This is a genomic window from Alkalihalobacillus bogoriensis ATCC BAA-922 (genome assembly GCF_000621445.1).
Classification (GTDB): domain Bacteria; phylum Bacillota; class Bacilli; order Bacillales; family Bacillaceae_F; genus Bacillus_AO; species Bacillus_AO bogoriense.
This window is the reverse complement of sequence record NZ_JHYI01000019.1, coordinates 1-115,343: the sequence shown is the minus strand read 5'-3', so window position 1 is coordinate 115,343 and position 115,343 is coordinate 1. Positions and strand designations below refer to the sequence as shown.

At 37.6% G+C, this 115,343-nt stretch carries 122 protein-coding genes and 1 riboswitch; of the genes, 19 read left to right on the top strand and 103 right to left on the bottom strand.

All coding sequences use genetic code 11. The annotated features are described in order from the left end of the window. From T323_RS0109750 to T323_RS0109740, 3 genes are all read left to right on the top strand, one after another. A complete protein-coding gene (locus T323_RS0109750) occupies positions 1-1,011 on the top strand; it encodes a toxic anion resistance protein (protein ID WP_084309230.1) in 1,011 nt (336 codons plus the stop codon). A gap of 32 nt (positions 1,012-1,043) precedes the next feature. Next, on the top strand, positions 1,044-1,973 hold the full coding sequence (locus tag T323_RS0109745; protein ID WP_051556467.1) for a hypothetical protein: 930 nt from the start codon (positions 1,044-1,046) through the stop codon (positions 1,971-1,973). A 119-nt stretch (positions 1,974-2,092) separates the two neighbouring features. Beyond that, positions 2,093-3,031, top strand: a complete 939-nt coding sequence (locus T323_RS0109740; protein WP_026673111.1) for an MBL fold metallo-hydrolase — start codon at positions 2,093-2,095, stop codon at positions 3,029-3,031. Positions 3,032-3,747: 716 nt separating this feature from the next. On the opposite strand, the gene T323_RS0109730 is transcribed toward T323_RS0109740, so the two are convergent. Next, positions 3,748-4,335 (bottom strand): guanylate kinase, encoded by a 588-nt coding sequence (locus T323_RS0109730; RefSeq protein WP_026673110.1) that lies wholly within the window; start codon positions 4,333-4,335, stop codon positions 3,748-3,750. 254 nt (positions 4,336-4,589) lie between these two features. Here T323_RS0109730 and T323_RS0109725 point away from each other — a divergent pair, with 254 nt between their 5' ends. Then, positions 4,590-5,345 carry a DUF2777 family protein gene (locus T323_RS0109725; RefSeq protein ID WP_026673109.1) on the top strand — a complete coding sequence of 252 codons (756 nt, stop codon included), beginning with the start codon at positions 4,590-4,592 and terminating at the stop codon, positions 5,343-5,345. 49 nt (positions 5,346-5,394) lie between these two features. Here the strand turns inward: T323_RS0109725 and T323_RS0109720 are convergent, their stop codons facing one another. The 4 genes from T323_RS0109720 to T323_RS0109705 all read right to left on the bottom strand — a co-directional run bounded on the left by T323_RS0109720 (position 5,395) and on the right by T323_RS0109705 (position 8,793). Then, positions 5,395-6,849 carry a PH domain-containing protein gene (locus T323_RS0109720; protein ID WP_026673108.1) on the bottom strand — a complete coding sequence of 485 codons (1,455 nt, stop codon included), beginning with the start codon at positions 6,847-6,849 and terminating at the stop codon, positions 5,395-5,397. Next, positions 6,842-7,321 (bottom strand): PH domain-containing protein, encoded by a 480-nt coding sequence (locus T323_RS0109715; RefSeq protein ID WP_026673107.1) that lies wholly within the window; start codon positions 7,319-7,321, stop codon positions 6,842-6,844. The genes T323_RS0109720 and T323_RS0109715 overlap by 8 nt, the downstream gene beginning before the upstream one ends. Before the next feature lie 21 nt (positions 7,322-7,342). After that, entirely contained in the window at positions 7,343-7,552 is a 210-nt protein-coding gene (locus tag T323_RS0109710) for a hypothetical protein (protein ID WP_026673106.1), read from the bottom strand. A gap of 110 nt (positions 7,553-7,662) precedes the next feature. Next, positions 7,663-8,793 carry a conserved virulence factor C family protein gene (locus T323_RS0109705; RefSeq protein ID WP_026673105.1) on the bottom strand — a complete coding sequence of 377 codons (1,131 nt, stop codon included), beginning with the start codon at positions 8,791-8,793 and terminating at the stop codon, positions 7,663-7,665. Positions 8,794-8,924: 131 nt separating this feature from the next. On the opposite strand from T323_RS0109705, the gene T323_RS0109700 reads away from it, so the two are divergent. After that, positions 8,925-9,656 (top strand): metallophosphoesterase family protein, encoded by a 732-nt coding sequence (locus T323_RS0109700; RefSeq protein WP_026673104.1) that lies wholly within the window; start codon positions 8,925-8,927, stop codon positions 9,654-9,656. Positions 9,657-9,670: 14 nt separating this feature from the next. Here T323_RS0109700 and T323_RS0109695 read toward each other — a convergent pair whose 3' ends face one another. The 4 genes from T323_RS0109695 to T323_RS26455 all read right to left on the bottom strand — a co-directional run bounded on the left by T323_RS0109695 (position 9,671) and on the right by T323_RS26455 (position 12,101). Next, on the bottom strand, positions 9,671-10,087 hold the full coding sequence (locus tag T323_RS0109695; RefSeq protein ID WP_026673103.1) for a TlpA disulfide reductase family protein: 417 nt from the start codon (positions 10,085-10,087) through the stop codon (positions 9,671-9,673). A gap of 26 nt (positions 10,088-10,113) precedes the next feature. After that, complete coding sequence (locus T323_RS0109690) at positions 10,114-10,548, bottom strand: BrxA/BrxB family bacilliredoxin (protein ID WP_026673102.1); 435 nt, start codon at positions 10,546-10,548, stop codon at positions 10,114-10,116. A 52-nt stretch (positions 10,549-10,600) separates the two neighbouring features. After that, positions 10,601-10,918, bottom strand: a complete 318-nt coding sequence (locus T323_RS0109685; protein WP_026673101.1) for a thioredoxin family protein — start codon at positions 10,916-10,918, stop codon at positions 10,601-10,603. 64 nt (positions 10,919-10,982) lie between these two features. Then, complete coding sequence (locus tag T323_RS26455; protein WP_035178349.1) at positions 10,983-12,101, bottom strand: pyridoxal-phosphate-dependent aminotransferase family protein; 1,119 nt, start codon at positions 12,099-12,101, stop codon at positions 10,983-10,985. Between the two features lie 187 nt (positions 12,102-12,288). Here T323_RS26455 and T323_RS28375 point away from each other — a divergent pair, with 187 nt between their 5' ends. From T323_RS28375 to T323_RS28360, 4 genes are read left to right on the top strand one after another with little or no spacing between them, the layout of a single operon-like run. Then, positions 12,289-12,375 (top strand): YjcZ family sporulation protein, encoded by an 87-nt coding sequence (locus T323_RS28375; RefSeq protein WP_084309228.1) that lies wholly within the window; start codon positions 12,289-12,291, stop codon positions 12,373-12,375. Between the two features lie 55 nt (positions 12,376-12,430). Continuing rightward, positions 12,431-12,517 (top strand): YjcZ family sporulation protein, encoded by an 87-nt coding sequence (locus T323_RS28370; protein WP_084309227.1) that lies wholly within the window; start codon positions 12,431-12,433, stop codon positions 12,515-12,517. 55 nt (positions 12,518-12,572) lie between these two features. Then, entirely contained in the window at positions 12,573-12,659 is an 87-nt protein-coding gene (locus T323_RS28365) for a YjcZ family sporulation protein (RefSeq protein ID WP_084309226.1), read from the top strand. Positions 12,660-12,711: 52 nt separating this feature from the next. Further along, positions 12,712-12,798 (top strand): YjcZ family sporulation protein, encoded by an 87-nt coding sequence (locus T323_RS28360; protein WP_084309225.1) that lies wholly within the window; start codon positions 12,712-12,714, stop codon positions 12,796-12,798. A 45-nt stretch (positions 12,799-12,843) separates the two neighbouring features. On the opposite strand, the gene T323_RS0109655 is transcribed toward T323_RS28360, so the two are convergent. Genes T323_RS0109655 through T323_RS0109645 form a run of 3 tightly spaced genes read right to left on the bottom strand, consistent with a single transcriptional unit; the run spans position 12,844 to position 14,665 of the window. Then, positions 12,844-13,104: a DUF2524 family protein gene (locus T323_RS0109655; protein WP_035178347.1), complete on the bottom strand. Its 261-nt coding sequence runs from the start codon at positions 13,102-13,104 to the stop codon at positions 12,844-12,846. A gap of 37 nt (positions 13,105-13,141) precedes the next feature. Further along, positions 13,142-14,089 (bottom strand): ribonuclease Z, encoded by a 948-nt coding sequence (gene rnz, locus T323_RS0109650; RefSeq protein WP_026673099.1) that lies wholly within the window; start codon positions 14,087-14,089, stop codon positions 13,142-13,144. 18 nt (positions 14,090-14,107) lie between these two features. Further along, the gene (locus tag T323_RS0109645) at positions 14,108-14,665 is read right to left on the bottom strand and encodes a type 1 glutamine amidotransferase domain-containing protein (protein ID WP_051556466.1); all 558 of its coding nucleotides are present in this window, start codon (positions 14,663-14,665) and stop codon (positions 14,108-14,110) included. 154 nt (positions 14,666-14,819) lie between these two features. On the opposite strand from T323_RS0109645, the gene T323_RS29555 reads away from it, so the two are divergent. Continuing rightward, the gene (locus T323_RS29555) at positions 14,820-16,040 is read left to right on the top strand and encodes a C40 family peptidase (RefSeq protein WP_026673097.1); all 1,221 of its coding nucleotides are present in this window, start codon (positions 14,820-14,822) and stop codon (positions 16,038-16,040) included. A 98-nt stretch (positions 16,041-16,138) separates the two neighbouring features. Here the strand turns inward: T323_RS29555 and T323_RS0109635 are convergent, their stop codons facing one another. The 4 genes from T323_RS0109635 to ilvA form a co-directional block, all read right to left on the bottom strand. After that, complete coding sequence (locus T323_RS0109635) at positions 16,139-16,762, bottom strand: YitT family protein (RefSeq protein ID WP_245613710.1); 624 nt, start codon at positions 16,760-16,762, stop codon at positions 16,139-16,141. A gap of 503 nt (positions 16,763-17,265) precedes the next feature. Continuing rightward, positions 17,266-18,558, bottom strand: a complete 1,293-nt coding sequence (locus tag T323_RS29830) for a protoglobin domain-containing protein (protein WP_035178343.1) — start codon at positions 18,556-18,558, stop codon at positions 17,266-17,268. 19 nt (positions 18,559-18,577) lie between these two features. Then, entirely contained in the window at positions 18,578-19,489 is a 912-nt protein-coding gene (locus T323_RS0109625; protein WP_026673094.1) for a chemotaxis protein, read from the bottom strand. Between the two features lie 223 nt (positions 19,490-19,712). Next, positions 19,713-20,960: a threonine ammonia-lyase IlvA gene (gene ilvA, locus T323_RS0109620; RefSeq protein ID WP_026673093.1), complete on the bottom strand. Its 1,248-nt coding sequence runs from the start codon at positions 20,958-20,960 to the stop codon at positions 19,713-19,715. A 246-nt stretch (positions 20,961-21,206) separates the two neighbouring features. Between ilvA and T323_RS0109615 the strand changes: the two genes are divergently transcribed. Both T323_RS0109615 and T323_RS0109610 read left to right on the top strand, forming a co-directional pair. Then, positions 21,207-21,410 carry a hypothetical protein gene (locus T323_RS0109615; RefSeq protein ID WP_026673092.1) on the top strand — a complete coding sequence of 68 codons (204 nt, stop codon included), beginning with the start codon at positions 21,207-21,209 and terminating at the stop codon, positions 21,408-21,410. Between the two features lie 66 nt (positions 21,411-21,476). Beyond that, the gene (locus T323_RS0109610) at positions 21,477-22,097 is read left to right on the top strand and encodes a trimeric intracellular cation channel family protein (RefSeq protein WP_026673091.1); all 621 of its coding nucleotides are present in this window, start codon (positions 21,477-21,479) and stop codon (positions 22,095-22,097) included. Positions 22,098-22,301: 204 nt separating this feature from the next. Here the strand turns inward: T323_RS0109610 and T323_RS0109605 are convergent, their stop codons facing one another. From T323_RS0109605 to T323_RS26450, 4 genes are all read right to left on the bottom strand, one after another. Further along, the gene (locus tag T323_RS0109605) at positions 22,302-23,132 is read right to left on the bottom strand and encodes a sulfurtransferase (RefSeq protein ID WP_026673090.1); all 831 of its coding nucleotides are present in this window, start codon (positions 23,130-23,132) and stop codon (positions 22,302-22,304) included. Next, a complete protein-coding gene (locus T323_RS0109600; protein ID WP_026673089.1) occupies positions 23,117-23,524 on the bottom strand; it encodes a DUF1798 family protein in 408 nt (135 codons plus the stop codon). Before T323_RS0109600 ends, T323_RS0109605 begins: the two co-directional genes overlap by 16 nt. A gap of 35 nt (positions 23,525-23,559) precedes the next feature. Then, positions 23,560-24,072, bottom strand: a complete 513-nt coding sequence (gene racA, locus T323_RS0109595; protein ID WP_026673088.1) for a chromosome-anchoring protein RacA — start codon at positions 24,070-24,072, stop codon at positions 23,560-23,562. A 409-nt stretch (positions 24,073-24,481) separates the two neighbouring features. Further along, entirely contained in the window at positions 24,482-25,471 is a 990-nt protein-coding gene (locus T323_RS26450; protein WP_035178340.1) for a DUF2515 domain-containing protein, read from the bottom strand. A 191-nt stretch (positions 25,472-25,662) separates the two neighbouring features. Between T323_RS26450 and recU the strand changes: the two genes are divergently transcribed. Together recU and T323_RS26445 are read left to right on the top strand one after the other, a co-directional pair. After that, positions 25,663-26,259: a Holliday junction resolvase RecU gene (recU, locus tag T323_RS0109580; RefSeq protein WP_026673087.1), complete on the top strand. Its 597-nt coding sequence runs from the start codon at positions 25,663-25,665 to the stop codon at positions 26,257-26,259. 51 nt (positions 26,260-26,310) lie between these two features. Beyond that, positions 26,311-28,938, top strand: coding sequence for a PBP1A family penicillin-binding protein (locus tag T323_RS26445; protein WP_035178338.1), 2,628 nt, complete (start codon positions 26,311-26,313; stop codon positions 28,936-28,938). Positions 28,939-29,966: 1,028 nt separating this feature from the next. Here the strand turns inward: T323_RS26445 and T323_RS0109565 are convergent. From T323_RS0109565 to T323_RS26435, 8 genes are all read right to left on the bottom strand, one after another. After that, the gene (locus T323_RS0109565; protein WP_035178336.1) at positions 29,967-33,542 is read right to left on the bottom strand and encodes a dynamin family protein; all 3,576 of its coding nucleotides are present in this window, start codon (positions 33,540-33,542) and stop codon (positions 29,967-29,969) included. 51 nt (positions 33,543-33,593) lie between these two features. Further along, entirely contained in the window at positions 33,594-34,106 is a 513-nt protein-coding gene (locus T323_RS0109560) for a YpoC family protein (RefSeq protein WP_035178334.1), read from the bottom strand. A 2-nt stretch (positions 34,107-34,108) separates the two neighbouring features. Then, positions 34,109-34,762: an endonuclease III gene (nth, locus tag T323_RS0109555; protein WP_026673084.1), complete on the bottom strand. Its 654-nt coding sequence runs from the start codon at positions 34,760-34,762 to the stop codon at positions 34,109-34,111. Positions 34,763-34,866: 104 nt separating this feature from the next. Beyond that, complete coding sequence (locus tag T323_RS0109550) at positions 34,867-35,565, bottom strand: DnaD domain-containing protein (RefSeq protein ID WP_026673083.1); 699 nt, start codon at positions 35,563-35,565, stop codon at positions 34,867-34,869. Positions 35,566-35,877: 312 nt separating this feature from the next. Further along, on the bottom strand, positions 35,878-37,170 hold the full coding sequence (asnS, locus tag T323_RS0109545; RefSeq protein WP_026673082.1) for an asparagine--tRNA ligase: 1,293 nt from the start codon (positions 37,168-37,170) through the stop codon (positions 35,878-35,880). A gap of 281 nt (positions 37,171-37,451) precedes the next feature. Continuing rightward, positions 37,452-38,636 (bottom strand): pyridoxal phosphate-dependent aminotransferase, encoded by a 1,185-nt coding sequence (locus T323_RS0109540; protein ID WP_026673081.1) that lies wholly within the window; start codon positions 38,634-38,636, stop codon positions 37,452-37,454. 75 nt (positions 38,637-38,711) lie between these two features. After that, positions 38,712-39,203 carry a cell wall elongation regulator TseB-like domain-containing protein gene (locus T323_RS0109535; RefSeq protein WP_026673080.1) on the bottom strand — a complete coding sequence of 164 codons (492 nt, stop codon included), beginning with the start codon at positions 39,201-39,203 and terminating at the stop codon, positions 38,712-38,714. Positions 39,204-39,211: 8 nt separating this feature from the next. Continuing rightward, positions 39,212-39,382 carry a YpmA family protein gene (locus tag T323_RS26435; protein ID WP_084309232.1) on the bottom strand — a complete coding sequence of 57 codons (171 nt, stop codon included), beginning with the start codon at positions 39,380-39,382 and terminating at the stop codon, positions 39,212-39,214. 111 nt (positions 39,383-39,493) lie between these two features. On the opposite strand from T323_RS26435, the gene T323_RS28810 reads away from it, so the two are divergent. Then, positions 39,494-39,652: a hypothetical protein gene (locus T323_RS28810; protein WP_156942424.1), complete on the top strand. Its 159-nt coding sequence runs from the start codon at positions 39,494-39,496 to the stop codon at positions 39,650-39,652. 58 nt (positions 39,653-39,710) lie between these two features. Here T323_RS28810 and T323_RS0109520 read toward each other — a convergent pair whose 3' ends face one another. The 14 genes from T323_RS0109520 to T323_RS0109455 form a co-directional block, all read right to left on the bottom strand. Next, positions 39,711-41,012: an amidohydrolase gene (locus tag T323_RS0109520; RefSeq protein WP_026673079.1), complete on the bottom strand. Its 1,302-nt coding sequence runs from the start codon at positions 41,010-41,012 to the stop codon at positions 39,711-39,713. Between the two features lie 37 nt (positions 41,013-41,049). Then, on the bottom strand, positions 41,050-41,931 hold the full coding sequence (locus tag T323_RS0109515) for a ComEC/Rec2 family competence protein (protein ID WP_026673078.1): 882 nt from the start codon (positions 41,929-41,931) through the stop codon (positions 41,050-41,052). An 88-nt stretch (positions 41,932-42,019) separates the two neighbouring features. Further along, positions 42,020-44,824 carry an ATP-dependent DNA helicase DinG gene (dinG, locus tag T323_RS0109510; RefSeq protein WP_026673077.1) on the bottom strand — a complete coding sequence of 935 codons (2,805 nt, stop codon included), beginning with the start codon at positions 44,822-44,824 and terminating at the stop codon, positions 42,020-42,022. A 28-nt stretch (positions 44,825-44,852) separates the two neighbouring features. Then, positions 44,853-45,890 (bottom strand): tetratricopeptide repeat protein, encoded by a 1,038-nt coding sequence (locus T323_RS0109505; protein ID WP_026673076.1) that lies wholly within the window; start codon positions 45,888-45,890, stop codon positions 44,853-44,855. A gap of 65 nt (positions 45,891-45,955) precedes the next feature. After that, positions 45,956-46,339 carry an aspartate 1-decarboxylase gene (panD, locus tag T323_RS0109500; RefSeq protein WP_026673075.1) on the bottom strand — a complete coding sequence of 128 codons (384 nt, stop codon included), beginning with the start codon at positions 46,337-46,339 and terminating at the stop codon, positions 45,956-45,958. Positions 46,340-46,352: 13 nt separating this feature from the next. After that, on the bottom strand, positions 46,353-47,192 hold the full coding sequence (gene panC / locus T323_RS0109495; protein WP_026673074.1) for a pantoate--beta-alanine ligase: 840 nt from the start codon (positions 47,190-47,192) through the stop codon (positions 46,353-46,355). After that, entirely contained in the window at positions 47,189-48,034 is an 846-nt protein-coding gene (gene panB, locus T323_RS0109490) for a 3-methyl-2-oxobutanoate hydroxymethyltransferase (RefSeq protein ID WP_026673073.1), read from the bottom strand. Before panB ends, panC begins: the two co-directional genes overlap by 4 nt. A gap of 277 nt (positions 48,035-48,311) precedes the next feature. Further along, positions 48,312-49,277, bottom strand: a complete 966-nt coding sequence (locus T323_RS0109485; protein ID WP_373279333.1) for a biotin--[acetyl-CoA-carboxylase] ligase — start codon at positions 49,275-49,277, stop codon at positions 48,312-48,314. Continuing rightward, complete coding sequence (locus T323_RS0109480) at positions 49,274-50,413, bottom strand: CCA tRNA nucleotidyltransferase (RefSeq protein WP_084309222.1); 1,140 nt, start codon at positions 50,411-50,413, stop codon at positions 49,274-49,276. The genes T323_RS0109485 and T323_RS0109480 overlap by 4 nt, the downstream gene beginning before the upstream one ends. Before the next feature lie 6 nt (positions 50,414-50,419). Continuing rightward, on the bottom strand, positions 50,420-51,550 hold the full coding sequence (gene bshA / locus T323_RS0109475) for an N-acetyl-alpha-D-glucosaminyl L-malate synthase BshA (RefSeq protein WP_035178327.1): 1,131 nt from the start codon (positions 51,548-51,550) through the stop codon (positions 50,420-50,422). Positions 51,551-51,552: 2 nt separating this feature from the next. Next, positions 51,553-52,251: a bacillithiol biosynthesis deacetylase BshB1 gene (gene bshB1, locus T323_RS0109470; protein ID WP_035178325.1), complete on the bottom strand. Its 699-nt coding sequence runs from the start codon at positions 52,249-52,251 to the stop codon at positions 51,553-51,555. Continuing rightward, entirely contained in the window at positions 52,244-52,666 is a 423-nt protein-coding gene (gene mgsA, locus T323_RS0109465) for a methylglyoxal synthase (RefSeq protein ID WP_026673068.1), read from the bottom strand. Before mgsA ends, bshB1 begins: the two co-directional genes overlap by 8 nt. 13 nt (positions 52,667-52,679) lie before the next feature. Then, entirely contained in the window at positions 52,680-53,483 is an 804-nt protein-coding gene (dapB, locus tag T323_RS0109460) for a 4-hydroxy-tetrahydrodipicolinate reductase (protein WP_026673067.1), read from the bottom strand. Between the two features lie 6 nt (positions 53,484-53,489). Continuing rightward, on the bottom strand, positions 53,490-53,810 hold the full coding sequence (locus tag T323_RS0109455; RefSeq protein WP_084309231.1) for a nucleotide pyrophosphohydrolase: 321 nt from the start codon (positions 53,808-53,810) through the stop codon (positions 53,490-53,492). Positions 53,811-53,951: 141 nt separating this feature from the next. Here T323_RS0109455 and T323_RS0109450 point away from each other — a divergent pair, with 141 nt between their 5' ends. After that, a complete protein-coding gene (locus T323_RS0109450; RefSeq protein WP_026673065.1) occupies positions 53,952-54,827 on the top strand; it encodes a YitT family protein in 876 nt (291 codons plus the stop codon). A gap of 748 nt (positions 54,828-55,575) precedes the next feature. Here T323_RS0109450 and T323_RS0109445 read toward each other — a convergent pair. The 40 genes from T323_RS0109445 to T323_RS0109250 all read right to left on the bottom strand — a co-directional run bounded on the left by T323_RS0109445 (position 55,576) and on the right by T323_RS0109250 (position 91,817). Beyond that, positions 55,576-56,256 carry a zinc metallopeptidase gene (locus T323_RS0109445; protein ID WP_035178323.1) on the bottom strand — a complete coding sequence of 227 codons (681 nt, stop codon included), beginning with the start codon at positions 56,254-56,256 and terminating at the stop codon, positions 55,576-55,578. A gap of 88 nt (positions 56,257-56,344) precedes the next feature. Further along, the gene (ypjB, locus tag T323_RS0109440) at positions 56,345-57,133 is read right to left on the bottom strand and encodes a sporulation protein YpjB (protein WP_026673063.1); all 789 of its coding nucleotides are present in this window, start codon (positions 57,131-57,133) and stop codon (positions 56,345-56,347) included. A 74-nt stretch (positions 57,134-57,207) separates the two neighbouring features. After that, a complete protein-coding gene (lhaT, locus tag T323_RS0109435; RefSeq protein ID WP_026673062.1) occupies positions 57,208-57,807 on the bottom strand; it encodes a lipoprotein heptaprenylglyceryl N-acetyltransferase LhaT in 600 nt (199 codons plus the stop codon). Positions 57,808-57,951: 144 nt separating this feature from the next. Next, entirely contained in the window at positions 57,952-58,734 is a 783-nt protein-coding gene (locus T323_RS0109430) for a menaquinol-cytochrome c reductase cytochrome b/c subunit (protein ID WP_026673061.1), read from the bottom strand. Positions 58,735-58,763: 29 nt separating this feature from the next. Next, complete coding sequence (gene qcrB, locus T323_RS0109425) at positions 58,764-59,435, bottom strand: menaquinol-cytochrome c reductase cytochrome b subunit (RefSeq protein WP_026673060.1); 672 nt, start codon at positions 59,433-59,435, stop codon at positions 58,764-58,766. Positions 59,436-59,449: 14 nt separating this feature from the next. Then, positions 59,450-59,953 (bottom strand): QcrA and Rieske domain-containing protein, encoded by a 504-nt coding sequence (locus T323_RS0109420; RefSeq protein ID WP_026673059.1) that lies wholly within the window; start codon positions 59,951-59,953, stop codon positions 59,450-59,452. Between the two features lie 159 nt (positions 59,954-60,112). Then, complete coding sequence (locus T323_RS0109415; protein WP_026673058.1) at positions 60,113-60,574, bottom strand: YpiF family protein; 462 nt, start codon at positions 60,572-60,574, stop codon at positions 60,113-60,115. Between the two features lie 126 nt (positions 60,575-60,700). Next, positions 60,701-61,252 (bottom strand): ReoY family proteolytic degradation factor, encoded by a 552-nt coding sequence (locus tag T323_RS0109410; RefSeq protein ID WP_373279332.1) that lies wholly within the window; start codon positions 61,250-61,252, stop codon positions 60,701-60,703. A gap of 127 nt (positions 61,253-61,379) precedes the next feature. Continuing rightward, entirely contained in the window at positions 61,380-62,645 is a 1,266-nt protein-coding gene (locus T323_RS0109405; protein WP_026673056.1) for a tetratricopeptide repeat protein, read from the bottom strand. Between the two features lie 91 nt (positions 62,646-62,736). Further along, entirely contained in the window at positions 62,737-63,621 is an 885-nt protein-coding gene (locus tag T323_RS0109400; protein ID WP_026673055.1) for a hypothetical protein, read from the bottom strand. Positions 63,622-63,933: 312 nt separating this feature from the next. Beyond that, positions 63,934-65,220, bottom strand: a complete 1,287-nt coding sequence (aroA, locus tag T323_RS0109395) for a 3-phosphoshikimate 1-carboxyvinyltransferase (protein ID WP_245613706.1) — start codon at positions 65,218-65,220, stop codon at positions 63,934-63,936. 13 nt (positions 65,221-65,233) lie between these two features. Next, complete coding sequence (locus T323_RS0109390; protein ID WP_026673053.1) at positions 65,234-66,334, bottom strand: prephenate dehydrogenase; 1,101 nt, start codon at positions 66,332-66,334, stop codon at positions 65,234-65,236. A 26-nt stretch (positions 66,335-66,360) separates the two neighbouring features. Continuing rightward, positions 66,361-67,452: a histidinol-phosphate transaminase gene (gene hisC, locus T323_RS0109385; RefSeq protein ID WP_026673052.1), complete on the bottom strand. Its 1,092-nt coding sequence runs from the start codon at positions 67,450-67,452 to the stop codon at positions 66,361-66,363. Between the two features lie 44 nt (positions 67,453-67,496). Next, a complete protein-coding gene (gene trpA, locus T323_RS0109380; protein WP_026673051.1) occupies positions 67,497-68,297 on the bottom strand; it encodes a tryptophan synthase subunit alpha in 801 nt (266 codons plus the stop codon). Next, positions 68,294-69,490, bottom strand: coding sequence for a tryptophan synthase subunit beta (gene trpB, locus T323_RS0109375; RefSeq protein WP_026673050.1), 1,197 nt, complete (start codon positions 69,488-69,490; stop codon positions 68,294-68,296). Before trpB ends, trpA begins: the two co-directional genes overlap by 4 nt. After that, positions 69,483-70,127 (bottom strand): phosphoribosylanthranilate isomerase, encoded by a 645-nt coding sequence (locus T323_RS0109370; RefSeq protein ID WP_026673049.1) that lies wholly within the window; start codon positions 70,125-70,127, stop codon positions 69,483-69,485. Before T323_RS0109370 ends, trpB begins: the two co-directional genes overlap by 8 nt. Then, positions 70,111-70,884 (bottom strand): indole-3-glycerol phosphate synthase TrpC, encoded by a 774-nt coding sequence (gene trpC, locus T323_RS0109365; protein ID WP_026673048.1) that lies wholly within the window; start codon positions 70,882-70,884, stop codon positions 70,111-70,113. Before trpC ends, T323_RS0109370 begins: the two co-directional genes overlap by 17 nt. A gap of 3 nt (positions 70,885-70,887) precedes the next feature. After that, the gene (trpD, locus tag T323_RS0109360) at positions 70,888-71,901 is read right to left on the bottom strand and encodes an anthranilate phosphoribosyltransferase (RefSeq protein WP_026673047.1); all 1,014 of its coding nucleotides are present in this window, start codon (positions 71,899-71,901) and stop codon (positions 70,888-70,890) included. Beyond that, a complete protein-coding gene (trpE, locus tag T323_RS0109355) occupies positions 71,894-73,408 on the bottom strand; it encodes an anthranilate synthase component I (protein ID WP_026673046.1) in 1,515 nt (504 codons plus the stop codon). Before trpE ends, trpD begins: the two co-directional genes overlap by 8 nt. A gap of 193 nt (positions 73,409-73,601) precedes the next feature. Further along, positions 73,602-73,985, bottom strand: a complete 384-nt coding sequence (gene aroH, locus T323_RS0109350) for a chorismate mutase (protein ID WP_026673045.1) — start codon at positions 73,983-73,985, stop codon at positions 73,602-73,604. Then, positions 73,982-75,079, bottom strand: coding sequence for a 3-dehydroquinate synthase (gene aroB, locus T323_RS0109345; RefSeq protein WP_026673044.1), 1,098 nt, complete (start codon positions 75,077-75,079; stop codon positions 73,982-73,984). The genes aroH and aroB overlap by 4 nt, the downstream gene beginning before the upstream one ends. Then, a complete protein-coding gene (gene aroC, locus T323_RS0109340) occupies positions 75,079-76,251 on the bottom strand; it encodes a chorismate synthase (protein ID WP_026673043.1) in 1,173 nt (390 codons plus the stop codon). The genes aroB and aroC overlap by 1 nt, the downstream gene beginning before the upstream one ends. Positions 76,252-76,415: 164 nt before the next feature. Beyond that, positions 76,416-77,186 carry a CheR family methyltransferase gene (locus T323_RS0109335; RefSeq protein ID WP_026673042.1) on the bottom strand — a complete coding sequence of 257 codons (771 nt, stop codon included), beginning with the start codon at positions 77,184-77,186 and terminating at the stop codon, positions 76,416-76,418. 379 nt (positions 77,187-77,565) lie between these two features. Further along, the gene (gene ndk / locus T323_RS0109330; protein ID WP_026673041.1) at positions 77,566-78,009 is read right to left on the bottom strand and encodes a nucleoside-diphosphate kinase; all 444 of its coding nucleotides are present in this window, start codon (positions 78,007-78,009) and stop codon (positions 77,566-77,568) included. 153 nt (positions 78,010-78,162) lie between these two features. Further along, entirely contained in the window at positions 78,163-79,134 is a 972-nt protein-coding gene (hepT, locus tag T323_RS0109325; protein WP_026673040.1) for a heptaprenyl diphosphate synthase component II, read from the bottom strand. Positions 79,135-79,150: 16 nt separating this feature from the next. Beyond that, positions 79,151-80,008: a menaquinone biosynthesis protein gene (locus T323_RS26430; RefSeq protein ID WP_051556465.1), complete on the bottom strand. Its 858-nt coding sequence runs from the start codon at positions 80,006-80,008 to the stop codon at positions 79,151-79,153. Then, the gene (locus tag T323_RS0109315) at positions 80,005-80,610 is read right to left on the bottom strand and encodes a UbiX family flavin prenyltransferase (RefSeq protein WP_026673039.1); all 606 of its coding nucleotides are present in this window, start codon (positions 80,608-80,610) and stop codon (positions 80,005-80,007) included. The genes T323_RS26430 and T323_RS0109315 overlap by 4 nt, the downstream gene beginning before the upstream one ends. After that, positions 80,607-81,470, bottom strand: coding sequence for a UbiA-like polyprenyltransferase (locus tag T323_RS0109310; protein WP_026673038.1), 864 nt, complete (start codon positions 81,468-81,470; stop codon positions 80,607-80,609). The genes T323_RS0109315 and T323_RS0109310 overlap by 4 nt, the downstream gene beginning before the upstream one ends. Before the next feature lie 24 nt (positions 81,471-81,494). After that, positions 81,495-82,208 (bottom strand): demethylmenaquinone methyltransferase, encoded by a 714-nt coding sequence (locus tag T323_RS0109305; protein ID WP_026673037.1) that lies wholly within the window; start codon positions 82,206-82,208, stop codon positions 81,495-81,497. Between the two features lie 4 nt (positions 82,209-82,212). Further along, positions 82,213-83,055 carry a heptaprenyl diphosphate synthase component 1 gene (locus T323_RS0109300; protein WP_051556464.1) on the bottom strand — a complete coding sequence of 281 codons (843 nt, stop codon included), beginning with the start codon at positions 83,053-83,055 and terminating at the stop codon, positions 82,213-82,215. Between the two features lie 93 nt (positions 83,056-83,148). Then, positions 83,149-83,367 (bottom strand): trp RNA-binding attenuation protein MtrB, encoded by a 219-nt coding sequence (gene mtrB, locus T323_RS0109295; RefSeq protein ID WP_026673035.1) that lies wholly within the window; start codon positions 83,365-83,367, stop codon positions 83,149-83,151. A gap of 76 nt (positions 83,368-83,443) precedes the next feature. Next, positions 83,444-84,010 carry a GTP cyclohydrolase I FolE gene (folE, locus tag T323_RS0109290; RefSeq protein WP_026673034.1) on the bottom strand — a complete coding sequence of 189 codons (567 nt, stop codon included), beginning with the start codon at positions 84,008-84,010 and terminating at the stop codon, positions 83,444-83,446. 119 nt (positions 84,011-84,129) lie between these two features. Continuing rightward, complete coding sequence (gene spoIVA, locus T323_RS0109285; RefSeq protein ID WP_026673033.1) at positions 84,130-85,608, bottom strand: stage IV sporulation protein A; 1,479 nt, start codon at positions 85,606-85,608, stop codon at positions 84,130-84,132. Between the two features lie 901 nt (positions 85,609-86,509). Continuing rightward, on the bottom strand, positions 86,510-87,250 hold the full coding sequence (locus T323_RS0109280) for a YphF family lipoprotein (protein WP_026673032.1): 741 nt from the start codon (positions 87,248-87,250) through the stop codon (positions 86,510-86,512). A gap of 29 nt (positions 87,251-87,279) precedes the next feature. Then, positions 87,280-87,483 carry a DUF2768 domain-containing protein gene (locus T323_RS0109275; RefSeq protein ID WP_026673031.1) on the bottom strand — a complete coding sequence of 68 codons (204 nt, stop codon included), beginning with the start codon at positions 87,481-87,483 and terminating at the stop codon, positions 87,280-87,282. Between the two features lie 265 nt (positions 87,484-87,748). After that, positions 87,749-88,000 (bottom strand): stage VI sporulation protein F, encoded by a 252-nt coding sequence (locus T323_RS0109270; RefSeq protein ID WP_026673030.1) that lies wholly within the window; start codon positions 87,998-88,000, stop codon positions 87,749-87,751. 84 nt (positions 88,001-88,084) lie between these two features. Further along, complete coding sequence (locus T323_RS0109265; RefSeq protein WP_026673029.1) at positions 88,085-89,122, bottom strand: NAD(P)H-dependent glycerol-3-phosphate dehydrogenase; 1,038 nt, start codon at positions 89,120-89,122, stop codon at positions 88,085-88,087. Between the two features lie 38 nt (positions 89,123-89,160). After that, the gene (plsY, locus tag T323_RS0109260) at positions 89,161-89,775 is read right to left on the bottom strand and encodes a glycerol-3-phosphate 1-O-acyltransferase PlsY (RefSeq protein ID WP_026673028.1); all 615 of its coding nucleotides are present in this window, start codon (positions 89,773-89,775) and stop codon (positions 89,161-89,163) included. A gap of 20 nt (positions 89,776-89,795) precedes the next feature. Further along, complete coding sequence (der, locus tag T323_RS0109255; RefSeq protein ID WP_026673027.1) at positions 89,796-91,109, bottom strand: ribosome biogenesis GTPase Der; 1,314 nt, start codon at positions 91,107-91,109, stop codon at positions 89,796-89,798. Positions 91,110-91,214: 105 nt separating this feature from the next. Next, on the bottom strand, positions 91,215-91,817 hold the full coding sequence (locus tag T323_RS0109250; protein WP_026673026.1) for a YphA family membrane protein: 603 nt from the start codon (positions 91,815-91,817) through the stop codon (positions 91,215-91,217). 120 nt (positions 91,818-91,937) lie between these two features. On the opposite strand from T323_RS0109250, the gene T323_RS28355 reads away from it, so the two are divergent. Further along, complete coding sequence (locus T323_RS28355; protein ID WP_084309221.1) at positions 91,938-92,069, top strand: YpzI family protein; 132 nt, start codon at positions 91,938-91,940, stop codon at positions 92,067-92,069. Positions 92,070-92,197: 128 nt separating this feature from the next. Here T323_RS28355 and fni read toward each other — a convergent pair whose 3' ends face one another. From fni to sleB, 7 genes are all read right to left on the bottom strand, one after another. Further along, entirely contained in the window at positions 92,198-93,247 is a 1,050-nt protein-coding gene (fni, locus tag T323_RS0109240) for a type 2 isopentenyl-diphosphate Delta-isomerase (RefSeq protein ID WP_026673025.1), read from the bottom strand. Positions 93,248-93,257: 10 nt separating this feature from the next. After that, entirely contained in the window at positions 93,258-94,397 is a 1,140-nt protein-coding gene (gene rpsA / locus T323_RS0109235) for a 30S ribosomal protein S1 (protein WP_026673024.1), read from the bottom strand. 102 nt (positions 94,398-94,499) lie between these two features. Continuing rightward, positions 94,500-95,087 carry a lysophospholipid acyltransferase family protein gene (locus tag T323_RS0109230; RefSeq protein ID WP_026673023.1) on the bottom strand — a complete coding sequence of 196 codons (588 nt, stop codon included), beginning with the start codon at positions 95,085-95,087 and terminating at the stop codon, positions 94,500-94,502. A 4-nt stretch (positions 95,088-95,091) separates the two neighbouring features. Then, positions 95,092-95,763, bottom strand: coding sequence for a (d)CMP kinase (gene cmk / locus T323_RS0109225; protein WP_026673022.1), 672 nt, complete (start codon positions 95,761-95,763; stop codon positions 95,092-95,094). Between the two features lie 70 nt (positions 95,764-95,833). Then, complete coding sequence (locus T323_RS0109220; protein WP_026673021.1) at positions 95,834-96,496, bottom strand: flagellar brake protein; 663 nt, start codon at positions 96,494-96,496, stop codon at positions 95,834-95,836. Positions 96,497-96,641: 145 nt separating this feature from the next. Beyond that, the gene (gene ypeB, locus T323_RS0109215; protein ID WP_026673020.1) at positions 96,642-98,000 is read right to left on the bottom strand and encodes a germination protein YpeB; all 1,359 of its coding nucleotides are present in this window, start codon (positions 97,998-98,000) and stop codon (positions 96,642-96,644) included. A 21-nt stretch (positions 98,001-98,021) separates the two neighbouring features. Further along, complete coding sequence (gene sleB, locus T323_RS0109210) at positions 98,022-99,083, bottom strand: spore cortex-lytic enzyme (protein ID WP_084309220.1); 1,062 nt, start codon at positions 99,081-99,083, stop codon at positions 98,022-98,024. 202 nt (positions 99,084-99,285) lie between these two features. On the opposite strand from sleB, the gene T323_RS0109205 reads away from it, so the two are divergent. Next, positions 99,286-99,540 (top strand): hypothetical protein, encoded by a 255-nt coding sequence (locus tag T323_RS0109205; RefSeq protein ID WP_026673018.1) that lies wholly within the window; start codon positions 99,286-99,288, stop codon positions 99,538-99,540. Between the two features lie 419 nt (positions 99,541-99,959). Here the strand turns inward: T323_RS0109205 and metH are convergent, their stop codons facing one another. The 7 genes from metH to T323_RS29665 all read right to left on the bottom strand — a co-directional run bounded on the left by metH (position 99,960) and on the right by T323_RS29665 (position 108,720). Further along, positions 99,960-103,391, bottom strand: a complete 3,432-nt coding sequence (metH, locus tag T323_RS0109195) for a methionine synthase (RefSeq protein WP_026673017.1) — start codon at positions 103,389-103,391, stop codon at positions 99,960-99,962. A 36-nt stretch (positions 103,392-103,427) separates the two neighbouring features. Next, on the bottom strand, positions 103,428-105,293 hold the full coding sequence (locus tag T323_RS0109190) for a bifunctional homocysteine S-methyltransferase/methylenetetrahydrofolate reductase (protein ID WP_026673016.1): 1,866 nt from the start codon (positions 105,291-105,293) through the stop codon (positions 103,428-103,430). Between the two features lie 21 nt (positions 105,294-105,314). Further along, positions 105,315-106,475, bottom strand: a complete 1,161-nt coding sequence (gene metC, locus T323_RS0109185) for a cystathionine beta-lyase (RefSeq protein WP_026673015.1) — start codon at positions 106,473-106,475, stop codon at positions 105,315-105,317. Beyond that, positions 106,472-107,590, bottom strand: coding sequence for a methionine biosynthesis PLP-dependent protein (locus T323_RS0109180; RefSeq protein WP_026673014.1), 1,119 nt, complete (start codon positions 107,588-107,590; stop codon positions 106,472-106,474). Before T323_RS0109180 ends, metC begins: the two co-directional genes overlap by 4 nt. A gap of 74 nt (positions 107,591-107,664) precedes the next feature. Beyond that, positions 107,665-107,767, bottom strand: a riboswitch (SAM riboswitch). Positions 107,768-107,901: 134 nt separating this feature from the next. Then, the gene (locus tag T323_RS29175; protein ID WP_169737887.1) at positions 107,902-108,060 is read right to left on the bottom strand and encodes a hypothetical protein; all 159 of its coding nucleotides are present in this window, start codon (positions 108,058-108,060) and stop codon (positions 107,902-107,904) included. 14 nt (positions 108,061-108,074) lie between these two features. Then, positions 108,075-108,287, bottom strand: coding sequence for a PrsW family glutamic-type intramembrane protease (locus tag T323_RS29670; protein WP_308417647.1), 213 nt, complete (start codon positions 108,285-108,287; stop codon positions 108,075-108,077). 22 nt (positions 108,288-108,309) lie between these two features. Beyond that, complete coding sequence (locus T323_RS29665; RefSeq protein WP_308417646.1) at positions 108,310-108,720, bottom strand: PrsW family glutamic-type intramembrane protease; 411 nt, start codon at positions 108,718-108,720, stop codon at positions 108,310-108,312. 139 nt (positions 108,721-108,859) lie between these two features. Between T323_RS29665 and T323_RS0109165 the strand changes: the two genes are divergently transcribed. Continuing rightward, the gene (locus T323_RS0109165) at positions 108,860-109,831 is read left to right on the top strand and encodes an asparaginase (RefSeq protein WP_026673013.1); all 972 of its coding nucleotides are present in this window, start codon (positions 108,860-108,862) and stop codon (positions 109,829-109,831) included. A 52-nt stretch (positions 109,832-109,883) separates the two neighbouring features. Here the strand turns inward: T323_RS0109165 and T323_RS0109160 are convergent, their stop codons facing one another. The 7 genes from T323_RS0109160 to T323_RS29550 all read right to left on the bottom strand — a co-directional run bounded on the left by T323_RS0109160 (position 109,884) and on the right by T323_RS29550 (position 115,239). Further along, a complete protein-coding gene (locus T323_RS0109160) occupies positions 109,884-110,858 on the bottom strand; it encodes a YpdA family putative bacillithiol disulfide reductase (RefSeq protein ID WP_026673012.1) in 975 nt (324 codons plus the stop codon). A 141-nt stretch (positions 110,859-110,999) separates the two neighbouring features. Next, complete coding sequence (locus T323_RS0109155; protein ID WP_026673011.1) at positions 111,000-111,923, bottom strand: D-alanine--D-alanine ligase family protein; 924 nt, start codon at positions 111,921-111,923, stop codon at positions 111,000-111,002. A 185-nt stretch (positions 111,924-112,108) separates the two neighbouring features. Beyond that, entirely contained in the window at positions 112,109-112,705 is a 597-nt protein-coding gene (locus tag T323_RS0109150) for a genetic competence negative regulator (RefSeq protein ID WP_026673010.1), read from the bottom strand. Between the two features lie 117 nt (positions 112,706-112,822). After that, positions 112,823-113,731, bottom strand: a complete 909-nt coding sequence (locus tag T323_RS0109145; protein ID WP_026673009.1) for a MerR family transcriptional regulator — start codon at positions 113,729-113,731, stop codon at positions 112,823-112,825. Positions 113,732-113,809: 78 nt separating this feature from the next. After that, the gene (locus tag T323_RS0109140) at positions 113,810-114,523 is read right to left on the bottom strand and encodes a metallophosphoesterase (protein WP_051556468.1); all 714 of its coding nucleotides are present in this window, start codon (positions 114,521-114,523) and stop codon (positions 113,810-113,812) included. 85 nt (positions 114,524-114,608) lie between these two features. Beyond that, positions 114,609-115,022: a hypothetical protein gene (locus T323_RS0109135; protein WP_026673007.1), complete on the bottom strand. Its 414-nt coding sequence runs from the start codon at positions 115,020-115,022 to the stop codon at positions 114,609-114,611. A 94-nt stretch (positions 115,023-115,116) separates the two neighbouring features. Continuing rightward, positions 115,117-115,239, bottom strand: a complete 123-nt coding sequence (locus tag T323_RS29550) for a hypothetical protein (protein ID WP_281175734.1) — start codon at positions 115,237-115,239, stop codon at positions 115,117-115,119. Positions 115,240-115,343: the final 104 nt, after the last annotated feature.

The following is a 115,343-nucleotide window of genomic DNA, read 5'->3' as shown; positions in this document are numbered from 1 at the left end:
ATGACAAATGAAGCAAATGAAAAAGCCGCAAAGATTATTTCAGAATTTCAAGATGAAAAAAATATAGATAAAATTTTAGAATCGCTCGGATCACTCGGTGAAGATGCGCAAAAACAAGCTGGAGAATCATTAGAAGCATTAAAACGACCTGTAAAAGAAATGATGACACAAAATGATAATAAGCTTCCTACCCAATTACATGAACTTAGAGACATTGTGTCTGAGCTTGAACCAAATTATTTAAAAGAGAGTGGCTTCCAAAAAATGATGAATAAAATGTTTGGAAGAAACCCCATTCAACAATATGCAAAAAAATACCAAACTGTTGAAGCGCAAGTAGAACAAATTATTGAAGCTCTCTTAAAAGGAAAAGACAAATTACAAGAAGATAATGTCATGTTAGCTGAATTACGTGTTGTTGCTAGGCAACGAATTGCTGGATTAGACGAGCAAATTTCCATTGGAAAACAATTAAATGACATGCTCGAACAAGAAATGAAAAACGAAGAAAATCAAGAACATTTTACTGCTTTACAAAAAGGGCAACAAAAAGTCATCACACGTATTAAGAACATGACACAAGCAGTTATGGTTTTGCAACAATCGATTGCCTCTGTTGATATTATTATTGAGAATAATGATAAATTAGAAGAAGCGATTTTTAACGCGATAACTATGACAAAAAATATTATTACAGTGACAGCTTCGATTCAGCTTGCATTAGGCAATCAGCGCAAAGTCATTAATGCCGTGAAAAACGTTAATGAAGCAACAGAGTCGATGTTACTATCAAACGCGCAAATGCTAAAAGAAAATACACAAGAAACATTAAAAACATTAGAAGAGCCAGCGATTGCCATTGATACATTTAAGAAGGCGTACGATGATGTGTATGCTGCGATTCAAATGACCGAGCAATCAAATGAACGTATTATTGCGAGCGGAAAGAAATTCATTACCGAAGTGGACGAATTAAATAAACAAATGAAAACGAAATTACTTGGTTCATAATTTGCTTCCCTTCCTAAAGGAGAGACTAGAGAATGTGGAAAGACCTTTTTGACATGAGCTGGATGGAAAAGTTTCTACCCGACCGCATGCGTACAGTACGAGATGATATTTTATCTGATCAAGCTACATTAGACTTACTACAAGAAGCAGAAAGAATATTGGGGAAATTAATTGAACAAACGAGTAAATACCAGCAAAATCGTACATTACAAAAGAAAACAATCAATTATAAAATTATTATTAAAATTCGAAAAAAGCGAATTAAGCTGCAGATTCAAGATACCTATCAAAGTCGTTCACCGATAAAAAAACGAATTTATATTGATTGCTATCGAAAACATTTCAGGGCAGTAAATGGGATCGGCAAAGTGAAAGATTCGACGATTCATTATATCGAAAATCGTAAATCTTATGTCCGTAACGTCCGAAAATCTCCTTATTTACAACCGATTTTTTATAAAATTGATATGCTAGATGATGCACTGCTCGGGCGATTAATCGATGATACGAAAACGCCACCAACATTACCATCGACATCTGCAACAGATGAAATGAATAATAGAGCACAATCACCGCAAAAAAATGAAGAAATGAAAATACTTCTTCATGATACAAAACGATTATTGCAACATAAAAACTCGTTTTCACTTGATCCATTATTAGAAAACCGGCTCGAGCGAATTATTAAACAAACGGATAAACTTGTTCCTCATTTCGAATTGCTCGACATTGAGGACCGTCATACTGTGAAACGGATGTTTCGTGAAGACATCCCGAATTTAATTTATACATTTTTATCACTTTCAAAAGAAAATCAGTTAAAGCAGAAAGAAAATATATTTGTTGCTTTATCAAAAATGGAACTTAACATAATTCGTTTAACAGAAGAATTAGAACGAAATCGTGTGGAACGAATGAATCACCTTTTAAAACTCAATGATGCTAGATATTCAGATAAGTGATTTGAGGAGTACACCATCCGTGTACTTCTTTTTTATCGTCTTTTATGAAAACGCTTTACAATTTTCTTCTCCCCTTTTACACTTTTATTCAAAGCACTTTATTTTAAAGGAGGCATTCCATGAACACTAAAGTAACGTCGCTCGGGAACCGAATGTATATTATTGATGGGTACGACCTTCAAATGGCGGAACGCACTGGAGCTTATGTCATTATGGATGATCAGATTACGATTGTGGAAACTGGTCCGAGCCTATCTGTCCCCCATATTTTACAAGGATTACAAGAGCTTCATATTAAGTTAGAAGATGTTCGAAACATCATTGTTACCCATATTCATTTAGATCATGCTGGTGGAGCTGGTCTTCTTTTACAACATTGCCCACAAGCTAAAGTGTATGTCCATCCTAAAGGCGCTCGCCACCTCATTAATCCTAGTCGTTTAATTGCAGGAGCCAAAGCTGTGTATGGTGATGCGTTTGATGCGTTATTTGACCCAATTTATGCAATAGCAGAAGCGAACGTCATTACAAAAGGAGACGGCGACACATTACAAATCAGCCAACATTGTGAGCTATCTTTTCTTGATACACCTGGTCATGCCAATCATCATTTTAGTATTTATGACCCGATTAGTAATGGTATTTTCACAGGGGATACATTAGGTGTACGTTATCAATCATTAGAAGAAAGTGGTGTCCCTTTATTTTTACCATCTACCTCACCAAATCAGTTTGACCCAGATGCAATGAGGGCTTCTATTAATCGGGTGAAAGAATTAAATGTGGAAAAAATCTATTTTGGTCATTATGGTGCTTCGACAAATGTGAACGAAGTATATGCCCAATTAGAATACTGGCTTCCACGTTTCGTTGAGGAAGGCCAAAACGCAGGATTGAACGGAAAAGATCATACTTGGTTATCTGAATCTTTAGTCGCTCAAATTCGTGAGTACTTACATAAAAAAGGAGTCTCTTCCTCACATCCGGCATTTACGGTGATTCAACTTGACATGAAAATTTGTGCGATGGGAATCCTCGATTATCTAGCAAAGGCGTGAAGAATGATAGAGGGGAATAATCACTTAACCAGTTCGGACATACGTTCCGTTATTTCACAAAAAACTGCCCTTTTAGCTTTCTTATCGGACATCTGTTCCGTTATTTGCCCTGAAGTGGCACCGAACCCGCTCATTTTTACTACCTTAGCGGAACTGATGTCCGTTAACTTTTAAAAAACGGTACTTTTTCTTTGAATAACGGATCGTGTGTCCATTAGAATTTTGAAGCCTTGGCTAACTATATGAATCCACTCTCTATCGGACATACGTTCCGCTATTTCACAAAAAACCGCCCTTTTTCGTGTCTGTTCGGACATCTGTTCCGTATTTGACCTGTAATGGCACCAAACCCACTCTTTTTGCTACTTTAGCGGAACTGATGTCCGTTAACTTTTAAAAAACGTTACTTTTTCTTTGAATAACGGATCGTGTGTCCATTAGAATTTTGAAGCCTTGGCTAACTATATGAATCCACTCTCTATCGGACATACGTTCCGTTATTTCACAAAAAACCGGCTTTTTTCATTCCTTATCGGACATCTGTTCCGTTACTTGCCCTGAATTGGCACCGCCGCCCCCTCATTTTGCTGATTTAGCGGAACACATGTCCGGTTGCTTTTAGAAAACGTTACTTTTTCTTTAAATAGCGGATCGTATGTCCGTTAACATACGAAAACCTTCGATACCACCCTATCGAAGGTTCCTTTCTCTCACATTTATTTCTTTAACGGCAACGCTCCCGTTAAATATTTTTCTATTTTATTTGTCACTTCAAAAACGGTATGGGCAAGTTCATAGTTTTCAAAAGCATGTTCACATTCGTCTTTATATCCCATTTCCTCATCATAATGACTCATATGAGCATCGATAACTTCTAGTGAATCCCCACGTTCTTGTTGTCGTTTTTGTACAGTTACTCTGTCAGCATACAAAAACAAACGAATGACTTTATCTCCATACAACTCTTTCAATATATTTGCCCCTTCTTTATTAAGGACTAAGTAAATACAGCCATTTTTTTTGAATTTATCTTCCACTTCTCTTTCCTTAATTCCATATAAATGACCGTTAATTTCTACTTTTTCAATAAACTCATCATTTGCCGCTGCTTTCTCAAAATCTTCGCGCGATAAATAGTGATAGTCGATATCTTCGTTTTCATACGGTCTTTTTGCTCTTGTTGTTGAAGAAATAACGCCTTCCATATTCAGCGTATCACCTGCTAATCGTGCCACTGTTTTTCTCCCTGAACCATCCGGACCAGTAAAAACAAAAATCATTTCTTTTTCCTTTAAATTATACATAAAGACGCCTCCCTTAGTACCCTGTTCTCTCATTACTTTTTCAATATTTCGAATATTATAGAGCGAATGGTTTCAGCTCGACCTCTATATTATTTCTATAGAAACTAGAAATATCCTCTATTTATTCAAAAATAGTGTCACTTTAAAATAAAAAAGGTATTTTTAGACACTTGCAGTAAATTGGTAATCACCGCTATAATTAAATAAGAAAAAAATTACAACATTACTTTAATAGAGTAAAAGTGAGGGTTTTCATGGATCGAAAAGAAGCGCAATCATTGACTGGTAAACAAGTCATAGTTGATGAACAACAAGATGGAATATATTACGCTGAATTATTAGAAGTCATCACAGAACCACGCAAGCCATGGAGAGGGATTGTAAAAATCAATGGGATTTACGCCTTACCAAAGCAACACTATACAAGTGAGCATTTTAAAATTAGAAAACCTTTGTATGATAATGGACAAGTCATAGAAGTAATCGGATCAAAAATTTCAAAAAGCGATTGTGCCAATGTTCATTACAATTTGTCATTGCGCCAAGCCCTACAACAAGAAATTGCAGAAGCAACGAATGAACAGTCAGAACTCATTATTGAAATTTTGACTGCCTACTTGAATACGTTATCATCTGAACAAAGTCATTCAATTCACATGGCTTCAACTGATGTCGTTCGCTCCTATCGATTTCTTTTACAAGAACTTGAACAACCGTCATTTGATGCCTTAGAAAAAAGCATGGCTACATATGGTTTATCCCACGAAAACATTTGGCAATGCCATAATTCACTGGAGCCGCAAATGCAAAACGGGAATCGTAATGACTTTCGTGGTGTGAACTTTCTCATGTATAAAAATGATGCCACGGTGCTTGTTGTTCAACATCATTACGAACGTACGACGAAACATGACGATCAAGAAGTTCGCTTTGACCGATTTGAAATGACTTCTGATACTGGTATCCGTTCTATTATGTCCTATACAAATGAATTTACAAAAGATCGTTAAACCATTTTTAAGGCACTGAAAACGTAATACTTTTTCAGTGCCTCTTCATTCATACTTCCTCTTTTTTTTCATAAGAATACCATTGTAAAAACTTGCTCTTTTCTTCTTCATCAAGGTCGATTACAGAAAAACTTTTCCCAACGATACTAGAAAGCACACTCGCTTCTAATGAAGTTAATTTCCGAAAACGCTGTATGACCGATTGATGAGTTTCCACAGATTCAATTCGATTTCGTTTTAATAATACTGTCGTCTGACTCAGTTTCCGAAAGCGAAAACAAAGCGATTGACCTTCATAACTGACACCTGTATCTTTATACTGCACATAGGCTAGTACTAATAAAAACGGCAATAAACAAAAACTGTATGCCCCAAATGGAACAAAATAAGCGAGAATCCCCATAATCACAAGAGGCACTAGTGTTACTCGAATAATAAACCGTAGTAGTGCTCGCTTTGGTGCCTTTGTTAATGTTGAATGAAGTGCATAATCTGGCAGAACATCGTCTAAAAAGGCTGGTACATCTTTCATTCGAATAAGTGGGCACAAAATGGTAGAAAACTGCTCATCACTTGTACCCCCACCTTTGCTTTCTACATAGATGGTAGTTAGTCCAAACGGCTGTCGCAACAAACTATTGACTAGTCGTACCGCCGTCACACGTTGTGGGTTTAATGTAAGCTGGCGCGTTTCCAATAAACCCCGTTCAATAACAAGGTCATCTCCTAGTTTCTTTATTGTAAAATTGGCATACTTTAAAACGGTCATCAACACCGATATTGTCCAAGAAAGTAAAAATAAAAAGATAAAAATGATGATAATGTTAAAAAGTGCGGTTTCTGTAAAAAAGGAAAAAATGATATCATAGATTCGGTCAGGCAAAAACTGTGACACTTGTGGAAAAATCGCTAACAACGCCGAGAAAACTAATCCAAATCCACCTGATGTCATCCCCACTACAAGAAGCGCTTGCAAAGATATCTTCCATCGCACTTCTTCTTGTCCTATATGATGGTCAACGTCCTCAGCTAACACGCTTTCTTCAACCACTACTTCTTTTGCTTTTTTCCCTTGCAGTAACTGGCTTCGTAACAGCATCGCTTCTTCTTTTGTGACCGCTTGTAATAAAAGTTCAGGCTCACCACCACCACCAGCAGTTTCAATTTTAACTTTCACAAGTTTAAACAGACGCTGGATAACACCTGCACTCACATCAATGCTTTGCACTCGTTCTTGGCGAATATATCTTGTCTTCTTCACAAAGAAACCTTGTTTAATTGTTAATTCCCCTTCGTGTAAGGAATAACGAAAGGTTATCCAATGAAGTAAGCCACTTACGAAAGCAAAAAGCAACGCGATACTAAGTGAGACAACAATAAAAATAACATTACGATTAAAGCCACCTACAAAAAAACTGACGCCAATCGGTAAAATTAATTGTCTGATTGATGTTAAAAATGACACAAGAATCATAATAGGATGAAGCCGTTTCATTTCAATCATCTTCATCAGCTACCATGGCTAATTTTGAAATGGAATCCCGCAACTCATCCGCTTGCGCAAAGGGCAAAGCCGGTATCCGATGGACTGTTGCAGCAGTCGAGATCGTGACAGTGGCTAGTCCGTATTTTCGTAAAATTGGCCCATGCTCTGTATCAACATGCTGTACTCGTATCATTGGTACTAGTGTTCGCTTTACGATAAGAACACCGTGTTGTAAATCAATTTCATCATCCAATACATCAAAGCGCCATCTTTTCCATCGTAATATCGGCATTATCAAAATGGACACAATGCTATATATCATAACCATAGCAATGAGTACCCACAGTATCCATAAAGGAAAGGAAAAAAAAGATAGAGCCACCGCATAACCGATAGGAAATAAAGCAAATATGGCTGAGTCAATCCCTGCTTTTATTCGCCAAACAGGTAAGGCTTTTTTAGAAATTCGTTGTGTTGGTTCTCCCCGCAAAACAAAGTTCCCCTCTTTTCTTTATTCGTCGTCTGTTACGTAAATAATCGTAACCCCTAATTGTTTTAGCAAATCTAACACTTGTTTATTTAATTCATCATCATACACAAGCCCGAGTGATTCTACTAGCTCAAGTTCAGTTAAATAACCTTCTTGTGCGTCTTCAATGAGTTCAATAATATCGTCTAGGTTTTTTTCTTTTAGCTTCGATATAACTTGTTCTTTATCCAATTTCATCACTCCTACTTTTTTGTTTCTATGTATATTCTTCCAGCTTAACTACCATTTTACCTTTTTCAATCATAAAAAAAAAGAAATGACGCTTTTTCGCGTCAAATCTTTTACTTTTCTTTTACTGCTTCCGTCATTTGTTTCCAAACTGAACCTTTTGCTTCTTCCCCAGTTTCAATTCGTTCGATGGCCATTTTCACTTGCATGCTTACTTCGAATTCTGGATCATCTTCTGCTTGTTTTAATGCCTCAAGCGCTGTTTCGTCTCCTACTTCATATAAGAACATCGCTGCACGCCATCGCACAAGTTTGTTAGGGTCCTGTAAAGCTTTAATCATTGCTGGTATTGCCTTTGCATCGCCAATATCTGATAAACAGTCACCTGCTGTTCTTCTAACCGTCACTGAACTGTCTTCTAACGCTTTATATAAATAAGGGAGGACAATTGGTTTTTCAATCATTCCTAAGTACACTGTAGCTAAACGTCGAATCGACGCTTTTTCATCCTCTAATGCTTTTGCCAACGCAGGAATATCTTCTTCTGTTGGGTCAATCCGGTCAAGTGCGGCATAGCGTTTTTTCCAATCTGGATTCTCTAACATGCCCATCGTTAATTTTGAGAAAACATTCGTTTGTTTTTCATCTTTCTCTTTTTCTAGCCCTAAAGCAGAAGCAACTAAGCCCTCAAGTCTTTCTTCACTATACGCTGCTAGCACCTCTTCTTTTACTTCTTCACCAACTTCTTCTAATTCACCGTATCGAACATTTTGCTCGACCCATTTTCGTTCCATAACAACATTATCTGTTTCTTTCTGCGCACGAACAGCCGCTCCTTTAAATGAATCAGGTAAGCCAACTCGAACTTCTCTTTCTCCATCCGTTACTTTGATTTGCATTGGAATTCCTTTAAAGAAATGCAAATACACTTTCACTTCACCAAAACCATCTTGTTCTTGTTGTTGCGAAGCATTTGTAGATCCTACATCTTCACCAAACACTTCTCTTACTTTCGGTAAGATAAGTTTCCAATCCACTTTCGCATTTCTCTCAAGTGCTATAAAGTCTGCTACATGATAAACCCCTTTTATTCCTTCAATTATAAAGAGTTGTTGGATAAATTCAGGAGCATCACTTTTGTTTTTCACTGTATAGTTATTGCTTTTTCCTTGTGGTAAATTTTCATTTAATGTTAATTTCATTGTATTTGGACTTGGGGTTGGTTCTATTGATTTAATTTTCATTCGTTATTCTCCTTTCAACAGACGACACAGTTCTTGTATTATCGTAACATAATCATTTTTAATAAACCAATGTTCTGCTTTTGTTAGAGCTTATAGATTTGATATACTATGTAAAAACAAAGGAGGAGCATATGAAATACGCTTTTATATCTGATATACACGGGAATGCTGTCGCACTCGAAGCCGTTATTCAATCGATTAAGGAACAAAATGTCGATGAAGTTTATGTATTAGGGGATATTTGCTTTCGCGGGCCGGAACCTAAACGCTCCCTTGAACTTGTACATTCAATCGCAACAGAAATCATAAAAGGGAATGCGGATGAATGGGTCGTCAGAGGGGTCGCAGAAGGAGAAGTCCCTTCGCATGTAGTAGACATCATGAACAACGAACGTGACTGGACTGTGTCACAATTACAAAATTCTGACATCAAACAGTTAGCCGCACTACCACTTGATGTAACGATTTCCCTTTTAAATCACACACAAGTCCATGCATTCCATGCCACACCTTCTAGTTTATTTGATGTTGTCTTACCAGACACACAACAAATTGTGTTAAAAGAAAAGATGATGGTCCTTAACGAAGCATCGATTTATCTATATGGACATATCCATCTCCCATACATTCGTTATTTCGAGGGGAAATCCATCGCCAATTTAGGAAGTGTTGGTTTACCTTTTGACGGGTTGACGAAAGCGTCTTATTTACTACTAGAAGAAAACAAACAAGATTATCGTATGAGCATCGAACGGGTTTCATATGATGTCGACAAAGTCATTGAACAGTGTAGAAAAAGTGATTATCCAAACAAAGAAGTATTATTTTCTGTTATCAAAAATGGGACGAGCCCTTTTTCATAGGGCTCCTCCCATTTTTATACAAGGTGTGATACACCTTTCATGATATCGATAAACGAGCTTTTATCATTGTACGTAGCGATAATTTCCTGTTTTTCATTTAATAATACGGTTGTAGGAACTCCCATACATCGATACGCATCATATGTTTTTGTTCCTTCATCAAGAAGTACAGGAAATTGATAGTTCTGCTCTTTAATAAAGCGTGGACCATCATCCGCTTTCCCTTCTCTTCCAGTAACATTTACCGTTAAAAAATGAAGTTTATCCTTATCCATTGTTTCAAACATTTGATTTTTCTGATGTAAATCTTTCATTGAATCTGGACACCATGATGCAAAAAAAGTTAACATCACAGGCTTCCCTTTAAAATCAGCAAGGGAAACAACTTTATTTGTGTGAAGTTCGTGTAATGAAAATGGCGGTGCCACCATAATAAACCCTCCATTTTAACAAACTTTTATTGACAATGAGCGTCATACGCAGTTGTTAAGTTTACTACAATATCCTCAACAGTTCGGTCTTCAATTTGTTCTCTTGGAATAAAATGAACAACATCTTTTCCTTTTAATAGAGCCATGGAAGGAGAAGATGGCTCAATATCACCAAAGTATTCACGCATTTTTGCAGTTGCTTCTTTATCTTGCCCTGCAAACACGGTAACAAGATGGTCTGGTTTTGCATCATGCTGAAGCGAAATAATCGCTGAAGGTCTTGCTAATCCAGCAGCACAACCACAAACAGAATTGACGACGACTAGTGTTGTTCCTTCTGCATTTTCCATATATTCTGTAACCTCTTGCCCGGTAACTAATTCTTTAAAACCACCATTTGTTAATTCTAATCTCATTGGTTGAACAACTTGTCTCATATAATCTTCATAGTGCATCGACATGTTTATATCCCCTTTCACTTTCCATCCTTAGCTTTTTTTAAACAACCGGTTTCTATTCAATCACTTGTTTTTTTAATGTGTCAAACAAAAATGGGATAGAACGAAACGCATAAATTTCATAATGAATATGTCCATTTTGGATAATTGCTAAATAAGGAACGCTTTTGATTTTCAAATCTTGTGCTAACATTGGCATCGTATTTATGTTGCATTTCGCAATATGTAGACTTGGAAGCATTTTTTCTATCGTCTCCATCATAGCCGTTGCTACTTTACATGTCCCACATAATGGCGAGTAAACATAAAGGGCTACTTTGCCAACATCACTTGAAACATATTGATATGCTTCTTTTTTTGTTAATTCTTGCATTTCATTTCCCTTTCTTTTCCGGACTTCCCTCATTATACAAGAATTTCTCATGAAAGACGAACAATTATGCTTTTGAATTCGTTGCTAACACGTCTTGCAACGCCGCTAAAAACAAAGTAACATTTCGTTGTTTTGCATTAAAGCCCATCAATCCAATTCTCCATACTTTCCCTTTTAATTCACCTAATCCTCCACCAATTTCAATACCGTACTTTGTTAATAATTGCTTTCTAACGTTCACATCGTCTACCCCATCTGGAATGAGAACAGATGTTAATTGTGGGAGACGGTGCTCTTTTTGAACAAGAAGCTTTAGTCCCATTTGGTCTAACCCTTTATGTAATGCTTCACCAAAATGACGATGTCGCTCAAAAACTTGTTCCAATCCCTCGTTTATTATTAACCGCAATGACTCATGCAGGCCATATACCATTGTAATCGGAGCAGTATGATGGTATGAACGCTCTTCTCCCCAATAGTTTTGAATCATCGATAAATCTAAATACCAGCTTTGGACTTTTGTTTTTCTTTTTTCCATTTTATGAACTGCTCGTTCACTAAACGTTACTGGTGCTAAACCTGGTGGTGCACTTAAACATTTTTGTGTTCCGCTATAGGCGGCATCAATTTTTCTTTCATCAATTAAAGTCGGAACTCCTCCTAGAGATGTTACCATGTCACAAACGAACAACGCTTCATAATCATGGACAATTTGACTAAGTTGTTCTAATGGTTGAAGGACACCTGTTGATGTTTCAGCATGAACAACAGCCACAAGGGCAACATCGGGATGTTGTTCTAACGTTGTTTTAACTTTGGTAATGTCAATGATTTCACCCCAAGGAGCCTTTACTTCAATGACAGTAGCTCCACAGCGGCTCGCTACATCAACCATTCGTTGTCCAAATAAACCGTTTACACAAATAACAACTTTATCACCCGGCTCGACTAAATTGACAAACACCGTTTCCATTCCTGCGCTACCGGTTCCGCTCATAGCCAGAGTAAGCTTATTTTCCGTTTGATATACTTGTCTTAATAATGACATCGTTTCATTCATGACCGTTAAAAAAGCTGGATCCAAGTGACCTAATAAAGGTTTTGCCATTTCTCGTAGTACATTGGGATGAACATCACTTGGACCTGGCCCCATTAATACTCGCTCGTTTGTTTCACTACCCATGTATTTATCACTCCTTTTTGTCTTCTTTGAACATTCGCTGTTTAAGGCAAAATCCCCTTTTAATCAAAAGGAAGAAATAAATTTGATTTTTTTTTCGAAAACAGGTTGAATGCCTATACCTTTTTATTTCATTTACATATGGTAACAGTGTAAGGTCAATGATTAACTTTACAAGGAGGTATGAGTTATGACTCACACTTACGGAGGCGGATTTGCGTTATTGGTTGTGTTGTTTATCCTTCTTATTATCATCGGTTCAGCTTACACTTGGTAATAACTGAGGAGTAAACATGATATAAACCAAAAGGCTAACTATAGGAGGAATTCTTATGACTCACACTTTCGGAAGCGGATTTGCGTTACTCGTTGTATTGTTTATCCTTCTCATTATCATCGGTGCGACTTACACTTGGTAATGAAAAAATAGATGTACGTTAAAATATACAAAAAATCGTAAAGGAGGAATGAACCATGGGTCACGCTTACGGTAGTGGATTTGCTTTACTAGTTGTGTTGTTTATCCTTTTAATCATCATCGGAACAGCATACACTTGGTAATTACTCATCAACGCATGATATAAAACTCGAACTCGGTAAGGAGGGATGAGAAATGACTCACACTTATGGTGGCGGATTTGCGTTAATCGTTGTGTTGTTTATTCTCCTCATCATCATCGGTTCCACTTACGCTTGGTAAATAATATTAGGCTGTTGAGTAAATTAGCTCAACAGCCTTTTTCAGTTACCTTTTTAAAATCATATTATTTTGCATTTGTGATACCCGTTGTTGTGCACGGTGCAATTGGTCACGTTGCTCAGGCGTTGCGCTTCGAATTAAGCTGTTTAGCTCCTCATTAATTTCTTCTAGCTTTAACTGAGCCTCACTATAATCCTCTGGGTCACCTGCTTCAACTCGTTTTGCCAAATCTAATTGTTGTTGTGCAAGTTCAATCGTTTCATTTGCTTTTTCAACAAATTGATTCACTTGTTCATGTATGGCCATCTCTGTTCCTCCTTGTTTTGATGAGTAGGGAATGATATTAATTTGTCTGTTTGCTTAGTTTTTTATTCTTTTCATCAAAGGAGAACACATCAAAGTCGTTTGCTACAAAACAAGCTGGGAAGAACGCTTGCGCCTCTTGTTCAATCTCTTTCGTTTCGTCATGATATCTTGAACTAATATGAGTTAATAAAAGTTGTTTCACATTACAGTCAAGGGCAAGCTCAGTCACTTGTTTGACAGTAGAATGGCCGAATTGAGATGCCGTTTCTTCCTCACCCGTTCGAAACGTTGCTTCATGAATTAATAAGTCTGCATCACTCGCAAGTTGATAACTAGTTTCACAAATTTTTGTATCCCCAGCCACGGCAACGACTCGCCCAGGTTGACTAGGTCCTACAAATTGGGTCCCATCTATTTTCTCTCCATTTTCTAAAGTGATCGTTTGACCTTGCTTGAGCTGTTCATATATGGGTCCAGGCGGGATTCCCTTTTCCATTAATTTTCCAATTTGGAGTTTTCCACATTTTGGTTTTTCACAAAAACGAAATCCGAAACTTTCAATCGCATGCTCTAATGAAAAAACTTCCATTTTACCTTCCTTGTCGTCCCATAATATCCCTTTTTCGATTTCATATATGTACAACGGATATTTCAAATAGGTTTTCGATACGGCTAACGTTGTTTCGATAAACACCTTTATCCCTTTTGGACCGTATACGCTTAATGGGGAAGTCGCTCCTTGGAAAGAACGACTTCCTAGTATTCCGGGCAATCCATATATATGATCTCCATGGAGATGAGAGATGAATATTTTTTCCACCTTACTTAATGATAAGCGAGAATATAATAGTTGATGTTGTGTCGCTTCCCCACAATCAAACAACCAAACCTTCCCGTTTTGTTGGAGGAATCGTATTGCAAGTGCACTTACATTTCTTTCTTTCGACGGGATGCCTGCACCAGTCCCAAAAAAATGAATTTCCAACCTTGACCCCTCACTCCGTCACAATTTGTTCAGTGCTTCTACAAATGCTTGTCCATACTGTGGTAAATCAGGTGGTCTTCGACTTGAGACAATATGGCCATCTACAACAACCGCTTCATCAAACCAAATCGCTCCTGCATTTTCCATATCATCGCGAATGCCTGGCGTACTCGTCACTTTAACACCTTGTAATATTTTCGCTGAGATTAACACCCAACCAGCATGACAAATTTGTCCGATCGGCTTTTTCCTATCATTCATATGAGTGACCATTTCTAGTACTTCTTTATACCTTCGCAATTTGTCTGGTGCCCAACCACCAGGTACAAGAATTCCGTCATATTGACTAGGATCAATTTGCGAAAACGCATAGTCTGTTGTGACAGGGACTCCATATTTCCCATGATAGACGGTGTTTTCTTCCGGTCCTACGAGATGAACGGTAATTCCTTCTTCTCGTAAACGTAATACAGGGTACCATAACTCTAAATCTTCAAATTCTTCATCAACTAAGGCAATGACTTTTTTCTCCACTTTCGTAACCTCCTGATTATGTATATAATGTCCTACTTTCATTATACTATCTTCCCGTTTTGAAAGAAAACAAACAGAAATTTTGTTCTATCACAGAATCATAATCAATACAATGTGTGGTAAGGGCTGTCATCGTCAATTGGTCACTTTTCATTGATAAACCACCATGACAATGGGGAATACAGGAGGATAAATGATGGTGATGAAAACAGACACTAAAGGTAAACTGTTAGTCACTTCTATGGTTTTAGGCGCTGCCATGAATGTTTCAGCCCAAGTTGGGGCAACGGAAAAAAATTATGAAGAGCCAGAGAAATTAATTAAAGATCAAACTCTTCAAATGGACCAGAAACTAAAATTCGGTGACAAAGGACAGCAAGTTTTACATTTACAAGGTTTTTTATCTGCTTTTCAATATTACAAAGGTCCACATGATGGCATGTATGGGCTCGTCACGATGCAAGCGGTCAAACAATATCAATCCGCTCATGATTTAACTGTTGATGGCATTGTTGGAAAAGAGACAAGACAACATTTATTAACGTCAGCTGAAACGAAACTCGCTTCGGGTACACTCGTGAAATCGAATATAAAAGTGGAAACAAACGATCCGAACAAAGCTCTCATCTCTTCTGAATTATCTCCACAACTATCACAAGAAGAGACATTAAGCACGGAGCACTTATTACAATATGGGGATCGTGGTGAGGTCGTAAAACAATTGCAAGAAGAATTAAAAGAGTATGGTTATTATGAAGGTGTAGACGGAAAGTTTGGACCAAAGACAAAACAAGCAGTCCTTGATTATCAGCGAGCACACCAATTGCAAGTCGATGGTCTTGCTGGACCGGAAACGATCGGTCACTTACTTGAAGCTGAATCAGTAATAGACTATGCAACATATAAAGAAACGGTGCAAGTCCATGAAGTTCAAGTGAATGAAACTGAAGTGAATGCTACAACAGCAGCACAGGAAACTGAACCTTCTTCAAGTGAAAATCAAACCTCGAAACAAAAGGAAAAATCTGAGCCAAAAGCAGAGGCCGAACCGCAGCCAAAAGCAAACGGATCGACAATAGCCACCGCTAAAGATTTAATCGGTGTTCCTTATGTATGGGGAGGTACAACGACGAGCGGTTTTGATTGTAGCGGATTTTTACAATATGTATTTAAACAACATGGTATTTCCATTCCAAGAACGGTAAGTGAAATTTGGGGTGCGTCATCATCTGTATCTGAACCATCTGTTGGGGATATCGTCTTTTTCACAACGTATAAATCAGGACCATCCCATGCTGGTATTTATATTGGCGACAGAAATTTTATCCATGCAGGGTCTTCTACAGGTGTGACAACGAGTAGCTTAGATGAAAACTATTGGAGTACAAGATACTTAGGTGCAAAAAGAATTCAATAATTATTTGTATATATTTTTAAACAGGAGAAAACCAATCCACTTTAATAAGCTGGATTGGTTTTCTCCTGTTTATTCGAACGAACGCTCACTCACAAATTTTAAGATGATTGTGCATATGTTCCTTCTTCTACTTCATCTTCAACTGCCTGCTTAATTGGTGTCTTTTTATAACGACCAATGATTGTACTCGCAATCATAATTGCAGCAACAGACAGGACCGCATTTGACCATCCTACTAAAAGTCCAGCACATAAAATAATTAAGAGATCACTCACAAAAATCGAAATACCACGGTTAATCTTCCATCTTTGGTCTAGATATAATGCAAGAATATGAATTCCGCCTAAAGAAGAACCATTATTTAATACAAGCGTAACGCCAAATCCGATACTTAAAGCGGCAATAATCGTTGTCAGCCAGCTTGGCAATGGAACATACGTTATAACCGTTAACACTTCACTTATCATAGAAATTCCTGTTATCGACAGTAAGCTGTATACACTAAACCATTTTCCTAGTTTTCGTAATGAAATAATAAAGAAGGGTAGATTGACTAAGAAAAACCATATACCCCACGGTAATTCAGATGAAAATGTCAGAATTGATGCAATTCCAGCTGTTCCTCCAAAAGTAAAATCAAATACGGCTAGTAATCTTAATCCTAATGCTGTTAAAAATAATCCGATCGTAATAAGTATAATTTTCTTGAATGCTGTTGCCATTGCCACACCTGCTTTCTCCTATGCTCCACTTATAAGATTACGTCAAGAAACAGAAATGGTCAATGCATATGATTGTATTTATATTCATCTGAATTATTAGAAAATTATATCAACGACATAATAAAACATTGATTTTACGAAGTTTTCCGATAATTCATTTGTCAGAAAATCCTACATGATTATTCATTTTTTATAAGTGATTTTGGTGCCTATCTCATTTATGCGGTCAGAGCAGCCGTTATTTGTGAACATAATACCGGTTTCCGTTTTTTAGCGGCCACAGGAGCGCTTATTCACGCAAAAGCCACTCTATTCCTAGCGATAGATTATGAATAACTGCTCCTGTGTCCTCCAACGTTCCAAAACGCTAGCCATGTTCACAGATAACGGTTTTCATGGCCGCTTACTTAGCTAGTACCCCAAACATGTAATTCATTCTATGAACGCTAAACAATAAAAAAAAAAGACTGCCGAGATGCTCGGACAGCCTTCTATTCGTTAGCTCAGTGATTCCACTGTTTTGTAAATAACACCATTTCATCAGCCATTGACGCTAATTCACTTGATGCTTTTGCAATATCATTAATGACTAACGTAAATGACTGTAAATCAGTTTCAATTTCTTTGTTTTTATCTGAAGAAGCATTCATTTGTTCGACAATATCGGTAAGGAGCTTTGTCATATTTGTTATTTTTTCGTGACTTTCCACAACGACTTGCTCTACTTGAGTAAGATACTCATTATTCGTTTGAATGCGTCCGTTTGTTTCCTCAATTAACGCTTGTACTCCTTCAACAGAGTTATTCGTTTGTTCAGATAGCTTTCTTACTTCATCCGCAACAACCGCAAACCCTTTCCCATGCTCTCCCGCTCTCGCTGCTTCAATTGCTGCATTTAACGCTAATAAATTCGTTTGGTTTGCAATGGCCTGTACAATCGTGACAATTTCTTTTATTTCACTCGATGTTTTTTCCAAATGTACACTATTCGTTGACATCGCTTTTGTCATCGATTGAATGTTTGCAAAAACGTCCATAATTTCTGAGATTTGTTTATTTCCAGTCGTTGCTCGTTTTTGGACTTGTAACACCAATTCTGTCCCAATCTTTGATTTGCTAGCAACATCCTCGGATTGAGCTGTCGCTTCTTGAATGGAAGAATTTGTTTGTTCAGCTAAGCCACCTAAAGACGTTGATGTATTTTCAATTAAAGCAACAACTTCTTTTTTTGTTTGCTCTTCTTTTTCTCGTGCTTCAGAACTGATTTCATCAAACGCTTCAAGTACAATTTGCTGTTCAAGACTAATAAGTTTCGCAATCGCTTGACATGAAACCATCATCTCCGCCCGATCGAACACATACTTTTCGACAAGAGTCATGAGTGCATTTAATAAATTTTGATACGCACATAAGTACCATTTTTGTTCTAGACCAATACGTACGTGTGCTTTTGCAATATTAATTCTTTTGTTAATAAAAGAGTCATCAATGACACCGGTAAACATTTCAACAATATGCTCACGTAACGTAATCTTTAATCGCTCTACAGTTGAATGGTTTTGTATTATCGCTTGCAATGTCGGTGATACCATTAAGCTTTCATAAAACTCATCCATGATAGGTACGATTTCTTCTTCAACATAAGGCTTTAAGCTTCGCAATATGTGCAAATCCATATCTGTTACATTCGAGATTTTTAATTGTTTTACTAAATCAGAGTTTGAATGAATGTGAATTGAAACATTATGATTGTAAGATAAAACTTTTTGTGTGGACTTTTTACTCGTTTTAAACATGGTTTCCCCCATTTTCTCCCTAGTTTATATGCTTATCTATTTCTTCGACTAAATGTACGATTTCAGGCTTACTAACTTGAGCATCAGCTCCAACTAAATCCCCTTTGTGTTGCAATTCAACTGTAATTAATGACGAAAATATAATTACAGGTACATTCGCTAAAATAAAATGGTCCTTAATCAATTTTGTTAAGTGATGTCCATCCATTTTCGGCATTTCAAGGTCAGTAATGACGAGCTGAACTTGTTCTTTTACCCGATGTTCACCTTCATTCGCTAATGACTCTAAATAGTCCCACGCTGATTTCCCATTATCAAAAAAGGTTAAACGACTGTATCCTGCTTCAGATAACGTATCTTCAAGAAGCTTACGCAACACTGGTGAATCTTCAGCTATCACGATTTGTTTATGACTTCTTTCCCGTTCTCCCATTGACTTTATTGCGCTTTTATTAACTCCTGCTTCTGGTGAAATATCCACTACAATCTTTTCATAATCTAATAGCAACACCATTTGCTCATCCATCTTCACAACACCAATGGTTGAAGACTGTAATCCCTTTGATACTTCCGAAGGTTTTTCGATTTGTTCCCATGAAATACGATGAATGCGTGAAACGGATTCAACATGAAAAGCAACTTTGACTTGATTTAGCTCAGAAACAATATACTTATCTTGTTCAGGCTGTGCTGAAGGAGGATATCCTAATACTTTCGCTAGGTCAATAAGTGGTAATATTTCCTCACGCAAACGAATGATTCCTTCTACATTCGGATGGCTATTTGGAACTTTTGTAATTGGCAATGGTGTAATAATTTCTCGAACCTTTAGAACGTTAATACCAAAGAGCTCCTCCCCAATTGAAAAAACAATGATTTCCAGTTCATTAGTACCACTTTCAAGCAGTATTCCTTTATTTTCATTTATCATTTTATTCTCTCCTTTTACGAGTGAAGTTTACAAAACATCGAATAAAAATCCATATATTTAGGCTATTATTAATAAGAATACCATTCTTTATCGCGCTCGACCATCTTTTTTTATATTAAAACAATTTTTACTAACCGTACTAATGACCCATTATATTTGAACCGTAAAAAAAATAGAAAAAACGCCACTAAGAACATTTTCTTAGTGGCATTTCGTTTCAAGCTTAAATCAATAAATTAAATAAGCTTTGATTTTTATTAATTTCATTAAAAGGAAATCCTTTTTTTGTTAGTCTTTCAATTAATAGGTGGTAGTCTTTATCACGCTTTAATTCAATTCCTACTAAAGCGGGTCCACTTGATTTGTTATTCTTTTTCGTATATTCAAATCTTGTAATATCATCTTCAGGACCTAATACATCTTCCATGAACTCTCGTAATGCCCCAGCACGTTGCGGGAATTCAATGATAAAATAATGTTGTAGTCCTTCATAAATAAGGGAGCGTTCTCTCATTTCCTGCATCCGTCCAATATCATTATTTCCACCACTCACAATACAAACGACCGTTTTCCCCTTTATTTCATCTTTGTAAAAATCTAATGCTGAAATCGGCATCGCTCCTGCTGGCTCTGCTACGATCGCATTTTGATTATATAGTTCTAAAATCGTCGTACAAATTTTTCCTTCTGGAACTAAAATCACATCATCCAACATCGTTTCACAAATCGCAAATGGAAGGTCCCCTACTTTTTTTACAGCTGCACCATCGACAAATTTATCGATTTCAGCTAATTCTATCACTTTTCCAAGTTCGAGTGACTTTTTCATTGCAGGTGCACCAGCTGGTTCAGCTCCGATAATTCGTGTGTTTGGACTAATACTTTTTATGTACGTACCAACACCAGCAATTAATCCACCACCACCAATGGAAGAAAATAAAAAGTCGATCGGTTCTTCGATATCGTTCATAATTTCCATTCCAACCGTCCCTTGACCAGCGACAATTTTTTCTTGGTCAAATGGATGAATAAACGCCATTTGGTGTTCATTGCAATATGTCATGGCCTCATTAAACGAATCATCAAACGTATCTCCAGTTAAAACGACTTGAACAAACTCTTTCCCAAAAAACTTCACTTGGTCTACCTTTTGTCTTGGCGTTGTTGTAGGCATAAATATTTTCCCCGTTATTTTAAGGGCAAAACAAGAATAAGCAACGCCTTGGGCATGGTTGCCTGCACTTGCACAAACAATTCCATTTTCTATTTCTTTTTTAGGCAAACTTTGAATTTGATGATACGCCCCGCGAATTTTAAATGAGCGAACGACTTGTAAATCTTCACGCTTTAAATAAACATTACAATCGTACCGTTCCGATAATACTTGATTTTTTTGTAAAGGAGTATGAACGACTACATCCTTTAATGTTTGATTAGCAATAATAATATCTTCAAGTTGAATCTTTCCCATTACCAAATTCCTTTCGTTTTATCTCCTTATTTCCTCATTATGTAATCAATTTGCGATAACCGTTTCTCTGTATTCTCGCTTTTTTCCATTCACTATCTTACCATACTTTTTGTGAAAATACTTTTTATTGCGATTTTTTTTAAACCACTCTATAATTGAAATGGATAAATAGACCAAGTATGCATAGCAAATTTCGTAAAGCTCATACTTTATGTAAGTTCTTTATTCTAACTAGGAGGTTTCAACATGCTTAAAAAGTTTTCAATGATTAGTGCAGTACTTTTTACGTTCTTACTTATCCCTGTTTCCGCTTTTGCAGCTGGTGGTGCAGGTGGCGAAGAAACAGCTGCAGCAAGTGCTGACGGTGGTTTAACGTACTGGTTACTTGTTATCCTTTCCGTAGCAACACTTATTTATATGACTTACCTTTGTGCTCGTGATAATGGCTAAATGAAATTGGAAGGAGTGGGACAACCGCTCCTTCTTTTCTTTTCATTATCAAAAGGGGGAATGAACGTGTCTTGGGATGTGTTAACGATTATCGGAACAATTGCATTCGCTTTAAGCGGTGTCATTGTTGCGATGGAAGAAGAATATGATTTAATGGGCGTTTACATCTTAGGGCTAGTCACAGCTTTTGGTGGTGGTGCCATCCGTAATTTATTAATCGGTGTTCCTGTTTCAGCTTTATGGGAACAGGGAACATTGTTTTTTATGGCCATTATTGTCATGACCATCGCCTTTTTCCTTCCACACCTTTGGGTTACCCATTGGATTAAATGGGGATTACTGTTTGATGCGATGGGACTTGCTGCTTTCGCTATCCAAGGTGCCCTTTATGCTACGTCGATGAACCATCCGTTAAGTGCTGTTATTGTTGCAGCAGCTTTAACAGGTGCCGGTGGCGGAATGGTACGGGATATTTTAGCTGGACGCAAACCACTTGTATTGCGTTCGGAAATTTATATCGTTTGGGCTATGCTTGCCGGATTAGCAATCGGTCTTGGAATAGGAGAAGGTACTTTCGCTATTATTTTTCTCTTTCTTTCCATTGTCACGTTACGAATGTTGTCCGTTCATTTCAAATGGACACTACCACGACGAAAAGTCACCATTTCTCATAAAGAAAACCAATAGCGACATGTGGCTATTGGTTTTTTTGCTCTAAGATAAGAAGAGTATAAAAATTTTAGTGTAGCAGTGAAGCTTTGAAAGCTTATTCAAGGAGAGCGAAGGCTCCGCACCTGCGCGTTTCACCCCAAGAAGAGCACTTGGGGTTCACTGTCAAAAGCGGGCAGGACTCCGCACTTCGCTTGAAACAAAATACGCTCCGCGTTTTTCTTATCCTTTTGCAATAGGATGATGTGTATATGAAATCCAATCACTCCAACTACCAACATAAAGTTTTGCGTTATAGTCTAATTCTGATAAAGCTAGCACATTCGGACATGCCGTAACCCCTGATCCACAATACACAATAATTTCTTTTTCTTTTGGTAGGATCGTAAAATGTTGTTTCATATCGTCCTGTTGTTTCCATTTACCGTTTGCTGTTTTCGTTTCTTTCCAAAAAGAAGATACGGCCCCTGGTATATGTCCTGCCATTTTATCAATCGGTTCTTCGATTCCTAAAAACCGTTTATTTTCCCGAGAATCCAATAAAATCGCATCATATTGTTTGCTCACTACTTCTTCTACAAGTTTTGTTGTTGCGACCATATGCTCTTGGATTTTCACTTCATAATCAGAATGTCGAAACGTTGGAATCACCGAAGATGTTGGGAAATTGTTATCTTCCCAACTTGAAAAATTCCCATTTAACACAAATACGTTTTCAAGTCCGATATAACGTAGCATCCACCAGCATCTAGAAGCCATCGCTCCATCTTGATTATCATAAACAACGACAAACGAGTCGTCACAAATTCCTGCTGTTCTTACCTTTTGCAAAAATTCTACGATAGGAGGAAGAGGGTGTCTTCCTCCTACTTCCCTAACTTCCCCTGATAAATCTTTTTCTAAGTCAAAATAAAGAGCATTTTCAATATGTGACTTCATATACTGATTAAATCCAGAATGAGGATGACCTAGTTCAAATCGACAATCAATAACTCTTACGTTACTGTCATGTAGTCTGGAGTGGAGCTCTTCAAACTCTATGACCGATCGCATGATATCCCCGTCCCTTCTGGTTCTACTTTCATTTGACTTTCAATCGTTTGCAAAATATACTCAATTGATTTTATTGTTTCGATAACATTTTTTTTTCGAGCTCTCGGTTGACAAACTGTTATCGACATGCCCGTGATATTGTCAAACAAGTTGGTTATTTGCATCGTAAAAATATATTTTGGATTTTCAAACTCTAGCCATTCAAGTGCAAGCTCTTTCCATTCAGAAGCCTTGTAATAAACTTCATCTGCAAATGGTTTATATTCGATGAAAAAGCGTTCTTCATATCGTTCTTTTGTCATTTCAATATCAACGTAATCATACATTTTTTTATTAAGCTTACGTAATTCTTTCGTTAACGAAAGAAAGCGAAGCTGTTTTTCGTTATTCATCAAAACACCTCCGCTTTTATCTTAACAATGAATGATTAAATTGAAAAGAGTTGCATAAACGTCTTTTTTCTTTCTGGTTTTTCTATTATCACTTCTTCGTTTACAACTTGTTTTGCACATTCTTCCACCTTTTGCAACCGCATTTCAATTTTCTCAAGCATATTTGAAATTTGATCCAATTCAGTACGATGTCGCAACAGCTGATAACTAACAACTTCATCCGCTTTTTTGGATAATTTGCCTTCAAACTCTTCAATCCGATTCACCATTTCTTTTAACTGGTATTCATACTGATGGATAGGAATCATATCTTTTCTTTTTTCTTTTCGCGCCTGAATTCTAGAAACGTGTACATCTCTCATTTTTTTCCCGGCATTTAATTGACCTTTAATCTCGCGTAGCATTTCAACATGTGATGTACCAAATAAATAATGTCCATGTTCATTCATTTGACAACGAATATTAAAGTACTTAACCCACCTTTTTACCGTTGTTGGATTAACACCTAACAGTTCCGATACTTCCTTCGTCTTAAATACATTTTCCATTCTAATCCCCCCATTAAGATTGGATCACGCGACTCGAGCAACTCTTGTTATAGCTTAAATTCGAAAAGAATGACAGATCCCCTTCCTACTTGACAAAACTAGAACGGATTCGGCAAAGTAAGTGGAATTCATCTTTTTGTTCTAAATCCTCAACAATTTTCAAACAAAGACGTCGAATTGAATCGAATGAAGATGTTTTTCTCATACTATAGGAGAACGAACAAAAGCGGAGGTGAACATTGTGGCAGATTCTAAAGAACAGCAAAAAGCACAAGCAAAACGCCCAGATAGTCAAAAGTCTGAACAGCAACGTGGGTACGGTGATAAAAAATTAAATGGACCAAATCGTCCTGCTGAATAATAAGTGAAAAGATCTGTCCAATGGGCATTACAACCATTGGACAGATCTTTATTTTATCACCCCGTCTGGCAATAGACGATTTTCTGTTTTCACAGCAAATTCTAGCTGTGCCATTTTCTTTTTATACCAGGAAGTCATATCGATGTCATTTTGTTTTTCTATATCTTTAAAAAACGGCTTCATCTCCATCCCTTCATAATACCAATCCGTTATATTCTCTCTTTTATGTCCGACAATCGGAAAAGTAGTTCTTAAAAAAGGCGTTTTTTTGCCAATACTCCACGATAAATATCGCTCATAGTCTTTTCTTGAACCCGTATGCTCAATTTGCAGGCCAAACTTTCGAATCGAAAACGTATCATCAGATTCATATAATAGCCATGCTAATTGTTTTCCTAATTCAATTCTTTCTTTTACATCAATAAAATTTTTCACGTAAAATCCATATAACTTTCCTTCTATCGTTGGGAATAGTACATAACTGAAATGTAAATGTTCTTCCGTTATATATACGAGTGATTGAAACACATTTTTTTGAATTTGTGGATGTTCAATGACAGGCTTTTGAATGACATGCTGTTCATTAATGATAAGTGCCGTACATAATCTTTCAATTTCTGGACAATCCCAAAACCGTTCCCATTCCTTTTTCATAAAAGCGGAAACGTGAAAATCATCGAGCAAATGAAATAATGGGCGACCCCATTTTTTTGAATATTCGTAAAGCAATAATTGTGGATATGCATCAGAAAAAATACACCAATTGGCTCGTTCATATGTTAAAAAAACTCTAGATCGAAACTTTAAGCTTAACATTTCCTTAAACCAATTACTTTCTAAATCAGTCATATTCCACCCGGCATTTCGTGATACGAGACTCGCTAATAATGCCCAACGAATTTCTTTATGTCGTTTGTAAAATTGAGCATAAAATACGGTACGTGAAATATTATCAATGTTTCCCCGGGTTGTTATTTTTTTTATTTTTGAAATCAATTGTTTTTCGTCAAAAGAACGAGATCGTTGTATTATTGTCATTTCTCTCTTCCTTTCATGAAAAAATGGACAATTTGTAGTGAAGGTTTGCATAGAGATGAAATGTGAGAAACTATTAAAAACTGTGAGAGAAATTTTTCTTGAATTTTTCCGATAATACCATAAAATTTATGATATGATTACTTGATGGGATCATGTCTTACTGCTTTGATTGGAAAAAGGAAGGTGATGTAATGGCGATCCATTACCCAAACGGAAAAAAATATGAGAAGCAACCCCAACCCAATCATAGCCAACAAAAGAAAATAAGCTTTAGCAATCGCGGAATGACGTTTGAGGAAGATATTAACGATTCAAACGCTTATTACTTAGCTCAAAAAATTGCCGTCATTCATAAGAAACCAACACCACTGCAAATTGTAAAAGTAGATTACCCTACTCGAAGTGCTGCCGTTATTAAAGAAGCTTATTTCCGCCAACCGTCCACAACCGATTATAACGGTGTGTACGAAGGCAAACATATTGATTTTGAAGCAAAGGAAACAAAAAATAAAACCTCTTTTCCTTTAAAAAACTTTCATGACCATCAAATTAATCATATGAAACAAGTCATTGACCAAAAAGGAATATGTTTTGTATTGCTTCGTTTTACAACAACTGATGAAGTGTTTTTATTGGATGCTACCCATTTAATCTTGTTTTACAAACAGCAGCAAACATCCAGAAAATCGATTCCTAAAAAAGAAATTGAAAAACTAGGACACATCGTAACTGTTGGTTATCATCCAAGGGTTGATTACTTAAAAGTTGTTCATGACGTTTATTTTTAGCAACAGAGGAAATATTTATGCATGAACGACAAGAGAAAGGAAGAAACGCTCATGTCAGAAGATATGAAAACGAGAACAGGTAGAAGAAAAACTCAACAAAAGTCAAAAAAAGCAGGAAAAAATAAAAAACAGCTGTTTAAGAAAATTGTTATCGCATTTCTCATCTTTAGTGTTGTCGGGTTACTTGCAGGAGGCATTACTTTATTTGCCATGATTCAAGGAGCTCCTCCACTTGATCCAGATCGATTAATGTTCTCACAACCAGCACAAATACTAGATCAAGATGATGAATTATTCACACAGCTACAAGCTACTGAAAATCGCATTCGAGTAAATATTAATGACATTCCTGAACTTGTCGAAGATGCGTTTATCGCTGTAGAAGATGTTCGTTTTCGAGAGCATTTCGGTATCGACATTCGCCGCTTATTTGGTGCTGTTGCAGCAAATGTTCAAAGTGGCTTTGGTGCTGAAGGAGCAAGTACGATTACGCAACAGGTAATTAAAAATGCGTTCTTGTCACCAGAAAAAACGATTTCGCGAAAAGTTCAGGAACAATATCTTGCGGTTAAATTAGAGCAAGAGTATTCAAAAGACCAAATTTTAGAAATGTATTTAAATGGCATTTACTTTAGTGAAGGTGCTTACGGTGTTCAACAAGCTGCAATTACGTATTTCAACAAAGAAGATTTAGAAGAACTGACAATTGCAGATGCTGCCCTATTAGCTGGACTTCCCCAACGGCCGAACCATTTTAATCCGTTAAAAAATCCGGAAGCAGCAGAAACGCGTCGTAATATCGTTATTGGATTAATGGAACGTCACGGAAAAATCACAGCCGAAGAAGCAGAAGAAGCCCGTTCTATTTCTGTTGAAGATCAGTTAAATCCATCAACAAGAGAAACATATGCCTATGCGTCATTTCTTGACCAAGTAGTAAGTGAAGTCGATAATATTGAAGGAATTTCTGCGAGTGATTTATATACGGCTGGTTTAAAAATATACACAACGCTAGACCAAGAAGCACAACAACATGTAGAAGCTGTATTACAAACAGATGAATATATTCAAAATTATCCTGATAACGAAGATTTTCAAGCGGGTGTTACACTACTAGATACGAAAACAGGTGAAATTAAAGCAATTGGTGGCGGTCGAAAACAACCAGAAGTAAAACAAGCATTTAATTACGCCACAATGATTAAAAAGCAACCTGGTTCAACAATCAAACCAATATTAGATTATGGTCCTGGGATTGAATATCATAAATGGTCAACTGGGCGGATCTTTGTCGATGAGCCGCACAACTATACTCACGGAGAGCAAAATCCAATTCGAAATGCTGGTCGGTCACATGAAGGACCTGTCACGATGAGACGTGCTTTAGCTGTTTCATTAAATATTCCTGCAGTAAAAGCATTGCAAGAAGTTGGAGTTGAAGATGCTCAAGAATTTGCCGAAGGACTAGGAGTCCCTTTTACAAACCAAAAGGGTGAGCGCGTCGAAATTACCGAAGCCTATGGTATTGGTGGCTTCACAACAGGAATCTCTACTCTTGATTTAGCCGGAGCTTATTCTGCTTTTGGAAATGAGGGAGTTTATAATAAACCACATACGGTTCGAAAAATTGAGTTTCCTGATGGTAGAGTCATTCATACAAGTCCAGAACCAGAAGTTGCGATGAGCGATTATACCGCTTATATGATTTCCGATATGCTGAAAACGGCTGTCACTTCGGGAACAGGAACACAAGCGGCAATACCGAATTTACCGTTAGCTGGGAAAACAGGAACAACGAATTTTGCCGAAGAAGACTTTGAACGTTTTAAGATTCCTACTAATACGTATGCTGTACCTGATGTATGGTTTGCCGGGTATACAACAAACTATACTGCTGCTGTTTGGACCGGATACGACCGATTTGGAGAAGGTAATTACATTGGTCAAAATGACCGTTATATTGCTCAACATATTTTTAAAAATGTGGTGAGTAAAGTATCCGAAGGAAAAGAAACGGAAGATTTTGTCCAACCTGATTCTGTCGTTCGAGTCGGTATTGAGCGGACAACAGGATTACTTCCTAGTGATTTCACACCTGAGAGTGAAATTGTCTATGAATTATTTGTAAAAGGAACAGAACCGACGAAAGTGAGTGAAACATACCAAAAACTTGATAAACCAACCGATTTCATGGCAGCTTATAATGAAGATACGGATCAAATTGTCATGAGTTGGAATTATCCAGAAGAAACACGAGGAAATGTTTCGTTTAAAGTAACACAGAGCATTAATGGCGGTGAATTCCAAACATTAGATATTACAAATGATATGCAATTTGTCGTCTCTAACCCAGAACCAGGAGCAACATATCGCTTCCAAGTCATTGCTGTTTCTGATGAGTCGCCTGATTTGCAAAGTGACCCGGCTCAAGTGGAAGTCAGAATTCCTGAAGAAGAAATCGACATCCCTGATCCTGTTGATGATCTTCCACCTGATGATGATGATCAAACACCACCAGATGATGGTGACGCTCCGCCGCCTGATGATGACGATATTGATTTACCGATCGACATATTACCTGAAGATCCAGAGGACGAAGATGAAGACAATGGAAACGGTAATGGTAATGGCGGTGGAAATCGCGGAAATGACAATCGTAATAATGAAGAAGATAGTTAAAGGATAATCACTTATTGAAGAACCCGCATAGGACATTTCCAATGCGGGTTTTTACGTTGTCTTTTTAAAAGCATCCTAGCTATGCTCAAGTCTTATTGTTCCTCCTAGTACAATGATAGTAAGAAAGACTGAGTGAGGAAACCCACCTCACTCAGTCCTTTTTTGTTTCCTGCAAATCTGAAAGCCTGTACTCTACTCCATGTACCCCTTTATCATAATCAGGATACACTTCTCCTCCACAAGTTTCACTGGAAAACATTGTTGGTGTCATCGGATCGCCACCATCCATTAAATCAAAAGGTATCTTTTCCTTTTCATGACACACTAAACAAACATAGCTGATAGAAGCCTTCTATTGGACACTTCGCTCCAGGGGACCCATCTCATTTGTATGAAGGACACTTTCGCTTCGTTTTCTCCTTGTTTTGTCCTTCACCACTGTAGTAATAACAACGGCTATATTTGCATTTAACGAAGTTTGACGTGTTCGTTTCATAATAAATATATAAAGCTTAAGAAAAACACGCAGGTGCGGAGCCTTCGCTCTTCTTGAATAAGCTTTCAAAGCTCCACTGCTAGACCAAATTTTTATGCTCCCTCATTTGTCTCTTTTTGCGGTCAGAGCAGCCTTTATTTGTGAACATAATACGGGTTTCCGTTTTTTAGCGGCCACAGGAGCGCTTATTAACAAAAAAGCAACGCTATTCCTAGCGATATATGATGATTAACGGCTCCTGTGTCCTCCAACGTTCCAAAACGCTAGCAATGTTCACAGATAACGGTTTTCATGGCCGCTTACTTACGATAAACAACAAAATCACCAACACGATAAACCCGACACAAGTGTTGAATGATTCACTTCGGTCTTTTCTTGCTTGTCTCATAGTAAGTCCCTAATTCATTTTAAGAATTTATTAGAACAATGTTATACAAAAGTTGACTACTTTATAGTTTCTTTCAAACTTTATGCTTTCTTATATGCACAAAAAAAGGAGACATCTCCCCATGTCTCCGCTTTTTTGTGCATTTTATACAAGAACAGTTAAAGCTTGTTGCTCTTCTAGTAATATTTGTTGTCCCTTTTTATCTAGCATTTGTTCAAAACGATGCTTTTCTTGTTGTAAGGCAAGTTGTAATCGTTCTTTTACCATTTTTTCGATTTTAGCACTTTTTTCTTCGACTTGCTGATGAAGATTTTGTTGGGTTTCGGTGATCGCGATGGCAGCTAAACGACCTCCTTCTTTCACTAACGTTTCTTTTAATTGACTTATTCCTTTATTTTCAAAGAAATCCTTTTTTGACTTAATCGTAGTAAAATGATTGATTTCAATTTGAAGTGAAAGTGGATGAGTTAGAGTAAATGGTTCAAGGAACACTTCCTGACTACACGTCAAATAAGGAAACGACTGTTGCAAATCGATGACTTGTTCTCCAACCCACTGCTGTGCCCGTTTTTTCACCTTTTGCTCTAGTCGAATTAAATTTGCTTCAAGCTCTTGTTTTAACACATATTCTCCATGACCTTTCCACTCTCGAATCGCAGAGGTCAGACTTTTTTGGAGTTCTTTCTTTGTTGACCCTGTAATCGTTGCCGCATTAATGGCATGTGTGTAAAAATCATTTAACACATATAACATACGATCTTTTAAATAGACAGAGAGTTGGTCAAGCTCTTGCTGAATATCAAAAATGACATGTGAGAAGGAAGACTCCTCAATTTTTGTTTTTGCTTGAGCAATTCCCGTAAGAAGTTGCTTGTGTTCTTCTTGTTGTTTTTCTTTTTCTTCATTCATAAACGCTAAGCTGTTTTTTATAATTTCGGTGTACTGTTTTGTTTGTTCTTGAATAATAGCAAAGCTCAGTTCTTTTAGCTCTGCGATCGTCTGTTTATAAAAGGACTGCTCGAACGTTTGAAACCATCTATCTTCATTTGTCCCTTGTTTTTTTGCTTCTAATCCCTTTTTGGCAGACAGATGATATAACCGCGGGTTTTCAATCCCATTTCGTTGAAGTTGTTCATACACATGTTTGCGAACACCATTTAATTCATATTCACTGCCAGCTAAGTCAGCGGCATTAATGACGAAATATAATTTATCATGGGTAAAGCTTTCATTCACTTTTCCCATTTGTTGAAGAAAATATTGGTCTGCTTTTGAAAAAGCGTGATTGTAATATGTCACATAGAAAATGGCATCTGATCTTCTCAACTGGTGAAACGCGACATTCGTATGACGACCATGAATTGAGTTTACGCCTGGAGTATCGACAAGCGTAATGCCTTTTTTCGTAATGTCACAATCGTAGTAAATATCTACTTTTTCAAGTAAACACGCATTTTTTTCTTCCGCAATTAGCGGTTGTAATTGAGAGAGAGACACTTCAAATGTCGAACCTAATGGCCATGTCGTTTCTTTTAATGTTGCTTGGATTGTCTGTAAATACTCGGCGTACGTTTTTTGCCAGCTTGATTCATACACATGCCGTTTCGGCTTCCATTTGTCAATCGAATCTAGAGTCACATTTTCATCTAATTGCTCACTTACCGCTTTAATTTCTTCATCAAGTTGGGCAAATGATTTCACATATACATGTGCTGTCTCGTGAGCATGTTCAAGAGTCGATTGTTGTACAGTATTCACTGTCGCTGTTGTTGGGTGTGGTGAAACAGGTAAAATTGATTCTCCTAACAGGGCGTTAGCAAAACTAGATTTTCCAGCGCTAAACGCACCAAACAATGAAATCACAAATGTTTGTTCTTCATATCTTTCCATTCGATCAAGTAACTGTTGCCGTTCTTGTTGAAGTAAGACATTTGCTTTGAATGGCAATAAGCTTTCTTTAACTTTTTCTAACCACATTTCGGTTGCTTCATCATCAAAAGCAGGTTCTGCTCGCTCCGTTTTCTCAACTTCATTCCAAATCGTTTCAATCACTGATTCTGTCGGTAATGATACATTGAAACTATTGTGGTCGTCTTTATCTGGGAAAGTTTTTTTCATCGCGTCTTTCATTTGTTGTTCAAGCTCGTATGACCGCTCTAATGCAACTTTTCCTGTTTGTTCTATGAGTCGGTCATATTCTTTTTCGATCTCATTCATTTGTTGGATATACGTATCAATCACTTCATACTGCTTCAGCTTTTGTTGCAAACGTTCCTGTTCTTCATCCCAATACGATTGCATTCCTTGCTTATATTGCTCTAACACATTCATAGCCTGTTTTCGAACTGCTTTGACAATTTCATTTGTGATTTGTTTTGTAAACGTAAAGACATAATCGCGACTAGTATGGTCTGTTTTTACATAATCGAGAAATAGTTTTTCATTCACTTCAAAATTGATTTTTGTAATCGCTTGTTCAACCGCTTCTTTATTTGTTAGTTTTATTTTTTCTAATTGTTGAAAATAGGTTTGCACATGGAAAATAAGCTGTGTTTTTACTTTGTCTTGTAACTCTTTCAAAACCGCTTGAAGCCGCTTTTCTTGTTCTTCTTCGGTTTTCTTTTTCGTAAAAAACAACCCGACTTTAAAGGAGGATTGCATACTTTCAAGCCAACTTCTCGTTAAATCTGTCGTCGTAAAAGGAAATAGTGTGACATTGGCAAATAATGATTCCATTTCTTTTGAAAATGCTTGATCAATCAATTGGTCAGCTTTTGAAATTTTGTCTGCAAGCGTAACCGTTTCATCCCGTTCGACTAATTGTTGTTCGTCATAACCTTTATTATGAAGAAGTTCTTTCACTTCATCTATTCGTTCTTTTTTCTCTTCAAACAGGCGATGCTCAATCGCCTTCATTGTTCCTTCTACTAATCTTTCTTTCGCTACAGGCATCAATGATTCACTGTTATACAATAACGCTTTCATTTGTCTAGAAAATTGCGGAAATTCATTTAACGGATGATCTTGGTGTTTCATTGTTGTAAAATACATCCCTAAATAGGAAATATCCCAACTTCGAAAGACATCTTCAATCGATTGTGTAAATGTTTGGATCGATAGTTCCTCTTCGTTATGCTTATCAATTTGATTAATCACAATAAAAATCGGCTTTTTTTCTTTTGAAAGCTGCTTTAAAAAATATAAATTTGTTTCTGATTGTACATGGTTATAATCCATGACATACACGATGACATCGGTTGTGTATAATTGTTCAACGGTAACCGCTTCATGCGATTCATCTGTTGAATCAACTCCTGGGGTATCGAGAATTTTACTATGGTTTCCTAAAAAATCTAACGGGGCTGCAATCGTAAGCTCTGCTATATCGTGCCCGTTCATTCCCCATTCTCTAACACGTTGCCAAGGAATTTCACCTTCCCACTTTGTTTCTTCCCCGTGACGGTTTTTTACATGTAACGCAAGCGGCCCATTCATAATCGAGATAATGTTTGCGCTTGTCGGAATCGGACTTGTCGGCAATACTTCTGCCCCAAGTAATCGGTTTAATATCGTTGATTTCCCAGCAGAAAAGTGGCCACAAAAAGCGACTTCAAAAAATGACTGTTCTGCTTTTTTCTTTATTTTTGATAAGCGATGGATTTCTTCTTCTGATAAAGGAAGTTCCTTAAATAAAATCTCTTCTTCTTGTTCCAATTTCATAGCTCCACTCTCCTTCCCTTTACTATATCGAATTTCAGAAAAAATAAAAAGCTATAAACGCTCTTTGGCAACCATTCGAAAAAAAACTTTTTCTGCTTCTTCAAACAACGACTTCACTTGAATAAACGAGTGATAATGATCTGGTGTTTGTAATATAAACGCTAATCGTTCACCTATATTAAAAGGTGTATACGGCAAATCAATAATGTCTTTTTCTACATTGGTTAGTGTTGCTACAGGTTTTTCATTTGTCCAGTATACAGTGGTGATTAAAAGCGCAATCATTTCAATCATAGGTGCTTTTGCTTTTTTTCTGTCACGTTGTTGAAAATGAACATCAATGCCTTGAATTTGCTCCTTATAATGCTCGAATAAGGGGGGCACGTTTTTTTTACGCTCCCTCCACGGTGTATCTTGATATTCTTGTAAATAAAAAAGCATATCATAATAAAAATAACAGGAGATTACACTTTCAAGCATTGTTTTTTTCTGCATCGTAAAGTGCTCATCTTTTTCATAAAAAGGTGTTCGTTGAAATGGAATTGGCACTTTCATTTCGCTCATCATCATTTCCCCCGACTTTTCATTCGTTTTTGCCCTTCTCGGCATATATCAAGCAAAGGACAAATTTCGCATTGTGGAGATTGTGCTTTACAATGGTAGCGCCCGAAAAAGATAAATTGATGGTGCGCATCTGACCATTTTTCTTTCGGTATTTTTTTCATTAATGTTTCTTCCACTTGTTTTACATTATCTTTCCATCGGCAAATTCCTAATCGCTTTGACACTCTTTCTACATGTGTGTCCACAGCAATTGCAGGAACACCAAAAGCGACTGACACAACGACGTTCGCTGTTTTACGCCCGACACCCGCTAGTTTTGTTAATTCGTCACGGTCCTGCGGGAGAACACCACCATATTCTTCTAGCAGTGCTTGACAAAGCTTTTTAATATTTTTCGCTTTATTTCGGAATAAACCGATTGAGCGCAAATCTTGTTCTAGCTCTTCTAGAGGAACGGCAATATAATCTTCTGGGGTTTTATACTTACTAAACAGTTTCGGTGTTACTTTATTAACTAATGCATCTGTGCATTGAGCTGAAAGCAATACAGCGATTACGAGTTCAAATGGATTACTATGTGTTAATTCGCATTCCGCATCAGGAAACATTTCATCCATTTTTTCTAATACATACGATATTTGAGCTTTCGTTAACATACAATCTCTTCCTTTCTTACTTGGCAAACGAAAAAAAGGGTGAATAATAAGGTCCGAAAAACCTTATGAAGACACCCTTTCATTTGTCTCATCTTTTTGTACGATTATTTCTCTAACCAATTAAAGGTCGGAAATTTTTCTGTAGTAGGACGTTTCGTATCGATTCTTTGTTTTTGTTGCACTTTGCGAAACTTTTCTCCATATGCTTTCGCTTCTTGTACGGTCCGAACTTGATTTTTTTGCCATTCAAATAATATCCTGTCAATATACCGAAAGTTTAATTTTCCAGATACAACGGCTTCCCGTAACGCTGCAATAATCAACTCAGGTGAATGCTGATCATGGTCAATCCACATCGACAATGTTTCACATTCCATAGGAGATAAAGGTCGACTGAACTCTTGCTCATAAATGGAATAAACATTTAATTCTGTTTCTTCTTTTTTAGCCTCTTCCTGTTGACCTTGTTCTTCAGAAAGTAAATAAAATAGCTGTTCCCATAAAGGTTCTAATGAATAATATTCAGAAAATACACCATTTTCATTGTTTTCCTCAATTGTAAGAAAACCACGCATTAATAGTTGCCGGAGCAATTGTGAACATTGTAACGACGATAGCGTCATTCGCTTTGCTAAATCTTCTGGTGTTGGAAAAGAAAATCCTTCTTCTATATAAGAATGTACATGGATTAATAAAACGAGTTCTTCTTCATTAATTCCTAGCTCTGCATAATGTTGCAATAAAACTTTGGATACCGAGACATGTCCCATCGTCATCCAACGCAACAACAATTGTTTCTTCATTTTGCTACACCTCACTCTCCTATTGTACCATGAAAAGAACAAGGAGACACGACAGAGATGGATTAAATTCGACATTGGTAAACCAATGCTTTTCCGATAGGACATTTGTTCACTCGCTTTCCAAATATATCCACAGGTGAATCACCTTCAGCTTTCTAGTAAACGTGTTTTTTGTGAACACTAATAATATAGCCGTTTACACCCCACTCGCATTCCTGTTAAGCAAACTGCTACTTCTGCACAGCTTGAGTACTATAGATTTGTGTACACAGAAAAAAGCTGTCGGATTTTCTCGACAGCTTTTCTAGTATGTTATGGATATAATCGATTTAATAATCTTGGGAAAGGAATCGTCTCACGGACATGTTCTGATCCACATAACCATGCGACTGTTCGTTCTAAACCAAGTCCAAACCCTGAATGTGGAACAGATCCGTATTGACGTAAATGTAAGTACCATTCATAAGCCGTCTTATCAAGGCCATGCTCATTAATTCGCTGCTCAAGTAATGCAGCATCATGAATTCGTTCTGAACCACCAATGATTTCACCATATCCTTCTGGTGCTATTAAATCTGCACATAACACAACATCTGGATTTTCTTTAGATGGCTGCATGTAAAACGGTTTTAATGAAGTTGGCCAGTGGGTAATGAACACTGGCTTGTCGAAGCTGTCCGCAATCGCCGTCTCATGAGGAGAACCAAAATCTTCGCCCCACTTAATATCGTCAAAGCCTTTTTCATGTAAAAACTGAATCGCGTCATCATAAGTGATTCGAGGAAACGGCGCTTTGATTTGTTCTAATTTTGAGGTGTCTCTGCCTAATGTTTTTAACTCAAGTGAACAATGGGTAAGAACGGATTGGACAATATGTGCAACATATTGCTCTTGCACTTGTAAATTATCTTCAAATTCATAAAAGGCCATCTCTGGTTCAATCATCCAAAATTCGATTAAATGACGGCGTGTTTTCGATTTTTCCGCTCGGAACGTTGGCCCAAATGAAAACACTTTCCCTAATGCCATTGCAGCAGCTTCCATATAAAGTTGGCCACTTTGTGATAAATAGGCATCTTCATCAAAATATTTCGTATGGAATAGTTCTGTCGTTCCTTCAGGTGCACTTCCTGTTAAAATTGGTGGATCAACTTTAACAAATCCCTCTTTATTAAAAAATTCATATGTCGCTCGAATAATTTCATTACGAACTTTCATTGTTGCATGTTGTTTTTTTGAGCGTAACCATAAATGACGATGGTCCATTAAAAACTCTGTACCATGCTCTTTCGGTGTTATTGGATAGTCAACGGACTCATGAATGACCTCAATATTTGTTACCGTTAATTCATATCCAGAAGGAGCACGCTCATCTTCTCTAACAATTCCTGTTACATATAGAGATGATTCCTGTGTTATGTTTTTTGCTTTTAAAAAAATGGATTCCTCTACTTCTGCTTTGACAACAACACCTTGAATAAAGCCTGTCCCATCACGAAGTTGTAAAAACGCAATTTTCCCGCTTGATCGTTTATTTGCAATCCAAGCTCCAATGGTTACTTCTTTTTCAACAAATTGACCTACATTTGCAATTGTTGTTTTCACATTTTTCCCTCCAAAAACAGTTCTTCTATGTATACCAACCTTCATTATACCTTTCATTCGGACATGACGCAATTTTTGACAAGAATAAGCTTTCAACGCTTCACTGCTAGACCAAAATTTTTATGCTCCCTCATTTGTCTCATTTTTCCGGTCAGAGCAGCTGTTATTTGTGAACATGATACGGGTTTCCGTTTTTTAGCGGCCACAGGAGCGCTTATTCACGCAAAAACTAAAAAAATGGTGTAGAAAGAGGCAAACCTCCATTCTACACCATTATTGCATTATTTTGATTTTTTTTGAATAAAACGTTCAATGCGACGAAGTGCTTCTTCAATGGAATCAAGCGATGTAGCATAAGAAAGACGAACATTTTCCGGTGCACCGAAACCTGAACCTGGTACGAGTGCTACTTTTTCTTCTTCAAGTAACGCACTTACCCAATCATCAACAGAATCATATCCGCAAGATGTCGCGGCTTCTTTTGCATTCGGGAATAAATAAAATGCTCCTTTTGGCTTAACGCATGATAATCCTGGAATCGCAACTAATTGCTCATATACTTTATGTAACCGTTCCTCAAACGCTTGTCTCATCTTTTCAACAGAGCCATCATCTTCTGTGTAGGCGGCAATCGTTCCATACTGGGCATTAGACGTTGGATTTGACGTGCTATGACTCGCTAAGTTCGTCATCGCTTTAATAATCTTTTCAGAACCAGCAGCATACCCAATTCTCCAACCTGTCATTGAATGTGATTTAGAAACCCCATTGATAATAATCGTCTGTTCTTTCAATTGAGGAGAAAGCTGTGCGATTGAAAGATGTGTTTCGCCACCGTACACTAGTTTTTCATAAATTTCATCAGATACGATGAGTACATCTTTTTCCACACACACTTCACCTAAGGCACGTAATTCTTCTTCAGAATACATCGAACCAGTTGGGTTACTCGGTGAGTTTAAAATAAATGCTTTCGTTTTCTCTGTAATGACAGAACGTAATTGATCCGGAGTGACTTTAAACTCATTGCTTTCTTTTCCTTCTACATATACAGGAACACCGTCAGCTAGCTTAACTTGTTCGGGATAACTTACCCAATATGGCGTTGGAATGACCACTTCATCGCCCTCATCAAGAATCGCTTGAAATAGCGTATATAACGCGTGTTTTGCACCAGAACAAACAATAATTTCACTCGGTTTATATGTAATGCCTTGATCTTCTTTAAACTTTCCAACAATCGCTTGTTTTAACTTCGGTAAACCGGCTGAAGGAGTATATTTCGTGTGGCCTTCTTCCATTGAACGAACAGCCGCATCGATAATATATTGAGGAGTATTAAAATCGGGCTCCCCTGCTCCTAATCCAATGACATCATGACCTTCTTCTTTTAGTTCTTTTGCTTTGGCTGTTATTGCTAATGTAGATGATGGTGTTAATGTTGAAACACGTTTCGCTAATTTCATTTTATTTCCTCCCCTACTGTATTCATTACTACTATAATCGTTGTGATATTTGGATTCAACCTTTTTTAAAGGATGTTACGTTGTTTCTTTACGCAAACTGTATCGTTTCACAAATGTCCCATCGGAAAACGTCATATAGTAATAAGAATACCGATCTTCCTCATCAATATACGTTATTTCATAAACAGTTCGGTTATTTTCATATCCTAACCTAATTGAAATGATTTTTTTAGGGTCAAGTTCAGATAACGCAAAAGAACGGACTTGCTCTTTTGTAATTCCGTCTGCTGCATTTCGAACAATAATCGAGTCACGGTCTTCTTTGTTTATCCAAACGATAACATTTTCATTTTGTTCATTAACACCTTTTATGACAAAATAACTTTCTGTACCATGGTAAAACTCGACCGTATCTACGATTGTAACATCTGTATTTTCGATTATAAAGTTACTAATTACTTCTTTTTCAGCAACGATTGGTGACCGAATGGTTTGATAAAAATAAGTAGACATACTAACAATAACGACAACGAACAAAACAATACCGAAAAAAACCCATTTTTTCATAGCAACCTCTATGTCCGATAAATCGTAAACACCATTTTTGACCGGTCTTTTTGATCAAGGGCTAAGCCAAACATTAAATCGTCTTCTTTTAACGTTCGATTTAACGCATCGACAATTTTATATACATCAGGTGTTTTCTCAATTTTCACTGTTGAAATTACATCCATTTTTTGTTCCATTTGTTTTTCCTCCACGTAAATATCATCCTTTTTGTTCAAGTTTTTTCTAATCATAACTACACATGTTTCGGTCATACTATAAATAACGCTCAACTAAAGGGAGGTATGAGCGTGACACATTGGATAACTCACTGTTCCACAGCTGAATTATTTCAACATGAAAAACAATGGTACGCTCTTTCTTCTACTCATCGCCCAGAAAAGGAAAAGACATTAGAATGTAATGTTAGGCAAACGTATTTTCCTTCTCTATTGCTCAAAGAAAAATAGCTTAAAAAATATTCTCTGCTCACACCTCGATGAATCCTGTTGCCCGCAGGATTCATTTTTATAATAACCGATTGTATTGTTGATTTAATTCAAATTGGATCTTTTCTTCGTCTATTGTTGTACAAACTTTATCTTTAACAAGCTGTTTTCCTTTAACATACACGTCGTTTACATCACGTCCAGATGCCGCATAAACAAGATGGGAGACAATGTGATTGTTCGGTTGCAAGTGGGGAGCATTAGGACAAATTGTAATAAAATCGGCTTCATATCCACACTTTATTTGCCCGACACCTTGTAGCCCTAACGCTTCGGCACCATTTGTTGTTGCCATTTGTAACGCTTTTCTCGCTGGCAAGACTGTCGAGTTTTGTTGTAGCCCTTTTTGTACTAATATCCCCGTTCTCATTTCTTCAAACAAATCTAAGTGATTATTCGATGCGGCACTATCCGTACCAAACGCTACTGTAATTCCTTTTTCCACCATTGTTGCTACTGGTGCAATTCCTGACCCTAATTTTAAATTGCTCATTGGGTTATAGGATACTGAAACATTATGTTTATGCAATAACTCCATTTCTTCTTCATTGACATGAACCGCATGGGCAACAATTGCTTTCGTTGAAAAAAATCCTAAATCGGCTAAATGGGCTACTGGTCGCTTCCCATATTTTCGTTCATTTTCTTCAACTTCAAACGCCGTTTCTGACATATGGGTATGTAACGGTAAAGAATGACGATGCGCTTCGTTTACGACCATCTCAATAAAATCAGGTGGGCAAGTATAAACGGCATGAGGAGATAACATTGTCGTAATCCTTCCATCACCTGCCCCGCGATACTCCGTTGCAAACTGAACCGCTTCTTGAATTTTGTCCTTTTGCTCAGCAACCGAACATAAACCGATCATCCCTCTTGTCATGACGGAACGCATGCCTGCTTGAACAACTTGCTCGGCCATATCTGCTAGATGAAGATGGTACATATCTAAAAATGTCGTCGTTCCTGACTTCATCATCTCAACCATCGCTAGCGATTGGCTAGCAAGAACAGCTTCTTTTGTAAAGCGAGCTTCTATTGGCCACATTTTATCTTGTAGCCACTGTTCGAGTGGTAAATCATCCGCATGACCTCGAAGCATCGTCATGCCTGTATGGCCATGCGTATTTATAAATCCAGGTAAAACCCATTTTCCTTTTAAATCAATATACGTTGTTTCCGGCTCATCTAAACGAGGAGGACCTTCATTCACTTGGACAATCTTGCCCTTATCATCAACTAAAAAAGACCCTCTCTCCCATATTTCATCATGTTCATTAAGTGTAATAATGACACCGTTATAAAAATATTGCTGATTCATTAAAAAATCTCCTTAAATTAAACGTCTCCGTCTTATTTTATTTCGTGATAATCGACGGAAACTCCTCCTGAGGGTTAACAGTTAACACTTCATAATTTTTCAAGTTAGAACGGATGGATACCGTACCCATTTTATACGTTTGATAAATATCAATCCATGTTTCTTGAAGACGGAAAATGACATCTTGACTTACCGTTTGACCGCGCTTTTGAAACAAAATCGCCACTTGAGGGTCAACTTCTTCTAAAAATAACTGAGACGTTCCTTTATCACTTCCGAAATCAGCAACTTTTAATATGGCTGACTTTAAATGATATTGCTCTGCTAATTGCTCTTCAATTTTTTCATTTGCTACACCCATATATAACGTTTTTAATTCCCCATATGTAAACACAAGTACAAATGAATCATAAGGATCTTCTCCTGAGTATAATACTTCTGTTTCTAATGACGGTAAAAGCTCTTCTTTCACTCCTACATCCCACACCATGATTTTATCGCTTTCAATCCCATACCGTTTTTCAATCGATTCTTTCATTCCAACTGGCACAATGATTTGTTCGACAGGATAATGGTCTAGAAGCCATATTAAGTTTCCACTGTATTCAGGTTCATCATTCACTAATATAAGCGAATTAATCTCTTCTACATGAAACATGTGCAAGCGTTTCGCAAAATCAACTTGGCTTGAGGGGTCACCAGTACCAATGAGAACAGTCCCACCTTCGCCTGATTGAATTAACGTTGCTTCCCCATCTGGGATATCAAAATATGTAAACGCAATTTCATCTTTACTAAGGTTATAATCCACTTCAAATTCAAAGCTTTCCCCTGTTACCGAACTGCTCACTTCCATTGTGGAACAACCATACAATTGCATGGAAAAAAAGCATACAAGCCCTATGAGCACGATGCGCATCGAAGTATCTCCCCTCTATTTATCTCTTGAGGTTAGTTTACGACATTTGCGCATAATATATGATTGATAATATTTTTCCAAATCCTTTTTAGAGCCAGCGTTTACAAATTTCCAACAAAGATTCCATTTCATCTTGATATACAGGAACAGATGGTAGAGACGAAAGAAACGCTCCCCCATATTTCGTTGTGATAACTCGCTTATCGAATACGATGACAACACCTTTATCATGGGAGGTTCGAATTAGTCTCCCAAAACCTTGTTTAAAACGGAGAATCGCTTGTGGTAGCGCCAATTCCATAAAAGCATTTTTCCCCGCTTCTTTTAATCTTTCACTACGAGCGGCCAACACAGGGTCGTCAGGTGGAGAAAACGGGAGCCGCACAATAATAAGGCAGCTTAAATCTTCCCCAGGAATATCGATGCCTTCCCAAAAACTACTTGTTCCAAACAAAATTGCTTTATCATGCTGTTTAAATGCTTTCATTAGTTTTGCTCGACTTCCACTATTCACGCCTTGCCCAATTAAATGAAAGTCCTCATCACTAAGGCGGTCTTTCACTTTCGCATATACTTGTTTTAACATGTCATATGATGTAAATAATATTAACATCCTGCCTTTCGTGACATAAGCGACATCCACAATTTTTTCAATAATCTCCGCTGTAAAGTGAGGCGAAGTGATAGGAGGTACATCCGTTGGAATAAGAAGTTTTGCTTGTGTTTCATAGTGAAAAGGCGATGGAACAATCGTCGTACTTGGCCCAAAGTCTTGTAAGCCGAGTCGCTCAATTAAATAAGAAAACGATTGTTTTACCGTTAGCGTTGCTGACGTTAACACAACACTTTTTTTATGCATAAAAAATTGATCTGCTAATAATTCGCCAATGTCAATCGGTTTACTATAAAGAAAGCTTCCATTTTTTGCACCACGTTCATCGGTTTCCATCCAGTAAACAAGATTTGGATCATATTCTAGCAATAATCGCTCTATTTTTGCTGTTTCTTCTTGCAAGCTTTGGAGCCAACTCTTAAAATCCGTTAATACGCTTCGTTCTTCTATTGTTAACCCATCTTTAATAAGCTCTAGTGGTTTTGCGAGTTTCATTCCGAGTTGTTCCATATTTTGACTATACATTAACATTCGTAATGCCACTTCTGTTATATTTGACCATAATGAACCTGACTCTTCATGTGCCATATAGCGATAACTAATTCGACCGATTTCAGTTTTTCCTACTGCTTGCTTTTCAACAAACGCACGCAACATCCGAAATAACTCGTCAATCTCTTCTTTCACTTGTTGTCCAACTTGAACGAATTGATGTAAGCTCGCTCCATGGTCTAATTCATATTGTTCGGCTACCATGTGAAATCGTTTAACAATTCCTTTCGTTTCCAACGTTCCGAAGCGGTTCCACAAATAAGCAAATGTTACATAATCGGTTTGTTCTCCGAGATGATCACAAGCGACTTCTTCTAAATGATGCGCCTCATCGATAATGACTTGGGAATATGAGGGCAATAATGACTTTTTATGAACTAAATCTGTAAAAAGCAAAGCATGGTTTGTAATGATGATATCTGCTTGTTGGGCATTTCTTCGTGCCGTTTGATAAAAACATCTTGAAAACCAAGGACACCTGTTCCCTAGACATGTTGCAGCATCACTTTTCACTTCATGCCAAAACGCTTTCCCACCAGAGGGCAAATTTAATTCTTCCACATCTCCCGTTGTTGTTTCCGTTAACCAAATTAAAATTTGTCCAATTGACAGAAGCGTATCATAATTATCCTCATCATAAGATCCCTTGACACGTTGTTCAAACTTCCTTAAGCATAAATAATGATTTCGCCCTTTTAATAATGCGACATGGAATGGAAATGGGGTCACATTTTTTAAAAGTGGGATATCACGATCGAGTAATTGTTGTTGAAGGGGTATCGTTTGTGTACTAATAACGACGGGTTTCTGTTCGTTTTTTGCCCAAAATACAGAAGGAAGTAAATAAGCGATTGACTTCCCTGTTCCTGTTCCTGCTTCAATTAGCAAATGCTTAGACTCACTTAAAGCATCATTGACTTCATCCATCATTTCTTGTTGACCTGTTCGCACTTCATAATCTGTAAACACATTAGCTAATTGTCCATCTTGATTCACTAAAGCTTCTTTATATTTTGCAAACGGCATTGGCTCATCTAAAGGCTGTCGTTTCCATTTTTTCTTTTTCCGTATAGCCAACCCTCTATAAATATCAAAATTGTCATCTTCAGTTTGAATTTTCACTTGTTTTTCTTGTAAAATTGGCAAAAGTAAGTGGTCGACATCAGATTGAAGCTTTGTCATAACGGGCTTTAGCTGTTGTAACGTTATTGTAGGAAGTTGCTTTAGTTTATGTAATAACGCTAATAATAAATGGGCAGTCACTTCCGCATCACTATCCGCTTGGTGTGGTCGTTCATGGTTTATGTCGAGCTTTTCAGCTAATTGATTCAGTTTATAGCCATCTTCTTTCGGCAAAAGCAACCTCGCTAATTCTACTGTATCGATGACATACCCTGTAAAAGGATGATGCCCGACATCCTCAAGCTCTTTTTGTAAAAATGACAAGTCAAACCGAACATTATGAGCAACAAAACTTGCTCCTTCTAACATCAACAGCAATTCTTTAGCAACAATATCAAACGTAGGTGCTTGTTTCACCATCTCATCTGTTATCCCAGTTAATTGCTTTATAAATGGAGGTATTTTTTTTAATGGGTTTACATATGTCGCAAACCGTTCGATAATCTCTCCATCCTCAATAAGAACCGCACCAATTTGAATGATACGGTCCACACCAGCAGTTTGTCCTGTTGTTTCTATATCAACTACACAATATCGTTCTGTCATTTGATCACCTCTAGTGGTGTCACTTACGTTAGTTTAATAACGAAGCTTGGCACAATGGGTAGTTGGATAACGTATGATTTGTTCTGTTTGCGACTCGTTGAAGTTCTTCTTTTTCTCCCCATGTACGCAATAACCATAAATAAGAAGTAAGAACATTTACATCATCTGATTGTTCAAGAAGAGTCGTAAACAAATCTTTTGCTTTTTCTCGCTCATCCATTAGTCCAACGTTCCATGCTAACCCATGCCAAACCGCGATATCATCATATCCAAGGGAAAGCAAACGTTCATAGCAATGTATTGCTGCATTATGCATACCAATCCACTCAAAGTCATACGCAAGGGTGAAGAGGATTTCTCTCGTTTCCACTACTTGTAACGCAGTTAACCACGCATTAAATGCTTGTTCTATGTCATGATTTGCTAAATAACAACGACCCATATAATAATATGTTTCCCCGTCATCTGGCATCGCTTTAATCACATCTTCAAAAAAAGCTAGTGCCATCGTTGGTCTAGATTGCAAATAATGACACATTCCTAAATTATACACTACATCGACATTATTAGTAAGAGTTAATGCTTGTTCAAAATGGGCAATGGCCTCTTCGCATTGTTCTTCTTGTACAGCTAAACAACCTAATCCAACATAGGCAAAATGAACAATCGATTCTTCGTGACTATGAAGCAAAAGTAAAAATGTTTCTTTCGCCCCAATCCAATGTTCAGCGTAAAGTTGTGAAAAACCTAAATACAAAAAGATGATTTCATTTGAAGATTGTTTACTCTCTTGTTTAAATTGTTGTACTGCCTCTTCAAACATTCCTAAGTCAAAAAACGAAGTTCCTTTTGATTCATATCGGAACTTTTTCATTTGGTGAAAAAAATCACCGATATCTTTTTCTAATAGTGCTAATTTTTCATCCATTTCAGCCCACTTTGATAACAATCGTTCTCTTCCTTCTTCTAGCGATTGGAAGTGAGCATTTCGTTCTTTTTCAGAAAGGTGTTTCCAATTTGCCTTTACATAATCAAATAACGAATCCCACTTTTGAAATGGTTCCATAAAAAAACCTCCCGCTAGATGATCTATACAAACAGTTTTCATCTAACAGGAGGTGAATATACAATTTACATGACGGTAGAAGCTGGCTCTTTCCCTAACATTTCTACAATTTTATTATTTTCATCCATAATGGCAACAGACGGTTTATAGTTCGCTAAATCATCTTGATGAACCATCGCATAAGAAATAACGATTATGACATCTTGCTCTTGTACACGTCTAGCTGCAGCACCATTCAAACAAAACACACCCGAACCTCTAGGCCCAGCAATAACATACGTTTCAAAGCGTTCCCCATTATTATTATTGACAATTTGAACTTTCTCATTTTCAATAATATCAACGGCTTCCATAATATCTTCATCAATCGTAATACTACCGACGTAATTTAAATTGGCTTCGGTTACACGCGCACGGTGGATTTTAGCTTTCATCATTGTTCGATACATTTTGTTTTCCCCCTCAACCTTCGATTATGACGTTATCAATTAGTCTTGCTTTTGAATATTGGACGGCAACGGCAATAATTGTTCTTCCTTCCACTTTGTCTATCTTTGTTAATTCTGGAAAGGCTAACACCTCTACATAATCAATCTGACCTAATGTTGTTTGTTCAAGATGTTGACGAACCATTGCTTCAATATTACCGGCATCACATTCTCCTGCTTCTATTGCTTGTTTGCCGCGTTGCAAACTGTGATAAATACAGGTGGCGTTCTTTCGCTCAGTCGTCGATAAATTCACATTGCGTGAGCTTTGTGCTAACCCATCTTGCTCCCTTAAAATCGGACAAGCAACGACCTTTGTGGCAATATTAAAGTCACGTACGAGTTTTTCAATAATAGCAACTTGCTGTGCATCTTTTAAGCCAAAATAAGCGTATGTCGGAGAAACCATGCCAAACAGTTTTAACACGACGGTTGCTACTCCATCAAAATGACCTGGTCTTGTTCTGCCACATAATTGATCGACACCTTCATGAACGACAACGGTCATTGCTGGTTTTTGTGGATACATTTCTTCAACCGAAGGATAAAACAAAACATCAACACCATGATCTTTTGCAAGCTGTTCATCTCGCTTAAAATCTCTTGGGTATCGCTCAAAATCTTCCCCAGGACCAAACTGTAATGGGTTAACAAAAATACTCATGACGACAAGGTCACATTGTGTTCTAGCTTTTTCTACTAAACTCATATGTCCTTTATGCAAAAACCCCATCGTTGGAACAAACCCAATCGTTTGCTCCCGGTAAGGCTTTAATATATGACGTAGTTCCTTTATTGTCTCAACAATTTTCATGATGTGGATATCCTCCCACCATAAAGATGATCTAATTGTTCCTCCTTCATTGTAAAGGAGTGTTTTTCTTCTGGAAAGTGGGAAGTTTTTACTTCTTGTATATATTCGGTTACAGCTGTTTGGATTTGACTTGATACATCAGCATATTGTTTCACAAATTTAGGAACACGATTGCTCCCATAGCCGATTAAGTCATGATACACGAGTACTTGCCCATCTGTATCTACACCTGCACCGATTCCAATAACAGGTATGGTAAGTTGTTCACTAATAAGTTTTGCGATTTGCTTTGGCACACATTCTAATACAAGCGCCATCGCACCCGCTTCTTCAGCTTTTTTCGAGTCTTCAATCAGTTGCTTTGCACTTTCTGCATCTTTTCCTTGGACGCGATAGCCGCCTAAAATGCCTACTGATTGTGGCGTTAATCCTAAATGAGCAACAACAGGAACACCAGCATTTGTTAAGTGTAGAATCACATTGAAAACGTCACCATTACCTTCAACCTTAACAGCATCCGCACCACCATCTTGCATGAGTTTCCTCGCATTGAGCATTGTTTCGTGAATAGACCCATGATACGTTAAAAATGGCATATCTGTCACAGTAAACGTCGCTTTAGCCCCTCTTTTTACTGCTTTTGTATGAAGGATCATATCATCTAACGTAACTGGAATTGTCGAATCATAACCTAACACAACCATTCCAAGAGAATCCCCAACTAAAATCATATCAACTCCTGCTTCTTCAACAAGTTTCGCAGATGGAGCATCATACGCTGTCACCATCGCAATTTTTTCTTTTTCCGCTTTCATCTTTTTAAAATCAACTGCTGTTTTCATTGTCTTTCCTCCTCTTTTTGACGAGAGAACAAGACTTAAACCGATAGGTAAAACCATTTTACCCGAAATAAAAAACCTACTAGTCCTTAAGAAATAAAAGGATAGTAGGGTATAGACTCAAAAAAAACGGTTTAAAATCAATCCCTCTGTCCTAGTCCTATTTTGGATCAAGGCAGACCATATTCATGAATATTATTAATAACTTGGTGCAGTTCCATGTATGGATACTACCCTACGACAAGATTATAACAAAATTTAAACAGTTTGGTAACATTTTTTACTTGATTTCAATATCAGCAGAATAAATCGAATGGATTTCACCAAAATCATCTTCTAACAACAATACCCCTTCATCTGTAATCCCTTTAGCAACACCAATTAATGTACCGTGTAGCGTTCTAGCAGTAATCCGTTTCCCAAGACTCACAGCATAACATTCCCAAACGGACTTAATAACCGAAAAGCCTTGTTGCAAATAATCATGATAAAACTGTTCTAACTCATAAAATAGATGCGATAACAAAAGGGCTCGGTTCACTTCCTCGCCTGCTTCAACCATTAAGGACGTTGCTTTGTCTTTTAACTCAACAGGGAAATGCTCTACCGTATGATTTATGTTCATACCGATACCGATAATGACAGAATGAACATAATCAGGCTCGGATTGCATTTCTGTTAAAATACCAACGACTTTTTTTCCGTTGATTAAAATATCATTCGGCCATTTTATTTCACAATCTAACCCTGTTGTTTTTTTGATCGCACGAACAACACTAACGGCCGCTAAAAGCGTTAATTGTGGTGCTTTTTGCGGTGGAATTTTTGGACGGAGAATGATGCTCATCGAAACACTTGTCCCTAATGGAGAATGCCATTCTCTTCCCATCCGTCCTTTTCCTCTCGTTTGTTCATCAGCGATAACAACATGGCCTTCTTCTGCCTCTTCTTGTGCTAGCCGGTGAGCAACATCTTGCGTTGATGGTACCGATTCAAAATAAGTTAACTGTTGACCGATACATGAAGTTTGCAAATGAACTTTTATATCATGAGGTTGAATCGTATTTGGATATGTAATAATGCGATACCCTTTTCTCGGGATCGCTTCGACTTCATAGCCTGTTTTTCTAAGTTCCTCAATATGCTTCCATACTGCCGTTCGAGAACAACCTAATTCTTTACTAATTTTTTCTCCAGACACATAATCTGTCGACTGAAGAAGTTTCAATAATGTTTCTTTTTTCACAATAAACCCTTCTTTCTACCCCATGCCACGATCTCATTTTTCTCATTTTGAAGCTTCCCGTAAAGCACCGCTGTTTCAACTTCATATAAAAACGCTTCAATCCACTTGCCAGGTTCTCGGGTTGTTTCTTTTAGTACCAACACACCATCGATCGCAAGGTCTTGCCGTTTTTTTAAGAGTAATCGTTCATATTCGTATACTACATTATTGATGTTTTCCTTTTTTTCCGGAATTAACAAATGAATAAGTCGTTCTACTTTTAATATATTGTCTTTCCCGCAGTCATAAAGAAGACGCAACGACCACCCATCTATATTTCTTTTTCTAACATAAGCTTGAAGCTCTTGTAATTCTTTTATAAAACGATTTGACTTTTTAAAATGGCGTAGTTGTGTTTCGGCAGGTTGATGCGAGTCTTGTAAAAATAACAACCACCGTTCCTGTAAAGTCATTTCTTTATAAAGAGGATGTTTCGTCCATTCCATGAATCGCTTAGGCAACATTGGCAAAGTTGGAAATTGGATTTGTTGTAAGATGGCGATTGCATTTGCACAATGCGGCCCTAGTAGCATTTTATCTAATTCTTTCGTTAGCCGTTCGGTTGCCACATTAGAAAGTAAAGCTTTCAACTCCAACATGGCTTGTCTTGTTTGTTGTTCAAGGGAAAAGCCATGTTGGCTTACAAATCGAATCGCTCGTACCATTCGCAATGGGTCTTCTTTAAACCGATCGATGGCACGACCAGAAGTACGAATGATTGATGAATCAAGGTCCACTCGATAATGATGAGGGTCAATGAGAGCAAAGTCCTTAGTCATTGCAATCGCATTGATTGTAAAATCTCGATAAAACAAATCTTGTTCAAGTGTCCGTGGTTCTTTCCCTTTATAACGACTCACCTCAAATAAAGCATCTTCTATTTTAACAATGACCGTTTCATGGGTTGTACCAACTTTTATCGTTTGTGGGAACAGCATGATAACCTCATCCTTCGTAGCTGACGTGGCAATGTCCACATCAGAAATCGGTCGTTGTAACATATAATCACGCACAGCTCCCCCAACAAAATAAGCTTCGTGGCCAGCAGTTATAAGTGTTTCAATGACAAATTGAGCCTTTTTGAAAAGATGTGAAATAAGACATCATCCTTTAACTAACTCATAATAAATCGATTCATATTGCTGCACTATTTTTTTTGAGCTAAAAAAATGTTGAACTCGCTCTTGAGCTTGATTTGACATTTGTTTGTGTAAATCCGGATCTTGTAATAGTGAAATTGCTTTATCTGACACTTGTTCGACATTCCCTACTTCACATATATAACCAGTTTCCCCATCAACAATGACTTCAGGAATTCCACCAATATTTGTTCCAATAACAGGAACACCACAAGCCATCGCTTCAAGCGCAACAAGGCCAAAACTTTCTTTTTCAGAAAGCAACAACATTAAGTCACTAATCGAGAGAATTTCCGCCACATGTTTTTGATTTCCTAAAAACCTGACATCATCTTGAATCCCTAACTCACGAACTAATTTACAGGCAACCGTTGTTTCTGGTCCGTCCCCAATTAAAAGCAATTTTGCTTTTTGTTTGTTACGAATGAGTGCAAAACTTCTAATAATATCACTAACTCGCTTAACCGGACGGAAATTAGAAATATGAACAACAACTTTATCGTCTTTCTCGATTCGATATTGTTGTCGTAAATCGAGGCGACAATGTTTACGATACACACGCTCATCAATAAAATTATAAACCGTCTCAATTGGTCGTTCGATATGTAATAATGAATGCGTTTGTTCTGCTAAACTATTGGACACGGCTGTGACTACATCAGACTGTTCAATCCCAAATCGAATAATTTCACTTAGCGATGGGTCATACCCTAGCACAGTGATGTCTGTTCCATGTAATGTCGTAACAATGTTCACTTTTCCACCGACCATTTGTTTCGCTAAGTACGCACAAATCGCATGAGGGACAGCGTAATGGACATGAAGTACATCTAATTGCTCGCGTGTAATAATTTCCGCCATTTTACTTGCTAATGATAAGTCATAAGGTGGAAATTTAAAAACTGAATATTGATTCACTTCCACTTCATGATAATAAAGATTTGGATAAACTTTATCTAAACGAAACGGCATACTTGACGTAATAAAGTGAACATCATGGCCATTTTCAGCTAATAGTTTCCCTAACTCTGTTGCAATCACACCAGAGCCTCCTACTGTTGGATAACAACTAATTCCTATTTTTAATTTTTTCATGATCAATCCCCTAAAATATCTTGTACAAGAATCGGTCCGTCAGCAAAAAAGCCTTCTCCGTATTGCACACCTACTTCTTTTCCAAACAACCTTTCTCTCGCTATTACCGTTTCGATATATCCATTAGTTAACGGTGTTTGTACACTCGTTTCTGTTGCTAAAAATTGACTTTTATACGCCTTAAGTGCTTCTAGTTTTTGTTCCATTGATTCACTAATATCAATGATAAAATCTGGTTTATGGAAACCATTAATTAAATAAGAATAACAACGTGTTACTCGAAAAGCCGATAATGGTTGACCTGTTTCATACTTACGAATCCCGGCATTAAATATCGCTTCTTTTACAAGCGCTGCACAGTGACCATGATCAGGATGCCTATCTATCTCATAAGGGACAAAAACAAGTTTTGGTTCATATGTCCGAATGACATCGACAATTTTATCAATACTCGCCTTTGATGCCATTAAGCCACGATCAGGCAAATCAAGTTGAACTCTTATTGTTTTTAATATAGAAGCGGCTTGTTGGGCTTCCGCTTGCCTTTGGGATACTGTTCCATTAGAAGAAAGCTCAGCATACGTTAAATCACAAATAACGGTGCGATATCCGAGATTCGCATATTTGTATATTGTCCCTCCCATCCCAATTTCAACATCATCAGGATGAGCACCAAACGCAAGTATATCCACTTTATTCATTTACGGTTGGCTTATCCTTTCCAGCGACAATTTCTCGCCAATGCAATTCTCCTCGTTCAAGCCCTTTTACGAGAATTTCAGCCGTCCCCATATTTGTCGCTAATGGAATATTTTGTACATCACATAAGCGAATTAAAGCGGCAATATCAGGTTCATGTGGTTGGGCAGTTAATGGATCACGGAAAAAGAAAATTAAATCAAATTTATTTTCTGCAACGAGTGCACCAATTTGTTGATCTCCTCCGAGAGGACCAGATTGAAAGCGAGTGACAGGAAGACCTGTTGCATCAATTATCCGTTGTCCTGTCGTTCCTGTCGCATATAAATCATGACCTTCAAACACTTGTTTATACGCCACCGTAAAAGCAACCATACTATCTTTTTTCTTGTCGTGTGCGATAAATGCAATCCTCATCGTTTCATTTCCCCTATTCGATTATATTTTCTAACCCATACACTAACGTATCAATTGTCATCACGGTTTCCACTGCGAGTTGGATTCCTGGCATAAAAGAAGACCTGTGTAATGAATCATGTTTTATTGTTAATGTTTGACCAACTCCTCCAAAAATCACTTCTTGATGTGCCACTAATCCCGGTAATCGTAAGCTATGAATATGCATCCCGTCTAATGTTGCCCCTCTTGCCCCTTGTAACTCTTCTTTTTCTTCTGGGTGCCCTTGGGATTTCGATAGTCGTACTTCTTGAATTAATTGTGCCGTTTTAATCGCTGTTCCAGAAGGGGCATCTAATTTATTATCATGGTGTTTTTCAATAATCTCAACATCCGGTAAATATTTCGCTGCCATTTGCGCAAATTTCATCATTAAAATCGCTCCAACCGCAAAATTTGGGGCGATAATCGCACCAAGACCTGTTTGTTCAGCCCGAGTTCGTAAAGCAATAATATCATCATCTGTAAACCCTGTTGTCCCTACAACAGGACGAACTCCATGATTAAATGCCGCTTCCATATGTTTTCTTCCGAAAGCAGGTGCTGTTAAATCAATTAACACGTCTGGTTTTGTTTCAAGAAAACAAGTATCAATATCTTCATAAATCGGAACCCCAACATCAGGTTGACCATCAATTTCAGCAAGTGTCATGCCACCATATTTATGATCAATCGAAGCAACGAGTTTAAAATGCGGGGTATTTAACACCATATTAACGGCTTCACTCCCCATTTTCCCTCGTGCACCTGCGATTGCTACTTTTATGTTCTCAGCCATATGCCTTCACTCCATCTCTTCTATTTTCGTCCATCTATTTTTATCTCTTGTTGCAAACTTGTCCATGACAAGATCAAAAGCTTCTTCTAAGTCAATGTTTAATGAATTGGCAAAGCAAATTAGAACAAATAAAAGGTCTCCCATTTCTTGTTCCATTGACCTTTCCTCTTCACTATCCTTTTTTGGTTTTTCTCCGTAAAAGTGATTCACTTCTCGAGCAAGTTCTCCAAGTTCTTCGGTCATCCGTGCCAACATTGCAAGCGGGCTAAAATATCCTTCTTTAAATTGACTTATGTAGGCATCCACTTCATTTTGCATTTGTTCCATACTTTTCTTTGCCACATCATTCCCCCCTCTATTCACATGTTAGCTAATTCGAATGATTTTGACAAATATTTATCCAGTTTGCCCGAAAATTTCTAATCGATTATAATATGATAGCACTTAATTTTTGAAAGGGGGATTTTAATGCCCTATCATGTTCATATAAAAAACATCTTTTTTATTTTACTCGGATCCGCCATATTATCCTTTGGTCTCGTTTATTTCAATATGGAAAATAATTTAGCTGATGGTGGATTTACTGGGATAACACTTGTCCTCTTTTTTATTTTTAATTTTGATCCTGCCGTCACGAATTTGTTATTAAACATCCCGTTATTTTTTGTTGGTTGGTATATTCTTGGACGACAAACGTTTGTTTATACAATTATAGGTACAATCAGTGTGTCTATATTCTTATTTATCTTTCAACGATTTCGCGTCACATCCATCCCTCTCCATGATGATTTAACATTAGCTGCGTTATTTGCCGGTGTGTTCATTGGAGTTGGATTAGGCATTGTGTTTAAATACGGAGGAACAACAGGTGGCGTCGATATTATTGCAAAACTTGGCTTTAAATATTTAGGCTGGAGTATGGGAAAAACGATGTTTATCTTTGACGCCGCTGTTATTGCATCCTCCTTACTTTATTTAAATTATCGTGAAGCGATGTATACGTTACTAGCGGTATTTATCGCCGCAAAGGTCATTGATTTAATTCAACAAGGGGCTTATTCAGCAAAAGCGGCGTTTATTATTTCTGATCATGTTAGTGAAATTGCAGCGACAATTTTGAATGAAATGGAACGTGGGGCGACCGTGTTAAAAGGGAAAGGAAGCTTTACTGGTGTAGAAAAAGAAGTATTGTACTGTGTTGTCGGAAGAAACGAACTCATCCGCTTAAAAGGTTTAATCGAAAAAATTGACCCCCATGCATTTGTGACCGTCAATGATGTTCAAGATGTCATCGGCGAAGGCTTCACATTAGATGAAAACAAAAAGCCATTACGGCAAACATAAGAAAAACGCGGGAGCGTCTTTTCTTTCAAGCGAAGTGCGAAGCCCTGCCCGCTTTTGACAGTGAACCCTAAGTGCTTTTCTTGGGGTGAAACGCGCAGGTGCGTAGCCTTCGCTCTTCTAGAATAAGCTTTCAAAGCTTCATTGCTATATCAAAATTTTTATACTCCCTTATAAAAGTATAGAGTTTTTGCCACAATACAGAACTTCGGACCCGCTACCGGGATGGGGGGCACGCTTTCCGCAGGCGGGCGTTGAACTAACCGGCACGCCGGTGGATTTCAACTTGCCCTTCCTCCTGCAGGAGTCGGCCCCCCATCCCGTCCGCTCTTTTTAGTGGGAAAACGAAATGAACTTCTCTTCAACAACTTATAAAAAAGTAATTAAGAGCTAACTTGACTTTATGACATGTTTTATAAAAGCATACTTTCGGTTGTAGAAGTCTAAAAGGTGTGAAAGAATTTCACACTAAGTGAAAACTTATTTTGTGATAAATCTCAAAAAACATGTAACTTATGAATTCGTCGTTTTCCATACCTGTGTATGCAACAGACAGAGCATTGAGTATGCTTGAACTCCTTTCAAAAGGTTTTTCGATGCCTTTTTCCAACTGCAACGAATGATAGCCTCATGTCGCACAAATAAACAGAAAAAAATAACGTAAAACCGCCTTTGAGATTCATTTCTCAAAGGCGGTTTGTCTACTTTCTAAACTTCTCAAAAACAGCTTTTTGAGAAGAAATTTATTTTCTTAATCGTCTCCGCTCATTCCGATATAGATAAGAATAAAACGTAGTAACTCAATGACAGCTACAACAGCTGCGGCAACATATGTTAATGCTGCGGCATCAAGCACTTTTTTTGTTTCTTTTTCTTCATGGTTACGGATAATTCCACTTGAAACCATTTGTTGCATCGCTCGACTACTTGCATTAAACTCTACTGGTAATGTGACAAGTTGGAACAACACCGCAAACGCCATAAACACAATCCCTAATAGGATTAAACCACTTGCTTGAAAAATTATCCCTGCTAGTAAAACAAAAAATGAAAAATTAGACCCTAAATTCGCTACAGGTACAAGAGTGTGACGGAAGCGTAGAAATGCATATTCTTCTGCATCTTGAATCGCATGACCAACCTCATGCGCCGCAACAGCTCCACCAGCAACAGATGTCCCATAGTAATTTTCCTCGGATAAACGGACAGCTTTTGCTCTTGGATCATAATGGTCCGTTAATTTTCCGCGAATCGGCTCGATAGTAACGTCGTATAGCCCGTTATCATCAAGTATTTTTCTAGCTACTTGCGCTCCTGTTAATCCATGAGCCGCACCAATGTTGGAGTACTTTTTATAAGCACTTTTCACTTTCATTTGTGCCCATAACGGGATTATAAGAAGAATAGCAAAGTAGAAAATGTAAAAAATCATGTCGCTATATCACCTCGAAGACTTGTATTTACCTTTATTTTATTGAACCTCGTTTATAAAGTCAATCGATTTACTCGCCTTTGTTTATCTATTCTTTGACTTTCACTTTTTGTTTTTCTGCTTTGTATTTTTTAAAGCCGACATAAGAAAGTGATGTGAAAATCATTCCGCCAATTGTAAGCATCACCCATAATAAAGAAGGATCTGCCCCGTCTTCTTGAATGCCATCATATAAAAGATGAAGTTCTTTTTCAATCACTTCTAATTGGGCTAGTTTCTGTTCATCTTCTAATAAGTCTTGCCGGTATTTTTCTAGAAAGGCAATGTGCGATTGGATTCGTTGAAAATTTTGCGGTTCTAAATCAATCATAATTGCCGGACGAATGACTTGATATTGACGTAAAAACTCATTGATTCGATGCTGTAATGCTTGATTATCTCCAGCTTCAGCCGTTTCTTTCATTTGTTGAAAGGAATAAAACAGTGATTTTTCGGTATTTTTCCATAATGGTTTCCCATCTGTCACAAGCGCATCTACGACTAAACGAAATTCTGTCGCCCGTAAAATTCGTTCTTCTGGTGGGACCGACACACCCGTTACCGCACCTTCTACTTGTTCAAAGGAATTTGTGACAATATGCAAATCACTCATCGTAAGATCTGAATTATTATAGCGGATAGATAAAAATTGTTCTGAAAAATACGTTAACAATTTTTTTGCATCTTCGTATTTCTCTTGTTTCACTAGCTGCAACACTTTATCTGAAATATGGTTTAACTCTTTCCATTTATCTTCATCAACCTCATTGTTTGCCATAGTCGCAGCTGGAAAACAAAACAACACAATCGCGATCACTACTAATATTAAACGACGCATTTTGGTCCCTCCTCTTCTTCTACTCTATCGTATGAAACGATGGACAAGAGTAGACCAAAAAAAGGGACAAGGATTTAAGATTTTATATTCAGTGTAAAACGGTCGGCTCGAACACCAATCATATACACGGTAAAAATCGAGAATAAGCTTAACCAAAACGTAAAATAGCCAATATGATGAATATATGGGACAAGACTGGATGCTACCCATGGATACATTCCGTATATATAATCAATCATTTCATTATGTATAACCCATACAGACACAACAACGAGATGCCAATGTTTAATTCGATAAAACGGACCGTAAAGAACTGCTTGAATGGCCATTCCTAGATGGGACAAAATAAGCATGTAATTTTGCCAAGATAATGTTGATCCCATTACACCTGCACCTATATTCATCGCTACCGCCCATAAACCGTATTTGATTAACGTCACCGCAGCAAACGCTTCAAGTAAACCCCAATTTTTCCCTTTTAAAAACGCAAATAAAACAAATAAAAAAAATAAACTAGCCGTTGGACTATCTGGAACAAATATTAGAAATTGCGGAGGCGTAATCGCCAATTGTCCTTTATACCAATAATATCCATAAATTGTACCAAAGAAATTAATGATAAATAAACTGCACAAAACCCAACGTTGACAAAAAAATGAAAAAACGTTTGTCATTTTCTTTCCTTCCTTCATAAAGAAAAACGCGAGAGCGTCTTTTCGTCTAGAATAAGTTTTCAAAACTTCACTGCTAGAGCAAAACTTTTACTTTCTTATCTTTTAAAAAAAGCTGACCGTTACCGAGTCAGCTTTTTTCATATCTTATTCTTCTGGGTCAAACCCGTCGTTCTCAATGTACTTTGCAAGAATTTCTAACTCTTCTTCCGTACCAGTGAACGTACCACCAGGCATTGCACCACGACCATTAACAATGATCTCTTTAATTTCTTCCGCCGTTAAGCCTGTTTCAACAAGCGCATACCCAGCTGAGCCACCTTCTAATTGATTTCCGTGACAACCAATACATGATTGGGTTGAGTAAATAGCATAGCCATTTGCATCTTCATCAATTTCATGTTCGACAATTGCCCCTTGTTGAGCAGCTGCTTCCCAGTCATGCTGGTCAACCGATTCCCATGTTAAGAAAATCGTCGCAATAATCGCTAGCAACATAATTCCTGATGCGATAGGGCGTTTAATTGGACGACGCTCTTTCCCCGTATCTAACCATGGTGCTAACATTAGCGCTCCAAAAGCTAAACCAGGCATTACAACGGCACCGATGACAGTGTAATCACCAGCCGCATACGTATACTTTAATAATTGGTATAAAAATAAGAAATACCAGTCAGGTAATGGAATATATCCAGCATCTGTAGGGTCAGCCATACGCTCGAGTGGAGCTGGATGTGCTACTGTTAAACAAAGATAACCCATTAAAAAGACTGCACCAACCATCCATTCTTTTAACAAGAAGTTTGGCCAAAACGCTTCTGTTTTTCCAGGGTATTCAGAATAATCTTTTGGGATGTTTTGTTTTTTCCTGTATTCAGGAGCAACAACACGAGAATCCCCTACAAACTTCATTCCTTTTCCACGATGCATCGATTTCCCTCCTTTTCTTCTGCCTTATCTTACAACGGACCAGAAATCCCTTGTTTACGAATCATATAAAAGTGAGCACCTAATAATCCTAAAAGAGCTCCTGGTAGGAAGAAGACGTGAATCGCAAAGAAACGAGCTAATGTGGAAGCCCCAATAACTTCTCCTCCAGCTAATAGTGTTTTCGCAAAGCCACCAACTACCGGAACACTTTCCGCAATTTGCAAACCTACAACTGTTGCAAAATATGCTTTCATATCCCATGGTAATAAGTACCCTGTAAAACCTAAACCTAACATAACAAAGAAAATTAAAACTCCTACAACCCAGTTTAATTCACGAGGTTTTTTGTAAGAACCAGTGAAAAATACGCGTAATGTATGTAAAAACATCATTACAATAACTAAACTTGCGCCCCAGTGATGCATTCCACGAACGATAACACCAAAGGCGACTTCATTTTGTAAATACGAAACAGATTGATAGGCGTTAATAATATCTGGAACATAGTACATTGTTAAAAACATTCCAGATAAAATTTGAATGACCGTAACGAAAAACGTCAGTCCACCAAAGCAATATACAAATGCGGAAAAATGGTGAGCTGGATTTACGTGTTCTGGCACTTCATGATCTGCAATATCTCGCCACATAGGCGTAATATCTAGACGCTCATCAACCCAGTCATAGATTTTTTGTAACATGAATTACGCCCCTCCTATACTTGTGGTCTTGGTCTTCCTAAATAAATGACTCCATCTCGCACTTCCAAATCATATTTGTGAAGTGGCTCGGTAGGAGGTGTATTTGGTACGTTCGTTCCATCTAACTCGAAACGCCCGAAATGACATGGGCAGAAAAATTGATTTTCATAGTCTGGATTTGTGTTCCAGTCAACCGTACAGCCTAAATGTGTACAAGTTGGTGATAATGCCACAATTTCTCCATCTTTTTCAAATACCCATGCAGCTTGAGTTACTTCAGAAGTATACCAAGCATCAACTTGTTCAAACGAAAAATTAACACGCTGTGGCTCTGCTGTCACTTCTTCAGGTTTTAATTTAATTGGTACCATATCTGTTTCTTCACCAACTTTTAATGCTGGATCTAAAGCAAAACGTGCCATTGGCATGACCATACCTGCAGCCATAAAGCCACCTACACCCATCAACGTGTATGTAAGGAATTGTCGTCTCGATACCTTATGGTCTTTCTCACTCACTCTCTTTCCCCCCCTACGTTGTCGTCCTCTTCGGACAAAATTCACACATTATATACTAGGACATACTTATGATAATATAATGTTTGCCAATGTGCAAGATAATATGAATTTTGTATGAATTTAGGCACAATATTTACATTATTTTACAATGATCAGTTGTTAACTTTGCCATTTCTTTGTAATGATAGGAATTAATTGCTTAATTTGGTCTGATACCGTTTCCATCTTATATTTCGAATCTAAATGCTCTAATGGAATCGTAGGCAACCAAATGAGCAACCCGCTTAATTGTTGCTCAACGGTACGCCACTCTGAATCAGATGTTAAAAATATCAAATGAGCTAGTCCATTTTCTTTTAAATGTGTTTGCCACGTTTCTAACCTCTCTAGCTTTTGTTCGATTGTTTCTTCTTTTAAATATGTAAAGCTAGGAAGTTCGATTAATCGTCCTCGAAATTGACGTTCTAACTCAAATGAAATCGTTGAAATAAATTCCCCCATGGCGACAACTGATTTCATTTCTTGTGTTTTTACAGACATTGGTACTAGTGGAATAACTGCTGTGTCTACATATTCTTTTGATTGAATATATGTATCAATGTCCATCGTTTGCCACTTCATACAATCTTCACCCTTTGTTCTTTTATAGTTTCTACTCTATGTTACTGGATATACAAAAAAAAGAAAACCCTATGAAAAATAAATGAAGCTACTGAAAAAGGAAAACTCCTTTTTCAGTAGCTTAGCTCAATCTTCCGTCATGAATTTCTTTAACTGATTTGTCAGCTGGATAAACCGCTCACGATCTTCTTCATCAAGAGCGTTATCAATTTCATTTTGCAATTGCTTTTTTGCAAATGAGTGTAGTGATTTCTCCAACACAAGTTCAGCTAAAATTCCATCAACCGTTGCCATTTCATTGTTTTCAGGAATAAATGGATTTTCTTCAAGAACAGCCACATAATGATGGTTTACTTTCGAACCGATAAAGTTAAGTTGAATGTAAACGTCTTCGTCATCATGCAAGCGAATATCATGAAACGCTTTTTCAGCATCCATTGTCACATGCTTTTTTTTATGAAAACTAAAAGGGACATTTTCAACATCAGTCGTAGAAATAATTAATGCCTTTGGACAGTACTCTGCTTTTTCAACAAAATGGACCCGTTTCATTAACTCATCATCACTAATTAAATAATTTAATAACCATGCACACTCTCTTCGCTTTAATTGAAACGTTTTTAAAAACCATCTTAAAAAGTCTTTTTTTTCAACGACAGAAATAACGCTACTCATCATTATTCCCCTCCTTAGTCGAAAATCCCTTTGGCTATAAAAAACGACGCGATTACCTTTATTTACTTACTACAATATTCGTGATTTCCCTTTGTTTTTCCTTTATTATATTTCATTTTTTTACGGGCTATTACTCTAATTCTTCACGTATTTGTTCTAAGTATTCAACTAAATGTAATCGCTCATCGTCTAATGAAATTGCACGTTGTAAAAGTTCAGTACCTTCTTTTCTGTAACCACTTTCCATTAAAAACATTCCATAGTCTTCACAAAACTCAGCATCGTCAGTAAAATGCTCTGTTACTTTTGTGAATGCTTCACTGGCTGCATCAAATTTATCTTCTTTCCACAATCCATGCGCTTGATACCACGTTAATAATGGGTCTTGCTCTCCAAACTCTTCGATATGTTCAATTAATTCTAATAAATCTTCAAACCGTTCTTCATGTTTGAAATAAGAGGCTAATGTGCGGACTGCTTCAAAATAAGAAGGGTTTAAGCTAATAACTTGTCGTAATAAATTTTCCGCTTTGTTCGCATCTCCTGTTTTAAAGCATAATTTGGCGCCATGAACATAAAGACCTTCATTATATTCATCAATCTTTAAGCCTTCTTCTATAGTATGCAGCGCATCCTTGTATTTGTGCAATGCTTCATATGATTTTGCTAAATATGGATATAAACTACTAAATGAAGGATCTTGATCTTTTACTTTTTTAAATTGTTGCACCGCCGTTTCAAAGTCTTCCAGTTGATAGACGGTATACGCATACCCAAACCGACTCATTGGGTCGTCATGATCCTTTAACCCTTTTTGATAAAATTCAATCGCCTCTTCAAACTCTCCAGCCGCACTAAACGCTTCTGCTAACCGTAATTCAATATGAAAAGCTTCAAATGTCGGTTCATTGGCATATAACGCTTTTTTTAAATGAGGAATGCTTTTTTGATAGTCACCACGCTCTAAATAAAATTCACCTAACCCTAGTGACACAATCGGTTCATTTGGCGCTTTTTTCAGCGCGTTTATTAATTTTTGCTCTGCCACTTCTTCTAACCCTTGCAATTGATATAAATCCGCTAATAATAATTGTGCTTGAACATATACACCATCTGTTTCCTTTATTTCTAATAACATATCAATCGCTTCATCTTCTTCATCCATATCAATGAGAAGCTCAGCTAAAAAAATATATAATTCTCCCTCATCTGGGTACAACATAATAAGCTCGTCCATTATGCGTTTGGACGCCTCTAGATGTCCTAATTCATAATAGGCTTGCGCCACCATATATTTCGTTTCATGATCGGCTTCTATTTCGATTTGTTCGAGTTGCTTTAAGCCTGCGGCAATTTCACCTTGCTCGATTTTTTTAAACGCTTGTTCAATTGTCAATGTCCGATTTCCCTCCTACTTCGTTACAAGTCCATATTGTCATCATACCAAAATGATACGAGTAGGAAAAGAAAACGACCTCATACAATCACTATATTGAATAAGCTTCAGAAATCGATAGATAACTCCCCGGAAGACGAACCCTTTGTTCTCGACCATAACCAGGTTTATATTCTGTAATATTTCCAGCTTTTATCACTTTTCCACGTAAAACGACAACATCGACTTTTTCACTATCATGTTCATCCGTTAATATATAATCAACATCACTGCTTACGAGTAACGTTCCTTTTTTCGGATATAACCCTAACCTTTGAAGTAGTGCTTTAGGAAATGGGACATAATCAGCTGGAAAGGAAAAGCATGTTGGAATCTGGTATTCTGTCGCGTAATATTGCCATAATTGACTCCACTGTTCCGCTTCTTTTTCAGACTGACAAACATGATCCCAATTCGGAATAATAAGAGGTTGATAAAAATGCATGGCATCTTTAATTTGTTGCCATATCTTATGTTGAAGCTCTTTTTGGTCAGTAAAATCGACAAGGACAATAGGCACTTTATGGCGTTTGCATAAACGAATAAAAGCTGGGGTTAATGTTTTACTATTTGTACGAACACCGACAACAAAATCAATACCACTATTTATCATACGATGCCTTGCTTTTTTAATAAGAGGGGTAAATTCTCGAATATTATAAATCTCGCAATAAGTAACAACCGTTGTACAACCTAATGAAATTAATTGTTTCATCCTCTTTTTAAACATCGAAAAATGGGTTTCTTGACAAAGATTCAGGTCATTCATAACATGGCTTGGTTGTAATGAAAACCCGTCAATATTCATTCTCATCCATTGAAGTTTTTTCATCTTTGTATTGATATACCGAATCGAATCAGATTCAAATAAATACGAACGATTCATTTGAATGCCTTCTTCTGTTATTCTTTTTACATTTTCAACGATATACTTCACACAATCCCCTCCTAAAATCAAAGCTTCTATAGACAAGCTATGAAGGGGACGTAAAATAAATAACTGTATTCTACAAAAAAAAGAACCTATCCGAAACGATAAGTAAACGCTTTCAAATAGGTTTAGCAAGATGCTAAAATTATTAGTATGGATAGGAGTGGAGAGAAACCATACGCTTAATTTTTATTATAACGTAAATCTTTTTAATGTCAACGATATTTCAGAAAAATTTGAAAAGGAATTTAAAACTAGCAAAAGTGATTCCATGATAAGTTCAATTATCATGGAATCACTCTTTGTGCACTTCTATATTTATTTTTGTAATGATTGTAGCTGTGTAAAAAAATTAGGGTATGATACGGCTATCGCTTCACTTTCTTGTACTGTAACCGTTCCAGTTGCAATGCAGCCGGCTATCGCCATCGTCATCCCAATTCGATGGTCACCATAGCTCTTTACAGTACTTCCTGTTAAGTCAGATTTCCCATAAATAATCATGCCATCATCTGTCGCTTCAATTGAAGCACCAAGCTTTAATAACTCACTTACAACAGTGTCAATTCGATTTGTTTCTTTTACTTTTAATTCTTCGGCATCTTTAATTACTGTTTTTCCTTCTGCTTGTGTAGCAAGAAGAGCGATAACTGGAATTTCATCAATTAATCTAGGAATGATGTCTCCACTAATTTCAATTCCTTTTAATGACGAAGTCGAAATTGTCAAATCTGCTACGGGCTCGTCATTGATTGTTCTTTCATTTTCAATGACTAAGTTCGCGCCCATTTGCTGTAACACATCAATGATGCCTGTCCTTGTTGGGTTCACACCAACATTTAATAATGTAATCGAACTATTAGGCACAATCGCACCAGCAACGAGCATAAACGCAGCTGAAGAAATATCTCCAGGTACAACGATATGTCCACCAGTTAACTGTTGACCTCCTTGAACCGAAGTTGTTCGCCCATTTTGTTTGACGTCAACTCCAAATGCTCGTAACATGCGTTCTGTATGATCTCTCGATACATGTGGCTCTGACACGACCGTTTCTCCCTCACTTTGTAAGCCAGCGAGAAGGATACAAGACTTTACTTGTGCACTTGCTACTTTCGATTCAAACTGAATCGCCTTTGTTCCCCCACCACGAATCGATAATGGCGTTAAATTTCCGTTGTCTCTTCCATCAATCTTTGCCCCCATTTCTCGTAATGGGTTTGTCACGCGAGACATCGGACGTTTTGCTATTGATGAATCACCAATAACGACACAATGGAACGGTAATGTCGCTAAAATGCCAAGCATTAACCTTGTTGTTGTTCCCGAGTTTCCAACATCTAATATATCTACAGGCTCTTTTAATCCTGCATACCCTTTTCCTTCAATCGTTACTTTATCATCGTTTTGTTGAATCGAAACTCCTAGCTTCTGAAAGCAAGATATCGTACTTAAGCAATCTTCTCCTGGCAAAAACCCTTCTACTGTCGTTGTTCCGTTTGCTATCGCCCCAAACATCACTGCACGATGAGAAATCGATTTATCGCCTGGAATCGTAATCGTTCCTTGTAAACCGTTCGTTACTTTTTGCACCGTTTGATCCACGCTATTTCTCTCCTTACTCATTCATATAGGTCTCATATAATTCTGAATGAAGTTTCTCTTGCGCTTGTAACCGATCTTCTTCAGAGCGGAAACTTAAGCGCAATGCCCCCATAATATCTTCTCTTGTTTCAATAATTCGAATATTCGTAATACTAATGTTTTCATCGGCTAACATTCTTGTCACGTCAGAAATAACACCTGGATGGTCCGGAACATCAACAAATAAATCGTAAAAAGCAGGAATTGCGCCTTTTTTATGTACAGGTAACCCATCTCGAAATAGCTTTGCCGTTTGAAAATACTCGTGAATTTTTTCATTATCGCCTACTTCGATAAGCTCTTTCACATACGTCATTTCCTCTTGCCATTTCTCCAATAAGTCTAATAAGCTTTCTTTATTATGAAGCAAAATATCACGCCACATCACAGGACTTGCTGAAGCGATTCTTGTAATATCACGAAATCCACCTGCAGCTAGCTGAGACACTAACGGATCTTCTGCTTCAAACTTAGCCACTTGATGAACAAGGCTTGCTGCTACAATATGAGGAAAATGACTGATCGCGCCTGCAAGTTTATCATGTTGTTCAGCAGACATTTCAATAAATTTTGCCTTTGTTCCTTTCAGCCAATTTTGCAGCTGAATCACTTTATTCATTTGTGATGTCTCATAAGGGGTCAGTATATAAAACGCATTTTCAAAAAGATGAGCTCTCGCTGCTTCTACACCACTTTTGTGGGAACCAGCCATCGGATGACCACCTATAAATGTTACACCTTTATGTTCTAAACAGCTTGCCTTTTCGAAAATTCGCTTTTTCGTACTACCAACATCAGTAATAATCGCCCCTTGCTTTATGTTCATTTGTGCAAGTTGCTCTAATAATAATTCTGTTTTTGAAACAGGTGTGGCAAGGATGATGAAATCTGCTTGTGCAACACCTTCTTCAATTGAATTTGGGACCTCATCTATAATTTTTAAAGATAATGCCATTTTTACTTGTTGTTCATTAATATCAAAGCCTAGTAAATGTGCATCATGCTCTCGCTTAATCGCGAGAGCAATTGATCCACCTATTAATCCTAGACCAATGACAAAAGCAGTTCGTTTCACTGGTCATACTCCTTTTTCTATATGGCTTACTGATTTTCTTCAAGCCATGCTGATAACAGTTTTATAATTCCGTTGTTTTCTTCTTCGTTTCCTACCGTTACTCGAATACAAGTTGGGAATCCTAACGCTTCTCCAGAACGAATAATATAACCACGCTCTAATAAATATTGGAATAAGACATCTCCAGATACATTAAAATCAATTAAAATAAAATTCGTTTGTGTCGGGTAATATTTCAACTTATATTTTTCACAAAACGAAGTGAATTGGGCAATCCCTTGTTTATTTTTTTCAAAACACTCTTGAATAAACGCTTGATCTTCCAATGCAGCAATCGCTGCGACATGAGAAAACGTATTATTATTAAAAGGCGGGCGAACTGGATCAAGCAAAGAAATGATAGATGGGTGCCCAATGCCATAACCTACTCGTAAAGCAGCTAATCCATATGCTTTCGAAAATGTACGCAGAACGATTAAGTTTTTATATTGCTTTAATAATGGAAGCGTTTCTGGGAAATCATTTGCTGTTACATATTCATAGTAAGCTTCATCAGAAACGACTAATACGTTTTCTGGAACTTTCTTTAAAAATTGCAAAAACGCTTCTTCATTTACATATGTACCTGATGGATTATTTGGATTACATACCCAAACAATTTTCGTGTTTTCATCAATCGCGTCCGCCATCGCTTCTAAATCATGAACACCATCAACAGAAGGGACTTCACGGACTTCTGTTCCTTCAATGACAGCATTTAATTTATATTGTGAAAAAGTCGGATCTGCAGTGACCGTATTGGAATCTGGTGTCAAAAATGCTCGACATAAGATTTGAATGACTTCATCAGAGCCATTTCCAAAGATCAGTTGATTTTCATCAACGGAATGAAAAGATGCAACGGCACTTCGTAATGTAGCTGCGTATCCATCTGGATATAAAGCTGTATTTGAAGCTGCATTTGCAATTGCTTCTGCCGCTTTTTTCGAAGCGCCGAAAGGATTTTCATTTGACGCGAGCTTTACGACTTTTTCTAAGCCGAATTCTTTTTTTACTTCTTCAATTGGCTTTCCAGGCTTATAAGATGGTAAGCCAATTAACTGTTTTTTTACGTTCATCATTAGCACCCCTGTTACGTTTATTTTCCTATTCTCCTATCTTATTACGAAATGAGCGAGAGGACAAACGTTTTTATTGAAGAGAGCGCTTCTTTTCTCGTATTTTCAGCTTTTAATTGTCGTTCCAATTCCTCGACAAGCTTGATGATTGCACTGCCGACAATAATTCCATCACAATGAGTGGCTAACGCATCGACTTGTTCTTTATTTGAGATTCCAAACCCGACAGCAATCGGAATTGTGCTATGCTGTTTCACTTCTTCCAAAAACTCATAGACGGACGGGGAGAACTCATTTCGAACTCCTGTTACACCGAGAGAAGACACACAGTATAAGAACCCTTGGGCATGATGAGCAATTTTTTCAATTCTTTGCTTTGATGTTGGTGCTACTAAAGAAATAAATGATAAATCTGCGTTTTCACATAATGTTGCAACATGCTCACTTTCTTCAAACGGAAGATCAGGAACGAGTAATCCGTCAATTTCATATTGTTTTGCTTGTTCTATGAAACGGTCTTCACCAAATTGAAGGAGCGGATTATAATACGTAAACACAATGACCGGAATCGTTAAACCTTGTGCTCTCATTTTTGGAACTAACTCAAGCGCTTTTTGCAATGACATCTGATGCTGTAACGCCCGTTTTGCCGAACGTTGAATGACTGGCCCATCTGCAAGTGGGTCAGAATAAGGAATTCCTAACTCAAGAACATGTGCACCCGCTTCTTGTAATGTAAGTGCAAGATCAATCGTCACTTCAGGTGTTGGATCCCCTGCCATAATAAAAGGGATAAAAAGCGGGTATTGTTTCGTTTCCATTACTTGTTTCATTCTTATCGTCATATCGTTTCACCTCGAAAGTGCTTCATTAACGTATGGACATCTTTATCTCCACGACCAGATAAACAAACTAAAATCGATTTGTCAGGTGATAATTGCTTGGCACGTTCAAATGCTTTTGCTAATGCATGTGCACTTTCAATCGCTGGAATAATCCCTTCTGTTTCCGATAATAGCTTTAATGCGGATAACGCCTGTTTATCTGTTATCGCTTCATACCGAACACGCTCTATACTTGCTAAATATGCATGTTCTGGTCCAACTCCTGGATAATCGAGTCCCGCTGAAATTGAATATGGCTCAATGATTTGCCCGGCCTCATCTTGAAGTAAATACGTTAATGAACCATGAATAACACCAAGTGTACCTTTGGTAATTGTTGCAGCATGTTCATTTGTCGACACACCTTTGCCTGCTGCTTCTACACCAATTAACGTGACATCATCTTCTAAAAATGGATAAAACATTCCAATCGCATTACTTCCTCCACCAACACAAGCGATGATTTCATCTGGCAAACGTCCAATTTCTTGAACTATTTGCTCTTTTGATTCATCCCCGATAATGCGTTGAAAATCACGAACCATCCGTGGATAAGGATGCGGTCCGACAACAGAGCCAATCAAATAAAACGTGTCTTCGGCATTCGTAACCCAATAACGAATCGCTTCATTTGTCGCGTCTTTTAATGTTTTACTCCCTGAAGTAGCTGGAACAACTTCTGCACCAAGTAATTCCATCCGGAATACATTTAACGCTTGACGCTCCATATCCTCTTCACCCATAAACACTTTACATTCCAAGCCAAACCGAGCAGCGATCGTTGCAGTTGCTACACCATGTTGTCCCGCACCTGTTTCGGCTACAATTTTCTTTTTGCCCATTCGTTTTGCTAATAATGCCTGACCCATCGCATTATTTAATTTATGGGCACCTGTATGCAATAAATCTTCTCGTTTTAAAAAGATTTTCGCTCCACCAAGCGTTTCAGTTAAATTTTGCGCAAACGATAAAGCTGTTGGTCGACCTGCATATTTCTCAAGATGTTCATGATATTCTTGATGAAAGCTGTCATCATTCATCGCTTCTGTAAATGCTGCTTCGAGCTCTTCTAATGCATTCATTAATGTTTCTGGTACGTATTTGCCGCCAAACTGTCCAAACCTTCCTCTTTCATCAGGAAATATACTACTCATATGACTCGATCCTTTCTTCTATCTGTTTCATAAGTTCAGATGATTTTTTACCTTTCTCTTCAATCCCACTTGACATATCAATTCCATCGGGCTGATACACGAGTAACTCTGCTATATTAGATGGTTGTATTCCGCCAGCGATAAACGTAGGACGTGCAAGTTTTTTTCCGGTTTCAATATAAGATGGTAGGTGACTCCAGTCGAATGTTGTTCCCGTTCCCCCCCATTGACCTTTCACTTTACTATCAATGACAAATCCATCAACAAAAGGGGCATATTGCTCCATTTTTAACCATGCCTGTTGTTCATGATGAATCACTTTCCATAACGGCACTGCTAATTGCTTTGATAACATTTCGACTTGTTCTATCGTTTCATTGCCGTGCAACTGAATGATATCAAGAGAAACACCAGAAAGAACACTAGTAATCTCTTCAAGAGAAGCATTCACAAACAATCCGACGAGTTTTTGTTCTCGCTGTAAAGGGTGAGATTTTATCCACTTGGCTACATCTGATGCTGTTACCTTTCTCTTACTTTCTGCAAAAACAACGCCGATAAAGGACGCCCTACTTTGAACAGCAAGGGCAATATCTTGTTGTGAATGGTTCCCACAAAACTTAAGCTTTGGATTCAACATTGACATCTCCTAGCAATTCAACAATTCCATGTTCAGGTGTCTTTGCCCTCATTAACGACTCTCCTACTAAAACCCCGTTTGCTCCCGCTTTTTTCACTCTTTCTGTGTCCGCAAACGTATGAATGCCACTTTCACTTATAAATAAACTTTCTTTCGGGATATATTGGCTTATTTCTTCGGTTTGTTGTAACGACGTTTCAAACGTTTTTAAGTTTCGGTTATTCACACCAATGATTTGAGGTGTAAATAAAGCTAACATTTCTTCTAATTCTTTTGGTGAATGCACTTCAACTAAACATTCAAGTCCTTTGCTATAAGCAAGGTCATATAACTCTTTTAATCGTTTCGGTTCAAAGACAGCCGCAATAAGAAGAATGGCATCTGCGCCGATTAATACACTTTCTTCAATTTGTAATTCGCTTATAATAAAGTCTTTACGAAGAATTGGAAGAGTAACGTTTTGTTTAATCGCTGTTAAATAATCACGATGACCTTTAAAATATTGGACATCGGTGAGGACAGATATCGCATCTGCTCCCCCTCTTTCATACCCTTTTGCAATATCAACTGGCCGAAAATCTTCTTTAATTATCCCTTTTGAAGGTGAGGCTTTTTTTACTTCTGCAATTAAGGCTAATTCGCGGTTGCTCGCTTGCAAACTGTTGAATAACGATTTTTTCTCGACATCAATCGCAGCTGGAAGAGTTAGAGCTTCAATTTCATCTAATTTTGTTTCGATAATTTGACTTAACATCGATTAGACCTCCTGTTTTTCTTTTAAACGGTTATAATGAGCCGAAATACTTCCAGAATGAATGGCAGTTCGGACAAGTTGAACGCCTTCTTGAATAGAACTTGCTTTGTCAGATAAATATAACGCGGCTCCCGCATTCAAACTAACAATATTTGTCGCTGTTTCATTTGCCTCACCTTTAAATATCGCTTCAATTAACTCCGCGCTTTGTTCTGTTGTTTCCACTTGAATATCTTTGAGTGGGCCTCTTGGTAAGCCCATTTCTTCCGGTGTAATCTTGTATCTTCGAACTTCGCCATGATTCAATTCAACAACATCTGAATATGTTGTAATTGATAATTCATCTAATCCTTCTCCGCCAGTAACAAACATCGCTTTTGTCGCTCCAATTTCCTTTAGCGTGTTTGCCATTTTTTCAGCAAAAGCTGTATCATAGACTCCAATTAATTGGGCATTTGCATTAGCAGGGTTTGTTAATGGACCAAGCAAATTAAAAATCGTCCGAAATCCAATTTCTCTCCTTGGCATAACCGCATGTTTCATCGCCACATGGTACAGCGGCGCAAATAAGAAACATAAATTATGCTCTTTTAATGATTCGACCGCTTCACGAGGACTCGTTTGAATCGGAATGCCCATTTTTTCAAGGACATCAGCGCTGCCACTTTTTGATGAAACAGCTCGATTTCCATGCTTTGCAACTTTAATTCCTAATGATGACAATACGAGTGCAGAAGCTGTGGAAATATTAAATGTATGACAATTATCTCCGCCTGTCCCGCAAGTATCTAATACAAAGGACTCTTCATGTGGAATTGTAATCGCATGTTCTTTCATAGAAAGGGCAAATCCGATCATCTCCTCTACCGTTTCACCGCGGAAGCGCATAATAGATAGTAAACTAGCAATTTGGCTTGGCGTTGCTTCGTTGTTCATGATGACGTCCATCATCGCTTTTGCTTCATCTGTTGACATTGTATATCCTGATACACATTGGGATAATATCGATTTAAACATGACGCACCTCCACCTTTTTACCAAACATTTCTTCTGCCACTTGAATAGCTTTAATAAGAGCTTTCGCTTTATTTCTAGTTTCTTCCCATTCTTTTTCTGGTACCGAATCAGCAACAATTCCCGCTCCTGCTTGCACATACACTTTTTTGTTTTTTATGACCATCGTTCGAATCGCAATACAAGAATCAATATTTCCGTCATAGCCTAAATAACCAATGGCTCCCGCATAAATACCCCGTTTTGTCGGCTCTATTTCATGTAAAATTTCCATCGCGCGAATTTTAGGTGCCCCTGATACTGTGCCAGCTGGAAATGATGATTGTAATGCTTCAATTGGATGTACTGTATGAGAAAGCTGCCCTGTAACTTTGGATATGATGTGCATAACATGAGAGAACTTTCCAATCTCTAACAATGTTGGTGTTTCCACCGTTCCATATTTTGCTACGCGACCAATATCATTCCGAGCGAGATCAACTAGCATATAATGTTCAGCGCGTTCTTTTTCATCCGCTAACAAGTCTTCGGCTAATTGCTCATCTTCTGTTTCCGTTTTGCCTCTTGGTCGTGTGCCGGCAATGGGATGAATTTCTACATGACCATCTTGCACTTGAACGAGACGCTCTGGTGAACTACCGACAATTTCATACCCATTTACTTTGACATAAAATAAATAAGGAGATGGGTTGATCATGCGCAACACTCGATACAGTTCGAGTCCAGAAACCGTTATCTCTCTTTCAAATCGTTGCGATAATACCGCTTGAAAAATATCTCCAGCACGAATATACTCTTTTATTTTTTCGACATCTTGTAAAAAAGTATGTTTTTCATAGTTGGACGTTACTTGGTCAAATTGAACTTCTTCTTTCATGTTAGGTGGGGTCAACAACTGATGATCCACTGTCACTTTTGTCATGTTTTCAACAAGCGCATTTATTTTCTTTTTTTCTTTTTCATAAATTTGCCTTGCTTCTTCTTGTTGATCATTTGTTTTTGCGTGATGGACAATATAAAGCTCCTTATTTACGTGGTCATAAGCAATAATCGTTTCACAAAATACAAAATGTAATTTCTCTTCTTCTACTGACCCTTCCTGTTTTAAAACCGGTTCAAACACTTCTACGGCATCGTATGAAATATACCCTACCGCACCGCCTTTAAATGGAATGGGAACATCTGTTGGTGCCACTTGAATAACATCAATCGCAGCATCAAAAGCTTGCTTCAATGAATGTAAGTCAGAAATGATCGGTTGCTCTTGATTGGCAACCGTATATTGACCTTGTTGTTCAGTAATAAAGAAAATCGGCGTTAATCCTATAAAGGAAAATCGGGACCAAGGGGATTGTTCATCTTTGCTTTCAAGCAGGAACACCGCATCCTTTTCTAGCTGTTGAAATAATTGAATTGGTGTTACCGTATCGGCAAAAAAATGTCCGACTATCGGAACAGTCTTATACGTGGCACTATCGTGTAAAAACGATGCTTCAGTGGTAGTTATCATTTTTTTCACTCCTTTTTTAAATGAGTGAAAATGAATGATGTAGAGGGAGATATTATTCTTTTACTGTATATATAACAAAAAAACCCTAAGACTGAACAGTCCTAGGGTAGATCTATCCTAGACATGCTTTGCTCAGCTCTCCTCAACTCGCTCATTCATTCTCAACTATTACTCTACTCTTCTCATATTAATCTTATAATGTTTCAGATTCTTTTGTCAATTGTAAATCTGGGCGTAATGTAATTGCGTTGCGTAAATATACGTGTTGGATGTCCTCTTGTCTTTTTTCCGTGTTTACGGTCATCATGACTCGTATACAGGAAGCTAAACTATTCGGGACAGGAATTTCTACTGAACACATCACAGGGACAAACTTCCACCCTTCAAATTTACGCAACGCTTTTGCAGGAAACGTAGCATGTAAGTCATCTGTCACCGTAATGAGCACATGGGCAACATCATCTGGTTTGATTTGATTTTTTTCAATCATTTCTGCTAATAATTCTTCTGTTGCCTCTAGCATATGAGCTTCTTTATTTTCCGTTACGGTTATTGCTCCCCGAACTCCTCTAATCATGACTTTGGCTCTCCTCTCATTTGTGTCTCAAGAAGTGAAACTAATTGTGTTTCATCAATTGAGACAACCTCCGCCTCTCCAATTTTCCTCACTAATACCATTCGAATTTGTCCGTGCTGTGTTTTTTTATCTTTTTTCATCACAGAAATTAATTCTTCCACCTTCAATGAATGAGGAATTGTTGTCTCAAATCCAAATTGGCTAAACCACTTTTCTATTTCGGCAATCGGCAATCGAATGGAAAAAACAGCTTCACTTAGCTTTAACGCAAAAATCGTTCCAATCGCTACCGCTTCACCGTGGGTTAATTTCCCATACCCCATCGTCGCTTCAATCGCATGACCTAACGTATGACCGAGGTTAAGCAAAGCCCGTAATCCCGTTTCTTTTTCATCTTTTGATACAACTTCAGCTTTAATCGAAATGGATCGCTCTAATAACTGTTCTGCTTTCTCACCTTGAATATCTGCAAACGATTGAATTTCCGTTCGTAACCAACGATAAAACGAAGCATCCCAAATTAAAGCATGTTTCATCACTTCGGCAAATCCAGAACGCCATTCTTTTTCAGGTAATGATTGTAACGTATGATAGTCATATAATACCGCTTCAGGTTGATGAAACGCTCCAATCATATTTTTTCCTAATGGGTGGTTTATCGCTACTTTACCACCAACACTACTATCATGAGCTAATAACGTCGTTGGAATTTGAATAAAGGGAATCCCTCGCATATATGTAGCAGCGACAAATCCAGCTAAATCACCGACAACCCCACCGCCAAGAGCTAGGATGAGCGAATGTCGGTCTAACCCTTTTTCAAGAGCAAACGTTTGAGCTTCATAATATAACGAAAACGATTTAGATTGCTCCCCGGTCGGAATGATAAAATCATAAACTGGGATATCCTGTTGTACACTTGTTTTTACATCCTCTAAATATAACGGGGCTACTGTATCATCCGTAATCATTAATATGGATGATACACGTCCGCTCAAAACAGACTCGATAATTGTTCCTACTTTACGTCGAATCCCCGCTTCAATGATAACAGAATAGGATTTAGATTCTGTAGAAATGGATACTGTTGTCATTAAAACAACCTCGCTCTTTCATTATGCGCTTCGATGTTTTGTGTTAATTCGTCCACTCGGTCACTACCGAATTTCTCTAATAGAGCATTGGCAATTTCCCATGCTACAACAGCTTCACATACAACACTTGCAGCAGGAACCGCACAGCTATCAGAGCGTTCGATACTAGCGGCAAATACTTCTTTTGATTCGATGTCTACACTATTTAAAGGCTTATATAAAGTTGGAATTGGTTTCATGACACCACGAACAACAATTGGCATGCCATTTGTCATTCCCCCTTCAAATCCACCTAAGTTATTTGTTTTGCGGGTGTAGCCTTTTTCCTCATCCCAAATAATTTCATCATGAACTTGACTGCCTGGGACTGATGCGGCTTCAAACCCAATCCCAATTTCAACCCCTTTAAAAGCATTAATACTCATAACCGCAGCTGCAAGTTTTGCATCTAATTTCCGATCATATTGAACGTGAGACCCTAACCCTATCGGTACACCTTCAATGACAACTTCAACAATTCCACCAATTGAATCGCCATCTTTTTTCGCTTTATCAATCGCTTCCATCATTTTTTCACTTGCTTGTTTATCTAAACAGCGAACTGGTGAAGCTTCAGATCTCTCTTTTACATCTTCAACAGAATCATATGCTACATCTTTTGCTTTCACGCCACCAATTTCCAATACATGACCTGCAACCCGAATCCCACATGTCGATAATATTTTTTTCGCAACGGCCCCCGCCGCAACACGAACGGTTGTTTCACGAGCAGAAGAACGCTCTAAAATATTTCTCATATCACGATGACCATATTTTATCGCTCCATTTAAGTCGGCATGGCCTGGACGTGGTCTTGTAATGACTCTTTTCATTTCTTGTTCTTCTTCTTCTGTAATCGGGTCAGCACCCATAATTTTTGTCCAGTTTTTCCAGTCTTTATTTTCAACGACTAACGCGATTGGTGCCCCAGTAGTTTTCCCATGGCGAACACCACTCATAAATTGGACACGGTCTTTTTCAATTTGCATTCGGCGCCCCCTACCGTAGCCACCTTGTCTTCGTTGTAGTTCAACATCAATATCTTCTGCTAATAAGTCTAGATGTGCAGGCACCCCTTCAATTATCGTCGTTAGTTGGGGACCGTGCGATTCACCCGCTGTTAAGTATCTCATGTTCCACTCCTCCTCAATTTCCTCCGAGCTTTTCTATTTCTTTAGCGCTTTTATGCACTAAATTATATCATAACTCTTCCCGTTTGTCTTTCCGATTTTTCAGAAAATATTACTTATGTAGTATTTTTCTTTCCTTTTAAAAAAAACTAGGAATATATCCTAGTTTATAGCTTACGATAAAAAAATGTATCTTCTGTGTCAAGTCCATACTTTCCAGGGTTAAAAATTTGTTCAGTACTTCCCACAAATAAAATTCCCCCAGGTCGAAGGGCATTACTAAATTTTTGATAGAGTATATCTTTTGCTTCCTCAGTAAAATAGATCATCACATTCCGACATACGATCAAATCAAATCCGGTGTCAAACTTGTCAGCCAATAAATTTTGCTGTTGAAAACGAATCGTCTTTTTTAGGTCATCTTTAATTCTATAGCCGACATTTTCTTTCGTAAAATAAGCGTCTAGATGTTGTTTTGGAACTTCTTTTAAGGAGCGATCCGTATAAAAACCCACTTTCGCTCTTTCTAAAATTAATTTATCAATGTCCGTTGCTAAAATCGAGACTTGGCTTGCTTTTGGAAGTTGTTGAACGGTAATAGCTAGTGAATACGGTTCTTCACCTGTTGAACAGGCAGCACTCCATATTTTCAAGCGATTTTGGTGCTGTAGTAAGGAAGGTAAAACTTTTGTTTGCAATACTTCCCATCGTTTAGGATTACGAAAAAATTCCGACACATTTATCGTCATTTTATCTAGAAACTCATCAAGTAATGCTGCATCTTTTGACATCGCTTGAAAAAAACTAGCAAAGCTATCAAAATCTTTTTTATCCCGTAACGACGTCAATCTCCGTTTCATTTGTGCTTCTTTATATTGCGCTAAGTCAATACCGGTTTTCTTTTTAATACTTTCAATGAATCCATTATAGTCATCCATCATGGTGTTTGTCTCCTCCGATATCAGTTAAATGATATTACTCTCTTTTTATCATAATATCGGCTAGAAAACTAGAAATTTCGACATTACTTAAAAACTTTTTGCAAGATGTAACAAAAAAGCAACCAGCAGGTTGCTTTTCATGTCTCGCAGCATAGCCGTCCGACACTATCGGACATACGTTCTGCTATTATATATATAAGCGACGATTGTAAAAGGCTTGCGGACATTTGTTCCGTTATATCATAGGAATACAAGCTTTTTTTCTTATTTTTAGTGACTAACGGAACAAATGTCCGTAAAAAAAAGAAATTAGCTCTATTTTTTAAAAATAACGGAATAGATGTCCAATACGAGCCTCCGCTACTAGTTCATTTGATTACACCCATTTCGTAATCGTTTTATCAAATGTCACAATTTCTTCTTCCTTAAAAAACAGATTAATTTCACGTTCTGCGCTTTCTGGTGAATCAGAACCATGGATGACGTTCATCGACATTTGCACTGCATAGTCACCACGAATTGTGCCTGGTGCTGCTTCTTCTGGTTTTGTCTTACCCATCATTGTTCTTGCCGTACTAATGACATTTTCACCTTCCCATACCATCGCAAACACTGGTCCAGAAGTAATAAAACCAACTAATTCTGGGAAGAATGGTCGCTCTTTATGTTCAGCATAATGCGTCTCTGCTAACTCTTTTGAAATCGTTAACAATTTTGCACCCACTAATGTAAACCCTTTCTTTTCAAAGCGAGAGACAATTTCTCCAATTAAATTACGTTGAACACCATCAGGCTTGACCATTAAAAAAGTTTTTTCCATTATTTTTTCCTCACTCTCAAAATTAATTTTCTATGTATTAAATCCCAAATCATTATATCAGAATAAAAGCCAATCGGCAAATATAACATAACACATTAAATAAGTACGTTATACAATAAGGAGGAAAAACTCGATTCCTCCTTCACTTTTCAATTAAAAATTTCGTTGCCCAATATAAGCGGCAATATCAGATAAGTATGTTTTTGCTTCTATGTTCGGTAGCCCTTCTAATGCCTCATATGCTTTGTTTAAATAGCGGTCACTCATTTGCAACGAATATTCAATTCCACCTGAAGCTTTTACCGCTTCTAAAATAACATGAACCGCTTCTTCGTCAATATAAGGATCATCCAGACGTTCCATTAGCAGCGTTTTAATCTCTTGATTATGTTGTAACGCATAAAGGGCAGGTAATGTTACATTCCCTTGAATTAAATCTCCTCCAGCAGGCTTTCCTAACTGTTTCTCAGTGCCGATGAAATCGAGTACATCGTCAGTAATTTGAAAACTCATGCCGACAAAATAACCAAATTGGTATAAACGTTTTTGAGTCTGTTCATTTGCATTTGTAGCCATTGCACCGAGCTGACAACTAACAGCAATTAATAGCGCTGTTTTCCTTTTAATTCGACGTAAATATGTTTTTAAGTTTTGGTTCCAATTATATTGGTGCCGAATTTGTTCAATTTCTCCGACACACATTTCAATCATCGCATTCGATAAAATTTGATGTAGCGCTGGGTTTTGAAAAAAGGTTGTCGTCTCAATTGCCTTGCCAAAAATAAAATCGCCTGTATACATCGCTACTTTATTATCCCATTCTGACTTTACTGTTTTTTTCCCTCGTCTTAGTTCTGCATCATCAATGACATCATCGTGCACGAGTGAACCCATATGAATAAGCTCAAGAGGGATTGCAATGTTTTTTAACACATCAATGTCATAGTTCCCAAATTTTCCCGATAGTAACACGAACACAGGGCGAATTCGTTTTCCTCCGGCTTTTAATAATTGGGTGGATGCTTGCCTTAGGATGACTTGATCGGATTGAATTGTTTTTTCCAATCCTTTTTCGATTGTAACGATGTCTTCTTTTAATTTTGTATAAATCTCAGCTAAATTCATGTTATCCACCCTAAGTTCAAATCGTATGATATCGGAAAAACTCGTTCCATAATAAAATCCGTTCTACCTTATTTGATAGTAATCCTTGTTCATAAGCTAATTTATAATAATAAAGCAATCCTTCTTTTTGCTTTTCATCAAAATCATAACTTAACCCTTGAAAATAATGACTCCAGTATTCCGTTGTGCCTCCAATCGTTTTGCGAATATCTGCGATCATCGGCAAAAACGAATCTTCCTGACTTTTTCTCTTACTAAACAAAAATTGCTCATATAATTCTTCTAATATCTCACTTTTAGATTTAACAACTTCATTGCGAACGGCGAGTACAGCGAACGTCATTGGATAACCCGTATATTTATACCATAACTCTCCTAAATCATAACGATAGTACTCTTTTCCAACAGCCCAACTTGTTGTGATCGCATCGTCACCAATGAGTAAACATCCATCATAAGACGACATCATGTGTTGGAAGTTTGGTGTAACGACTTCATATTGAACATCAATTTGTACAAATCGTTTGATGATAATGCGTAATAAATTGATGGAGGTTGCTGAGCTTGAAGTTAATGCCACTCGCTTGCCTTCTAACTGTTCAAGCGGATATTTTGAAAATAAAAATATTGAGCCGACATCACGATACGAAGATACAGATAAATTTGGAAGTAACGTATATTCAGATGCATGCTCACCGTAAGCGAAAGAAGAAATCCCACCTAAATCAACAGTTCCTTCACTCATATCTTTATTTAATTTGGCAGGAATTTTTGGAACAAACGATAAGCCAATCTTACTTAGTTTGTTACGGTCCAAATAGTAATATAACGGTAAGATATTTGTATATGATATTTCCCCAACAACTAACGTCATCTGTCTTCCCCCCATCGGGTAAATAGCTGATGTTCGATCCCAGCACTATCTAATACTTTACCAACAACAAACCGTACTAAGTCTTCTATCGTTTTTGGTTGTTGGTAATAACCCGGCATCGCCGGAACAATTGTCCCTCCGACTTTTGCAATTTTCAGCATGTTTTCCAAATGAATTTGATGTAACGGTGTTTCTCTTGGAACAAGGAGTAACGGCCTTTTTTCTTTTAACATTACATCTGCCGTTCGTTCTAACAAATTGCCAGATGCACCATGTGCAATTCCTGATAACGTCCCCATCGAACATGGAATAATAAACATACCGTTATTTTGATACGAACCACTTGCTATTGGAGCTGCATAATCATGGAGAGGATGATAGTAAAGTTGCTCACGATGAGTAGAGAATAATTCATCTAAAACAGCTTCACGATTTGAAGTATCAAGTTGTAACTCCTCTTTAAATACTTGCCAGCCCGCTTCAGTAATAACAAGATGAACTTTATAAGATTGACGCAATAGTTCTTGTGTCAAACAAACACCATACATGGCTCCACTTGCTCCTGTAATGCCAACAGTATAAATTCCTTTTTCCTTGCTCATCGTAATAAATCTCCTATTGTAAAGACTAACATAACTATACTTAAAATTCCGTTCATCGTAAAAAAGGCGACATCCACTTTTGACAAATCATCAGCCGAAACAAGGGAATGTTCGTACACCATAATGGCCCCTGCTATCAAAACACCAATAAAGTAAAGCCATCCTAATGGACTCGTAAAAAACAAAGCAACTAAGGCGAGAAAGCTAATGATGTGAAACGCTTTTGCGATTAGTAAAGCCTTTGCAATTCCAAAATAACTAGGTATGGAATATAATCCTGCATTCTTATCATATTCGGCATCTTGTGTCGCATATATAACATCAAAACCGGCCGTCCATAATGCGACAGCTAAAAATAGTAAAAACGCATCCCATGTCAGTGTCCCTGTAGTACCAACCCAACCTCCTAATGGAGCGATGGCAATCGTGATTCCTAATACTAGATGACATGCCCATGTAAATCGTTTTGTATAAGAGTACAAGACAAGAAAAAAGACTGCAACAGGTAATAAATATACTGCCAACATATTTAATTGATAAGCTGAAAAGAATAAAAGCGCAAACGATAAAACAATAAAAGCTAGTACTTCAATTTTAGAAAGTAGCCCAGCTGGAATGGCTCGTTCTTTTGTTCGCGGGTTTTTTTTATCTATAGCCGCATCAATTAAACGGTTTAAGGCCATCGCAGCACTTCTAGCACCAACCATTGCTAACGTAATCCAAACCCATTGCATTGGCTCAGGCCATGTGCCATGAATAACAAAACTACCTAGTACAGCTCCTAAAAAGGCAAAAGGCAATGCAAAAATGGTATGCTCAAATTTAATCATTTCAAGTATTATTTTTATTTTTTTTATCACAGTCATTTCCCCAATTCTATCTGTCTAGTTAATCGACTTTTTATGTCCAATATGAGTAGCAGCTACACCGCCTGAATACGCTTTTACTTCAACGTTTTCAAAACCAGCTTGCTCAAACATCCGAGCTAGTTCGTCTCTTCCAGGAAAATTCATCGTTGATTCTTGTAACCAAGAATATTCATCATAACTTTTTGCAAATAGCTTTCCAAATAACGGCATGATTTTCCGAAAATAAAAAAAATATAGTTGTTTAAATATAGGCATTGTCGGTTGAGATGTTTCTAGACAAACAACTTTCCCTCCCGGTTTAACGACTCGATACATTTCTTTTAACACTTGTTCATAATCTGGAACATTTCGCAATCCAAATCCGATCGTAACATAATCAAATTCACTTTCCTGAAATGGTAGAGACATCGCATTCCCATGTAATAGTGTAATATTTTTAAGGTTTGCCTCTTTTACTTTCTTTTCACCGACGGCTAACATATTTTGACTAAAATCAAGTCCAATGACAGTCCCACCAGGACCAACAGCTTCAGACAATGCAATTGTCCAATCTGCTGTTCCACAACAAACATCAAGAGCAGTAGCATCTTTTTTAACTGCCATCCTTTTCATCGTGTCTTTTCTCCACGCTTTATGCCGTTGGAAACTAATCACAGAGTTCATGACATCATATTTTTTGTAAATCGATTCAAATACTTGATGGACTCGTTCTTCTTTAGATTGTGTCATACAATTACCCTTCTTCCGCTACTTTTTCTTCAACCATCGTTGTAGAAGCTACTACTTGTTCTATAAAATCGGTAATAAAGTATTCTTTAATTTCATTTTTCTTAACTAACATCGTCAATTGTTCAAGTGTAGCAAAGATTTTCTCATTCAGCATTTGTTCTACTGTGTTAGCGTTTCGTTTCTCTGAATTTACATTAACATCGAGCGGAAACGAACTTTTGTTCGCACTCATTTGCGAACGTTCTAAAATGAGACGTTTTAAAAAGAAGTATTCTGAAATCGTTTCTTTCCATTCATCCAACTTATAAAATAAGGCGATGTTTTGAATTAATTCTGATTCAATGATAGAAAGGTCTTGTTTCCATTGTTCATATGAAATACCGTCATTTTTATAAACGTTCATTTTATGCTCATTAATTTTTTGAATGGAATAACTATAAATTCGGATCATATCTGTTTCGCCTACATCAGCTAATAAATAGTAGTAAAGACTGCTATAATAATCTCCTGCTAGAACGGTTAACTGTCTCGTCTTCTTTATAAAATCTGAATTTAATGGTTGGAGGGAGACATTCTCATGGGCATCTAACGCCGCATCAACAAGAATGGCTGACAACGCATAAGCTTCTAGTTTTTTTATTGGTATTTTCGATTCAAGCATGGCAAAAAGAAATCGAAGCTTGTCCTTATCCACACTTGGCTTTGCACTATATTGTTTAAGAAAAGGATGATCTGTCATTGAATAAAAAGCAGTTATGCATTCATTCACATTTTCATCCAAGAACGTCCTCATTTTCATTGCTAGTCCCCCACCTGTCATAACTGTCCTTGTTGGTTTCGTTTCCATTGTCGCCCTACATTATACCATAAGAATAGAGTCTCGAAAAACAAGTAAAATCCTGCCATTCCCGGACATAAAGAAAAGCAGGAAATCCTGCTTTTATACTTCGGTATCCATTTCACCATGGCTTGTTTGGATTACGGCTTTTCCTCTTATTTTAACAGCGGAAGTATGTTCCGTAAATTGGGCAATCATAACTTCCCCTTTATCTAGCTTTTCGGAATGATGAAACCGCGTATCAGATCCTCTTGTTAGTCCAATGACACTTACCCCATCTTCCTTTGCTTTTATTACAAAAAAGTCTTGGTCCGACTTCATCGTAAAGCCCCCTTTTTCCCATGTCTTTTGTTTTATTGTAACGATAATCTTCTCATTATGCTACAGTAAAACATGATTATTCTTTAATTAATGAGAAAACTTCTGCACGGGCTGCTGCATCCTCAGCAAATACGCCACGAACAGCAGATGTGACTGTTTTGGCACCAGGCTTTTTCACCCCACGCATCGTCATGCACATATGTTCTGCTTCAATAACTACGATTACCCCATGCGGGTCTAATGTTTCAATTAATGCATTGGCTACAGAAGAGGTAATCCGCTCTTGTAATTGTGGACGTCTAGCAACTGCTTCCACAGCACGAGCTAATTTACTTAAACCGGTTACTTTACCCCCTCTAGGAATATAACCAACATGAGCTTTTCCGAAAAATGGAACAAGATGATGCTCACACATTGAGAAAAATGGAATATCTTTAACAAGAACTAATTCTTCATGGTCTTCCCCAAACACCGTTTGCAAATGTGTAGCCGGGTCTTGGTTTAGTCCTTGAAATACTTCTTCGTACATTTTTGCTACTCGTTTTGGTGTATCTAATAAACCTTCACGGTCCGGATCCTCTCCTACTGCTTCAAGAATTAACCGAACGGCCTGTTTAATTTTCTCGTGATCAACCGTACTCAATCTTTTCTGCCTCCAATCGACATGTTTCTTAATATGTAGTCTAACCGATTTTAGCACAGTTTGTTCAATAAAATCAAAAAAGAAAACTCCTACAATAAGGAGTTTTTCGAAAATTTCTCTTATAAAATTATAGCAATTAATCCACCTGAGCCTTCATTTATGATTCTTTCGAGCGTTTCTTTTAATTTATAACGCGCATTTTCAGGCATAAGCGATAATTTAGCTTGAATTCCTTCTCTCACAATGGAGTTCAAAGAACGTCCAAAAATATCAGATTCCCAAATCGATAATGGGTTTTCTTCAAAATCTTGCATTAAGTAACGGACAAGTTCTTCACTTTGTTTCTCTGTCCCAATAATAGGTGCAAATTCCGATTCAACATCGACTTTTACCATATGAATGGATGGCGCTACCGCTTTCAGACGAACACCAAATCTTGATCCTTGACGGATAATTTCCGGTTCATCAAGACTCATATCCGAAATGGCTGGAGCAGCAATACCATATCCTGTTTGTTTCACCATTTGCAATGCATCTGCCACTTGGTCATACTCGGCTTTCGCATGGGCAAAATCTTGCATAAGCTGAAGTAAATGGTCTTTTCCACGGATTTCTACGCCAACAACTTCTTTTAAAATTTGGTCATATAAATTATCCGGAGCATATAAGTCGATTTCAGCGACCCCTTGCCCCATTTCAATGCCTGCAAGTGACGCTTGCTCAATAAAGTCATAGTCACCGAAATGACCTACAACACGGTCAACATCACGAAGTCTTCTAATATCTTTTACTGTTCCTCGAACAGCTTCTTCATAACTTTGTCGTAGCCAATGGTCATTTTTTAACACCATGACCCAACTAGGTAAATTAACATTTACTTCATGTACAGGGAATTCAAATAGTACTTCTCGCAACACACTGTTAATGTCCTGCTCTGTCATACTTTCAATGCTTAAAGCAAGTACAGGGATGTCATGTGTTTCTGCTAATTCATGACGTAATGCTTGTGTTTCTGGGTGATGCGGATGGGCACTATTGACAACCATAATAAATGGCTTTCCAACTTCTTTTAACTCATCAATCACTCGTTGTTCTGCATCGACATAATCATGACGAGCAATGTCACCAATCGAGCCATCCGTTGTAACAACAACGCCTAATGTTGAATGTTCTTGAATAACTTTCCTTGTTCCAATTTCTGCAGCTTCCTGAAATGGAATCGGTTCTTCATACCATGGTGTATTAATCATTCTAGGACCATTCTCATCTTCATACCCTTTTGCACCAGGTACTGCATACCCAACACAATCAACTAAGCGAACATTTACGTCTAATCCTTCATCAACATGAAGAGAAACCGCTGTATTTGGTACGAATTTAGGTTCTGTTGTCATAATTGTTTTTCCTGCTGCACTTTGCGGCAATTCATCTTGAGCTCTCGTTTTGTCCCCATCATTTTCAATATTAGGAATGACAACAAGCTCCATAAACTTTTTAATAAATGTAGATTTACCGGTTCTTACAGCACCCACCACTCCGAGATAAATATCGCCTCCAGTTCGTTCAGCGATATCTTTAAAAATATCAACCTTTTCCAAGTAAACCCCTCCCGATCATATATAGATTTAGAAATTCGCACCTATTAAATAACTCTTGGACATTATATACATATGATGTTGTCCACTAAATATGACAGACTATATTAAAATAGATGGAATCAAGTTATAAAATTTCATAGAAGAATGATTGCGAGTGGAAATCTGCTCTTCCCTTTGTATGTATATGAGACACAAGATTGAATATACCGATTAAATATAAAAGCTAGTAAAGAAAAACGCTGGAAGCGTCTTTTCTTTCAAGCGGAGTGCGGAGACCTGCCTGCTTTTAACAGTGAACCCCAAGTACTCTTCTTGGGGTGAAACGCGCAGGTGCGGAGCTTTCGCTCTTCTTGAAATAGCTTTCAAAGCTTCGCTACTAGACCAAAATTTTTATACTCCCTCATTTGTCTCATTTTCGCGGTCAGAGGAGCCGTTATTTGTGAACATGATACGGGGTTCAAGTTTTTAGCGGCCACAGGAGCGCTTATTCACGCAAAAGCAACTCTATTCCTAGCGATATATGATGATTAACGGCTCCTGTGTCCTCCAACGTTCCAAAACGCTAGCAATGTTCACAGATAACGGATTTCATGGCCGCTTACTTCGCATAAACAACAAAATCGCTTTTCTCATAGTCCCCCAAACCCCTAATTCATTTTAAGAATGTATTAGAGCAATGTTATACACAAGTCGACTATTTTATATTTCCCTACACAATAAAGAAAAACGCGGAGCGTCTTTTCGTTTCAAGTGAAGTGCGGAGACCTGCCCGCCTTCGCTCTTCTAGAATAACCTTTCAATTCTTCACTGCTATACGAAAACTTTTGTACTTTCTTATTTTTTAAAAAATAAAAAGGTGAATGAAAAGACTTTCGCCTTTTCATTCACCTCATAATCTCGCTTATTTTCGCCCATACACTCGATCCATAAAATATGTTGGTTCTCCTGTTTCTTCATCAATGGTATATGGAATCGAAAAAACAGGAACAAAATAAGATTGCTCTACTAATATGTCTCGAATATCATCCCCATACTCATACAAATGATCTTCATCTTGTAATAGCGCCATATTTAAATCAATCGAGTAGTCCAATAACACTTGCCCACTATTATCGATAAGTAAAGGCAAATAATTATTAAAATATGGGCTACGCACGCGAGGTGGCTCTTTATATCCTAACTCATCAAACCGTAACGTAAACAACCCTGTATCCACCATTTCTCCAATCGGTGCAAGCTCATTTTTTCTCATATATTGATTTAACCTCGTTTGTAATTCACGAACATCATTCATTACGGTTAAATCAATTAATTTCACTTCAGGTGCTTCGTCTACATTAACTAAAACATATTGGAAAACACCACCGTTTTCAAACGAGTTTCCAGGTGGTGATTGGATATACCTCGGGACAAGCAAACTAAAATCAACCGGATATTTTTGATAGATTGGTGTTTCCGCATCCCTTGTTTTTATCGGTAACACACCTGTATCCACCTGATATTGATTCACCGCTTGTTGAACAGATTGAATTTGGTCAGGGTAAGGGATTTGATTTTCAGCACGCTGGTCTGATGGGTATAAGCAACCTGATAAGAAAAATAGCATGATAACACTAAAACTCATTTTCGCTGCTTTACTCATATTATCAACTCACATTTACATTATAGTATTTAGCCTATAGCTGTCGGTCCACCTATAACAATGACTGCAACTATTAATCCTGATACAACAAGGCAAACAAAAGCAATCGTTAACCCTATCCCTTTAAATATCCCTTTTAATTTTTCACGGCTGTATATAGCAGTAACTGCAGATACGAACATTAAAAATAATCCGATAAATGAAATCCACATATTCATCATTGCTTGAGACATTATTTATTCCTCCCTTTGCCACATCATATTATACCATAATCTATTTAACAAAATAGGACAAGAGCTTGTCCAAAACTTGAAAATTTCATTTTTCTAACATAACAACGGTTTATAACAATATAGAAAAAGAAAAAAGTTGGAGATTGGGGCACACTCCAACTTTGACTAAATACGATTCCTTCGCCAACCCTAAAGATTAGTTTTCGTACAGTACAGTATATGTTATTAAATCTAGTCTGCATAAGCTAATTGCCTAGTCGTACGATTATTTTTTAAACATTTTAGAAAGAGATGCGAAATCCATTGGCATTTTATTATTAACGATAGCTTCAACGATTTGATCTTCTTTTTCTTTAGGTACTTCTTTATTGGCAAGCTGTGCAACTTGGGCGATTAATTGTCTTACCGTTGCTTCATCTTGTAAATTCGCATTGCTTACAGAGTTAGCTAAGTTGAACAGATCTTCCTGTTTTACATTTGTCTTCTTTTCGAGATTATCGAAAAAATTGTTATTCACGTAAAGTCCTCCCCTATTGTTGGTGTCACAATATCGTATGCAACATAGAGGACTTTGTGCAAAACATCAAAATGAAAATTACAATTAGCTTATAATGGAGCCGAAAAATTGAGATAAATCTTCAACTTCATGTTTTTTCCCTCGACCCATCAGCTCTTCTACAGCCAGTTTAGGATTTTTCTTTTCAAAAACAACAGAATAAATGGCTTGGGTGATCGGCATTTCCACATTTTCTTGTTTTGCTAAGAAATAGGCTGCTTCCGTTGTCCGAATTCCTTCAACAACCATCCCCATCGTTTCCAATACCTCTTCCACTGATTTTCCTTGACCTAATAAATGACCTGCTCTCCAATTCCGACTATGAATACTTGTACATGTTACAATTAAATCACCTAATCCAGAAAGTCCCGCGAAAGTTAACGGATTCGCTCCTAATTTCACACCTAGCCGAGCTATTTCCGCTAACCCTCTTGTCATTAAAGCCGCTTTTGCGTTATCGCCATAACCTAATCCAACAATTAGGCCCGCACCAAGTGCAATAATATTTTTTAACGCCCCACCGAGCTCAACACCGATTAAATCTGAATTTGTATATACTCGAAAATGTTGATTTATAAATAAGTCTTGCACCTTTTCGGCGGCATCTAAGTGATAAGACGAAACAGTTACCGTCGTTGGTTGCCTTGTGCTCACTTCTTCTGCATGACTAGGGCCAGATAACGTTAATACAGCTTTTACTTTATTTTCATCCATCTCTTCTTCTATCATTTCAGATATGCGTTTTGAGCTTCCTGGTTCAATGCCTTTACTTGCGTGAACTATCGTTATCGGCTTTGTGCTCACTTGACTAATTTCCTTTACAGTTTCACGAATCGCTTTCGTAGGAACAACGAGTAGTACAGTCTCAACCTCATGAAGGACTTCCTGTAGATTTGTATAGCCAACAATGTTTTTTGGCAATGTAATATTCGGTAAATATTGATGGTTTGTATGATTTTCATTGATTTCTGTCATTTGCTGCTCACGCCGTCCCCATAACCGAACATGATGACCGTTATCTGCCAATACAATCGAAAGGGCTGTTCCCCAACTCCCTGCTCCGATTACAGCGATGTTTGCCATTTATACAACATTCCTTTCCTTTGAACAACCTTGCCATCCTATGCCTTTTTTTGACCAAGTTTGCTTTCTTTCCCTTGAACAAGGCGAGAAATATTTGCTCGGTGTCTCCAAAATGATAGCACAGTGACAACCCAAGCCAAATAAAAATAGGACATAGGATAATCATATGTATTTTTCAACAAAATAATGGCAATCGTTGTAGTTAACATAAATAAAAGTGACCCAAGTGAAACAAATCTTGTAATTGCAATCGTTGCGATCGCAACACCACCTCCGATTAATGCAGGAATAAAGGCTAAAGATGCAAGAGCACCAATCGTAGTCGCAACACCTTTCCCACCCCGAAAGCCGTAATAAACAGGCCAGTTATGTCCAAGTATCGCTGCCAAACCAGCTAAAGCAGGCACAAGTCCTGGGCCTGTTATAGCCACCGTAACAAGGACAGCTGCAACCCCTTTTGCCACATCTAAGAGCAGAACAGTAATTGCTGGTCCAACCCCTAACACACGCAACGTGTTTGTTGCACCAGCATTGCCACTTCCATGCTCTCGGATATCAACCTTTTTAATTTTTTTTGCGATGATATAACTAAAACTTAGAGACCCTACTAAATACGAAGCAATAATTGCTATTACTGGAACAAAAATTTCCATAGTCCTCTCCCTTACGTCCGTTATTCATTTTTTCTTCTAGCAAAGATTTTAATAGGTGTTCCTTCAAAGTCAAACGTTGCCCGTAGTCTATTTTCTAAAAAACGCTCATATGAAAAGTGCATTAATTCTGGCTCGTTTACGAAGAAAACGAATGTAGGAGGCCCAACAGCCACTTGAGTTACATAATTAATTTTTAATCGTCTTCCATTGTCAGTTGGAGTCGGATTCATCGCTACCGCGTCCATAATCATGTCATTTAAAACACTCGTTGATACTCGCAAATTATGATTCTCTGAGACTTTTTTAACAGTTGGTAATACATGTTGTAATCTTTGCTTTGTTTTTGCTGACGTAAATAAAATCGGTGCATACGTTAAAAACAAAAAGTGATCCCGAATTTTTTGTTCGAATTCTTTCATCGTTTTATCATCTTTTTCAATGGCATCCCATTTGTTTACAACGATAATAACAGCACGACCAGCTTCATGCGCATACCCTGCTATTTTTTTATCTTGTTCAATAATTCCTTCTTCTGCATTTAAAACAACTAAGACGACATCTGAACGTTCGATTGCTTTTAAGGAACGAAGCACACTATACTTTTCGGTACTTTCATATACTTTTCCTCTTTTTCTCATCCCGGCAGTATCAATTAATACATATTCTTGTTCGTCTCTTGAAAACGGCGTGTCAATCGCATCCCTAGTCGTACCAGGAATATTGCTCACAATCACCCGTTCTTCACCTAACATCGCATTGACTAAAGAGGATTTTCCAACATTTGGTCGACCAATAAGCGAGATCCGAATCGTATCTTCATCATAACCCTCATCAATGTCGTCAGGAAAATGTTTAATCACTTCATCCAATAAATCACCTAACCCTAAACCATGTGTTCCAGAAATCGGGTACGGTTCGCCAATTCCTAAAGAGTAAAACTCATATAAGTCTTCTCGCATTTCTGGATTATCAATTTTATTTACACCTAATACAAGTGGTTTTTTCGAACGAAATAGTATTTTAGCAACTTCTTGGTCCGCATTTGTCACACCTTCACGACCATTTACCATAAAGATGATGACGTCCGCTTCTTTTATCGCTAACTCTGCCTGTTCTCTCATTTGATTCAGTAAAGGTTCGTCACCAATTTCAATTCCGCCTGTATCAATTAAATTAAATTCTTTATTTAACCATTCTGCTGAACTATATAATCGGTCTCTTGTCACACCTGGGACGTCTTCAACGATCGCCACTCTTTCTCCTACAATTCGATTAAAGATCGTTGATTTACCAACATTTGGTCTCCCAACAATCGCTACAACTGGTTTTGGCATTTCGTCACTACCTTTCAATTTTTAAAACCCTGTTTCAATTTGGTAACATAACTAATATATTCTAACAAAAACAACGAACTTCGACAATATGTCGACCTTATTTGATTACACGCCCACTTCTCGCTGTGATTTTTCCAATACTTTCTTGGACACCATTTCAGTTAATACCTCAAAGGAATACCAAATAAATAACAGAAAAATTGTGACAACGAAAGCATCAAAAAACAGTAAGTGTCCAATTGTTTGCTCAACATAAATCGTTTGCAAAAAATGTGTTATGACAATTTCACCTTGGCACGCGCCTACAATAAATACAGGAATGCGCTTAGTTCGATCAGATACTAGCGCTAATACAAGTGCTGAATATAATAAACCAAGCATCCACGACCGATCAAACAAAATGATAACAGGGTCAAATATTTCGAATAATTGGAATGATATTCCAGCAAACGCGAGAATTAAACTAACAACTAAAAAATAAAATTGATTTCTTAAACGGACCGATGTTAATAACACATATCCAATCAGTAGACAAAGAATAAAACCAACAGATATAGAATGCCCGAAAACTTGGATTTCTAAAGAAGCTAAAATAAGTAAACATAAGATCAATACACTATACGTTGTTCTTTTTTTTCCTTTTTCCATAAAAAAATAAACACCGATCCAAAACATCCAACAAAACCAATAAAATAAAGCACCCTCCATAATATCACCTCGACGTTACCATTATTGTCGGATTTTCAGCTTATAATCACGTTTTTTGGAAATGAGTGCATCAATAATTCGTAAAAGGATAATACTACTGTGCAAAAAGGAGGGAATCCAATGGGTAAAGACCGTCAAGAACGAAAACTGAGAAAAGAAGGTCATGTCGAATTAGATCGTGACCAAAACTTAAAATACGGTGGAGCAACAAAATTAGAAGGACCTGAAGACGCAAGAAAACGTCAACGATAAGAAAAACGCGGAGCGTCTTTTTGTTTCAAAGCTTCATTGCTATACCAAAAATTTTTCTTATCTTTTAAATAAAAATAGGGAATCATCGGTCTAAAACGAGACCATTTGATTCCCTTTCCCATTCGATTTTATTTCTCACTATACCCTTTTGGATCGCATCCTCTTTGTTCCAACCAATGATATGTGTTTCCACTAATGACGAGAGGTGTTTGCTGTAAACTCGTAATATTAGGACAACCTAATGCTGTCATAAGGATTTTCATATCGTCTAATAGTTCAATAATCGCTTCAAGAAGACCCTCCTGCCCTGACTGAAGTAGAATTTGTAAAAAATACCCAGCGAAACCTAACGCAGAGGCTCCTAGTGCTAAAGACTTCACTCCGTCTAAACTATTTGTAAGTCCGCCTGAAGCAATAACAGAAAGATCCGGTTGACTTTTTTTCACTTCAACAATGGAAGCTGTTGTCGTAATTCCCCACTCGTTAAAATAGTCGAGTTGTTTTTTTCTTCGTAAATTTTCAATTTTTGAAAAATTCGTTCCACCGAATCCACCGACATCTACAACCGTAACACCGACATTAGCTAATTGTGTAGCGGCTTCTTTACTCATGCCAAACCCGACTTCTTTTACGATGACAGGTACATCACTTTCTTTTACAATCGCTTCAATTCGTTGTAACGCATTCGTAAATGTGCGGTCTCCTTCTGGCATAACAAGTTCTTGGACGACATTTAAATGAATTTGGAGTGCGTTTGCCTCAATCATCTGAACAGCTCGTTTTGCTTGGTCTACTGTTGCCTCACTTCCAAGATTGGCAATGAGCGTTCCTTTTGGATTAGACTTCCGCACTATTTTATATGTTTCTTGTTCTTTTTCATCTTTTATAGCCGCCATTTGTGAACCTACCGCCATCGCAATCTTCGCTTCGTTTGCGACTTCTGCTAACTGTTGGTTAATATTCTTTGTTTTCTCTCCACCGCCACCTGTCATTGCATTGATAAAAATCGGCGAACATAAAGGGAGTTCGCCGATTTCGGTAGTCATATCGATACAATGATAATCACTGTTTGGCAGGCTTTGGTGAACAAATTGGATATCCTCAAACCCATGATTTCCTTTTTGTCCTGTTGTTATCGCATGATGAATATGTTCTTGTTTACGAATTGCCCTGCTCAATAGGGATCACCTACGATTTATATTTTTTTAATTGATCACCAATCATATCACCAAGAGAAAAACCACTATGTTCATCGTCTCTTTGATATTCTTGATGATTATTGTCTTCATAAGTATCTTCTTCTAATGCACGAATACTTAATGATATCCGTTTTTCGTCCACATTTAAATCTAACACTTTCGCTTCTACGACTTGACCTTCTTTTAATACTTCACCTGGCGTACCAATATGTCGATTTGCGATTTGTGAAATATGAACTAACCCTTCCACCCCAGGAGCCACTTCAATAAAAGCACCAAACGAAACAAGTCGTTTAACTTCTCCAGAAACAACATCTCCAACTTTCACTGTTTGGGCTAATGTATCCCATGGTCCTGGTAATGTATCTTTAATCGATAGCGAAATTCGTTCATTCTCAACATCGACAGAAAGAATTTTCACTTTCACATTCTCCCCTTCGCTCACTACATCAGCAGGAGTATCAACATGTTGGTGTGAAAGCTGAGAAATATGTACAAGACCATCTACACCACCAACATCGACAAATGCACCAAAATCAGTTAATCGTTGAACCGTTCCTTCAACAATGTCACCTTCTTTAATTTCTGTAAGCACTTGTTTTTTCTTTTTGTTATCTTCTTCATCAAGAACGGCACGTTGTGAAAGAATTAGTTTATTATTACTTTGGTCGATTTCCGCTACTTTTAAGCGAAGTGTTCGTCCTTTATAATCAGAAAAATCTTCGACAAAATGACGTTCAACAAGAGACGCTGGGATAAAGCCACGAACACCAACATCCACAACCAATCCACCTTTTACCACTTCTGCCACTTCCGCTTCAATCGTTTGTCCACTCTCAAATTGTTCTTGTAATGTTTGCCATGCTTTTTCCGCAACAACGGCTTTTTTTGAAAGTACAAGTTCAACGTCTTCAACTTTGGTTACTTTCAATTCAACTTCATCATCAACTTGTAATACATCACTTACTTTTTCAACATGAAGACTGGATAGCTCACTTATGGGAATGATTCCGTCTACTTTGAAGCCTACATCGACAAAAGCTTGTTTATCCTCTACCTTTGTAATCTTTCCTGTTACGACATCCCCTACTTGAAAGGATTTCATTTCATGATTATTTTCTTCAACCATTGACGTTACCTCCTTCAATTCCTGCTTATTTGCAGAACCATCTTCCTCGAAAATTTTTTATAAACACTTTCACGTTGGTGAAAGAAATTTAACTGTAAGATTTTAGTTTGATTGATGTTGTTCTAATAATATACGAATCTCATTCATAATCGTTGCTGTTGTTTCCTCAACTGATACCTTTTCTTCTTTTAACGGTGTCATATTAATCGGTTTTCCATACACGAGTGTAAGTGGTTTAAAAAGCTTGTACGGGCCAACAATGGCACATGGGATAACAGATGCTTCTGTACGGAGAGCAAAAAATCCTGCTCCTGCTAAACCTTTTTGCAATTTTCCATCTTTACTTCTTGTTCCCTCTGGAAATAAACCTATCATGTTTCCTTCTTTGAGCAATGTCATTGCCGTTCGCATCGCTTGTTTATCACTCATACCACGACGAACAGGAAATGCACCAAGGATAGGTAGAATTGTTTTTAAAACCGGAACGGTAAATAATTCTTGTTTTGCCATATAACATATATTTCGTTTAATATATGCCCCTAAAAAAGGGGGATCAAGATTACTAATGTGGTTGCAACAAAGCAAAACTGGACCTGATTCCGGTATATTTTCTTTTCCAATCACACGCACTTTATAAAAGGTTGATAAATAAAGGCGGCTAACAAATTGACCAAAACGATATAATTTCATTCCTTTATACCCTTTCATTCACTAATTCTAGTATATGTGTTACAACCTCATCAATTGTTAATGTAGTTGTATTTATTTCAATGGCATCTTCTGCTTTTTGCAGAGGCGCAACCTCTCTACTAGAATCTAACTCATCTCGTGTTGCAATTTCTTGTTTTAATGTTTCTATATCAGAAGGAAGACCTTTTTCAATATTTTGCTCATGTCTTCGCTTTGCACGTTCATCAACTGAAGCGGTTAAAAACACTTTCACTTCTGCATTCGGCAATACATGAGTACCAATATCTCGTCCATCTAAAACAGCTCCACCTTCTTTTGCCATTTCTCGTTGCATGTTTAACATGCTCATTCGAATCGCTCGATGTTTTGCTACAGTGGAAACGAGGTTTGTTACTTCTGATGAACGAATTGCTTCTGTCACATTTTCATCATTTACAAAGACATATGTCCCTTCTTCAGACACTTTTAACTGAATCTGAATTGTATCTAACAACTGACTTAGCAGTAGCTCGTTTTCAAGATTAATCCCTTGTTTTATAGCAAAATATGTTAAGGCTCGGTACATCGCCCCAGTATCTATGTATAAATACGATAGGTGGTCAGCTACTCGTTTCGCTACTGTGCTTTTCCCTGCTCCAGCTGGCCCATCAATCGCTATGTTTATTCTTTTTTTCATAATACACCCCTAAACTATCATCACATAATCATCAATAAATATGATACCATAATCATTTTACATGGTCTAATTAAAGACCTTTTCGATGAAGTAAAGCTTGCCTTTCAAAACAGTAGCGTACGACTCTTTGCCTGTCTCGCTCATGAATCGAGGAGAACTCTAGTGATGCTCTTTCCCTCGTTTCATCTAATTTTTGAAAAACCCGAATTATATTGCATGTTGCACGAATATAAAAGATTTCGCCTGATTTCATATGAAGAACAAACCAGCAAATCACTTCTCCTTGGTCTGGTAAGTTTTTTCCTGGTGGTACGCTAATTGCAATTCCGCCCCCACTTAAATCAAGACTTAATGTAGTAAACGGTTCAAATGCGCCATCTGGACTGTGAACAGCGACATCGACACCTGTATCCACTCGCACATAATTTCGACGTTGAATCCGACTATACTTTTCTTTTCCTGGGTCATGCAAAATAAAAACAGGGATATTTTCTGCTCGTCTTTCTTCTAATTTTGTTTCAAACGAATATACCGCTTTGTCCTTTCCTACAAACCATCCGTAAAACTCTGTCCCAATATAAAATAATCCTGGTTTATTTGTTTCAATATGAATCGGATGATCTATGATGAGCTTGTCCCCTTTACGGTCAACAAGTCGACATTTATATTCTTCATGTTCATGCTCAGAAGAATTTTTTAATTGAAGATGAATCGTTGCTCCAATCTCGATCAATGGTCATTTTCCTCCCATATTCCCATAAATAGGGTCACTTCCATTTCCCAGTGTTTTTCAAGGAAAGGAATATTTTTATTATACTATTATTATGGCACGAATTGAGAAAAAGAAGAAGCGTATTTGCCTCTTCTTTTTAAAAAAATTATCCAATTTGATAAACGGGCTGTGGCTCCTGTAATTTCTCGACAATTTCTTCTTCTCCATCTTCTGCATTAATAAAAATTCTAAATGTATCTTCTCCTAATACACCGTAAAATTCATAACACAGAACTTCTTCCCCTATTTCATTACGAATAATCGCGATATGGTCTTCCATCACTTCTAGTCGTGGATTTAACCGTTCCATCGCTTCTTCCATTGTAATTTCCGGCTCAATATTTTCTCGTTCATCATGATGATTAATTAAATAATCCATTGCTTCATATGCGATGACATCACCATCGTCAAGAGCAACCTCAACAACAATGGAATCTGCGTATACTCTAACATTTTCTTGAACATAGGCAAACTCAAATGCACCAATTGAATCATATTGAGCACTGTCGACAATTTGCATGCCGTCAATTCCATTTTGTTCTAAAAATTCTTTCGCTCGTTCACCAGCTTCATTTAAACTAATATTTTGTTCTGAAATTTGACGGTCTTGTAAAAACCAAATTGGATGCCCACCCTTTCTAGTCATCCCCATATAAAAATGAGTTTCATGGTTCGGATCATCAATCGTAAAATTATAAGCTTTATAAGCTAACCCATTTCCTGTTTCTGCAGTTGAAACTTCGACTTCTCCGTTCACTCCGATAAAATCGAGCGCTTTTTGTTTTGCTTCTGTTTCAGAAATTTCAGGTCCGTTTAAACGCTCCTGTAAACGCTCAGACTCGTTCACATTCATTTGTGAAAATCCAGCACCCCATTGAGTTTCACTGTACCCTTTTACAGTTTCATTCACGATTTCAAACCCATTAATGACAGCATTGTCTAAAGGCTCACCTTGTGCAGCGGCCAATTCCATATCGATATCTAACCAGCGTAAATCATTTTGAAGTAATGTTGCTTGTGCTCTTCGTAATTCCTGCTGGATTTCTTTTGAGCATTCGTATAACTCTTCCATTAGCTCGTATTCCTCATCAGTAATAGGATCTTTGTCTAAATCTCGTACAGCCGTTTTATAACTGAATCGACCAACATCATATAAGAATTTTTCTGTTTCACTTAAAGGCAACAACCCTAACGGAAGTTCACCTAACTGACTTTGAGCTAACGATGTCACGCGCCATACATCAGCTAATTTAGGCGATAATGTCTGCCTTGTGTTCATCGCTAACACCGTACCAAGGTCTTCTTCTAACTGATCAACATGATAAACTAAGTTATGAAAAGCACGTTGATAGTTATTTTCTGCTTGTATGGACAATAGTTGTGCTTGTTGCTGTTCATTATATCCCCATATTCCTGTTGCTACGATTCCAATTGCGAGTACTCCTATAATAATTGAACGTATCATCTAATTGTCACCTCCACAAATTTAGTTACAGAATATATGTTTTCCAATGCGTTTGATTTGTGGTCTTGTCCAAATCCAACCTGAAGTCGCTGTATCTGGATTGAAGTAGTATGTTGCTCCACCAGACGGGTCTTGGCCGTTTAGTGCATCAAGGACGGCTCTTCTTGCATTATCATCTGCACCTAAGTTAATTTGTCCATCGGCTACCGCTGTAAATGCTCTTGGCTCGTAAATAACACCAGGAACTGTATTTGGAAAGGTCGGACTATTAATTCGGTTTAAAATTACTGCTGCGATCGCCACTTGACCAATATAAGGTTCTCCTCTTGCTTCACCATAAACAGCTTGAGCCATCAGCTGTAAATCTGCGTCTGAAAATCCACTAGGGACATTCATTGCTTTTTGTGCATTAATCTCGTTGCCTTGTTCTTCTGGTTGTTCCTCATATGGAACAGGCTCCTCTGTTGTTGCTTGTTGTTGCTGGCCTTGTTGTTCTTGTGCTTGCTGTTGGGCTTGCTGTTGCTGACCTTGTTGTTCTTGTGCTTGCTGTTGGGCTTGCTGCTGCTGACCTTGTTGCTCTTGTGCTTGTTGTTGGTCTTGTTGTTGCTGGCCTTGTTGTTCTTGTGCTTGTTGTTGGTCTTGCTGTTGCTGACCTTGTTGGCCTTTGTCAGTGGCAGAACCCTTTTCCCCTTTTTGAATATGAAGTGGGGTATTCCCGTAATGCGTAAATTTCCTTCCTTCTCGGAGTGCTTTATGAACAAATTCTTTATCATAATTTGTTGCACGTTCTAACATGTCTTTCATTTTCGGGCCGACTAAACCGTCAACATCTAACCCAAATTGTTCTTGGAAATTACGTACAGCCCAATATGTGCTCCATCCAAACACACCATCAATTGTTCCATTATAATAACCGTTATACTGCAGTCTTGCTTGAAGCTCTACAACATCATCGCCTGTAGCTCCACGTTGAATAATTTGATCAGAAAATGCAAAGGCTGAGTTCCCTGCCGTACTCGTTATCATTAAGATTGTAATGATAACAATAAGGGGGTATTTCATCTGTTTCATCAAACCAGTCATGTTGTTATAAACCTCCTTACGAATTTTCATGATTCATTGACAAGACCATTTCGTATGGATAGTGTTTGTTAATGATCAAATTTTATACAATTTCGGTTAAATCCTAGTTACTTTCCCTTAGAAAATAATTTAAATAAAAGCAAAAAGTTGTGTTCTAACCTATCCTTATCCTTTATATCCTTTTTACTGAGGAGGGATGAATATGAGCAACAAAAAAAGATTAGAAAAACTCAATAATGAAGCTTATGAATTAATGGAGATAATGACGAACCCAAGAAAACAAGTGGACATGGACGCGGAGAAAGCACGATTAGCCATTGACAATCTGTCAAGAGCGGTAATGGCACTTATTGGAGAAATAAATGAGCATTCAATTAAACCTGATCGAATTGACTATATCGAGGAAAAAGTTGGGGATGCCCTATACTTAACAACAGGAAAGGAAAAAGTGTTTTAATAGTAATTAGTCCTGTCGGTATCTCATTTTTGCGGTCAGAGCATCCGTTATTTGTGAACAAGATATGGGTTTCCGTTTTTTAGCGGCCACAGGAGCGCTTATTCACGCAAAAGCCACTCTATTCCTAGCAATTTATTATGTTTAACTGCTCCTGTGTCCACCAATGTTCCAAAACACTAACAATGTTCACAGATAACGGTTTTCGTGGCCGCTTCCTTACCATAAACATTAGCGCTGTTACCCACAGGTCGACGTTTCCTAAACAATCAAAAAAACCTCCTCTCCGTTTTAAAAAACGTAAAGAAGGTTGAAAAATGAACAGATGGAATCATATTATAAATGTAAAGAAAGTTTTTTTACAAATACCAAGTTGTTTCACACCATTATCATTCATAAACAAATCTGAACCCCTTGATTTTTTAATACACGTTAAAATATCGGCCTTCCGGATGTGCAAAAACCATTGCTGTGACGGACGCTTCTGGTTCCATCATATATTCTTCGGTTAACTGAATGCCAATTTTCTCAGGCTGTAATAACGAGAATAATTTTGCTTGGTCTTCTAAATTCGGACACGCCGGATAGCCATATGACACACGAACACCTTGATATTTAGCAGAAAAGCGGTCTTGCATTGTAAAATCAACAGAGTCAGGGAAACCCCATTGGTCCCGCATTAATTGATGTGTCCGTTCAGCAAACCCTTCCGCAAGCTCTAGGGCAACTGCTTGGATTAAATGACTATATAAATAATCACCTTCATCTTTTGCAATTGTCGCTTTTTCGCGAACACCATGCCCTGCTGTGACTGCAAAAAATCCGACATAATCCATTTCACCTGAAGAAACTGGACGAAGATAATCAGCTAAACATAAAAATGGTGCTTTCTTTTGCCGAGGAAACGTAAACCGTTCAATTTCAGTTTGCTTATCTTCCGGATTATAAATAATAATATCATCCCCGTCTGCTTGTGCAGGGAAAAATTGATACATCGCATGAGCTTCTAATAAATCTTCTTGTTTTGCTTCCTTAAGCAACTCGTCAATTTTTTCTTTTAATTGAACTGCTTTTTCATTTCCTTCTTCTAATAATCGACTTACTTTCCCTTGTAAACCAAGGTGTTTACCCATTAACATTTGCAAATTAATGTATGGCTCTAAATGAGAAATTTTATATTGCCGTAAAATATGTGGTTGTAAATCTTTTGGTGTATAAACGGGTACGGTTGTCGATACATCTGACCGTACTGGAACAACCACATCCTGCCCTTCTGTTGTTTGAACTTCCTCTTCTGGGACAATGGCTGTTTTAGCAGCAATCATTTTATCGAGCTCTTCTTGTTTAACTAGTTTATTAGCAAGCTCTAACCCGTTCATCGCATCTTTTGCATATAACACAACACCATCATATTCTGGAGAAATTTTATTATCCGTAAACTTCCGTGTTAATGCAGCCCCTCCAACTAAAATCGGAATCGAGATGTTTTGCCCTTTTAAGTCTTGAGCTGTTAATACCATTTGTTGAGCTGACTTTACTAGTAATCCTGACAAGCCAATTGCATCAGGTTTTTCTCGTTTTACAGCTTCAATCAGTTCATTTGATGTCACTTTAATGCCTAAGTTCACAATTTTAAAACCGTTGTTACCTAAAATAATTTCAACGAGGTTTTTCCCAATATCATGAACATCCCCTTTAACCGTCGCTAAAATAATTTTTCCTTTACCGTTGTCATCTTCTTTTTTCTCCATATATGGCTCTAAAAAGGCAACAGACGCTTTCATCACTTCGGCACTTTGTAATACTTCTGCAACAATCAACTCATTATTATTAAACAAACGTCCGACTTCATCCATCCCTACCATAAGGGGACCATTAATAATTTGTAATGGGTCTTGGAATTTTTCTAAGGCCAGCTTCAAATCTTCCACTAACCCTTCTTTTGTTCCTTCTACGATATAGGTCGCTAGTCGCTCTTCTAAAGGAAGATTGGATGTTTCTACTTTCTTTTCTGCTTTTTTCCCACGGTAAAACGCTGTAAATTCAGCAAGTGTTTCATCATTTGTTTCAAATAACAATTTATCTGATAACAGCTTTTCATTCGCTGGAATAGAGGCATACCGTTCTAGCTTTTCTGTGTTAACGATCGCATAGTCTAGCCCTGCTTGCGTACAGTGGTATAAATAAACCGCATTTAATACTTCACGCCCGACAGGAGGTAAACCAAAGGAGACATTACTTACACCAAGAATCGTTAAACATTCAGGTAACGCTTCTTTAATCAACCTAATCCCTTCGACTGTGGCATTTGCTGAACCTATATATTGTTCATCACCAGTACCTACCGGGAATACTAATGGGTCAAAGATAATATCACTCGGTTTTAATTTATATTTATGAACTAATAAATCATACGAACGTTTGGCCACTTCTAGTTTTCTTTCCGCTGAAACCGCCATCCCCTTCTCATCAATCGTTCCAACGACAACAGCTGCTCCAAAGCGATGAATAAGTGGGACGATTTTTTCAAAACGTTCTTCTCCATCTTCTAAATTAATTGAATTAATAATCGCTTTTCCTTGAGAATACGTTAGCGCCTGCTCAATTACTTCTTCATCTGTTGAATCGATCATGAGAGGAACTTTCACTTTATTTACAACAAATTTCAAGAAATGTTCCATATCTTCTAACTCTTCTCGGTCCGGATCAGCTAGACAAACATCAATAACATGTGCCCCACGTTTCACTTGAGCCCTTGCAATTTCAGATGCTTCTTCATATTTCCCTTCCGCAATTAATCGTTTGAATTTGCGGGATCCAATGACATTTGTTCGTTCTCCTACAAATAAAGGACGCATACTATCATCATAAATTAATGGTTCAATCCCTGATACCGCATGGCTTCTTCGTTCATGTCGTTGTCTCGGCTTAAATCCTTTTACCGCTTCTTTAATCGCCGTAATATGGGCTGGTGTTGTCCCACAACACCCTCCAACTACATTTAACCAACCTTTTTCAGCAAAAGCGGCTAGCTTTTTCGCTAAAGATTCTGGTGATTCATGATAATGACCTTCCTCATCGGGTAACCCGGCATTAGGATAACAGCTGACGAAAGACGAAGCTAAATCAGATAACGAGCGCAAGTGATCTTGCATAAATTCTGGACCTGTCGCACAATTCAATCCGACTACAGTCGGGTGCATATGCTCTAACGATAAATAAAAGGCTTCAATATTTTGACCAGCTAGCGTTGTTCCCATCGGTTCAATCGTTCCAGAAACGATAATTGGCATTTTAATGTTTAAATCTGAAAATACTTTTTCAATCCCTAAGTATGCCGCTTTGACATTTCTCATGTCTTGACTTGTTTCTAATAGAAGCAAGTCAACGCCACCTTTAATTAATCCACGTACTTGTTGTTCGTATGCCTCTACTAGTTTTTCAAATGTAACGCCACCAGTAACAGATAATGATTTTGTCGTTGGGCCCATCGCACCCGCAACAAATCTTGGCCATTCCTCAGTTGAAAATTCTAAGGCTGCTTTTTTGGCCAATTGGGCCGCTTTAACATTAAGTTCTTCCGCTAAATGTTGTAAATCATAATCTTCCAATACGATATCCGTTGCCCCAAATGTATTCGTTTCAAGAATATCGGCTCCTGCTTCTAAATACGCACGATGGATATGTTCAATGACTTGTGGAGCGGTAATATTTAAATATTCATTACAACCTTCATACTCTTCACCGCCAAAATCATCGGCAGTTAAATCGGCTTGTTGTAGCATTGTCCCCATCGCACCGTCTATTAGTAAAATTCGCTTTTCTAAGTGTTGTTCAAACAAAGATTTTGCCATCATTAACCTTTCCTTTCTCGTGTAAACCAAACAAACTTACCTTTCTTCGGCTAACGATTCTTGTTTTTGTAATTGTTTTAATTGAACTTTATTCTGAATATATTGTGCTAATTCAACGGTCATTTCATAACGTAAAAACGGTGTAATTAAATAAATTCCGTTAAACAAATCAAATGCTGTATCAATCAAAGATTTCGCAATCGCAATTCCTTCTTGCTGTGCCGCTTCACGGTCTTCACCACATTGAGCCATAATCGCACGGATTTCATCTGTTAATTTAATACCAGGTACTTCGTTATGCAAAAATTCAGCATTTCTCGTCCCTGTAAGAGGCATAATGCCAATATAAATCGGTTTACTTAAATGTTTTGTCGCTTCATAAATGTCGATTAATTGCTGTTCACTATAAACAGGTTGACTCATAAAATAGTCCGCCCCACATTGAATTTTCTTTTCTAATCGGTGTACCGCTTTTTCGATATGTCTAACATTCGGGTTAAACGCAGCAGCAACAGAAAATGCTGCTTTTTGCCCTAATGATTTCCCTGAAAAAGACACCCCTTCATTTAATTGTTTAATTAAACGAATTAAGTCAAATGATGTTAAATCATAAACAGAAGAAGCACCAGGGAAGTCCCCAACTTTTGTCGGGTCACCTGTTATAGCTAACACTTCATTAATGCCTAATGTATGAAGACCCATAAGATGAGATTGTAGCCCGATTAAATTACGATCTCTACACGTAATATGCACTAAAGGTTTTGCACCGACTTGTTGTTTAATTAATGAACCAAGCGCCATATTATCAATACGTGGAGACGCTAAAGAGTTATCGGCTAATGTGATCGCATCAATCCCAGCTTCAGATAGTTTTTTTGCTCCGACCATAAATTTCTCAATCGATAATTGTTTTGGTGGGTCTAACTCAACAATTACAGATGTTCTTTTCGTTACAAGATCAGCAAGTCGCTGTTTTTGCTCTGGGCTTTTTATTTCAATCCGATTTGTCGTTTTTGATTTTAATTCTTTTGTAGTGACTGGTTGTAAGTGAGCAATCGCTTCGGCCATCGCCGCAATATGTTCTGGCGTTGTACCGCAACAACCCCCTAGTAGGCGAACCCCTTCTTTTCTAAACTTCTCAGCACTTTCTCCAAAATAAGCAGGATTGGATTGATAAAAAAAGCGTCCATCTCGGTAATCCGGTAAACTCGCATTTGGGAAGGCTGATAACATCATGCCATCTTGAAGCGGGACTTCCTCAAACGACCGAAGCATGTGGTATGGGCCCATTCGACAATTTAAACCGACGATGGACGCACCAAGATTTCGTAAAGAGTGAAAAGCATCTGCTACTTTTATTCCACCATGGAGTACACCAACATCCCCTAAAGACACTTGGGCAATAATCGGGATATCTGTCAAAGTACGAATATATGCAACAGATTGTTGAATTTCCTCAAAATCATAATACGTTTCAAGTAATAAGCAATCAAGGCTATCTGTTTCTAATAGTGTAACAACTTGCTGCTGTAGGCTTTTAGTGATATCACTCATGGATATATTTTGTTTTTGAACCCCACGAATACCACCAATCGTCCCTGCTACATACACATCTTTGTTTCTCACTGCTTGCTTGGCATTCTTGACGGCCGCCTCATTCAACTGTTTCACTTTATTTTCTAGTCCATACTTTGCAAGCTTTAGTTCATTTGCAGCATATGTATTCGTTTGTATGAGGTTAGCACCAGCCTTAATATATTGTTCGTGCACATGAAGTACCATTTCTTCGTTCGTTATGTTTAACTCTTCGTAACAATAATCTACCCCTTGTGAGTAAAGAAGCGTCCCCATTGCTCCGTCTCCGATGATAATCTTGTGTTTTAAATCTTCCAACAACCCCATGTGCCCCACTCCTTCCTTTTCTTAGGAATTTTCAAGCTTTTCAAATGCTTGTTCGAAATCTGTAATGATATCATGTACATCTTCAAGTCCAACAGATAATCGAAGCAAGCCATCTTGAATTCCTCTTTCTTCTCTCTCTTCTTTTGACATTGCGGCATGTGACATCGTAGCTGGATAAGATAAAATCGATTCTACCGCTCCTAAGCTCACTGCAAATACCGGTACGGTCACATGTTCAACAAATTTTTTAACTGCTGCTTTATCTCTTAGTTCAAAAGACAACACAGCTCCCGCTCCAGATGCTTGACTTTTTTGCAAAGCATACCCAGGATGAGTTTCTAAACCAGGATAATAAACTTGCTTTACATGGTGTTGTTCTGATAGCCACTCCGCGATTTGTTGGGCGCCTTTTGTAGAATGGTTCATGCGAACAGATAATGTTTTCATGCCCCGCATTACTAGCCAGCAATCTTGAACACCTAAAACCGCCCCAAACGAATTTTGTAAAAAGGCCAATTCTTCCGCTAATTGCTCATCTTTCACGACAGCTAAGCCAGCCAAGACATCACTATGTCCTCCAATAAATTTTGTAGCACTATGCAAGACGATATCGACGCCTAATTCTAACGGACGCTGAAGTGCTGGTGTTAAAAATGTATTATCTAAAAAGGTTAAGCATTGGTGTTTTTTCGCAATCGCGACAACACCTCGTATATCAGTAATTTTTAATGTTGGGTTAGAAGGAGTTTCCATATAAAGCAATCGAGTATTTGCTTGAATGCTTTTCTCGACGTTATCTAAGTTCGTCATATCCACAAACGTATGTTCAATTCCAAGACGCGTCAACACTTTCGTTACTAAGCGGAACGTTCCACCATATACATCATTTGTTAACACTACATGGTCTCCTTTTGACAATAACATAAACGCCGTTGAAATCGCCGCCATACCTGAAGCAAAGGCAAACCCTCTCTTTCCTCCTTCTAACTCGGCAATTGTTTCTTCTAACGCTTCTCTTGTTGGATTCCCTGAACGGCCATAATCATAAATTCCAAAAGAATCAAACTCAAATTGATGAAAGGTAGAAGCATGCTGAATCGCTACACTCACTGCTCCTGTCGTTTTGTCTACTTTATGGTTGTTATGAAGTAGCTTAGTCTCAAACGAAAATGAGTCACTCATTGCACGTCCCCCTCTTCGACATACTGAAAAGCTTGCTGTAAATCTTCTATTAAGTCTTTACTATTTTCGATTCCAACAGAAAAACGGAGCAGTCGATTACAAACCCCATTTGCTAGGCGGACCTCTTCTGGAATATCTGCATGTGTTTGCGTGGCTGGGTATGTCATCAAGCTTTCAACCCCACCCAAACTTTCAGCAAAGGAAATAAGTTGTAATCGCTGAAGAAATGGATTTACCCATTTTTCTTCTTTAATTCGAAATGAAATCATGCCACCTCGGCCTGGATATAAAACATCAACAACACTATGATGTTGTTTAAGGTAAGCCGCAATTTCTTTTGCATTTTTTTCATGTTGTTCCATCCGTAAGGCCAATGTTTTCATCCCACGAATTAATAGCCACGAATCAAAGGCTGACAATGTTCCACCAATACCATTATGGTAATACGCAATTTTATCACATAGTTCTTGCCCTTTTCCGACAATTAAACCTGCAATCACATCATTGTGACCACCTAAATATTTTGAAGCACTATGAATAACAATATGAGCACCTTCTACAATTGGTTGTTGTAATAAAGGTGTGTAAAACGTATTGTCGACAATGAGAAGAAGATTGTGTTTCTTTGCGATATTTCCAAGCGCTTTAATATCCGCTTCTTGCATAAGCGGGTTTGTCGGTGTTTCAATAAATAATGCTTTTGTTTTAGTCGTAATCTTACTTTCAAACTCTTCTAAATTTCTAGGGTCACTATATGTAAATTGTAGCCCCCATTTTCTCCAGCCTTGTTCAAATAATCGATAGCTCCCACCATATAAATCTTGAGAAGCAATAATTTCATCTCCTTGTTCAAACAATGAAAAAACAGTTTGAATCGCAGCCATCCCTGAGCTACAGGCAAACCCGCGGTCACCTTCTTCAAGTTTAGCAATCGCTTGTTCTAATACTTCACGGGTCGGATTTCCTGTCCGAGCATAATCGTATCCAGTTGATTCACCAATCCCTGTATGGCGATAAGCTGTCGAAAAATAAACCGGTGTATTTACAGCTCCTGTCCGTTCACAAATACGATTTCCAATTTGAACTAAAGTTGTTTCAAGCTTATCTTTATTCATGTTTGTTTCCTCCTTAAGTATTAAAAAACCCTTCTTCTTAACAATAAGAAGAAGGGTGACCTCGCCATGTCTTCTTCTTATCTTTCAAGCATCTGCTTGAAGGAATTAGCACCTGACCGTTTCCGGCTGGTTGCTGAGATATCATCGGGCCAGTCCCTCCATCTCTCTTGATAAGAAATTAATATAATTTTAAATTAGAACTTGTTATTAAAAGTACAACAATTTTTGCGGAATTGCAATAGTATTTTGATAATTTCTTCTCCTTTACTAAAATACATTGGTAAAGCATTACAGCGATACATGATTTTTACTTATTCTGGTGTAACATCTACTTTTAATTTATCTTCATTCCCACAAACACAACGAATAAATCCAGTTTCGTATCCACCTGCATCTTTTTTTCTGCCACGTAAAATATACTTTTCCCCGCATTTAGAGCAACGGATAACCACTCGAAAACGTTGTTTCATAATAAAACTCCTCCTTATCCTTGTCCAGCAAGCTTTACTTTATGAAGGGCAAACCACCATAAAAAAAACATAAAGGGTACAATGATAATATGTATATATTTATCTGCTGCTATAATAATAAAATCATACATTCCATGTAGTACAATTGGGATAGAAACAGATAGTAATAATAATAATTTCACATTTTGCTTTTTTTCAAACTTCGCTAGTCCTAAATAATATCCCATGATAACACCAAATAAAGCATGGCTACTGACAGGCAGCAACGCTCGAAAAAAAAGCTGTATGCACGCCATTTGCAACTAAATACAAGAAATTCTCCACCGTTGCAAACCCTAAAGCAAGTGCAACTCCATATACAATTCCATCATACGGCTTATGAAACTGGGTATGATTAAACGTAAAAGAATATAATAAAAACCATTTAAAAAATTCTTCCGTTAATCCAAATAATATAAATGACCGACCAAATGGACTCGTTAATAAGTTTTCAGTAATAAAAGCATGTTGAATAACCATAATAGGAAACACAAGCAAAGCCCCTATAATAAACACTTTTAATACCGATTTAAATGTTAAAAACGTATAATTATTCCGCAAATATAAATAACATAATATCGCCAAAGCAGGCGCAACAGAAGCCGTTAAAATCCCAATCACTACTAGTCCAACCCTCTCTGTCACTTGAAAATGACTTTCATTTATCGTAACATGAGCATTTTCATTATGTAAATATAATCATTTAAGTTGGTAAAACAATTTTATCCATGTTATACATTATAATAGGGAGGGAAAAACATTGAAAAAAGTTTTAGTTATACAAACTGGCGGCACTATTGCCATGCAAGAAGACGAAAGAACGGGAGTTGTTCAACCGAATGTAATGAACCCACTTTACTCTACAATTGAGTCATTATCTTCCATTGCTTCTGTTGTCGTCGATGATTTCATTAATTTGCCATCACCTCATATCACACCCGTTCATATGTTTGATTTGTACAATCGAATTCAAACACGGATCAACAGTGAAAATTTTGATGGTGTTGTTGTGACACATGGGACAGATACGTTAGAGGAAACGGCGTATTTTCTTGATTTGTTAATGAATCAACATATTCCTGTTGTGGTGACAGGAGCGATGCGGTCTAGTAATGAATTAGGATCTGATGGCCCACATAACCTTATTTCTGCTGTGAGAACGGTCGTTTCTCCTGAAGCTTCTGACAAAGGCGTTCTCGTCGTATTAAATGATGAAATACATACAGCAAAAAATGTAACGAAAACACATAGTAGTAATATTGCCACATTTCAAAGTCCTCAATACGGACCGATTGGAATTGTGACGAAAAAAGGCGTATCCTTCCACCATATGCCTGTTTCACGTGACTGCTATACGATTCAATCTGTCTCCAAAAATGTTGCTCTTATTAAAATGTATGCGGGCATGGATCCAACACTAGTCGAAGCCATTGCAAATACAAATGTAGATGGACTAGTTATCGAGGCTTTTGGCCAAGGAAATGTTCCACCACAACTCGTCCCTATCCTTCAATCTATGATTGAAAAAGGAACACCTATCGTGCTCGTATCCCGTTGCTTTAACGGAATCGTTCAAGATACGTATGGATATGAAGGGGGCGGACACCATTTAAAGCAAATCGGTGTTATCTTTACAAACGGTCTAACTGGTCAAAAAGCAAGGTTAAAATTAATGATTGCATTAGAAACGACAACAGACCATGAGCAATTACAGTCGTTATTTTTACAATAAGGAAAATAAACATGGCTAGTACATAAGCGTCCTTATGTACTAGCCAGTCATTTTAATCTTCATTCAAGCGAACGGCAAGTTCTTCTGCTATTAATCCACCATGGAAACGACCATTTTCAATAAAGATTTCATTTGCTTCATTTCCCGCTGCAATTACACCAGCAATAAAAATCCCTTTTACGTTTGTTTCCATTGTTTCTTCATGAAATAACGGCCTTCCTGTTTCACCATCAACTGTTACTCCCATTTTTTTAAGAAACGAATGATCGGGATGATATCCTGTCATCGCAAAAACAAAATCAGCAACGACTTCTTGGATTTGTCCTTCGACTTCAAATCGAACTATTTTGTCTGTAATTTCTTTTACATTTGCTTTAAACTTCATGTTTATTTTTTCATTTTTAATTAGTGAAACAAATTCAGGTAATATCCATGGTTTCACACTACTAGAATAGTCTTCTCCACGATAAAGAACTGTCACATTTGCCCCGGCATTTTGTAGTTCTAATGCTGCATCAACGGCGGAGTTTTTTCCTCCAATGACGACAACATTTTTGCGGAAGTAAGGATGTGCTTCTTTAAAGTAATGAAACACATGTTCTAAATCTTCACCCGGAACCCCCATATAGTTTGGGTTGTCATAATAACCAGTTGCAATAACAACCGCTTTACTCTCATATGTTCCTTTTGAAGTCGTTACAATAAAACGATGGTCTTGTTGTTTTTCAACAAGTAATACTTTTTCATATGTTTGAACGTGAATTTTTTTTCGTTTGACAACATCCCGATAATAAGAAAGCGCTTGGTTTCGCTTCGGTTTTCGTTCAACAGTTACAAAAGGAACATCACCAATTTCTAGTTTTTCACTTGTACTAAAAAACGTTTGGTGGGTTGGGTAGTGATAAATCGCGTTTACCACATTCGCTTTTTCGATAACGACTGGACGAAAGCCTTTATCCATTAATGCGATTGCAGCAGATAGTCCACAAGGACCTCCACCAACAATAATAATATCTTCTTTTTTCATAGGACACCTCGTCTTTACGCGACTACTTTCTTTCTCACATCTTAACGAATCTTAGTCAATATTTCCAGTATTAAAACTCAAAAAAGGCCGAGACACTCCACTTGTAAGAGTCTCAGGCCTCTTATTATTCATTTGTTTTTCTTACGCTTTTTTTATTGATAATTGAACGAGCTTTTCAATCATATCATCATATGACAGCCCTACTTCTTTTGCTGCATCAGGGTATAAACTTGTCGGAGTCATACCCGGCAATGTGTTCACTTCTAGAATCACAGGATCAGTACCATCATGAGGAACAATAAAGTCAACACGAGAATAAATATCGCACCCTAACACTTGATGAGCAAGCACAGCATTTTTTTGTAAATAAGCTGTCGTCTTCTCATCGACTCTAGCTGGAACAATATGTTCACTCATGCCTGGTGCATATTTAGACTCATAATCATAATATTTATTTTTAGGGACGATTTCAACAACAGGAAAAGCGGTTTCTTCACCTTTATTACCCATTACCGCAACAGTTACTTCTTTCCCACTTATAAACTCTTCCACTAACACTGTTGAATCAAACTTAAATGCTTCTTCAATTCCAGCCATCAATTCTTCTTTCGTATCAGCAATTGTTAAACCGATAGTAGAACCTTCTTGATTTGGCTTTACCACAGCTGGAAATGTTGAAAACGGTAATGAGAAATTCGTTCTGTCATAAGAAAAATCATACGCCACTTTTTCTTGCGCGACCCGAATCCCCGCCTCTTTAAAAAACAATTTCGCTTTTGCTTTATCCATCGCTAAAGCTGAAGCTAACACACCTGAACCGACATAAGGAATTCCATATAAATCTAAAAGGCCTTGTAATCTACCGTCCTCACCAAGTCTTCCATGTAAACCGATATAAACCATATCTACATCGAGTGCGGCCACTTCAGCGATACGTTCAGGGTGAAAATCGATCCCAACCACATCATGACCTTTTTTTGTTAACGCTTCGATAATTCCTTTTCCTGAAGAAAGAGAAACTTCACGTTCTGCGGATGTTCCACCATATAATACTGCAATTTTCATTTGTGACTCACTCCTAAAAACCATTATGTACCTATAGTATATTCGCCTAATAGTAATTTGGAACTTTACTATAAGCCTATTCAATTTAAATTAAACTATATCATACCATTTATTGAGCGAGAAAAGGATGTAAAAAAAACAAAAAAGAAGGGCCACGTTTTTAATAAACGGGCACCATCATCACGTTACCTCGCAACAAACGTATGATATATACGGTAAACTGCCTCTAGTTCCATTAGCATTTTTCCATATTCAATGACTCGATACGTCGTTAATGTCGCTGGACTACCATACTCAGATAAAAGGGCGATAACCGCTTCTTCATCTATCTCATCAATATCATAAACCTCAAACTTCAAGAAGTAACGGTTTTCGTATGAGAATAACGTTCCTCCGTATATGCCATAGGAGTATAATCGAGTCGAAACATCAATGACATCTTCAAAGGAAGCAAACTCATAAAACACATCATCACTTTCATCTAACGTCACTTGCATTTCGATATATCCATCTTCAAAGTCATCTTCAAAATCATCGGTTGCTTTTCCCTTTGTTACAATGATGACCATACCTTGAGCTGGTAACGAAAAGACTTCGACTGCCACAGGCCCATCTGCTTTAAAACCGAGTTCATCATCAGCTTCTAACATCATTTCACGAAATAAATCGTGAACTTTTGGTCCGTCTAACCATAGATCTTCCTTCGTCATCCCTCTTTCTTGTAAATCATCATAGGTTAAGAAAATTTTTATTTTATCAAAAGCTAAGCGTTCCAAACGCATATAAGACCCTCCCTATAGCGGTCTGCACTCCGCCGAACAACTCTTTTGAGTTAGTAATAAGATATGTGAGAACCTCGTTGTTGGTTCACCATTCCCCAAAACAAATTCCCAATCTTGTTAACGATATAAATATTGTGACAGCCATTTCTCCCAATCATCTTTCGATTGTCCTACAATATGTTTTCCATACTTTTCTTGATTCTTCAAAGAAAGTCGGTTAACAGCTGCCCCCCCTAATCCAATTGCGATATCCGGAAACTGTTTGCTTATTACATCTAGAAGTGAAAGTGTTTCTGGTAAATTAATCGTCATCGTACAAGATGTAAAGAAAAACTTTGCCTTTACTTCTCCAATAACAAATTCTACATCCTCTTTTGGAATCCCTGCTCCTAGATAAATGACTTCGAACCCTTTCCGACGTAAAAATAATGTAAACATTAACAAGCCTAATTCATGTTTTTCTTGCGGTCCACATACGGCTACAACTTTTGGCAAATAACCATCTACAGGAAAGCCATGAAAGATATTTCCAATTTTTGTCCGTAAAAACGACGTAACAAAATGTTCATGAGCAATTGTGATTTCATTATTCTCCCACATATCACCGACTTTTACTAATAAAGATCCTAAAATATCAACCATGACTTTATCAATATGAAACATGCTAAAAGCTTGATTCATTAATTCATGGGCTGCATGCTCTCGAAACTGTAACAACGAGTGTAGAATTTCGTTTGTTAATTGAACAGAATAATCTTCATTTTTTACAGTTTCACCACTATCAAACGAAAAATTCCCTTTTTCTAATAAACCAACAGCTTGTCCGATCGTAAATCCTTTGTTTACCTTTTCTAATAACCAACGCAAAATCGCCACATGCTCATCTGAATAAAGCCTGTGGCCTGCTTGGTTTCGAATCGGTTCCACGATGTGGTATCTTCTTTCCCACGCGCGTAATGTTCCAGGTTGAATACCTAACATATTCGAAATTGCTTTTATATTATATTTTCCTTCGTTTGTAGCCATGATTGTTCCTCCACACGATATTCCTTACGTGTAGTATAGCTAAGTTCCTAACTTGTGTAAACTTTGTATAATAAACGCTTAATCATACTTTTTCTTCAAAATAAGAAAATGAGTTTGGGCAGGCGCTCCTAATCGAAGAGGAATCGAGCGTGTTCCATAGCCATTACTAATTAATATTTTTGTTCCGCTTCTATCCTTCCATCCACCAGCTTCTCGAATACCCCAACCAAAAAGCCTGATTTGCCCACCGTGGGTATGACCACTTAAAATAAGCTTAATGTTATCTTTCTCTTGCACTTCATCCATAATATCCGGGTTATGGCTAACAAGAATTTTAAAGCCATCTTCACTATCCAAAAGAGCTAATGGTAAATTATCACGTCCGACACCAACATCGTCCACCCCAAGAAGCACAAGTGTTTCGTTTACTTGATGAAAAGAGACGGCTGTATTATCTAAAATTTTCACTCCAGACTCTAATAATAGCGCATCTAATCCACGAAAATCTCCATCGTAATCATTGTTACCCCAGACAAAATAAACTGGACCGACTTGTTTTAGTTTTTCTAGGTTTTCTTTCGCTCGATTTAAGGAAACACCTTTTTCAATAAAGTCGCCCCCAATAATAACAATGTCTGTTTTACCTTTCACCTCATTAATAATGTCATCATGGATGAGACGTTCATGCACATCAGAAATAAAAAAAAGGGACATTCCGTCAAAACTTGACGGAAACCCCGAAAGAAACACTTCGGTTTCAATCACTTGATTTAGAAATGCTTGCTTTATCATATAAAAAAGTAAACCGAGTGCTGCGACTCCAAATAATCCTATAACGAATCCCAAAATTGCTCCTCCTCATTCTAAGTCCAAGCGATTACAAACTTTTATCTTTTGATACAAATTGTTGTGAGCTTTTTGCGTCTAGTATACCATACAGTAAAGCTAAACCACATGTCACGATAGCGACTACCCACTGTGTCATAATTAATAGGAAGAAACAACCGAGAAGGCACATCAAAAAAAAGCACTCTTCCGCTTTCATTTTCCTTTGATATCGCCAACGTGGATAACTGTGTTCGAGAACATATTGAATGACTTTGGCAAATGCCAGAAACCCAAAAATAAACAACAATACAGACCCTAATAAATGAAAAGGAGCAAAAACCAGCTCCCCGATAACATACGAAAATGTCCACCGTTCAGGGATGGGAAAAAGCTGAATAGAGACAAAAGCAAAAAGCAATCCTACAATCATAAGCAAATATTGTTTCCAAGAAAATATCTTCACCGTTATCCCCCTTCCTTCATTTCCATATACCTTATTCAATCTACCCTGTTGATACAACAAAAAAATTAAGAAAAACTGAGTGAGGAAACCCACCTCACTCAGTCTTTTTTGTTTCCTGCAATTCTGATAGCCTGTACTCTACTCCATGTACGCCTTTATCATACTCAGGATACATTTCTCCTCCACAAGTTTCACAGGAAAACATTGGTGGTGTCATCGGATCGCCACCATCCATTAAATCAAAAGGTATCTTTTCCTTTTCATGACACACTAAACAAACATAGCTGATAGATGCCTTCTATTGGACACTTCTCTCCAGGG

Coding starts and splice junctions, on each gene's coding strand:
- T323_RS0109300 (WP_051556464.1), bottom strand. CDS start 83,055: ATGGAAACGAAACCAACAAGGACAGTTATGACAGGTGGGGGACTAGCA.
- T323_RS0109705 (WP_026673105.1), bottom strand. CDS start 8,793: ATGAAAATTAAATCAATAGAACCAACCCCAAGTCCAAATACAATGAAA.
- T323_RS0109625 (WP_026673094.1), bottom strand. CDS start 19,489: ATGATAAATGAAAATAAAGGAATACTGCTTGAAAGTGGTACTAATGAA.
- dinG (WP_026673077.1), bottom strand. CDS start 44,824: ATGACAGAACGATATTGTGTAGTTGATATAGAAACAACAGGACAAACT.
- T323_RS0109230 (WP_026673023.1), bottom strand. CDS start 95,087: ATGAAATTATATCGTTTTGGTCAATTTGTTAGCCGCCTTTATTTATCA.
- T323_RS0109560 (WP_035178334.1), bottom strand. CDS start 34,106: ATGAGCGAAATGAAAGTGCCAATTCCATTTCAACGAACACCTTTTTAT.
- recU (WP_026673087.1), top strand. CDS start 25,663: ATGGCGATCCATTACCCAAACGGAAAAAAATATGAGAAGCAACCCCAA.
- T323_RS0109740 (WP_026673111.1), top strand. CDS start 2,093: ATGAACACTAAAGTAACGTCGCTCGGGAACCGAATGTATATTATTGAT.
- bshA (WP_035178327.1), bottom strand. CDS start 51,550: ATGAAAAAATTAAAAATAGGAATTAGTTGTTATCCAACAGTAGGAGGC.
- metH (WP_026673017.1), bottom strand. CDS start 103,391: ATGGCAAAATCTTTGTTTGAACAACACTTAGAAAAGCGAATTTTACTA.
- T323_RS0109645 (WP_051556466.1), bottom strand. CDS start 14,665: ATGAAAGTAGGACATTATATACATAATCAGGAGGTTACGAAAGTGGAG.
- T323_RS0109730 (WP_026673110.1), bottom strand. CDS start 4,335: ATGTATAATTTAAAGGAAAAAGAAATGATTTTTGTTTTTACTGGTCCG.
- T323_RS0109145 (WP_026673009.1), bottom strand. CDS start 113,731: ATGGCTACAAACGAAGGAAAATATAATATAAAAGCAATTTCGAATATG.
- hepT (WP_026673040.1), bottom strand. CDS start 79,134: ATGAATTTAGCTGAGATTTATACAAAATTAAAAGAAGACATCGTTACA.
- T323_RS28375 (WP_084309228.1), top strand. CDS start 12,289: ATGACTCACACTTACGGAGGCGGATTTGCGTTATTGGTTGTGTTGTTT.
- T323_RS0109720 (WP_026673108.1), bottom strand. CDS start 6,849: ATGATTGAAATGAAACGGCTTCATCCTATTATGATTCTTGTGTCATTT.
- ndk (WP_026673041.1), bottom strand. CDS start 78,009: ATGGAAAAAACTTTTTTAATGGTCAAGCCTGATGGTGTTCAACGTAAT.
- trpB (WP_026673050.1), bottom strand. CDS start 69,490: ATGAGTAGTATATTTCCTGATGAAAGAGGAAGGTTTGGACAGTTTGGC.
- T323_RS0109700 (WP_026673104.1), top strand. CDS start 8,925: ATGAAATACGCTTTTATATCTGATATACACGGGAATGCTGTCGCACTC.
- T323_RS0109275 (WP_026673031.1), bottom strand. CDS start 87,483: ATGTCTCAAGCAATGATGAATATGTGGATTTCATTTATCGGATTATTT.
- ypeB (WP_026673020.1), bottom strand. CDS start 98,000: ATGATACGTTCAATTATTATAGGAGTACTCGCAATTGGAATCGTAGCA.
- trpD (WP_026673047.1), bottom strand. CDS start 71,901: ATGTTTAAATCGATATTATCCCAATGTGTATCAGGATATACAATGTCA.
- T323_RS0109305 (WP_026673037.1), bottom strand. CDS start 82,208: ATGACACAATCTAAAGAAGAACGAGTCCATCAAGTATTTGAATCGATT.
- T323_RS26450 (WP_035178340.1), bottom strand. CDS start 25,471: ATGACAATAATACAACGATCTCGTTCTTTTGACGAAAAACAATTGATT.
- T323_RS0109515 (WP_026673078.1), bottom strand. CDS start 41,931: ATGCGCATCGTGCTCATAGGGCTTGTATGCTTTTTTTCCATGCAATTG.
- T323_RS0109505 (WP_026673076.1), bottom strand. CDS start 45,890: ATGGAACCATTTCAAAAGTGGGATTCGTTATTTGATTATGTAAAGGCA.
- T323_RS26435 (WP_084309232.1), bottom strand. CDS start 39,382: ATGGAACAAAAAATGGATGTAATTTCAACAGTGAAAATTGAGAAAACA.
- T323_RS28355 (WP_084309221.1), top strand. CDS start 91,938: ATGGGTAAAGACCGTCAAGAACGAAAACTGAGAAAAGAAGGTCATGTC.
- T323_RS0109685 (WP_026673101.1), bottom strand. CDS start 10,918: ATGCAAGAATTAACAAAAAAAGAAGCATATCAATATGTTTCAAGTGAT.
- T323_RS0109265 (WP_026673029.1), bottom strand. CDS start 89,122: ATGGCAAACATCGCTGTAATCGGAGCAGGGAGTTGGGGAACAGCCCTT.
- T323_RS0109315 (WP_026673039.1), bottom strand. CDS start 80,610: ATGAGCAAGGAAAAAGGAATTTATACTGTTGGCATTACAGGAGCAAGT.
- aroH (WP_026673045.1), bottom strand. CDS start 73,985: ATGATTAGAGGAGTTCGGGGAGCAATAACCGTAACGGAAAATAAAGAA.
- panC (WP_026673074.1), bottom strand. CDS start 47,192: ATGAAAATTGTTGAGACAATAAAGGAACTACGTCATATATTAAAGCCT.
- rpsA (WP_026673024.1), bottom strand. CDS start 94,397: ATGGTTGAAGAAAATAATCATGAAATGAAATCCTTTCAAGTAGGGGAT.
- trpA (WP_026673051.1), bottom strand. CDS start 68,297: ATGACGATAAGAATGAAACAAGTAATGGAAACGAAACAATACCCGCTT.
- T323_RS0109190 (WP_026673016.1), bottom strand. CDS start 105,293: ATGGGGTTGTTGGAAGATTTAAAACACAAGATTATCATCGGAGACGGA.
- T323_RS26430 (WP_051556465.1), bottom strand. CDS start 80,008: ATGACGTTAGTTGTTGGGGAAATATCATATACAAATATCTTACCGTTA.
- T323_RS29670 (WP_308417647.1), bottom strand. CDS start 108,287: ATGGGATATTATTTAGGACTAGCGAAGTTTGAAAAAAAGCAAAATGTG.
- T323_RS0109280 (WP_026673032.1), bottom strand. CDS start 87,250: ATGAGTAAAGCAGCGAAAATGAGTTTTAGTGTTATCATGCTATTTTTC.
- T323_RS0109655 (WP_035178347.1), bottom strand. CDS start 13,104: ATGGCCATACATGAACAAGTGAATCAATTTGTTGAAAAAGCAAATGAA.
- T323_RS29555 (WP_026673097.1), top strand. CDS start 14,820: ATGGTGATGAAAACAGACACTAAAGGTAAACTGTTAGTCACTTCTATG.
- T323_RS29175 (WP_169737887.1), bottom strand. CDS start 108,060: ATGAAACAACGTTTTCGAGTGGTTATCCGTTGCTCTAAATGCGGGGAA.
- T323_RS26445 (WP_035178338.1), top strand. CDS start 26,311: ATGTCAGAAGATATGAAAACGAGAACAGGTAGAAGAAAAACTCAACAA.
- T323_RS0109180 (WP_026673014.1), bottom strand. CDS start 107,590: ATGAATAAAGATAAGCTTGAAACAACTTTAGTTCAAATTGGAAATCGT.
- T323_RS0109540 (WP_026673081.1), bottom strand. CDS start 38,636: ATGAAATTAGCGAAACGTGTTTCAACATTAACACCATCATCTACATTA.
- T323_RS0109695 (WP_026673103.1), bottom strand. CDS start 10,087: ATGGTGGCACCGCCATTTTCATTACACGAACTTCACACAAATAAAGTT.
- T323_RS0109605 (WP_026673090.1), bottom strand. CDS start 23,132: ATGCGATCGGTCATAGAGTTTGAAGAGCTCCACTCCAGACTACATGAC.
- T323_RS29550 (WP_281175734.1), bottom strand. CDS start 115,239: ATGACACCACCAATGTTTTCCTGTGAAACTTGTGGAGGAGAAATGTAT.
- T323_RS0109690 (WP_026673102.1), bottom strand. CDS start 10,548: ATGTCGATGCACTATGAAGATTATATGAGACAAGTTGTTCAACCAATG.
- T323_RS0109450 (WP_026673065.1), top strand. CDS start 53,952: ATGCCCTATCATGTTCATATAAAAAACATCTTTTTTATTTTACTCGGA.
- sleB (WP_084309220.1), bottom strand. CDS start 99,083: ATGACTGGTTTGATGAAACAGATGAAATACCCCCTTATTGTTATCATT.
- mtrB (WP_026673035.1), bottom strand. CDS start 83,367: ATGAAGTCGGACCAAGACTTTTTTGTAATAAAAGCAAAGGAAGATGGG.
- T323_RS28365 (WP_084309226.1), top strand. CDS start 12,573: ATGGGTCACGCTTACGGTAGTGGATTTGCTTTACTAGTTGTGTTGTTT.
- mgsA (WP_026673068.1), bottom strand. CDS start 52,666: ATGAGGATTGCATTTATCGCACACGACAAGAAAAAAGATAGTATGGTT.
- T323_RS0109150 (WP_026673010.1), bottom strand. CDS start 112,705: ATGCGTTTGGAACGCTTAGCTTTTGATAAAATAAAAATTTTCTTAACC.
- T323_RS0109550 (WP_026673083.1), bottom strand. CDS start 35,565: ATGAAGAAACAATTGTTGTTGCGTTGGATGACGATGGGACATGTCTCG.
- lhaT (WP_026673062.1), bottom strand. CDS start 57,807: ATGACAAACGTTTTTTCATTTTTTTGTCAACGTTGGGTTTTGTGCAGT.
- T323_RS0109155 (WP_026673011.1), bottom strand. CDS start 111,923: ATGAAAATTGCAGTATTATATGGTGGAACATCCGCAGAACGTGAAGTT.
- metC (WP_026673015.1), bottom strand. CDS start 106,475: ATGAGTGACTCATTTTCGTTTGAGACTAAGCTACTTCATAACAACCAT.
- T323_RS0109410 (WP_373279332.1), bottom strand. CDS start 61,252: ATGATGAGTAGCGTTATTTCTGTCGTTGAAAAAAAAGACTTTTTAAGA.
- T323_RS0109615 (WP_026673092.1), top strand. CDS start 21,207: ATGCTTAAAAAGTTTTCAATGATTAGTGCAGTACTTTTTACGTTCTTA.
- T323_RS29830 (WP_035178343.1), bottom strand. CDS start 18,558: ATGTTTAAAACGAGTAAAAAGTCCACACAAAAAGTTTTATCTTACAAT.
- T323_RS0109445 (WP_035178323.1), bottom strand. CDS start 56,256: ATGATTTTTTACATTTTCTACTTTGCTATTCTTCTTATAATCCCGTTA.
- T323_RS0109455 (WP_084309231.1), bottom strand. CDS start 53,810: ATGGAACAAATGCAAAATGAAGTGGATGCCTACATAAGTCAATTTAAA.
- T323_RS0109335 (WP_026673042.1), bottom strand. CDS start 77,186: ATGGATGACTATAATGGATTCATTGAAAGTATTAAAAAGAAAACCGGT.
- cmk (WP_026673022.1), bottom strand. CDS start 95,763: ATGAAAAAAAGAATAAACATAGCGATTGATGGGCCAGCTGGAGCAGGG.
- T323_RS0109745 (WP_051556467.1), top strand. CDS start 1,044: ATGTGGAAAGACCTTTTTGACATGAGCTGGATGGAAAAGTTTCTACCC.
- panB (WP_026673073.1), bottom strand. CDS start 48,034: ATGAAAACAGCAGTTGATTTTAAAAAGATGAAAGCGGAAAAAGAAAAA.
- hisC (WP_026673052.1), bottom strand. CDS start 67,452: ATGAACGTAAAAAAACAGTTAATTGGCTTACCATCTTATAAGCCTGGA.
- T323_RS0109520 (WP_026673079.1), bottom strand. CDS start 41,012: ATGAATCAGCAATATTTTTATAACGGTGTCATTATTACACTTAATGAA.
- T323_RS0109635 (WP_245613710.1), bottom strand. CDS start 16,762: ATGGCAACAGCATTCAAGAAAATTATACTTATTACGATCGGATTATTT.
- ypjB (WP_026673063.1), bottom strand. CDS start 57,133: ATGCGTCGTTTAATATTAGTAGTGATCGCGATTGTGTTGTTTTGTTTT.
- T323_RS0109565 (WP_035178336.1), bottom strand. CDS start 33,542: ATGAAATTGGAACAAGAAGAAGAGATTTTATTTAAGGAACTTCCTTTA.
- T323_RS0109725 (WP_026673109.1), top strand. CDS start 4,590: ATGGATCGAAAAGAAGCGCAATCATTGACTGGTAAACAAGTCATAGTT.
- dapB (WP_026673067.1), bottom strand. CDS start 53,483: ATGGCTGAGAACATAAAAGTAGCAATCGCAGGTGCACGAGGGAAAATG.
- der (WP_026673027.1), bottom strand. CDS start 91,109: ATGCCAAAACCAGTTGTAGCGATTGTTGGGAGACCAAATGTTGGTAAA.
- T323_RS0109160 (WP_026673012.1), bottom strand. CDS start 110,858: ATGAAAAAAGAAGATATTATTATTGTTGGTGGAGGTCCTTGTGGACTA.
- aroC (WP_026673043.1), bottom strand. CDS start 76,251: ATGAGATACTTAACAGCGGGTGAATCGCACGGTCCCCAACTAACGACG.
- aroB (WP_026673044.1), bottom strand. CDS start 75,079: ATGACAACAGTATCCATTTCTACAGAATCTAAATCCTATTCTGTTATC.
- racA (WP_026673088.1), bottom strand. CDS start 24,072: ATGGAAAATGTATTTAAGACGAAGGAAGTATCGGAACTGTTAGGTGTT.
- T323_RS0109415 (WP_026673058.1), bottom strand. CDS start 60,574: ATGAAGTGGCAAACGATGGACATTGATACATATATTCAATCAAAAGAA.
- T323_RS26455 (WP_035178349.1), bottom strand. CDS start 12,101: ATGGGTAGTGAAACAAACGAGCGAGTATTAATGGGGCCAGGTCCAAGT.
- ilvA (WP_026673093.1), bottom strand. CDS start 20,960: ATGGGAAAGATTCAACTTGAAGATATTATTATTGCTAATCAAACATTA.
- T323_RS28360 (WP_084309225.1), top strand. CDS start 12,712: ATGACTCACACTTATGGTGGCGGATTTGCGTTAATCGTTGTGTTGTTT.
- trpC (WP_026673048.1), bottom strand. CDS start 70,884: ATGTTAAGTCAAATTATCGAAACAAAATTAGATGAAATTGAAGCTCTA.
- T323_RS28370 (WP_084309227.1), top strand. CDS start 12,431: ATGACTCACACTTTCGGAAGCGGATTTGCGTTACTCGTTGTATTGTTT.
- nth (WP_026673084.1), bottom strand. CDS start 34,762: ATGTTAACGAAAGCTCAAATATCGTATGTATTAGAAAAAATGGATGAA.
- T323_RS0109140 (WP_051556468.1), bottom strand. CDS start 114,523: ATGATAAAGCAAGCATTTCTAAATCAAGTGATTGAAACCGAAGTGTTT.
- T323_RS0109750 (WP_084309230.1), top strand. CDS start 1: ATGACAAATGAAGCAAATGAAAAAGCCGCAAAGATTATTTCAGAATTT.
- T323_RS0109430 (WP_026673061.1), bottom strand. CDS start 58,734: ATGCATCGTGGAAAAGGAATGAAGTTTGTAGGGGATTCTCGTGTTGTT.
- panD (WP_026673075.1), bottom strand. CDS start 46,339: ATGTATCGAACAATGATGAAAGCTAAAATCCACCGTGCGCGTGTAACC.
- bshB1 (WP_035178325.1), bottom strand. CDS start 52,251: ATGAATAAAGTGGATATACTTGCGTTTGGTGCTCATCCTGATGATGTT.
- T323_RS0109600 (WP_026673089.1), bottom strand. CDS start 23,524: ATGAATAACGAAAAACAGCTTCGCTTTCTTTCGTTAACGAAAGAATTA.
- trpE (WP_026673046.1), bottom strand. CDS start 73,408: ATGATAACTACCACTGAAGCATCGTTTTTACACGATAGTGCCACGTAT.
- qcrB (WP_026673060.1), bottom strand. CDS start 59,435: ATGTTACAAAAAATCTATGACTGGGTTGATGAGCGTCTAGATATTACG.
- plsY (WP_026673028.1), bottom strand. CDS start 89,775: ATGGAAATTTTTGTTCCAGTAATAGCAATTATTGCTTCGTATTTAGTA.
- T323_RS0109250 (WP_026673026.1), bottom strand. CDS start 91,817: ATGGAGGGTGCTTTATTTTATTGGTTTTGTTGGATGTTTTGGATCGGT.
- T323_RS0109205 (WP_026673018.1), top strand. CDS start 99,286: ATGAGCAACAAAAAAAGATTAGAAAAACTCAATAATGAAGCTTATGAA.
- T323_RS0109535 (WP_026673080.1), bottom strand. CDS start 39,203: ATGAAAAAATGGGTTTTTTTCGGTATTGTTTTGTTCGTTGTCGTTATT.